This is a genomic window from Nitratireductor sp. XY-223 (assembly GCF_004959855.1).
Lineage (GTDB): Bacteria > Pseudomonadota > Alphaproteobacteria > Rhizobiales > Rhizobiaceae > Hoeflea_A.
The window spans coordinates 340805-456147 of record NZ_SPNT01000003.1 but is presented as its reverse complement, the minus strand read 5'-3'; the positions used below and the strand labels follow the sequence as shown (position 1 = coordinate 456147).

Below are 115343 nucleotides of genomic sequence, written 5' to 3'. Positions count from 1 at the left end.
CAAGCCCGGCGACCCCGGCGCCCATGACCAGCACCTTCATCGCCCGCCTCCAGCGTCCGACAACACGTTGGCAGCAACCGACTGCAAGACCGGAAAGACTCCAAGCAATTCAACCTCCATCGTCCTGACCGACGCGGATCCAGAATTGACCGAAACAGGAATGGGATTTGCGCTGCCCTTGATCGCAGACCGAATTGGTCCCGCAACGCCTGCACCATCCCTACGCCAGTATGAACTGGATCAGGTTCTACGGGTCACTGCGCCGCTTGCGCCAGCAGTATCTCAGCCCCTTGCCGGGACTCCCCTGGTGAATGACGAAAAGAAGAACAAGATGACCGTGCTTTGTCAAGGCGGTCCGGGGCGGCAAAGCGAGCGATCGTCATTCGCTTTGATTGCTGCGGCGCACCACCACCTGCCCTGCGGCATAGAATCGCAATCTCCAAAAAGCGGCAATTTTGGAACTTTTGACGCTTTCATTCAAAGGCACGCCTGATAGTTTCCGCTTCCGCATGTATCGCCCGCAAGTTCGGATGGAGCATTTATGAAGGGCTTTAACGAAGAAACCGTGCTGTCGGTTCACCACTGGAACGACACGCTTTTCAGTTTCAAGACCACCCGTGATGCGGGCTTCCGGTTCCGCAACGGTGAATTCACCATGGTCGGGCTGCAGGTGGAAGGCCGGCCGCTGATGCGGGCCTATTCCATGGCCAGCGCCAATCACGAGGAAACCCTTGAGTTCTTCAGCATCAAGGTTCCTGACGGCCCGCTGACCTCGCGGCTGCAGCACCTGAAGGAAGGCGAGTCGGTTTTGATCGGCACCAAGCCGACTGGAACACTGGTCACGGATCATCTGTTGCCCGGAAAGAACCTGTACCTGCTGGGCACGGGAACGGGCCTTGCCCCATTCCTCAGCCTCATTAAGGACCCCGCCGTCTACGATTCCTTCGAGAAAATCGTGCTGGTGCACGGCGTCCGCTTCATCAAGGATCTCGCTTACCAGGACTACATTACGCGCCAGCTTCCCGGTCACGAGTATCTCGGCGACATGGTGAGCGATCAGCTGATCTACTATCCGACCGTGACGCGCGAGCCGTTCCGCAACAATGGCCGCATTACCGAACTCATGGAAAGCGGCAAGCTGTTCGAAGATATCGGCCTGCCGCCGATCGACAAGGAAAACGACCGCGTGATCCTCTGCGGCGGACCGCAGATGCTGGACGACACGCGGAGCTTCTTCGAAAGCCGCGGCTTTACTGAGGGCACCCGCGCGCAACTCGGCAGCTACCTCATTGAAAAGGCTTTTGTGGAAAAGTAGCCGAACGGCAACACCACGGGCAATTGCTAAACAGATTCAAGCCTTTCGGACAATCGCCTGATAACACACGCACAAACCAAGCGGCGCTTCCGTTCAGGATCAGCGCCGTTTTTTTGACCCGATGGCGTGCGATGAACAGCGTGAGTGGATTTGCTGAAGCGGACGGAGCTGCGGTGCGCGTGCCTGAACACGGAAAAAGAAGCAAAATAAGGCGGTCAATTGTCGGCTGGATGCTTGTTCCGGCCCCGCTCGCCGTCATTGCCATTGCGCTCCTCATTTACCTGTCGGCCCCCTATCTGCCCCGGCTTCTTTATGAGGGCTATCCGACGCAACGGTGGCCGGCGCCGGGTTCCTATACGGCCGTCGGCAGTTCATACGAGCCGCCGCCCATGCCATCCGCGGCTTCGCTTCGGATCAGCGCAAGAGCGCAGGCCCTGTTCAACCAGAACGGCGGCACGGCGATGCTGGTCTGGCAGGGCGGCATGTTGAGGGCGGAACACTACGCGTCTGATGCCGGGCCCCAGACGCGTTTCAATTCCTTTTCAATGGTCAAGTCCTTGGTCGGCGCACTGGTGTTGCGCGCGCATGCCGAGGGCTACATTGCCGATCTTTCCGATCCGCTCGGCGACTATCTGGATGATATCGGCGATACGGATTTCCGCCGGGTTACCGTTGAGCAGTTCCTGACCATGCGCAGCGGTGTGGTTTTCGAAAACGGCGGTGTCAAAGCCATGTCCGGCCTCGAAACAAAACCGGTCGATGCCGGCACCTTCAATCCGTTCAGTCCGATCGCGCGATTGCACATGCTGGGTCTCGGCGCACTGGCCCCCGGCCTGCGGTCCGATACCGACCGCATCGGCCAATTCGACTATCAGAACGTGAACACCGCAATTCTCGGAAAGCTGGTATCGGCGGTCTACAACCGACCGCTCGAAGAGATCCTTGCGGAAAAGATCTGGCGGCCGAGCGGTGCCGGCGACGCCCTCTGGCGCCTTGCCGGCCGCGACAAGCCGGTATCGGCCTATTGCTGCCTGTTCGCGACGGCGCGCGACTGGGTGCGGGTCGCGGTCTATCTTTCCCGCAACGGCGCGCCGGGCGATCGATTCCTGCCACCCCGTCTTTGGCGACGCTACTTCGGTCAAGCGGTGAGCGAGCAGCAACGTCTGCACGGCCATTACGGCACGCAGGTTTTCCACAATCTGCTCGACCGGCCGGGCGAGCGGCTGCAGGGCCCGTTTACCTATATGATCGGGCGCAGCGGTCAGACCGCCTATATGATGCCGCAACGCGACCTCGTGGTGGTGCGGTTCGGCGATCGCATTCCGCTGCTGCATTCAACGCTTTACGCAGCTTGGGACAGTGTGGAGCCGGACAATATCGCGTCCCGGGACTGACGCACCGCGCATTTTGTTCAAGCCAACCAGCGGTTGGCGCCCGCGGTGAACGCGATAAAACCTTAGCGTGTTCGAAAAGAACATTTTTTGCTCACGCCCGACTAGCCTCTGTGCTTGCGTGATCATCTGTCTTATAAAGCAAGCGTCAGGAGATGAATCGAACCGAAACCGCAGGATTTCCGGAGTTCCGTGGATACCTATCTGATCAATCTGGAACGCAGCTCGGACCGCTTGGCCCGCATGAAAAGCAGGTTCGATCGCATCAATGTTCCCTTTAAGCGTGTACCTGCCATCGATGGCCGGCTGCTTGACTCCTCGGCCGTCGAAAGGTTTTTGTCAAAGCGCCGCAACCGTCGCTGGAACTACGGTGAAGTCGGCTGCTTTCTGAGCCACCTGAAAGCGTGGCGCACTTTCGCCGATTCCGGCGATGCGCATGCCGCGTTCTTTGAAGATGACGCATATCTGTCATCTGGACTGAGCGGCCTCCTTTCCTCTCCGGACTGGATTCCGGGTGACGCCGATGTCGTGCGGCTGGAGACGACGTTCTGGCGCACGGAAATCAGCTGCGAGAAAACAAAGGTCACGAACCGCCACGAAATCCATGAATTGCTTGCGCTCCACCACGGAGCCGGCGCCTATATTCTTACCCAAAAGGCGGCGAACTTCCTGCTGGGCAACGAACAGATGTTGCGGACGACACTCGACAGTGCCCTGTTCGACTTTCAGGAACCATCGTGCAAGGCGCTCAAAATATACCAGGTCTGCCCGGCCCCCGTTCTCCAGGAGACCGTGTACAAGAGCATGGTCGACAATCATGTCGACGCCCTGTCCGAGATCACACGGACAGATTGGATACCGACACCGGAATTGCCACTCAAGGCCCGCAAACTGCTGCGCGAGATCAGGCGGCCCTTCAAGCAGATTGCCAGTCGATCGGCGCAATACAAGCGCGTTCGAAGCGGTCAGTCCTTTCTAACGCGCGTGCCCTACTACGGCAACGCGTCCGGCTCGGACGAACGCCTCTACGCGCCGACAGTCTAGAATTCCGTAAAGACGCTAGGCGTCGACGCACGTCCAGTCGTGCGGGATGATATCGGGATTGCTCTTTTCCGGATCCGCAAACCATTTCGCCGGTGCCACAACAATCTTCTCGCTCGATCCGTTGAGCCACGCGCCCCACCACGAAAACGAGCTGTTGGCGATAATGTGGTGTTTGCACGCCGCCATCAGGCGAAGGTCCTCGTAGTTGCGGCTGCCGTCATTGTGATCCATCACCTGCGTCCTGAAAGGCAGCTTAAGATTGTCCAGCGCCCATTCGGGTTCGTCGGAAAACACGTAGATCACGGGGTCGATATCCGCTCTTTCGGCAATCAGTTCCGCCGCCCGTGCGTAGTATTCCAGCGAACAGGTGCCGTGCACCGCAAGCGCCTTCGGATTGCTGATATAATCTCCGCGCCTTACATGCAGCGAAACGGCCGGAGAAGCGGCGATTTCAGCCAGGACGTCCGCGTTCCTGTCGTCAGGCGGAGTCTTCACCGAAAGCTCTCTACGGATGTTCCCCGCAAAATCGGCAAAATAGCGCTCGGACTGCCAGTAGCCGTGCAGCCAGACACTTCCTGTCAGACCGGTTATCTGCGGATCGAAGGCATCCCCCTGTTGCCGCACCAGCTTCGGCGGGCGCTTGAGCGACCGCCACAGAAAGTAGCGCAGCCTCTGCTTGCGGCGCGGCGGCAGTTTCAGATTCTCTCCATCAAGTGACACGACATTCAGATGGTGCAGGCCGGGTTGCTGCCCCGGCCCGGCGAAGAAGTCGCGCGTGTCGAGGACCAGATCAGTGCCGGTCCGGAGCGCCAGCGCCCGGCCGCAGGCATACTGGAACATCTGGTTGCCCAGCCCGCCAAAGATGTGCGTAATGATCATGCGGTCCACCGCACATGAAATCGATAGTTCAGTGCATCCGCCGGTTTGTAACCGATATCAAAAGGACCCTTCATCTGATTTGCGGTGCCGCGCTACATCTTGCCGCCCGGTTCAACGCCGAAAAGAGGCTCGAGTTCGGTGTTTTGCCGGTCCATTGCCGCCCAGACGATCTCGGCGTGTTTTTCCTTGAAGCGCTTGCGCGCGTCGCGATAATCCGGTCGGTCCGAGACGACCCGGTTGTCATGCTTCGTCAGGCTTTTGACCTCGCCTTTCGATGCCGCCTGAACGGCCCGTTGCAACCTTTCCGTATCCAGTGCCTCTCCGAAATGGGCACAAAGCCTGGAAAACTCGGACTCCATATCGCTGCGCAGCCGGTCGTAGCACAATAACGTCTTGCGTTTTGTGAATGTCTCGCTGATCAGCCACTTATCCAGATGATGGGCATAAAGGTCCGACCAGTGCATGATCCGTGCGCGGTCATCAACCTCGTCGCCGTGATACGACATCTGTGAGAACACGGTGGCCACCGGCTCGCGAAAGAGATAGATCACGTTCTTGCGCTCGATATCGAGGTCCACATCGTGCACATGGCGAGCAAGAAAATCGGAACGTTCGGGATAATAGAATGTCCGGACCAGAGACGGGCGTTCAAAATACAGCTCCATCAGCAGCCGCAACCAGTGACTGCCGGTCCTGGGGAAACTGACAATGAACGGATTGTCCGGGTTGCGTGTGAACGCGGTCACGAATCGATCTCGGTACAGCGAACCCTCGTCCTGCACCTTGGTGTTGAGCGCGTTCTTTATATGGTATACACGCTTCGCCAGTCCAATTAGATCTTTCATAACAGTGCCTTATCAGGATCCTGGAGTCCAGCATGCTTATATCGGAATGGATCCGGTGTTCATCAATTTTGCAGAAATGGAATAACCTTGAACCTCAGTCTGCCCGTTGCCGTTTGCCCCAAAAGGCGCATTTTTCGGACAATCCTCAAAAGTTCGCGTTTGACCTTTGCTAAGCCTCTTGGTTTTCGTCGCTTTCGCACCTCGACGAGACGCGAGCGGTCGTCTTCTATCGTGCTTTCGAATCCTTGCCCACCCGCGGCCTTCGCCAGCAGAAAATCCTGAATGCAGATCGCCGGGTCGAGTTGATATATCCTCAGCTTTGCGGCCACGCCCAGTTCTGGATTGAACAGCACCTCATCCAGCGGATCGCATATGTCGTCGGTCAATTTCAACAGTCTTTGTGCCGCTGATCCACTCACAAAATAGCCGGCGCTTCCCCTGTGATTGGACAGCAGCAAACGAATGCCATGGCCGAACGCTTCGGCCACAGGATTATAACTGACCTCCGTCTTTTGATTATGCGTTTCGGCCTTGATGATATCGGCGTCCGCAGGACACCATTTTGCGCTCTCAAAAAAAAGTTCCGCCGACGGCGAAAATCGTATGTCGTCTTCCGCCACGAAGGCCCAATCGTTGCCGGCACGCGCGATTTCGGACCACGCCTTCCGGTGACTTAAATAGCAACCCATCTCGCCGTACCCGATCGGATACGTTCCCGAACTGCGCGCCTTTAGTTGGTCCCTTTCATCCTCGCCGATGGTCACTCCGTCCACTGCCGCGATGCGCTGGACATCCAGATTCATGCGCGAAGCCGCTTCAAGAAACGATCTGCGCCGATCGGGCGACCTGTCGAGGTTGATGAGATAGCATTTCAATGTGGGCACCACAGCCGGTGTTCTACAATATTATTGTCGGCCGTGATTGACTTCGAATGTTGACCCGGCCAACTGAAACGTTACAAGCAGGCTTATCGAGGGCAGCAGCTGCCATGCATTAAAACCCGCTTCATATTCGAATATCGGCAAATTGCAACCTGTGTTTCAGGTGATAGCATCGACGCCTTTACCCTGCTTCGTATTAGACACCGAAACGCGGCAGGCCTCATGCAGCCTCACCGAAACCCCGCCACGGAATGTTTTTGTGAAAGTATACGTTATCAATTTGGATCGCAGCCCCCAGCGAATGCGACATGTCTCGGACCAATTCAGATCGGTCGGTGTGACCGTCCATCGACACAAGGGGATCGACGGCAATGAACTGCCACAGGACGAGATCGATCGCCATCTCTCTTTCATGAGTGGATATCATCAACGCACACGGCCTCAAATCGGCGTTTTCATGAGCCAGCGATCGCTGTGGAAACATATTGCGGAATCTGAAGACGGCTGGGTGTTCGTCGCCGAGGATGACATTCACCTCGACTCCAGCTGCGCGGAGCTCTTTGTTTCCGAGGATTGGATTCCGCAGGATGCGGATATCGTCAAGGCAGAGACCGCGTTCCAGAAAATTAGAACGTCCTGGATGTCTCGCAAAGTGGGACGCCGGTGGCGTGCTGCACGTCTCTACACAAATCATGCCGGCTCGGCCGGCTATTTCATCCGGAGGGAGACCGCGAGCCGACTCTATACCCTGACCGAGAACTACTCGGAACCGACCGATGAAACCTTGTTCAATCCGGAAATGGGCATATCGGACAAGCTGCGCATCTACCAGTTGTATCCGGCAATATGCGCTCAGGACATGTTGCTTTACGGCGACGGCCACACCGAAGGACTTGCCAGCCTGGTCAGACCTGAACGACGCAAGAAAATCGACTCAGTCAAGCAGCGGGAAAAACCCCGGGGGATGGCATACCTGAAGTCCAAATACCTTCGATTGACAACAAGGCGTCGGACAGTCCCATTCGTTGATTGACATGAACACCGAATGCGGCATTGAACCCTTTTCATCGGCAACCGGTTGTCGCTCTGCGGTGGAGTGAAGGGGACTCCCGCCTAGGTGATCCGCGCCCGCCCCATGGCTGCCAATGTCAAATTTCGTCCGGTGCGCAAAATCGGATAGCTCAGCCTCGCAATGCTCTTGTTTGCAAACGCCCCGCTTGCGATACGGTTCAACCAGCCGACACGACTGGAAAGCATTGACAACAGGTGGAGACAGTCGGCTCCAAAGTAGTCGACACTGTTGTAGCGGGCGACCATGCCCATGTTTAGATCGAACCCGAGTTGCTTCAGTTCTTCAATCAGTGGGTGAGAGGAACGGGCGTCGATAAGTTCCACCGCCCCGACCGAATCCCTCAATCGCGACATTGTGACGTATCTGGAGCAGAACGGACATTCACCGTCATAGACAATCTGCAAGTGGCTCATTCAGACCTGTCTTTCGATCTGCTCAGTTCGAACGCTGTGGCAACCGGAATTTCAATCTCATCACGAAACTGCACTTCCATTACCGGTCCTTCCGGACCCGGTCGAACGCAGCCGGAAACGGTGCGGTATAGGTAGTGCGATATCTCATCAGGTGCAAGCGCGGCAAATTCATCAAAAAGCCACGGATTGGACCAGATATGGTGGGGAAACCGGTCGTAACGGTAGTGTCCATCGGACGCAGCCCGCTGCAGCGCATATGCATGCGTCAGTTGAACGATTCGGATCACCCGGTCAGGATCGGAACCAAACTGAACCGGTTCATCGGAGCCGAACGAACAATCATCGAGCGCGTCAAGAAACACCTTTCCCGACTGCGTCGATCCCCACGTTATGGTTGGGTAATGTCCTTCGGCGATTCGTCCCAGCCTGTGCTGCGCGGCCGTTACCGAAACGGTACCGAAGTAGTTCGATGGAACCTGGAGTTCCCGCCCGTCCTTGGTAACCGCGTAGAGATCGGAACGCGTCAGCGCGGGCGTGTCGTACCATCCTAGGCGGGCGATCTGAAATGCGATTGGCGCCAACAGTACCATTGTCGCAGCCAACAACATCGGTCTGGGCGTTTCGACCCATCGCGGTAATTTGCGCATTGCGGCAACCAGGCCGAGATTCAGCAGGATCCACTTCCAGAAGAAGATGCCGCTTACCAGATAGATGACGACATGCGTAAGGTCGTAAAACAGGGTGGCAAGTATCATGCTCCTGCGGCGCAGGATGAAAACCACGGATCCCAGCTGCGCCAGAAGGATCGACACATTGATGAACGGCCTCAGAAATCCGGCGGCCTCAATGCTGATCAGCGACACGCCGGCCAAATGTCCTGTGGGAAGGAACCCGCTGTGCCACGAAACGAGGCTCAGGACTTCCGTCGGGTTCGTCGTCACCCACAGAAACGGACCTCCACCCAAGGCGAGTTTTTCAAGTCCGGAGTAGAAGTAGTTGGCGAAATGAGCACCAACCGCAACCAGGAATAGCAGTGTGGTGGTTACCTTGATATCTGCGGCCGCAATCATCCGGCCGAGCCTGAACGGCAAGTACGATCTCGATGGCGCGAGCACGCACAGGCTGATCCCGAGGAATAACCCCATCTCGACAACCGGAATATAATCTGTGCGAGAGATCGAAATACCGAACAACTGCGACGCAAGCATCTTCTGCGCAAGAACCGCAGCGCACGGCAGGAGGACGAAAGCCGGGTACCAGAATACCGCGACTGCTCCGATCGCCCCGACGAGCATCACGATGTTCGTTGCAAACAAAAGGCTGTCCGTGTGGGTCGAAACGCCGGCCGGATAGGTAATGCCCGACAACAGGGCGTAGGCCCCCAAAAGCAAGGCTATAAGCCGCAGTATAATGCTGGTCGGCAGCGAGACCTGACTTGTTCGCGGCCCCCTGAAAACGAGACAGGCCAGGACAAAGCCAGCAAACATAATGATATACGGCCACCCCCAGTCCGAGCGAATTACGCTTACGGACCGGTTGACCACTGTGAAAACCAAAAGACTGCAGGCGACAGCGGCAAGCTCGTTTGAGAAACTTTGACCGGTGCCGTTGTCCTTGCAGGTTTCCCCGTTCAATCGGGTGCCCTCCACCAGATTTCCTGACATTTCCAAATTCTGAATTGCTAAGTTAAACTTGCGCTTATCGATGCGGTTGAACGGCCATAGTTGCTCGTCTGTCCTTGTCAAAAACCTTTCGTATTCCGAGTCGCTTCAAAATCCTTGAACCCCTCGAACCGGCGGGAATGTCGGTAGAGGAATGAATGGCCGCCCTCACCCATCTTTTCAAGCAGCATTGAAAGGAAAACGTAGTCACGGGACTGTCCGCTGTACGATCTCTCCCTCAAGGCCCTTTCGACCCTGCTGTAGAGCGATCCCGTGAAGCGGAAATGCTGCATCGGAAGGAGAACGCGGCGCGACGTCGGCAATGTCGTTTCGTGCGAATTCAGGAACAGACTGCCATCCTGCCACTTCGTCAATATCGGTTTGTGGATGCAATTGTAGCTGAGGACCTTCGTCCCGAAACGGGTTTTTCTCAAGCGGGTCAAATAGCTGTGCTCCGTCCCAAAACCGTATTCGTGATAGTGCTTCGATATACCGAAGTTCTGAAACAGACGAGCACGTGCCCCGGGATAGAGCGTCCGGGGTGTAGTGTTTGAATTCAGTTGTAGGTGTCGCTGGCCGTCAAAATACCAATCCGCATCCGGGTTCAATGTATCGCTGTCTTTTTCTGCCGCAAGATCGGCCAGGTCCCTCGGATACATATCCAGCATTACCCCCCAGACCGACAACGCTCCTTCGTCGTCCAGTCTGGGAACCAGATCCTGAAATCTTGCAGTATCGGGCAAGTGAACGAACTCGTCGAGGTCGACCTGCAGCGCCCACTGGTTCTTGCAAAACTTGTCCAGAAGCAGAGCCCTCCAGATGTAAAGAATCCGGCGGTTCGCGATTCTTGCACCAAGAGGTTCGGGAAGGTCGACCTGGTCGCCATAACGATGGCCGCTTTCCAGCACCATGACATCTGGTTGCTCAAGCAGCAGTTCCCGGGTGCCGTCGTCGGAATGATCGTCGAGAAAGATGAAACGCTCAATCCCAAGCTTGCGATAGTGGCTGAGAAACGCAGGTAGAAAATAGAGTTCGTTGCGAAGAACCGCACACAGTGTGAACTTGCCTGTATCCAGCAGGGGGCGCGAAACGATGCGCAGGTCGTCCAGTGCATAAAGGGCCGATGTCTCTTTTTTTATCTTGTCGGCACTGATCATCGAACTCATGCGGAACCCACTCCATGCGCCTGGTACCACCGCGACAGCCAGTACAAAGTCTCCAGCTTGAGAGGATAGGACTCTGATCGGCGATGAACCGTGCGATGCCAACGTCGACTTATCCCGAGTCCGGCTGAGTTTTGACTTACAAGTTCCCTCATCTGCCGACCGGAGATCGAGGGGTTGCGCAAGCTGAACCCACGCTTCGGTTCCTGCAGCAGGAAATCAAGTCCCCGCTTCTGAAGAATGCGGCGAACCGCGTTCTTCGGAAAACTGTCGTCAAGATCGGTTATCGGACGTGACAATCCCCAATCAACAATCCGATGATCGAGCAACGGCGGTCGGGCCTCGACCCCGAAGGCCATGCCCGTGCGGTCCACCTTGGGGAGCACGCTGTCCTGGCAGAATGTGTAAAGATCGATACGCTGCAATCGACGTTTTTCCGGCAACCGGGGCGCGTCGTAGCGGGCCAGCGCGCCAACTAGAAGCTCCTCAACGTGTGCCTGGCTCATATTAGGGACCAGTGCAACTATTTCGTCCGACCGAAGCGCCGCAAACACCCGCCGCATATACGCAAAGTAAGGCGATTTGGCGTGAAACTCGCGGGCCAGTTCGGCACTAATCTGCCTGGCACGCTCCTTCAAGCTGAGCACGAACCTCCGCTTCGGCCGATGCAAACCCGCCGCAGTTCCCTGGGCCGGGTAATGCCATCTATAGCCGCCAAATACCTCGTCGCCGCCGTCTCCAGTGAGCACGACCTTGAAGCCCGCGTCGGCGGCCAGTCGCGATATCCCGGCTTGGGTGACGATGGCGTTGTATGCGATCGGCTCATCCATGGCTGCGACCGCCGCATCAACCGATGACTGCGTGTCTCCCGTCATCTCCAGCCGGTTCAGGCGAAACCCCAACTGTGCCGCTGTGCGCTTGGCTATTGGCGCTTCGTCCCACTGGCTGTTGCCCGGAAAACCGACGGCCATGGTCGTTATTTCCGTCGCCCTTTCCCGGAGCGCCGCTACCGATGATGCGACCAAACTCGAATCGAGACCGCCGGACAAGAACAGTCCTACCGGAACATCCGAGAGCAGTTGCTCTTCCACCACGGTATCGACCAAATTCTCGAGTGTTTCCGCGCTGCCTTCGTAGTCCGTGTCATCGGGAGCGCTCCAGTAGCTGTGTTGGTGCGGCGTCGCACCGGCACGCCAGTGCATGAAGCTGCCAGCCTCAAGCTTTTGAATTCCGACCCAAATCGATCGTGGTGCCGGCACGTAGCCGAGCGCCAGATAAAGGGAAAGGGACTGCGGATCAACGGCTTCGCAAAGTCCCAGGGACCGCAGCGCACGAACGTCCGAGGCAAAAGCGATGTGCTGTTCCGAGACCGAGACATAAAGGGGCTTGATGCCCACCCGGTCGCGGGCAAGGAACATGCGATGTTCAACCCGATCCCAAATCGCGATCGCGAACATGCCGTTGAGTTTTTCGATAACGGCTTCGCCCCAGACCGCATAGCCTTCCAGGATCACTTCGGTATCGGAACGCGAGCGGAAGCGGACCCCCTTTTGTTCCAGTTGCTCGCGCAATTGCAGGGTATTGTAGACCTCGCCGTTGTAAACAATCGCGTATCGGCCATCGGCCGATTGCATCGGCTGATTGCCGCTGGCCGTCAGATCCTGAATCGAAAGGCGGCGGTGAGCCAGATAGCAGTTGCCGCCGTTTCCATCGGGGTACTCCGACAGACCGTCCGCGTCCGGGCCCCGCGGGAGCATCAGGTCACGCGCCGTGGTAATTTCAGCCTTGCCAACCTGTTTGGATGGGAGGGAACCTACTACTCCGAGAATTCCGCACAAAATCGTGCACTCCAGTCGTCAACGGGCAATGTGGCCAGTCCAGAGCCCCGGGCCCGGATTGACCGGTAATATCAGATGTACCCCTAATCCAACGCCGCACGTAGTCCAACCCCGCATGACGGAGCAAGAGCATTTTTACAGTCGATTGATGCCGGTAACCATTGGGCACGGCCAGGTTCTGCCGATTTGAAGCCGCTGCATTTTGCAACATCGGGTGATCGCGGCGCCGGTCGAGGAATGCCTGTCACCCGGGCAACCGCCGCTCACCCGGCCTCGCGCGGCAGCGTCACCGTTGCTCTCAGTCCGCCTTCATCCCGGTTTTCAAGCTTGAGCGTGCCGCCGTGGGCGTGGATGTTGGATCGGGCGATGGCCAGCCCCAGGCCGATGCCGCCGGTCTCCTCGCTGCGCGAATCCTCGAGCCGCAGGAACGGCTCGAACACCTCGTCCAGCTGCCCGTCGGGAATGCCGGGGCCATTGTCGGAGATGGTGATCGATACGAACCCGTCGTCGGCCGTATAACCGATGGCGGCCTCGTTGCCGTAGCGGACCGCGTTGTCGATCAGATTGCGCAGAGCCCGTTTCATGGCGATGGGCCGGCAGGCAATGACGATCCTGGCCGCGCCCTCGCCCGGCCCGGCCTCCAGCCGCACCGGCTGGTCCATGTCCTGGTAGTCGGTCACGATCGCGTCGAGGAACTCGCCGAGATCGACACGACTCTGCTCCTCGCGCCGCGCCTCGTCACGCGCGAAGGCCAGGGTCGCCTCCACCATGCGCTGCATCTCGTCGAGCGTCAGGATGATGCGGTTGCGGTTTTCCTCATCCTCGATGAACTCAGCGCGGATGCGCAGCGAGGTGATCGGGGTGCGCAGGTCGTGGCTGATCGCCGCCAGCATGCGTGTCCTGTCCTGGACGTAACGTGTCAGCCGCTCCTGCATGACGTTGAAGGCATGGATGGCGCTCCTGACCTCCTGCGGTCCGGCTTCCTCCACGCTGAGCCCCTCGGCGCCGCGCCCAAGCTGGTCCGCGGCCTCCGCCAGATTGCTCAACGGTCGCGTCAGGCGGCGAACCGTGAAGCCGACGATCACGATCACGGCAACGGCCATCAGGGCGATCGACACGAAGAGGCGCGCCAAAGAACTGCGCTGCATGTCGAGGCTGGCGGCCATGTTGAGCCAGCGGCCATTGTCCAGCTGGACCGACATGGCGACCACCAGCGGCACGAGCCGCGTGGCCGCTTTCTGCTTGGAGCGATCGGCGCGCTGGCGCACATGGCGGTAGCGCGGCACCTCGATGTTGCGTCCCACCTGCGTGCGCACGGCACGCTCTTCTCCGATTTCCTCCGCTATGGCCCGGCGGATCCGCAGATCGGTGCGGCTCGTTCCGCTCTTTGACAGCGCCGGGCGATCTGAAATCCAGTAGTAGGAGACCGGGCTGGATGCCGCCCTGCGGATCTGTTCGTGCAGTTCGCTCGGTGTGTCGTCGAGCAGATCGACAAGCGCCGCGGTGCGTGAGACGACGCGGCCGCCGGCAAGCTCGAGCAATGCGCCGCGCCGCTCGTCGGTGAACAGCCAAAGGGTAAAGACCTGCGACACCACGACGGCGATGAGGATCAGCCCGATGAGCTGCCCGCCAAGGCTGCGCGGCAGCAGGCTTAGGCGCTTCCAGTTCATGCGTCCGGATCCTTGACCTGCGCCGTGAACGTGTATCCGCCGCCCCAAACCGTCTTGATCAGCTCCGGCTTCTTCGGATCCGGTTCGATCTTGCGGCGCAGCCGGCTGACCTGGTTGTCAATGGAGCGGTCGAAGACATTGGGCGTTCGGCCGGTTGTCAGGTCGAGAAGCTGGTCGCGCGACAGCACCATCCTGGGTCGCTTCAGGAAGGCCACCAGCAGCTGGAATTCACCCGTCGAGAGCGGCACGATCACATCGTCCGGCCCGACGAGATGGCGCTGGGACAGGTCCAGCACCCAACGGTCGAAGGCAAGGCGCTCGCTGGAAACAGGATCGCGTTCTTTCGGGACCAGCGACGTTCGCCGCAACACGGCGCGGATGCGCGCGAGCAATTCGCGTGGATTGAACGGTTTTGTCACATAGTCGTCCGCGCCGATCTCCAGACCGACGACGCGGTCGGTGTCCTCGGCCATCGCGGTCAGAAGGATGACGGGCGCTCCGCCCTTCTCCACGAGATGGCGGCATAGCGACAGCCCGTCCTCGCCGGGCATCATGACATCCAGCACGACCAGATCGATGGACGATGCGGCCAGGATCTTGCGCGCCTGCGCTGCGCCATCGGCGACGCTCGCCCGCAGTCCGTTCTTGACGAGATAGCGGGCAAGCGTCTCGCGAATATCGCGATGATCGTCGACAACAAGAATATGCGCACTGGTTTCGTTCATTGCGAGGGACCCGGATAAGGCGGAACCGATGCTCCGATAATCAAAGAGTTAGCGGCTCATTGTCCATTGCGGAAATTGAAATTGTATCAATTTGTATCAGGCCGGACCCTGGTGACAGTTGGCGACACATTCGTGCGCTTTCAACCGTAGTTTTGCGACAAGTGCGAACTAGCTTCCTGTCATCGCAGCAAAAAACCGAAAGGACAGGAGCGATGAGCAGAACCAAGAAAATCGCCGTATCCCTGCTGGCCACGACATTCCTTGGAGCCAGTGTCTTGCCGGCGCTGGCCCAGTCGGTCTCGAGCGGCAGCAAGCCGGTCGCCGAAAAGCGGATGGCCCATGCCGGGAAGCAAGGCCAGCGCGCAAAACGCGGTGACCGCGGCATGAAACGCGCATTCGAGCGCTACGATGTCAACAAGGACGGCGTTATCACCCAGGAAGAGGTCGAGGCGGTGATTGTCGAGCGTTTCAACAACTATGCCGGTGAGGACGGCGTGATCACCCTCGACGACTTCCGCGCCGCGTGGGTCGAGAACTCCCGCAATCCGATGGTGCGCGCCTTCCAGCGGCTCGACCGCGACGGCGACGGCGCTGTAACGGCCGAAGAATTCAACACCGTGTCCGACCGCATGTTCAACCGCCTCGACCGCGACGGCAATGGCGAGTTGACCCGCCCGGCGCGCGGCGAGCGGGCCGGCGCCGACAAGGACAAGGCCGGATCCAAACAGCGCGGCCACGGCAAGATGGCAAAGCGCAGCGGACCGCGCCACGGCGGCCGCGGCGCCGATCGGTTGATGGAGCGCTTCGATGCCGACAAGGACGGCAAGATCACCCGCGCCGAATTCGACCAGATCCGCACGGCGCTGTTCGGCAATGCCGACGCCGACAACAACCAGTCGGTCTCGCTGGAGGAGTTCGCCACCGTCTGGCAGGACATGAACAATGACCGCATCGTCCGCGGCTTCCAGCGCTACGACACGAATGGCGACCTCAGCATCACGCTCGAGGAATACACCGCCGGAAACATCGATTTCGTCAAGCGGCACGACCGCAACGGCGACGGCGTCGTCACCAAGGCGGACTCCAAACGCGGCAAACATCACGGCAAGCGTTCCGAACACCGCAAGCACAGGAAGGGCGGCGACCGTGCATCGGCACCGAAGCAGCTCAAGCCGGTGCAGCCGATCCAGCCGGAACAGAAAAGCTAGGTTCCACCGCCAAGGGACAAACTTCCGTCAAAAGGGGCCGGCTCGCTGCCGGCCCTTTTTGTGCGCCGCCCGTTCGGCCGTCAGACCGGCTCCTTGATCAGGACGTTCTGGTCGATCATGAAGCGGCTGAAAATGGGCAGGCTTGCTCCGCCGATCCCGCGGGCCTCGGCGCCAACCTCGGCCTCGACGATGCGCGGCTCCTCGATACCCTGGCGGTCGAGCTTTTCGAACTCGGATTTCACCGCATTCACCAGCCGCCGGCGGACGTTCCTCGGAAAACCACCGTCGATCAGCACGGCTTCCGTGTCGATGATTGCCGCGATCGCCAGCGAGGCGATGGCAATATTGCGGGCGGTCTCGACGATCCATTCCGATAGAAGATCGCCGAAATCCGGCCAGTTGTCCGGGTTGAGCCACAGCGGGGACGGATCGAGCCCCGCCTCCTTGAGACGGTTTTCGAGCACAAAGATGGATGCCTGGTTGAGCAGTTGTCGCGGATTGCCGTCCGGCCCCGGCACCGGTATCGGGCCGAATGCGCCGGCATTGCCGGTCCGGCCCGTGAAGACCGAGTGGTTCAATACCAGGCCGCCGCCGATGAAGGAGCCGACGAAGAAATAGGCGAAATCGGCGAATTCGCGACCGCGGCCGAAAACGAGTTCTGCGCCGCAGGCGGCGGTCGCGTCATTCTGCACGATTACCGGAAGATCGGTGATGCGCGCGAAGGCCTCGGTAAAGTCGAAACCGCGCCATGCATCCATTTCCTCCGACGGCGCACCGACCTGGTCGAGCCAGTTCCACAACTCGAAGGGCGAAGCGACACCGATCCCGGTAATGCGGCTGCGGGCCGCCTCGTCGAGTTCGGAGCGGAACAGTTTCAGGCCGTCATCGGCAAACTGCATGATCTGCTGAGGCAGCGGATAGGCGAATGTCTCGCGCAACTGGCGCCGCACGCCGCCGACGAAATCCATCAGCACCAGATCGGCACTGCGGCGGCCGATCTTCAGGCCGACCGAAAAGACGGCATCCGGGTTGAGCGCCATGGGGATCGAGGGCTGTCCGACGCGGCCGCGTACCGGATCGCCCCGTATGAGGAGCGAATCCTTTTCGAGCGCCCGCATGATGACCGAAACGGTCTGCGGCGAAAGACCCGTCCGGCGCGCAATCTCAGCCTTGGCCAGGCTGCCGTGGCGGCGCACCAGGGACATGACCAGCCGCTCATTGTGAGCCCGCACACGCGTCTGGTTCGATCCGCCGCTCGGATCCTTGATCCGGGGACCGTCATCCTGCGCCGCGTTGTCCGGCTGTATATTCAAGGACATCCTCCAGGGTGTTCATGAACCCGCCCGCATCATGATAGCCGCGCAAGAATACGATTTCTTGCACCGGTTCGAATTTGACACAGAAAATAAATAAATCAAGTGGATTTATTTATTGACAAGCACGCTTTTTGGGTGTGTGATTGCATATGAAGCGGTGGTCGCCCGCGCCTGCGGGGTTCGTTACCGGACACCTCGGGCGCGGTTCCGCTTCAACCGAAACGGACCATGTGGCCGGATCCGGCCATGTGGTCTTTGTAAGCCACTGTGACGCGGCGGATGCGTATCCGAAAGTGCCCACCATCCGGTGGTCTCAGCGTCAATGATGTCGCAGCGCCCGCGAACCCGGGCGTCCGGCGGCCGTACATGGATGAAACGGGAGGATCATCATGAAGCGTTCACTCATTTCTGCAGCCCTTGGCGCACTTGCACTCAGTGTCGCGGGGGTCAGCACGGCACAGGCCGAGACCATCGGCGCCTGCCTCATAACCAAAACGGATACCAACCCGTTCTTCGTGAAAATGAAGGAAGGCGCGACCGCAAAGGCCAATGAACTGGGCATCGAACTCAAGTCCTACGCCGGCCGGATCGATGGCGATTCCGAAAGCCAGGTTGCGGCAATCGAAACCTGCATCGCCGACGGCGCCAAGGGTATCCTGCTGACCGCTTCGGACACGAAGGGCATCGTTCCGGCCGTCACCCAGGCGCGCGACGCGGGCCTGTTGGTGATCGCGCTCGACACGCCGCTCGAGCCCATCGATGCGGCCGACGCCACATTCGCGACGGACAATTTCCGCGCCGGCGAACTGATCGGCCAGTGGGCGGCCGCCTCGCTTGGCGACGAGGCCAAGAATGCCAAGATCGGCATGCTCGACCTTGCTGTCAGCCAGCCGTCGGTCGGCGTTTTGCGCGACCAGGGCTTCCTGACGGGCTTCGGCATCGACGTGAAAGACCCGGGCAAGTGGGGCGATGAGGACGATCCGCGTATCGTCGGCAACGACGTAACTGCGGGCAACGAGGAAGGCGGCCGCACGGCCATGGAAAACCTCCTCCAGAAGGATCCCTTCATCAACGTCGTCTACACGATCAACGAACCGGCCGCCGCGGGCGCCTACGAGGCCCTGAAGGCCGTCGGTCGCGAGAATGACGTTCTGATCGTTTCCGTCGACGGCGGATGCCCGGGCGTTCAGAACATCGTCGACGGCGTCATCGGCGCGACCTCCCAGCAGTATCCGCTGCTCATGGCGTCGCTCGGCATCGAGGCGATCGCCGCCTGGGCCAAGGACGGCACCAAGCCGGCGAACACCGCAGGCAAGGACTTCTACGACACGGGCGTTTCGCTGGTCACCGACCAGCCGGCCGACGGCGTGCCCTCCATCGATACGAAAGAAGGCATGGACAAGTGCTGGGGCTGATCCCGGCCTGACAGCCAAAACGCCCGGGCGGCCTGCCGCCCGGGCCGCGGCCGACATTTACAAAGCCGCGCACGTCCACAACAATGCTTGAACCCGGCGGTGCCAAAATCTGCAATCCGTGAACGCGGATGCGGTCGAACTGCGCCGCCCCGACAAGCGGGGAAACCAACATGCCCGAGACCACCCAAAAGACGGGGCAGGACTTCGAGCAGGTTCTGGATCAGAGCGCGACCGATGTCGCTTCGTTCGATCACCGGGACCGTTCGCCGATGGAACGGGTGCAGCACATACTGCACTCCAACCCGGCCGCCGTGCCGCTGATCGTGCTCGTCCTGTCGCTGATAATATTCGGCGTCATTATCGGATCGAAATTCTTCTCGCCCTTTGCGATGACGCTGATCCTGCAGCAGGTGGCGATTGTCGGTTTCGTCGGCGCGGCGCAGACGCTTGTGATCCTGACCGCCGGCATCGACCTTTCGGTCGGCGCCATCATGGTGCTGTCCTCCGTCGTCATGGGTCAGTTCACCTTCCGCTACGGTTTGCCGCCGGAGCTTGCCATATTGTGCGGTTTCGCCGTCGGCGGCCTTTGCGGCTTCATCAACGGCGCGCTGGTGGCGCTGGTGCGGCTGCCGCCCTTCATCGTCACGCTCGGCATGTGGCAGATCATCCTGGCGTCGAACTTCCTTTATTCGGCCAACGAGACGATCCGCAGCCAGGATATTTCCAAGTCTGCGCCGCTGCTGCAGTTCTTCGGCAACAAGATCAACATCGGCGGCGCGGTCCTGACCTTCGGCGTCATCACCATGGTGCTGCTGGTGCTGGTGCTCAACTACATCCTCAACCACACCTCCTGGGGCCGCCATGTCTATGCCATCGGCGATGATCCGGACGCGGCGGAGCTTGCCGGCGTCAGGGTCAAGCGCACCCTGATCTCGGTCTATGTCTGCGCCGGCCTCATCTGCGCCCTCGCCGGCTGGGTGCTGATCGGACGCATCGGATCCGTGTCGCCCACGGCCGGGCAATTCGCCAATATCGAATCCATCACTGCGGTGGTGATCGGCGGCATATCGCTGTTCGGCGGCCGCGGATCGATCCTCGGCATGATGTTCGGCGCGCTGATCGTCGGCGTCTTTTCGCTCGGCCTGCGTATGATCGGCACAGATCCGCAATGGACCTACCTGCTGATCGGCGTGCTCATCATCTCGGCGGTCGCGATCGACCAGTGGATAAGGAAGATTTCAGTATGACCGAGCCAATCCTGACGGCGCGCAACCTGGTCAAACGCTACGGGCGGGTGGTCGCGCTGGACCATGCGGATTTCGATCTTTATCCCGGCGAGATCCTTGCCGTCATCGGCGACAACGGCGCCGGGAAATCGACCATGATCAAGGCGATTTCGGGCGCGGTGGTGCCCGATGAGGGCGAGATCGCGCTGGAAGGAAAGCCGATCCATTTCCACAATCCGCTGGAGGCGCAGCAGGCCGGCGTCGAGACCGTGTACCAGAACCTGGCCCTGTCCCCTGCCCTGTCGATCGCCGACAACATGTTCCTCGGCCGCGAGTGGCGCAAACCCGGCATCGCCGGCAGGCTGTTCCGCCAGCTCGACCGGCCTGCCATGGAAAAATTCGCGCGCGACAAGCTGAGCGAACTCGGCCTTCTGACCATCCAGAACATCGGCCAGGCTGTGGAGACGCTCTCCGGCGGTCAGCGCCAGGGCGTCGCCGTGGCAAGGGCCGCCGCCTTCGGGTCCAAGGTCATCATCATGGACGAGCCGACCGCGGCACTTGGCGTGAAGGAATCCCGGCGCGTGCTCGACCTCATCCTCGACGTCAAGTCGCGCGGCCTGCCGATCGTGCTCATCTCGCACAACATGCCGCATGTCTTCGAGGTCGCCGACCGGATCCACGTCCACCGGCTTGGCCGCAGGCTGTGCGTGATCGATCCGAAGGAACATTCGATGTCGGACGCGGTCGCCTATATGACGGGCGCGAAACTGCCGGAGCAGATGGAAGCCGCATGAGCCCACCCAATCCGCAGGATCTGCTGGAAACCGTCCTTGCGGCCGCAGACAGGCGGGAGCGTGTCCTTGTTGCCATTGCAGGCCCGCCGGGCGCCGGGAAATCCACCCTTTCCTCCAGCCTCTGCAGGCAGCTTGCAGCAGCCGGCCAAAGCGCGTCAGTGGTTCCCATGGACGGCTTTCATCTCGACAATGAGACGCTGGACAGGCTGGAACTGCGGCATCGCAAGGGCGCCCCGGAAACCTTCGACGCGACAGGGTTCCTGGAGCTTGTCGAAAAGCTGAAACGGAATGCGGACGATGTGCCCGTGCCTGAGTTCGACCGCACAAACGACCGTGTTCGCGGCAACGGGGATGTCGTCCAAAAAAGCTGCCGTTTCGTCCTCATCGAGGGCAATTACCTGCTGCTTGAAGAAGAACCTTGGTGCAGACTTGAACCGTTCTTTGACCTGACTGTATTCCTGACCGCGCCGATCGCGGACCTGCGCGAACGGCTGGTGGCGCGCTGGCTCGAACACGGATACGACCGCCGCACGGCGGAAGAAAAGGCCGGGGGAAACGACATCCCGAACGCGGAGCGCGTGCTCGCCCGTTCCCGACCGGCGGATGTCACCATCCAATCGGCGGACGCGGCCGTCCACAGCCGCTGAGGCCCCGAACGGTTCGGTCGGGCCGATCATCCAACGGTTCGAAGCCCTTGATTTATCTGAGCGGTTTTGGCTGACGGCGGCAACGCCGCAATCGCGTCCGTGAACCGGCGGCAGCGGCGTGTGCCCGAGAAACCAGCGGCGTCGGCATTAATCACTTGACAGGGACAAGCGTAATGCGCATCCTAGTGAATGTAATCGATTACAAAGCGCAATACCGCAAAATGTAATCGATTACTTGTGCATCAGTCTAATCAGACGAGCCGGGCGCACCGGGAGAACTGCGCCCCAATGGGAGGATCAAATGGATCGTATCAGGACCGCTCTAGCAGCAACGACAATCCTTGCCGGTTCGGTCGCAGCCTCTGCGACGGAACTGGAAGTGACGCATTGGTGGACTTCGGGCGGTGAAGCCGCCGCCGTGAAAGTCTTCGCCGACGCCTTCAACGAATCCGGCAACACCTGGGTCGACGGCGCCATCGCCGGCGGCGGAAATGCGCGGCCGATCATCATCAGCCGCATTTCCGGCGGCGACCCCATGGGCGCAACGCAGCTCAACACCGGACGCGACGCCGAGGATCTCGTCAAGGCGGGTCTGATGACGGACCTGACCGAACTTGCCGAAAAGGAAGGCTGGGCCGATATCATCCGCCCCGCAAAGCTGCTCGATGCGTGCCGCTATGACGGCAAGATCTACTGCGTGCCCGTCAACATCCACTCATTCCAGTGGATGTGGCTGAACCGCGGCGTATTCGAGGACAACGGCATGGCCGTGCCGACCAACTGGAGCGAATTTGCCGAAGCCGCGCCGAAGCTGCGCGAAGCCGGCGTAATCCCGCTCGCCGTGGGCGGCGAGCCGTGGCAGATCAACGGCATGGCCGGTGTCTTTACCGTGGCGCTCGGCGGCGTTGACCTCTATCGCAAGGTCAACGCGGACAAGAGTGCCGAGGCCGCCGCCAGCCCGGAGATGACCCAGGTATTCGAAGCGATCGCCGCGGCGCGCGACATGGTCGATGACGGCTATGTGGGCCGCGCCTGGAACGACGCCGCCAATATGGTGATCACCGGCAAGGCCGGCGCACAGATCATGGGCGACTGGGCCCAGGGTGAATTCGGTGTGGCGGGCCAGACCGCCGGGAAGGAATATGACTGCCTTCCCGGCCTCGGCGTGCATCCGGTCCTCGACACCGGCGGAGACGCCTTCTATTTCCCGAAACCGGCCGACGATAATCCGGACACCGTCAAGGCGCAGCTCGATCTCGCGTCGCTGCTGGTCTCGAAAGCGGTCCAGGTCGACTTCAACCTCAAAAAGGGCTCGCTGCCCATCCGCGGTGACATCGATCTTTCGGCGGCAAACGACTGCATGAAGAAGGGCCTCGCCATTCTCGAAAACCCCGACAATATCCTGCCGTCCGGCGAGCAGACCTGGTCGTCCGACACGCAGGGCCAGTTCGAGGACCTTTGGGTTGAGTTCTTCAACGATCCGGGCATGACGCCTCAGGAAGCTCAGGAACGCTACGTCGAGATCGTCGAAAACGCCGACTGATCGAAACGTTTGCGCCAAGCATTCCCTGGGTGCCGGCCAAAGGCTGGCGCCCGCCTCCCCGGAGCAAAGCCATGGCGAACCAGGACCGACCCAATCCCTATTTTCGCAATCTGAATGCCAAAGTCGCGGCGACGCCGATGATCCTGACGACAATGATCGTCTTCGTCGGATGCTCGCTGTGGACGGTGATCTATTCGTTCTCGGCGTCGCGGGCCCTGCCCGTCAACGAATTTGTCGGATTTGCCCAGTATGAGCGGCTGTTCAACACGTCGCGCTGGAACAAATCGGTCGAGAATATCGCGTTTTACGGGATCTTTTCGCTGGTCTTTTCCCTGGTCGTCGGCTTTGTTCTGGCCGCCTTCATGGACCAGAAGATCCGCTTCGAAAACACGTTCCGGACCATTTATCTCTACCCGTTCGCGTTGTCCTTCATCGTCACGGGCGTTGTCTGGCAGTGGATCCTCAATCCGACCCTCGGCCTGCAGGAAGCCGTGCGCAGCCTCGGCTGGGAGAGCTTCACGTTCGACCTGATCGCCGATCGGGACACCGTCATCTATGCGCTCCTGATCGCCGGCATCTGGCAGGGCACCGGATTCGTCATGGCATTGATGCTGGCCGGCCTTCGCGCGGTTGACGACGAGATCTGGAAGGCCGCCCGGGTCGACGGCATCCCGAAATGGAAAACCTACATCTTCGTGGTCATCCCGATGATGCGCGGCGTCTTCATCACCACACTGGTGATCATCGCCTCCGGCATCGTGCGCCTCTACGACCTGGTCGTCGCGATGACCGCCGGCGGACCCGGCATCGCCTCGGAGGTGCCGGCCAAATATGTCTACGATTTCATGTTCGCACGCGCCAATGTCGGCCAGGCCCTCGCCGCCTCGACCGTCATGCTCACGACCGTGCTGATCATCCTGATCCCCTGGATCTATCTCGAATACGGCAAGAAGAAGAAAGGGTAGCGCCATGACGACCATGGAAGCCATCGGCCCGCGCCCGAAACGCATCCTCGACCCGACACGGATCATGATCTACTCGGTCCTGATCGTCGCGGCGCTCTACTATCTCCTGCCCCTTTACGTGATGATCATGACGTCGCTGAAGGGCATGCCGGAGATCCGCCTCGGCAACATCTTCTCGCCGCCGGTCGAAGTCACCTTCGAACCCTGGATCAAGGCCTGGGACACCGCCTGCACCGGGCTCTACTGCGAAGGCCTCAAGGTCGGCTTCTGGAACTCCGTGCAGATCCTCATCCCGAGCGTCATCATCTCGATCGCCATCGCGTCGGTGAACGGCTACGCCCTTTCCTTCTGGCGGTTCCGCGGGGCCGAGGTCTTCTTCACCATCCTCATCTTCGGCTCGTTCATCCCCTACCAGGTGATGCTGTACCCGCTGGTCATCATCACAAGGGAGCTCGGCATCTTCGGCTCGCTCGCCGGTGTGATCTTCATTCACACGATCTTCGGCATGCCGATCCTGACACTGCTCTTCCGCAACTATTTCGCATCACTGCCGCAGGAGCTGTTCAAAGCCGCCCGGGTCGACGGGGCCGGATTCTGGGGCGTGTTCCTGAAGATCATGGTGCCGATGTCGCCGCCGATCTTCGTCGTGGCGATCATCCTGCAGGTCACCGGCATCTGGAACGACTTCCTGTTCGGCGTCATTTTCGCCGGCACCAAGAACTTCCCGATGACGGTGCAGCTCAACAACATCGTCAACACCACCCAGGGCGTCAAAGAGTATAACGTCAACATGGCCGCGACGATCCTCACGGGCGGCGTTCCGCTGCTCATCTACTTCCTGTCCGGCAAATATTTCGTTCGCGGGATCGCCGCGGGCGCGGTGAAAGGCTAGATCCATGAAAAGCATCGAAATCAAAGACCTTTCATTGAATTTCGGCGACCTGAAGGTCCTCGAGAACCTCAATCTGGACATCACGGACGGCGAGTTCCTCGTCCTGCTCGGTGCATCCGGCTGCGGCAAGTCCACACTGCTCAACTGCATCGCCGGGCTGCTCGACATTTCCGACGGACAGATCTTCATCAAGGGCAACAACGTGACCTGGAAGGAGCCGAAGGACCGCGGCATCGGCATGGTGTTCCAGTCCTATGCGCTCTATCCGCAGATGAGCGTCGAGGGCAATCTGTCCTTCGGGCTGAAGAACGCCGGCGTTCCCCGGGCGGAAATTGCCGAACGGGTGGCGCGCGCCGCCGCCGTCCTGCAGATCGAGCCGCTGCTCAAGCGCAAACCGTCGCAGCTCTCGGGCGGCCAGCGCCAGCGCGTCGCCATCGGCCGCGCCCTGGTGCGCGAGGTCGACGTGTTCCTGTTCGACGAGCCGCTGTCGAATCTCGACGCCAAGCTGCGCGCCGAGTTGCGGGTCGAGATCAAGCGCCTGCACCAGCGGCTGAGCAATACGATGATCTATGTGACCCACGACCAGATCGAGGCACTGACGCTCGCCGACCGCATCGCCATCATGCGCGACGGCAAGGTCCAGCAGCTCGATACGCCGCATGTCATCTACAACCACCCGGTCAACAAGTATGTGGCCGGTTTCATCGGCTCGCCCGGCATGAACTTCATGCAGGGCAAGCTCAACGGCGGCGACAAGCCACGCTTTGCCACTGGCCAACTCAATGTCGACCTGACGCGCTACAATTTCGAGAACGGGCACGCGCTGGACGGCTCCGATGCCTGGCTCGGGGTGCGGCCGGAGCACGTGTCGGTCGGCCAGGAGGCAACGCAAAAGGCATTTTCCCATGAGGTCGCGGTGGAAGTCGTCGAGCCGATGGGATCGGACACGCTGGTGTGGACGACCCTCGCCGATCAGGAATTCCGCTTCCGGATGGACGGGCAGAAAAGTGTCGAAGTCGGTGAGACGCTGAATATCGGGTTCGATCCGGTCAGCGCGTCCGTCTTCGACATACAGACGGAAAACAGACTTTAGTTCAAACACTTAAATTTGATTGGGATTCCTATGGAACTGTCGTTTCAACTTTACAGCGCGCGCAATTTCCTGCCTTGGGACAAGGTGCTCTCCACGCTCGGCGCGCTCGGCTACACCCAGCTCGAGGGATTCGGAGCGGTCTATGAGGCGCCCGGGATTTTCCGCGAACTGATGGACCAGAACGGGCTGACGATGCCGTCGGGCCATTTCGGGATCGATGCAATGGAGAACGAATTCGACCGGGTGATCGCCCAGTGCGAGGCACTCGGCATCCGTTCGATTTTCTGCCCCTATCTCGACGAAGGCCAGCGTCCGTCGGACAGTGCCGGTTGGGCAGCCTTCGCCCGCCGGCTTGCCAATATCAACGAGAAGGTGCGCGCCACGGGCCGCCGTTTCGGCTGGCACAACCACCACTTCGAATTCGAGGCGATGGCCGACGGCACGCTGCCGCAGACCGTCATCCTGGAAGAGGCACCGGAGATCGACTGGGAAGCCGATATTGCGTGGATCGTGCGCGGCGGAGCGGAACCGCTCGACTGGATCGAGCGCTACGGCCCGCGCATCACGGCAATCCACATCAAGGACATTGCGCCCGCGGGTCACGGCGAGGACGAGGACGGCTGGGCCGATGTCGGCCACGGCATCGTTGCCTGGAAGAACATCCTGAGGGCCCTGCGTGACCACGCGCGTGTCACGCACAATGTCGTTGAACACGACAATCCGAACGATTTCGAGCGCTTCGCTCGGCGTTCGATCGAAGCGTTGCGCAATTTGAACGAGGTACAGCATGCCTGAGCAGATCGGCGTTGGAATTATCGGCTGTGGCAACATTTCAGCCGCCTATATGCGGCTCGCGCCGCTGTTTCGCGGCTTTGAAATCAGGGCCTGCGCCGACATCAGCGAGGAGGCCGCAAAGGCAAGGGCCGCAGAATTCGGCCTGCGCGCCGAGACTGTCGACGGGCTGTTGGCCGCGGACGATATCGACATTGTCGTGAACCTGACGATCCCGGCGGCCCATTTCGAAGTGTCCAGCCGGATCCTGGACGCCGGCAAGCATGTCTACTCGGAAAAGCCTTTCGTACTGTCGGTCGAGGAAGGCTACCGGCTTGCCGAACAGGCCCGCTCCAAGGGTCTGCGGATCGGATCGGCCCCCGATACATTCCTGGGCGGGTCGCACCAGCTCGCACGCCACCTGATCGACGGCGGTGCGATCGGCAAGGTGACGGGCGGGACATGTCATGTCCTCAGCCACGGCATGGAGGACTGGCACCCGAATCCGGATTTCTTTTTCAAGCCGGGCGGCGGGCCGATCCTGGATGTCGGTCCCTACTACATCACCAACCTGGTTCAGCTCATCGGACCGGTAAAACGCGTCGCGGCCATTTCCGCCACCCCGTCGCCGGAGCGCACGATCACCTCGCAGCCACGCCGTGGCGAGAAAATCAAGGTCGAAACGCCGACGACCTTCCACGCGCTGCTCGAATTCGAGAACGGTGCGGCGGTCTCGCTCGGGGCGAGCTGGGACGTGTGGCGGCACAGCCATTCGCCGATGGAGCTCTACGGCGAGGACGGTTCGCTTTTCCTGCCGGACCCGAATTTCTTCAGCGGCGACGTCAAAATGACCATGAAGGCCGAGTTCTCCGACGCGTTTCCCGCGTGGGAGCACCCGATGAGCGTCGTCAACGAGGGCGACGGCGACAACGGCGTTGCCAACTACCGTGCAGCCGGCCTTGCCGACTTGGCGCAGGCGATAATCGAGGACCGGCCGCACCGCTGCTCGCTGGAGCTGTCGCTGCATGTGGTCGAGATCATGACCGCGATCCTGCAGTCGGGCGAGGACGGGCGCTTCAAGACCCTGGAAACCCGCTGCGAACGGCCGCAGGCGCTGTCGCCCGCACAAGCCGCGGCGCTGATGGCCTGATACCGCAGCGGCCTTGCACGGAGACGGAAAATGGCAGCCAATATCAAGGGACCGGCGATATTCCTGGCCCAGTTCGCCGCGGACGAAGCGCCGTTCAACTCGCTTTCGTCGATCACCGCCTGGGCGGCTTCCCTGGGCTATGAAGGCATCCAGATACCGAGTTTCGACGATCGGCTCTTCGATCTCGGTCTGGCTTCGGAATCGAAGGCCTATTGCGACGACATCAAGGGCCAGTGCGCCGATTTGGGTGTCGCGATCACCGAGCTGTCGACCCATCTCCAGGGACAACTGGTTGCCGTACACCCGGCCTATGACAGCCAGTTCGATGCGTTCGCACCGGAGCAGCTGCGCGGCAATCCTTCCGCCCGGCAGGAATGGGCTGTCGACCAGCTCAAGCGCGCCGCGATCGCCTCGCGTAACCTCGGGCTCGATGTGTCGGTGTCGTTTACCGGAGCCCTTGCCTTTCCCTACCTCTACCCCTGGCCGCAGCGCCCCGCCGGGCTGATCGAGGAGGCCTTTGCCGAGCTTGCCCGCCGCTGGCGTCCGATCCTCGACGTCTACGACGAGCATGGCGTCGATGTCGGCTACGAGATCCACCCGGGCGAGGACGTTTTCGACGGCGCCACGTTCGAGATGTTCCTGGACGCGCTCGATGGCCACCGGCGCTGCACGATCAACTACGATCCGTCGCATTTCCTGCTGCAGCAACTCAACTATCTGGATTTCATCGACATTTATCATGAGCGCATCTCGGCGTTTCACGTGAAGGACGCCGAGTTCAACCCGTCGGGACGCCAGGGCGTCTATTCCGGCTACCAGGGCTGGACGGAGCGCGCCGGGCGATTTCGCTCGCTCGGCGACGGGCAGGTCGACTTTACGGCGATCTTTTCCAAGCTGGCGCAGTATGACTACGACAGCTGGGCCGTGCTGGAATGGGAATGCTGTCTCAAGCACCCCGAACAGGGCGCGGCGGAAGGTGCGCCTTTCATCGCCGACCACATCATCCGCGTGACGGAAAAGGCCTTCGACGATTTCGCCGGCGGCGAAACGGACCATGACGAGATCAGGCAGATGATGGGACTGTCGTAATGGTCAGTGCATCACAAAACACGCCGTCCTCCGGTCCGATCCGTCTCGGCATGGTCGGCGGGGGCCGGGGCGCCTTCATCGGCGCGGTGCACCGGATCGCTGCGCGGCTCGACGGTGACTATACACTGGTCGCGGGTGCCCTCTCCTCGGATGCGAAACGCGCATTGGAATCCGGCATCGAACTCGGGCTCAGCCCGGACCGTTGCTACCGCTCGTTCAAGGACATGGCGAAGATCGAGGCGGCGCGCGAGGACGGCATCGAGGCGGTCTCGATCGTCACGCCCAATCACATGCACTATCCGGCCGCCAGGGCGTTCCTGGAAGCCGGCATCCACGTCATCTGCGACAAACCGCTGACGTCGACACTGGACGATGCCGAAAAGCTCGCGACGCTGGCCGAAAATTCCGGCTGCCTGTTTGTCCTCACCCACAACTACACCGGTTACCCGATGATCCGGCAGGCGCGCGACATGGTTGCGAGCGGGCGCCTCGGCTCCATCCGGCTGGTGCAGGTCGAATACGTGCAGGACTGGCTGACCGAGGCGGAGGAAGGCAGCGGCAACAAACAGGCGGAGTGGCGGACCGACCCCGAGCAGTCGGGCGCCGGCGGCTGTGTCGGCGACATCGGCACCCACGCGTGGAACCTCGCCACATTCGTCAGCGGCCTTCAGACCGAGAGCGTCGCGGCCGATCTCGACACCTTCGTCGCCGGACGGCGGCTCGACGACAATGTGCACGTGATGCTGCGCTTCAAGCCCGAGGGCGAGGAAAAGCCGGCAAAGGGCATGCTGTGGTCGAGCCAGGTCGCGCCCGGCAACGAGAACAGCCTGAAGCTGCGCGTCTACGGCAGCAAGGGCGGTCTCGAATGGCAGCAGGAGGATCCCAACAGGCTCTTGTTCACGCCGTTCGGTAAACCGAAGCAGATTCTGACCCGCGGCGGCGCGGCGACCGGAGCAGCGGCGGCGCGGGTGACCCGCGTGCCGCCCGGCCACCCGGAGGGGTACCTGGAGGGTTTCGCGAATATCTACGCCGAGGCGGCGCGGGCGATCCGCGCGCGCCGCGACGCAGGCGGCAAAGTGCCGGGGGACGTTTTCTACCCAACCGTTCGGGACGGCCTTGACGGCATGCGCTTCATCGATGCCTGCGTGCGTTCTTCGGCGAAGAACGCGGCGTGGACAAATCTGTGAACGCGACCGCGATCAGCGGACCGTCAGCCGGCAAAGCACGACATTGTCCCGCTGCAGGTCCGGTCCCCAGATGAACTTCGCCTCGTCAAGCCAGTCGATGCCGTTGTAGCCGTCCTTCGGACGGACGTCGCCGGCCGAGTGTTCCGTCGCCCGCGGCCAGGCGCTGTCGTCGAAATCGGGCGCCGTCCAGTTGTCCGGAAATTCCGTGACCCTTTGCGCGCATGCGCCGCTGTCCACGGTGGGATTGCGTTCCCGGGCACAGGCGGTGTCAACGGGCGCATGCTGCACCGTCAGGCACCGCCAGTTGCCGTCCGTCACCGCGATCGGCGCGCCGGTCTGCGCGTTCCTGAACTGCGCAATCGCGCCGCCGTCGCCCATTTGCTGGCGCCCGGTCCCGATGTATTCCAGCCCGGTCTCGTTCTCCATGAAATCGCGGAACTCGAACGCGAACGTGAACGGCGGGTCGGCACGGAACGTGAAACGCTCCGCATTGAAGGAGCGTTCGGTGCGGATGGAAACGCTGTCCTCGATCAGTTCGCGCCCGTTGACATACAGCCGAAACCAGTTGTCGACCCAAACGTCACCTGAAATGACGACGCTGCCGGCGGTGTCCAACTCCGACTCTCCAACGTCACGACCGCTCTGTCGCGGCGGATCGCCGGGACGCGGAGGCCGGTTCGGATCATCGGGATCGCCCGGTCGCGGCGGTCGATTGGGATCGTTCGGGTCACCCGGTCGCGGAGGCCGGTTGGGATCATCCGGATCGCCGGGCCGTGGAGGCCGGTTGGGATCGTTGGGATCGCCTGGGCGCGGCGGGGGATTTTGCGCGGCCGCCGTGTCCGGCGCGAAAACGTCTGTTCCGGGGGATGCTATGACGGCCAGGAGCGTCAGCGCCGCAAGCAAGCGCCAGACGGGGGCAGGAGGTCGTTCGCGCATTTTCGCGTTCCGTTTGCAAGAATCGTCGTTTCGCCCCGAATGGTTTGATAGCCGATCCCCGATAAAAAGAATATGACGCCAGCGAAGTATTCGCGGCCGTGCCTATTTGCTTCGGCTCCAGAATCCGCCATCCTGCCCCTTCCCTGTGCCGACTGCTGCGGCGCGCGGACGATGTGGGCACGAAGGGGACGGGTTTTCAGACGCCATGTCACAGTTTCAAAGCCTTGTTGAGGCCCTTGTCATTCTTGTGGCCCTGTGCGCGTCCGCCATCTGGTTGCGCAGCCGCAGCACGATCCTGCAGGAGGAACAGGGCGTGTTCGGCCGGCTGGTCACCGACTTTGCCCTGCCCGCGGTTATCCTGCTCAGTCTGAGTAAGGTGCCCTTTTCCCTGCAGGCGATGCTCCCGGCAGCGGCCCTGTTCGTTGTGAGCGGGGCCATCATGGTACCGGCCTGGTTTGTCGGCAAAACCCTCGGACTGAAACGCAAGGTCCTCGGGTCCATCGTGCTCGTTTCCGGCTTCGGCGGCTCCTCGACCCTCGGGTTGTCCCTGATACGCCGTGTTTTCCACGACGGTCCGGTGGTGATGCGCGACAGTGTCATCCTGGGCGAATATGGCGGACTTTTGTCTGTCTTTACGCTTGGTGTGGCGGTGGCCATATATTTCGGCCGCGACGAGGATGAACAATCCAGCCTTTGGGATGCCTGCAAGCCGTTTTTCGTGTCGCCGATATTCATCGCCATGATCCTCGGCACCGCGATCTCCATGATCGGCCTGCCGCAGAACAACCTGGCGGTTCAGATCGTCGAAGACACCTTGCGGGTCGCCGGACGATCCCTGATTGTCCTGGTCGCATTCAGCATCGGCCTTTCGCTGCGCCCGATTGCGGTCAGGGAACTGGCGGCGCTGATCATCGTCGCCGTGCTGCTTAAACTGGTTGCCGAACCGCTGTTCGCATGGACACTGGCCCTGCCCTTCGAGCTGCCGCACCTCGAGCGGGAGCTGCTTGTTCTTCAAGCCGCCATGCCGTCGGGGGCCATTTCGGCCGTGCTGGCGAAGCGTTACGGCTGCGATGGCGCGGTCGCTTCCGCCCTCGTCGTTGCGACCGCGGTGGTCAGCCTCGTGTCCCTGCCGCTGACCCTCTATCTCGGAGGTTGAACGCAACCTTGGCGCGCGTTCGTGACCGCCGCCTTAAAGGTCTCTTAAGCCGGCTCGGACATATTCGACCGCGGTAGCAAGCGTTTTGTCTCGGCCCGCATTGCAATGGCCGGCAATCGCACGCCTGCATGACGCATCTGTACCAGCCCGCCGGGCATGCCCCAGCACCCGTCCCGAGTGACGGATTTCTCGCGCCTAAAATCAGGTAACCGGATGCAGATTTCCCGAAAACTACCCTTGGCCGCAGTCCTCATGACCCTGTTTGCCGTCGCCGCAACGAGCATGGGCGGTCTCTATGTTGCCGAGCAAGCCAATGTCTCGGAAGTCGAGGACAAGCTGGAAGCCCTGGCCATCGGCAAGAAAAATGAACTTTATCAATATTTTGCCAGCATAAATAAAGATATTGAATTCGTTTCGGAAAGCCGCACGACCATCGAGGCACTGGAACTGATCGCATTCGAGTACAGCCTGTACGAGGGCAAGGCGCAGGAGATCCTGCAACAGCGTTACATCACCGATAACCCCAATGCGGGCGAACCGCACCTGCTCGTAAACCCGGATATCGACGTATACGACAACGTCCACGCTCACTATCACGCATACTTCTCCCGCTTCGTCCTCGATTATGGATACAGCGACGTCCTTCTGGTCGATCCAAGCGGAGAAGTGGTCTACTCCGTGTCGAAACAGCCCGACTTCGCGACCAACCTTGTCGACGGCGACTGGCAGGGGTCCGGCCTTGCGGAGGCCTTCGCCGCGGCGATGCAGGCACCCGAGGGCAGCCAGGCGGCATTCGTCGACATGAAATCCTATGGCCCGACGGCTGGCGCGCCGGCGGCCTTCATCGCGCGGCCGGTGTTCAAGAAGGAGGATCGGCTCGGCGCCGTTGTGTTCCGGGTGCCGTCGTCGAAGATCGCGCAAATCCTTTCCGGAAGGGAGGGTCTCGGCAAGACCGGGGAAACGATCCTGCTCAACAGCGAGGGCTACATGCTGTTCGATTCGCCGCACACCGAGGGCGACGACACGCTGTCCCGACAGATCACCTCTCCGCTTCTCGAGCAGTCTTTGGCGCAGGGAGCGGCAATCGGCGTTCTCACCGGCTATCGCGACGGATCAGTCAGGTCCGCGGTGGTGCCGTTCAAGTTCGGCGGCCAGCACTGGTTCGTCGTCGCCGAAATCGATGAAAGCGAGGCCTTTGCCGGCCTGGCCCGCATGCGGCTGGTGATGCTGATTCTTGCCCTGACCGTCTCGATCCTGTGCCTCATTATCGCCATCCGGTTCTCGCGAACCATTGCCGGGCCCATCAACGAACTCGTCGGAAAGATGCGGGCGCTTGCCGATGGCGATACCGGCGTCGAACTCGACGAGGACCGATCGGATGAAATCGGTGCCATGACGCGTTCGGTAGCGACGTTCCGCGACGCTGCCATCGAGAAAAACCGCCTGGAAGAGGAAGCCGAAACCGGCCGGCTCCTGTCCGACCGGGAACGGGCCGAACGCGAGGCATCCAAGCGGCAGGACGAGCTGGAAACGCGCCAGGCTGTCGAACGGCTTGCGGAAGGTCTGGAGCGCATGGCGCACGGAGATGTTTCGGAGACAATCGACTCGCCCTTCAAGCAGGATCTGGAAAGCCTGCGCCAGAACTACAATGACACGGCAACCCGGCTGCGCACGACCCTGGCCTCGGTACGCGAAACCACCGCTTCGCTGCGCGGCAACGCCGACGAGGTTCACGTTGCGGCCGACAACCTCGCCCGCAGAACCGAGCAGCAGGCGGCTTCGCTCGAACAGACGTCGGCAGCACTCGAGCAGATAACCGTTACCGTCAATACGGCGACCGAGCGGGCCGAGGAAGCAAGCCGCATGGTCGCGGAGACCAGGGAAAGCGCAGAGAAATCCGGCGTGGTCGTCGCCAACGCCATGAGTGCCATGGAACGCATCGAAACGGCATCGCGGGAGATTTCTAAAATTATCAACGTCATTGACGAGATTGCGTTCCAGACAAATCTCCTGGCCCTGAACGCCGGCGTTGAAGCCGCCCGCGCCGGCGAGGCCGGCAGGGGTTTCGCTGTGGTTGCCCAGGAAGTGCGGGAACTCGCGCAGCGCTCTGCGACGGCTGCGAAGGACATCAAGACGCTGATCACGAAATCGGGCGACGAGGTCAAATCCGGCGTCGACCAGGTTAATGCCGCCGCTACGTCGCTTTCGCGGATTGGCGAAGACGTTATTCGCATCAACGACCATGTCAACGCGATTGCGACAGGCGCGCGCGAACAGGCGCTTGGCATTCAGGGTATCAACGCGGCCATCGGCCAGATGGATCAGACAACCCAGCAAAACGCCGCCATGGTCGAGGAAAACAACGCGGTCAGCCAGATGCTGGCCGACGACAGCGGAAACCTCGCGCAGATCGTCGAGCAATTCAAAATCTCGGACAACGAGCACGGAATCGAAGCCGAAACGCAAACGCGGCAGAAGGCCCATACTGCCCAGCAGGTCCGGCCGGCGGCCGCTCGCCCCGGTTCAGTAGCGGGCAACACCGCGCTTGCACAGGAGGAGGACTGGACCGAGTTCTGATAACCGACCCGTTTCAACAGTTTTGAATACGCGGTCTACACCACAATACGTGACAACACTTGCCGAATTACAATCCTCGTCGTCCTGCATCCAATAAAACCTCAGCGTTATTGTCGGTTGATTAAGATTCGTCGTTTATCGTTGGAGGATGGAGCGGTCGCCGGATTGTGGCGGCCAGGACGGGGTTTGTTGCGCAGGTAAACGGTGTATTCGAGCGACGGGTGTCCACAAGCACGAAGTATTTCGACTTGGGTTTTGGCGGTCCGTTATCCGATTTGCGCGATTTCGGTTGTGTGCATATGAGCCGTTTCTTTAGCAATTTCCGAAAGGATCCCGAACGCCGGATCCGGATCGCTTACCGCCTCGTGCTCGTTGCGATGGCGGCACTGCTTGCGACCTCCTATTTCGCCCTGAACTATGCCATTGAGCGCAGCCGCCATAACGCGATTGCCTTCAAAGACCTGAATAACGAACGGGTATTGTCGCAGCGCGTCGTTCTGCTGAGCCAGCATGCACTGAATATCGGGGACATCAGCCATCGCCGGAACGTGCTGAATTTGCTCAACGAGTCGCTGTCGGAACTGGAGCAGATACACAGCCAGCTCGCCGGCCAGATCCATCGAGAGGCAAACAAGGACGCATCGACCAAGCGCGTCAGCGACATATTCTTCTCGTGGCCGGAGCAACTGGACTACCGCATGCGGTCGCTGATCAGCAACAGCCGGCAACTCGCGACGTTCGCCGAAAACGCCCCGGATACCGCGGCAATCTACCTCGCGCCGATGCAAGAGACGGCTGCTGAAATGGTGCTTCCCGCCCTCGACCAGGTCTCCGACATCTACCGGCTCAACACGCGCGCCTCCATCGACCTGTTCGAACGGGTCCAGCGGACGTTGGTCGCCGCCGCCTTCGTCCTGCTGGCGGTGGTCTGGCTGTTTCTGTTCCGTCCCCTAGCCACACAGATCGGGCGGCGGACACGCGAGCTCGTGGCGGCGCGTGACGAGATGCAGTACGCGGCGATGCATGACGGTCTGACGGGCCTCGCGAACCGCGACTTCGCACTGCGCAAGGTGCAGGAGCAAACCGAGCTTCACAAGGACGGGAGTTCCGGGAGCATGGCGCTGCTTCTGCTCGACCTCGACGATTTCAAAAACGTCAATGACAGCTACGGGCACCTGAGCGGAGACCGGCTGCTTTGCGTTGTCGCCAACAGGCTGAAGTCGGTCCTGGGCAAGGATGGGACCGCCTGCCGCATGGGCGGCGACGAATTCCTTGTCATCATCGAAAATAAAGAGGCGCTGGCGCTGCTGCCGAGAATTGCGGGCAGGATCCTGGAGCGCCTGAATTCGGCGGTCGCCCTGTCGAACGCCACGACACTGGTGCGCTCCAGTATCGGCATCGCGCGCTTTCCGACGGATGGCAAAGACGCGGAACAGCTTCTTGCCGCCGCGGACCTGGCGCTCTATGCCGCCAAGAAATCGGGCAAGGGCACATTCCGCTTCTTCAACGAGGAAATGCAAAGGGAACTCAACGAGGCAAAGGCACTCGAAAAGGACATCGACGCCGCCATCACGCTGGGCCAGTTCAAACCCGTGTTCCAGCCGCAGATCGATGCCATATCCGGCCGGGTCATCGGCGTGGAAGTGCTTGTGCGCTGGCACCACCCGGAGCGCGGAGTACTGCTCCCCGGCGAGTTTCTCGATGTGGCGGCCAATCTCGGGCGCATGCCTGAGATTACGCGCCTTGTTCTTGACCAGGCTTTTGAAACCGCGGCGCAGTGGCAATCCCGCGGTCTCGATTTCGGGCGCGTTGCGGTCAATTTCTCCGGTCATGACCTGATGTGGAACGGATTTTTCCGCAACCTCGCGCAACTGGCCCGCGAGCACGGCCTTGCGTGCGATCATATCAGTGTCGAAGTGGTCGAATCGGTGGCCATCAGAAGCGACAACGAGCAGTCCGCGCAGGCCCTCTACGAGCTCCGCAAGCTCGGAATCCGAATCGAGATCGACGATTTCGGAACCGGGTTTGCCTCGCTGTCGCACCTCAACCGCAACCTCTTCGACCGGGTCAAGATCGACCGCCAATTCATCGCGGAAATCGACAGTTGCGAACGCAGCAAAATCATCGTCGATTCCATCATTCGGCTGGCAAAGGCCCTCAACCTTCAGGTTGTTGCCGAAGGAATGGAGCGGCAGGAGGAGATCGACACGCTGCTTGAACTTGGCTGTACCCAATTCCAGGGCAACGCCATCGCACCGCCGATGCCGCCGAATGTCGCCAATGAATGGCTGGTGGCCCATTGCCGGGCCGATGCGCGTCCGGTCGCACTGTCGGCCGCGGCAAACTGAGGAACCGCGCCCGGGCGGTCTTGACAGGTTCACGCTCAAATCGCAGCTTTCCGCCCTTACCTGCACAATCGGCGGACGCACATGCAGCTCACGAAAATCCAGGTCGAAACACTCGTAGCCATCCGGCGGGACCTCCACCGTCAGCCGGAGCTTTCCGGCGAGGAAACGCGTACGGCCGAAACGATAGCCGCGCACCTGGCGGCGCTTGAACCCGACAGGATCGTCCGGGGCCTCGGAGGCGCAGGGGTGGCCGCCGTCTTCGACAGCAAACGGCCCGGCCCGTCCGTCATGGTCCGGTGCGAGCTCGACGGTCTGCCGATCCGCGAGACCGGAACGGCAGCTTATATTTCCGCGATCGACGGTAAAGGGCACCAGTGCGGCCACGATGGCCACATGGCAATCCTGCTGGGCGTGGCCGCGCTGTTGCGCAAGCGTCCGGCACGCGGGCGTGCCGTGCTGCTGTTTCAGCCCGCCGAGGAAACGGGTCAGGGCGCACGGGCGGTTGTCGCCGACCCGCGGTTCGGGGACGTCCGCTGCGATTATGCCATCGCGCTGCACAATCTGCCCGGTCATCCGACCGGCCTCGTCATCCTAAAGGAGGGGCACGTCAATTGCGCGTCGCGTGGCATGCGCATCCGTCTGACCGGCAAGACCGCGCATGCAGCGCAACCCGAGACCGGCGTCTCTCCGGCCCAGGGGCTGGCCAATATAATCCGGGACCTGGACGCCCTGACCCGTGTCGGCGGTGCAGATGCCGATTTCAGCCTCGTCACCATCGTTCATGCGAGCCTCGGCGAGAAGGCCTTTGGCGTCTCTCCCGCACAAGCCGAGATCTGGGCGACGCTGCGCACGGTAACCGATCGGAAGATGCAGGATCTCGTCGTGGCGGCGGAAGCGATCGCGCGGCGCGAGGCGGACCGATGCGGCGTCGCCGTCGAAATCGCATATGACGACATCTTCGATGCGTGCGAGAACGATGCAGCGGTCGTCGCACATATGCGCGACAGCGCCCGCGGTCTCGGCCTGGCAGTGGAAGAACTGCTGGCGCCGCTGCGATTTTCAGAGGATTTCGGTACGTTCGGCCAAACCGGTGCGTCGGCCATGTTCTTCCTCGGTGCCGGGACGGACACCCCGGCCCTGCACAATCCCGATTACGATTTTCCGGACGCTCTCATTCCGACCGGCGCCGCCATGCTTCACGCCACCATGTCCGCGCTGATCGGCGACAATAGTGCGGCGCCGTCAGGCGTCGATTGAGCAGGCAAGCACGCGGCTGACTTGCATCATCGGACGGCCCGATTGCGCGCACCACGTGTTGAACGCGTCCTGGACGCGCTCCATGTCTCTCTTTGAACTCGGCGCCTTGTCGACCACACCCTCGCGGATGAGCGCGGCGACCACATCGCGCGAAAGGACGAAACTGTCGACGCCCATGAACCTTAGAAAGTACATCGCGCTGTTGCCGCCGAGACGGTTCGCGCGCTTCTTCAGCAAGGCAAGCAAGCCGACATAATCCTGCGCGGGCCACTCGGCGAAAACCCGCGCCGCCGATCCCTTCTCCTTGGCAAGCTCTGCAAGAAAACGCGCATTGTCGCGGATCGCGGCAATCTTCTTGCCGTGACGTATGACCTTCGGATTGCTCAGATGCTCGCCGATTTCCTCGTCGGTCATGAAGCCCGCACGGCCGATGTCGAATCCGTGGAACGCCTCCTCGATATCGGGCCACTTGTTTTCGACCACCTTCCAGTTGAATCCCGCCTGGAAGATGCATTTGCTCATCTGGGAGAGCCAGCGATCGTCGGGTATCGCCGCAAGCTCATCGCTGGTTCTCGGCCGGGAGAGTGTCGCTTCGAAGGCGTCCGCGCCTCCCTTGCGGTCGGCGGCAATGTCGTAGATCGCATCGAAATCGCGCATGGTCACCCCGTCGTCAGCCTGCAAGGCGGCGCGCCTTGGCCGCCTCCACGGTGATCGTGACCCGGCGCGGATCGAAAGCGATGTAGCCGGAAATCTGCTCGGCAAATTCAAAGGGATCTTCGTAGGACCAGCCGAGTTCCTCGGCCAGTTCCTCACCGGCATCGTCCACGAGGCTGTAGTAGCTTGCGTGCCCTTTCAGCGGGCAAAGGGTGGATTTCTCGGTTTTGCGGAGGCTTGCGGGAACGTCCTCGCGCGGAATGTAGTATTGCGGCTGGTAGATCCTGCGGCCGACTTCCTGCAGCCGCAGGGCACGGTCCGTGTCGGCGATCTTGAGGTCGCCGAACTTCACCTGAACTTTCTGGTCCATCCTGTCGACCTGCATGAAATGCTGCGGCCGGGAAGGATTGTGTATCGCACCCTCGATCATTTCGGTCCCCTCGCAATCAAACGCCCGTTACCATGATGAAATGGAGCGGGTCCGTCAAATTTCGAGTGTACCGTGCGACTCTAGAGACTTGCCGTTTGCGCGAGTCCCTGCTCTTCGGCCTTTTTGGCGACGGCTGAAGCGACGGCGAGGTCCTGCAGGCCGACCCCCGTCCCGTCGAAGAGCGTGATCTGGTCGTCGGAAACCCGTCCGGCCTGGACGCCATTGATGACATCCCCGATCGGCGTTATGGCGGCCTCGGCCAGCAGCCCGGATTCGACGGCATGCTGGGCTTCGCCGATTGTCACCGACTGGGCGACCTCGTCAGTGAAGACGGCGGCCGACGCGAATAGATTGGGATCGACCTCCATCTTGCCCTTGGTGTCGGTCCCCATGCAGGCAAGGTGGGTTCCCGGTCGGATCCACTCCTTCATCAGCAAGGGCTCGTGGCAGGATGTGATCGTGATGATGACATCGGCACGGGCGGCGAGCTGCTCCGGCTCGACCCTCTCGAATTTCAGGCCGAGGCCCGTGACGGTCTTCTCCAAGTCGTCGAGCATTTCCGGGTGACGGTTCCAGGCGACGACGTTCTCGAAATTGCCCTGCTTGGCAGCTGCGCGCACCTGGAAATGAGACTGATGCCCGGCGCCGACCATGCCAAGGACACGGGAATCGGCACGCGCCAGGTGCCTGATCGAAACGGCGCTCGACGCGGCGGTGCGAATGGCGGTCAGGTAGTTGCCGCCAACGGTTGCTGACAGGCGGCCGGTGTCCGGATCGAAGAGAAAGACCGTCGACTGGTGGTTCGGAATGCCTTTTTCCGCGTTTCCGGGCCAGTATCCGCCAGACTTCAGTCCGAGGGACAGGCCGGCCCTGTCAAAGCCGGACTTGAAGCCGTAAAGCGCGTCGGCATGGCCGATCGCCTCGCGGATGACGGGGAAATTGTAGGCGTCGCCGCGCGCCATCGCCGCGAACACGGCTTCAACCGCTCCGTAGCCGTCCTCTTCGGTCAGGATGGACCTGACGCACTCTTCGGAAACTATGATCATTGGAAAGTCCTTCTGGAGAGACCGGTACGAGCCAAGGGGGCGGCGCGGAACGCCGCCCCGGCTTCAAAGCCAGAACAGGTTTCAGAGACACATGCCGCGCGCCGTCACCGGCCAGAGCGCCTCGACCTTGCCGTCGCGCACGCCGACATACCAGTCGTAGACATTGCAGGTGGGGTCGCAGTGGCCGGGTATCAGCTTCAGCCTGTCGTTTAGCTTGAGCACGTTCTGCGGATCGGCGATCACACCGTGCTCGTCGGAGCACTTGATGTATTCGACATCGTCGCGGCCGAAGATCACCGGCAGGCCGCTGTCGACGCTCTGCGCCTTGAGGCCGGCATCGCAAATCGCCTTTTCGGTCTTCGTCTTCGACATGATGGAGGTGTAGATGAACAGGCTGTTCTCGAACTCATGGATGAAATCGCCCCGCCTGTCCCTGACACGCTGATAGTCGGCGTCCATGAATATGTAGGAACCGCACTGCATCTCGTTGTAGACGCCGCTGCCGCCTTCGAAATAGTAGGTGCCGGTCCCTGCCCCGCCGACGATGTCGCATTCGAGGCCTTCGGCCTGCAGCATGGCGACGGTGTCCTCGACCATCTTCACGGCCTTGTCGATCTGTCCCTTGCGCTCCCCGAAATCGTGAACGTGTTGGGCAGCGCCCTGATAGGCCTGCAGGCCGGAGAATTTCAGACCCGGCGCGGCATCGATCGCCTTGGCGAGTTCGACCACCGGTTCGCCCCACTGGACGCCGCAGCGGCCGGCACCGACATCGATCTCGACCAGACACTCGACAATCACGCCGTGACGGCTGGCCGCCTCCGACAGATCGTCGACATTGCCGCGGTCGTCGACGCACACAAGCACGCGGGCCTTCTTGGCCATCGCGGCAAGACGGTCGATCTTCTTAGGATCGACGACCTGGTTGGATACCAGGACATCCTTGACGCCGCCGGCCACGAGGGCCTCGGCTTCCGACACCTTCTGGCAGCAGACGCCGCAGGCGCCGCCGGCTTCCATCTGGTAAAGCGCGATATCCGCCGATTTGTGCGTCTTCGCGTGGGCACGATGGCGAATGCCCTTCGATTCAATAAATTCGCGCATTTTCTTGACATTGCGCTCGAAGGCGTCGAGATCGACGATCAATGCGGGCGTACCCACATCCTTCAGGTCCATTCCGACCACTGCCGGCACGTTGAGGCCGACCACCGGTGCGCTGCTCATTGCGTTCATCCTATTCTCCCGCTGATTTTTCCAAGCCGAGGCCCTGCATCCAGGGCAGTTTCGTCAAATCCACATTGCCGCCGGTGAAGATCACGCCGACGCGTTTGCCGTTGAAAATGTCCCGGTTGCGGATGATCGCCGCCATCGCAACGGCGCTCGACGGTTCGATGACGATCTTCATGCGCTGCCAGACAAGATACATCGCCCGGGCGATTTCGTCCTCCGACACGAGGAGAACATCGGCGACGTGGTTCGAGACAAAGTGCCATGTCCGCGGCCGCATCGATACTTTCAGCCCGTCGGCGATGGTCTGGGGCGCGTCATCCTCGACGATCCTGCCCTCGCGCAACGACCGGTAGACATCGTCTGCGTTTTCCGGCTCTGCCGCGTAGATCTTCGTGTGCGGCGAGATGTTGGACATGGTCAGGCAGGTGCCCGATATCATGCCGCCGCCGCCGATGGGTGCTACCACCGCATCGAGCGGGCCGACCTCCTCGTTCAGCTCCAGGGAACAGGTTCCCTGGCCGGCGATGACGCGGTGATCGTTGTAAGGATGGACGAAATCCGCGCCTGTTTCGTCAACCACTTCCTGAAGCATGGCCTCGCGCGCCGCCGTTGAGGGCTCGCACTCGCGTACGGTGCCGCCGTAACCGCGCACCGCGTCCTTCTTGGCGTCCGGCGCCGTTTTCGGCATGACGACGGTCACACCGATACCGCGCCGCCCGGCCGCATAGGACAGCGACAGGGCATGATTGCCGGAAGAATGGCTGGCAACGCCGTATTTTGCCTTGTCGGCGCTGAGGCCGAACACCGCATTGGATGCGCCGCGAACCTTGAAGGCGCCGGCCTTCTGGAAATTCTCGCATTTGAAAAACAGGTCGGCGCCTGTCATGGCGTTGAAGAAGGTGCTGGTCAGCACGGGCGTGCGGTGCACATAGGGCCGGATGCGTTCATGCGCGGCCTTCACATCGTCAAATGTCGGTATGTACATCAATAAATCCTCACGCCGCGCGCGACGTGCCGACGGAGCCGACATGCCTGGTGCTGCGGTAATATTCCTGCGCGGCCGCGACGCCGGCGCCGAGATTGATCGGATAGTCGAGATCGGCCATGACCATTTCAGCGGCGGCAATGCCGCTCAGGGCCATGACGTCCGTCATCGATCCAAGGTGACCGATGCGGAAGACCTTGCCGGCAACCTCGCCGAGGCCTACGCCGAAGGCAACGCCGTATTTCTCTGCCGCGTGGCTGACGACCTTGTTGCTGTCGAAACCGTGCGGGACGTAGATGGCGGTGACTGTCTCGGAGTAAAGACGCGGGTTGTTGGCGCAGATCTTCAGGCCCCACGCGCCGATAGCGGTTCGGATGCCTTCGGCAATGCGGTGATGGCGGGCAAAGACATTGGGAAGCCCCTCCTCCTGCAGCATTTCCAGCGACACCTTCATGGCGCTCAGTATGTTGAGCGGCGGCGTGTAGGGAAAACCGCCGGAAGCGTTCGTCGACAGCATGTCGCGGAAGTCGAAGTAGCAGCGCGAACAGCGGGCCTTTTCCATCGCCTTCAGCGCCTTGGTGCTGATACCGACGATGGCGGCGCCGGTGGGCAGCATGAAGCCCTTTTGCGATCCGGTGACCGCGAGATCGACACCCCATTCGTCCATGCGGAAATCCATCGAGGCGATCGAGCTGACCCCGTCGACGAATAACAGCGCCGGGTGCTTTGCCGCGTCCAACGCCTTGCGGACCGCGGCGACATCGCTGCGCACGCCGGTTGCTGTCTCGTTGTGGGTAACGAGAACGGCCTTGATCGCATGCGCCTTGTCAGCCGTCAGCGCTTCCTCGATCCGGTCTGCCGGAATGCCGTTGCCCCATTCCTCCTCGATGATTTCGACATCGAGGCCCTGGCGCTGACACAGATCGATCCAGCGGTGCGAGAACATGCCGTAGCGGGCCGACAGGACCCGATCGCCCGGCGACAGCGTGTTGGTGACGGCCGCTTCCCAGCCGCCGGTGCCGCTTGCCGGAAAAATCACGACTTCGCCGGTGCGTGTTTTCAATACATCCTTCACCCCGGCAATGACGGGGTTCAGTATCGCCGCGAATTTCTCGGAGCGGTGATCCATAGACGGGACGTCAATCGCCCGACGCAGCCGTTCGGGGATATTGGTCGGCCCTGGAATAAACAGCGGGTTCTGGTCGCTCATGGTCCATCCTCAAATTCCAATGACCGACAAATTGCCAAAACCGCGCGCGAATTACAATTTTTCCGAAAAATTTTTCCATTGTTGAATTTATACCATAAGCTGTTGCTATTGTTTATTTATTTTAATCCAAAATCTATTTTCAAAAATTTCTTCCAACACTTGCATATAAAATCCGTTGCGCCATACTCCCCGCCATGAGCGATACGGTCTTTACAAGAACGCGCGGCCGGCCCCGCGGCCGGCCGACCAACAAGCCGGCATCCAATGTCAAGGCGCTGGAGCGGGCGTTGATCCTGCTGCAGACGGTGGCCGAGGCCGATAGCATGAGCCTCACCGACCTTTCGCAGAGGGCCGGCATGCCGGCCTCCACCGTGCACCGGCTGCTCGTGACCCTGCAGAATTTCGGCTATCTGGAGTTCAACGAGGAATCCCAGTTGTGGACCATCGGCGTCGAGGCGTTCCGCATCGGCGGGTCCTTCGCCCGCCGTATCAAGGTGGTCGAGGCGGGCCGGCCGATCTTGCGCGCACTGATGGAACGGACCGGCGAGACCGCCAACATGGCGATCGCCGACGACGGCGATGTTGTCTTTGTCTCCCAGGTCGAAACGCACGAACCGATCCGCGCTTTCCACAGGCCGGGCACCCGCGCCCACATGCACGCCTCGGGCATCGGCAAGGCGCTGCTGGCGCATATGGACGGCGCCGGGCTCGACAGCTGGATGGCAAAGAAGGGACTGCCCACCTACACGCTCAACACCATCGCCGATCCCGATGCCCTGCGGTCCGAAATGGCGGCCATACGCGAGCGCGGCTGGGCGATCGACAATGAGGAACGCACGCTCGGCATGCGTTGCGTCGCGGCGCCCGTCTACAACGAATATGGCGAAGCCATCGCCGGCGTCTCCGTTTCGGGGCCCACCGTCCGGATACCGGATTCAGTGCTGACCGAATACGGTGTCCTCGTACGCCAGACGGCTGACGAGATCACGCGCAGTATCGGCGGCGCTGCACCCTAGCTCTGTCAGCCGGCGCGTTTTGCCACCCCGCTCAACGAGCCCAGGAAGGCACGGACGGTGTCCGGCAGCGATCCCCTTTCAAACGCCGACAGGGAATCGACCGTCCAGCCCTCTTGCGGCGACAGCCGCTCGGTGAGCAGCAGGATCGTCCGGCGCTGATTGCTGGAAATCGGCATGGCGTCCGCCGTTCGCAGGAGCAGGAGCAACTCGTGCACCTGGCGCATCGCACGGAAGGCATGCATCATCGACCGCAGGGTAGCGGGGTCGTCAACAATCGTCCGACCGGCAAAGACCTCCTGGGTGACCCGCTGGCCGGCGCCGAAACAATCGTAGTCGATGCACCCCGCGAACCCGTTTTCCCGTCTTTGCGCGTGGATCGCACAGCGATTATCGGGGTCGAGATGCGGACAGGGCGTGCCGGCCGGCTTGTCGAAACCGAACTGCCCCGACTTGTCGAAAGAAAGCGCCACGCAGCAAAGCGCAGCACAATTCGCGCAGTCCGCGCGCAGGAGTGCGTTGTCCATGGTGATGCCTGTAACTTGTCGCGAAGATGGCGGAAAACCGCCAAACAGAAAGGCCGGCCCCTTTCGGACCGACCTTCATTGAACCATAACCGCTAAATTGTTTGCCGGCAAGGCAAGTCGATTGTCGAGCGCCAATCAGTCAGAGATGAACCGCGCTACACCCCCTCGACGATGACGAAGGAACACTCCGCATTGGCGCGGCGGATTGCCTTCACCGGTGCATATTCTTCGCTGTTCACGAAATCACGGGCGCTTTGCATATCGGGAAACTCGACGATTACGATGCGTGTCGGCGACCAGAGATCGCTTTCGACGACGTCCATTTCACCACCACGCGCCAGGTACTTTCCGCCGTATTTTTCGGCGATCGGTCGGGCCTTGGCCTTGTAGGTTTCATAGGCTTCAGGGTTGCTGATTTTGGTGTCGACAATGACATAGGCGCTCATGGACGGTCCGACCTTTGCGGTTGTGGGGGCAATTCTGGCGGGTTTGCGGGTTGATACCCGAATTGGTGACACAGCCAAACCGAACGCACAAGATCAATATGGCCAGCGTATGCGGACACCCGGTTCACACGACTATTTCCACGCATCCGGCCGGCCTAACCGGCACGCCGCAGATGGCCGGGACCGGCTGCCATTTCAGACGGCGCAACGCCCATCACCCGCCTGAATGCCGCCGTAAAGGCGCTCGGGCTGCTGTAGCCGTGCTCGCGCGCGACAACCGACACGGGCCGGCCGCGCGACAGGGCCTCCATGGCACTGTGAAAGCGCGCCCGCTGTCGCCATTCGGTAAAACCGATGCCGAGATCATGATCGAACAGCCGCGCCAGGGTCCGCGCCGATGCACCGGCAACCTGTGACCAGTCGTCAAGCGTCCGGCTGTCTGACGGATCCGCCAGCAAGGCGGCGCACAGGGTCTGCAGGCGCGGATCGGCCGGCAACGGCACATGCAGCGCCAGTTCCCGGGCGACACCGATCTCGACCTCGATCATCCGGGCGATGTGGGCCGCGCGGCTGCCGGGCGCGTATGCCATCGGCGCCTCGCTCAAGGCAAGGATCAGTTCCCGAAGCAGATTCGACACCGCAATGACGCAAAGCGGCCGCGGGCGCTGCTGCACCGCCGCCGCATCGACATAGAGCGTGCGCATATCGACGGCACCGAACATGCTGACCTTGTGGTCGGTGCCGCCCGGAATCCAGATGGCGCCGTCGGGCGGCACCACCCAGGCCTGCCGGTCCGTTTCGAGACGCATGATGCCGCTCGCAGCATAAAGCAGCTGGTCGCGCCGATGGCGGTGCAGCGGAATGGTGTGGCCGTCGGCAAACGATGCGCACATCGCGCCGATGGGCTGCGTGAGGCGCTCATAATCCTCCGGATTTGAACTGCGCCGCGCGTCTTCGGTCATAGGCGGTTCCTTGTTCATTTGTCCGTTTCTCGATGAAATATGGCATGACATCGAAATTCCGCCAACTGTAAACTGAACCGACGGCATCGACCAGGGACCCAAGATGACACGCGACCGGCTGCATTTTCTGCTCCTCAACATCGGGCATTTCCTGGATCATCTTTTCACGCTGATCTTCGCAACGGTGGCCGCGCTTGCGCTGCACCGGGAATGGGGCGTCGGCTATGCCCAGCTGCTGACCTACGCGACACCGGGGTTTTTCGCCTTTGGCGTGTTCGCATTGCCGGCAGGATGGCTCGCCGACCGCTGGAGCCGCGACGGCATGATGTGCGTGTTTTTCGTCGGCATCGGCGTATCATCCATCGTCACGGGCTTTGCGCAGACGCCCCTGCAGATCGGCATCGGACTGTTTGTCATCGGCATGTTCGCCGCGATCTATCATCCGGTCGGGCTGGCCATCGTCACGATGAAATGGCGAAATATGGGCATACGGATCGCCGCCAACGGTGTCTGGGGCAATCTCGGGGTCGCCTGCGCGGCACTGATCACCGGCTTCCTGATCGATCACGGCGGCTGGCGCATGGCCTTTATCCTGCCGGGGATCTTTTCAATCGCAATGGGCATGGCCTATTGGGCGCTGCGGCACGGTGCGATCCGATCCGACCATACCGCGTCCAGGACGCCGGGATCCGCAAAGACCGACGAACTGCCGATCTCCGACAGGGGGATTTACATCCGGATCTCGGCGATCATCTTCCTGACGATCGCGGTCTCGTCCGTCATTTTCCAGTCGACGACATTCGCTCTTCCCAAGGTGTTCGACGAGCGTATCCAGGGTCTCGCCGGCAACGTTTCGGCATGGTTGCAGGGCGTTGCCACCGCCGACAACGCCGACGTGGCAACCGCCATCGGGTCCCTCGCCTTCCTTGTGTTCGCCGTCGCGTCGATGGCGCAGCTTGTTGTCGGCGCGGCGCTCGACAGGCTTGGTGCCCGGCAGGTCTTCATGATCGTGGCGTTCATACAGATCGTGTTCTTCTGGCTGATGCCCGGCCAGACCGATGCGGTCGCGTTTGCCGTCGCGCTCGGCTTCATGCTCGGCGCATTCGGCCAGATTCCAATCGGGGATTACATGGTCGGCAAGATGGCGAGCGGTGCCCATCGCGCCCGCATCTACGGCGTGCGCTATGTGGTCAGCTTCACCGCGCTGGCCGCCAGCCTGCCGATGATCGCCTTTGTCTACGACCGCTGGGGGTTCGATACGCTGTTCCGCATCCTGGCCGCCGCCGCCATGGTCATCTTCGTCGCGGTTTCGGCATTGCCCAGGCGCCTGCCGGAGCAGCAACGTGCGAATGTCGCGGCGGAGTGACCGGGAAGCGCGATCGCGCTTGTCCTAGTTGCACAAGTCCATGGCCTGAAGCAGGCCGTACCCGAAGACATCGTCCTTTCCGGGCGTGCCGAGATCGAGGGCGCGTTGGGCAAGCGCGCCAAGCGCCTCGTCATGGCCGGCTGCTTCCAGGTCGTGAAGCACCAGTGCCGTTGCCGCGGTGATGAACGGCACCGCGTAGGAGGTTCCCGTCGCAAAGCGGGCGCCCCTGACGGAGGCGGCGATCCACACCTCGACGCCGGGACCGGATATGTCGATATGCTCGCCGCGACCGGCGCGGCGGTAGATGCGCCCCCGGTGATCGACGGCTGTCACGGCGATCACCCCGGGATAGGCGGCGGGATACACCGGCTTGGCCTTGGGACCCATGTTGCCGGCCGCCGCGACGACGACCACGTCGTTTTCTTCAAGGCTCGCGATCGCCTGTTCCAGCACGGCGTTTTTCGGGCCCGAAAGGCTCATATTGATGACACTGACATCCCGCCGGCTGACCAGGTCAATCGCCCGCACGAGCGTGAAGACGTCGCTGCGCTCGTCATTGCCCTTGCCTCTGTAGAAGGCGTCGACGGCAAACACGGTGGCATCCGGCAGCAGCCCTGGCGTGCGGCTTTCCGCCGAGCCGATAAGAATGGAGGCAACGGCGGTGCCATGCCTAAGGGACGATCTGCGCGCGCCTTCCACCGGGCTGTTGATGACCTCGAGCCGGCCGCCGCTGAATGCGAGATGGTTGGGATTGATGCCGGTGTCGATGAGACCGATGCGGGCTCCCGCGCCGCAACTGCCTTGCCCGTCGGGAGCGATCGGCCAGCCGATCATCTTGCGGGCGTTGCAGCCCGGCCCCTCGCACGCCGGTACGGATGGCGTGGCGACCGGCGTCTGCGGCGCACTGGTGCGATAGTAATGATTGAAATCGGCGCTCGCGGTGGAATTGGCTTCCGCCACCTCCGTGCGGGCGTCTTCGAGCGAGATGCCGGAACGGATCCTGAAGCGAACCAGCGTCGCCGGCGGCGTGAGCGTTTGCTGGCGGTTCAGAACGACATAGCCCTGCCCGACAAGGCGCTCGATGTCGTCGTCATCGAGCCCGGTGGCGACGATTTCGTCCGGTGCCCGTGAAGACCTGGGGGCCCGTGTTGCCGAAGGCGCGCGTCGGGCGGCCGGGCGGTTGTTTCGAAATATCCGGAAAATACCGGGTGCATTGACCGCGCCCGACCTTCCGGAGCCGGCGGCGGAACCGTCATCGTCGTCGCCGTCGTCGCTGTCGCTATCGTCTCCATTGTCGCCGTCGCCGTCGTCACCATCATCCGCATAGGCAACGCTGTTCCACACGCGATCGCCGGCGATCATCACCTCGGACGTCAGGAACAACGCCGAAAGCAGGAAAATTCCGATATGCGCCGATATCGCGGTTGCCTTGGAGGCTGGAATTCTGAATATAGCCATGCTTGCGTGCTCACTTGTATTTGCGGGCCGTAGCCCCTCAACCCTTCAGGACGTTAACGCGACAGCGACGCAATTATTCCCCAGTTTATTCATTTCGGCATGAAAGGCCCAATCTCAAATGGCGGATGAATTTGGCCAGGAGTTGATCGCGTTGCTTCCCAATTTGCGCCGCTTCGCGATTTCGCTGTGCAAATCACGCGACATTGCCGACGATCTGGTGCAGGCAACCTGCGAGAAGGCCCTCGCCAATCGCGGAAGTTACCAGCCGGGAACGCGCATGGATGCATGGCTGTTCCGGATCATGCGCAATGCCTGGATCGACCGTACCCGCCGCCAGCGGACCGAGGGCGTGCAAACGGATATCGACGATGCGCATTTCCTGATCGGCCAGGACGGTGCTGCCGCGACCGAGGCGCGCCTTGTCCTAAACGAGACGGCACGGGCGATCGCGGCGCTGCCGGACGAGCAGCGCGAAGTCCTGTTGCTCGTCAGTGTCGAAGCGCTTTCCTACAAGGAAGCCGCCACGGTTCTGGACGTGCCGATCGGCACCGTCATGAGCCGGCTTGCCAGGGCGCGCAAAAAAATCATGGACGAGGTTGGAATAGAAGGCCCCGCCGAACGTTCTGGTGATAAGAAAGGTATTGCGAAATGACCCAGGAGCGGTTCAGCGACGAGACCCTGATGGCCTTCGCCGACGGCGAACTCCCGCCCGAGGAGCGGGAAGCCGTCGAGCGCGCGCTGGAGAACGACCCTGCACTCGGCGAGAGGGTCGCCGCATTTCTCGACAGCCGCATGCGGGCGCAGGACGCGCTGAAGCCACTGCTCGATGAGCCCGTGCCCGAGGCACTGGCAGCCCGGGTCAGCGGTATGATCGGTGAACAAAGCAACGTCACGGCGTTTCGGCAACGCCAGGCCGGCGCACCTGCCCGCCGCTGGGCGCTGCCGCTTGCCGCGTCCGTCGCCCTTGTCGCGGGTGCCCTTGGCGGTTATCTGGCGGGCATTTCAGGCCCGGATACCGAAAGCGGCCTGCGCATGGCGGATCTCAGTCAGCCGGGCATCGTAACGGCGCTCAACTCGGTTGCTTCCGGCGCGGAAACAGGACTTGCCGCCGGCGAACGTTTCCGGGCGATCGCGAGCTACCGCGACGCCGATAACACGCTTTGCCGCGAGTTCGAGGTCGATCATGCCGACGGTTCGACCGTCGTGGCGGTCGCCTGCCTTCCCGATGGGACGTGGGAGCTGCAGTTCACGGTGGTCGCGCAGCAAAACAGCAGCGGCTACGCGCCGGCCTCGTCGCTCGAGGCGCTTGACGCTTACCTCTCTGCAGTTGGCGCCGGTGCGCCGATGTCTGCCGAGGAGGAAGAAGCGGCGCTGCGCTCAACCGACTGAGAAATCACAAATTCGAAATGAAAAACTGCGACCGCGAGCCGTTCAGGCTGCCCGCGGCGGCGATAGTGCGAGATCGACGGTCCTGAACCGGCGCCTGAGCGCAACCGGCATTCGGGTGGCGACGATGACGGTCGCCTTGTTGAGCCTCAATTCGTCCAGAAACGCGTCGAACATCTGTTCCTGCGCAATCAGTTCTGCGTCCGCGACAACGACAACGGCACTGCGCCGCAGCACGGCGCGGGCGGCGCGGAGCGCTGCCGACGGCACGCCCGGCCCCATATCCCCCTCGCCGACGGCCATCGCCTCATGCTCGGGCGACAATCCGAAGCGGGAAAAAACACGGCGGCGTTCCGTTTCATCGATGCCGGCGCGCGCGCCCAGCCGACCGTTGGCGCTAACGCTCGCCCTGATCAGCGGAAGGTCGGGCGACACCACGCTTACATCACGCCACCAGTTCCGCGCCCGCAATTCGGTGGCGTCGCGACCGTCAAGAAAGACGGTCCCGGCAGGTGTTCGTTTCAGCCGGGCAAGCTTCAACACCAGATCGGCCGCCTCGTCGGCTGCAAGCCCGTCAAGGGCCACGGCTTCTCCGGCCCCGGCCAGGAACGTCACCGGCCTTGCGCCCGGATCCAACGGAAGGCTTCGCACCTCAACCGACTTTCCTCCACTTTGCCTGACTATCCTTTGGCCGGCATCCGGATCGATGGCCGGCACATCCATCACGGATTGAAGGCGTGCGAGCGCCACCTTGTGCGCCAGGCGATACTCCAGGCCGAGTGCGACGGCGCCGAGATGGGTCGCCATCAGTCCCGCCATCACGACAAGCACGCCAAGCGATACGGCATCGACCAGCCCGGTTTCGAATACCAGGCGACCGGCGATGGCGGACAGGACAACGGCGGGAAAGATCAGATCGCCGCTGGAGCGCAGGAATCCCGAATAAGTCGCTCGCCCGACAAGAGCGGCATTCAGGCGCCAAGATTTCTTTTCGATCCCACGCACCGTCGCGCCGTGGCGGCCGAACCCCAACAGGGTCAGGCGCGCGCCGAGCACAGTGGCCGCACGCGCGGCAATGCGACCGCGCTGGCGGCGGCTCTCGCGAATTGTACGCTCGAGCGGTTTGAGGCACAGCGCGACGGGAATGCACCAAACGGCGAAGGCAATGGCGAGCGCGATCGCCAGTGCCGGCTGGTAGACGGCAAGCATCGCGGCAACGGCCGATAGGGTGGCGGCGGCGACGACGATGGACACAAGGCCGCCGGCGAGCCAGAGCTTGATCGCGGAAAGGTCGTTGACCACGCGGGTCATGACCAGACCCTGGCGCATCTGCCGCGAGTCCGCCGGGATGCGGATCACATGGCTCATGAACGCCACGCGCAGCTCGGTCACATAGCCGAGCGCGAAGGCTTCTGCGAAACGGCGCTGAAGCACGCGCATGAGAATGAGTGCGAATGTCGCCGCAACAACGGCCCCGACCAGCCACAGGCGGTCAGACGGGTCGCCGGCATCGGTCAGGGCACGGCTGCCGGCGACCGCAATCGCAAGTGCCGCGCCCGCCTGCACGAACCCGATGCAGGCGAGACCCGACAGCTGCAGCAGCCGCCGCCGGGTCCAAAGGACGGGAATGGCCATCTTACTGGCCCGCCGCCGTTTCAAACCGCCCGCCCGCGAGAGCCGCCCAGTCGGCGACTGCTTCCGGATGGGTCAGTTCGTCGAGACAGAAAACCGGGAAACCCGAGGCCCTGGCCGCCTCCCGGCTTGCGAGCGGCGAACGGGTCAGCGCACCGGAGATCCCGAGAAGCCGGTGCCCCATCCGCGCAAGATCGGCCGCGCCAGATACCGCGCCCATCGCGTCGCCGGCCGCAAAGAACGTTCCCGTCAGGATCGTGCGCAAATCCTCCATGCCGGCAAGAATGGCGGTCTCTTCCTGGAAAAGACCGTCGGCAACTTCTATGACGGCAACAGAACACCCGCGGCTTCCGAGCGCCCGAAGCAGATTTTCAGCACCATCCAGGATCGTCTCGGGATCGACATTAAATGTGCTGGGGAAACCGGCGTCGGTGAAATCGAGAACCTCGGCGGCGCCGTAGTCGCGCATCAGCCAGGGATCGCCGCCGGCGGCAGTGCCGGTGATCTTCGCCGCGCCGACCCGGTAGCCGGCGTCGGCAAAACCCTTGACCAGGGTTGCCGCCGTGACCGTCTTGCCGGCATTCATCGAAGTGCCGAATACCGCGAAGATCGCGTCCGGCAACGGTCCGGGAACGTGCGTGAGTGCAAAGTCGGCAATGTTGAGCGGCTCATGGCGGGCACATCCCAGGAGACCGATCGGCTCTATTTCGGTCGGTCCCGACATGCGGTCGTGCCAGCTCTCGGCGCGCGCGGCAACGCCGCCGGCGGCAACCAGATGGCAGGGACCGAGATCGCCGGGCACATAGGCCTCGTACTGGTCGGGCGCATACCGATCACCGTAAGCAACGATGATCTCGTCCCCGGGATTCATCATGGCACGGCGACCGTTGGGAAGCTCAATCCTCTTGTGCGACCCGAGACCGGTCACCCGCGCGAGCACGAGATCGCCTGCCCTCGGCTTGCGCACATCGCCGATCAGCGTCTTTATCTCATCCAGCGGCACACGGCGGCTGGAATAGGCCTGCTTGGCCCGGTTAACGACATTCCTGTCCAGTATCTGCATGGGTCCACCTTTCTGTTCTAGACCAGCCGCTCATCGGCGACATGGGGGAAACGGAAGGCGGCGAGACTTATTCCTGCGTCTTCGCGGAAAAATCGACTTCGATGCATCGGGAGCGCCGGCGACCACAAGGATTGCGGGGTTTTCGGACCGGTAATCACATAGGGTTACACGAAATGCCGGTGCGTGAGTCCAGCGCCGCTGCATTGACTGCGGTTGATCTAACGCAATGCGGCCGATGCGCCCCCGCGGTAGCGTCTACCGGCCACGATGAGGGCCGCGAGTCCGGGCAGCAAGGAGGCGAACCATGCGAATATTGCTCATTTACGGCACGACCGAGGGACAGACACGAAAGATCGCCGAATTCTGTGCCGATCGGCTCGAGGATGCCGGACATGAAGTGGATATGTGCGACAGCCGCAGACGCATGCCGGATCTCGACATACCCTCCTATGATGCGGCGATCCTCGCCGGTTCCGTCCACCAGAAGGCCCATCAGGAGACGCTGGTCAATTTCGCGGTCGCGCATCGCGCGCAGTTGAAGGAACTTCCGAGCCTGCTGATCTCGGTCAGCCTGTCGATCGCCTTTGAAAACGGAGAGGAAGAGGCCAGGCGATACGTGGACCGCTTTATCGAGGACACGGGGTTCGAGCCCCGTTCGATCGTGCTCGTCGCCGGCGCGCTGAAATACGACCAGTACGACTACTACATGAACCAGATCGTCGAGCATGTGGTACTGGAAAACCGGGCTCCGATCGCCGAGGACCGGGAATTCACCGACTGGGACGCACTTGGCGCGGAACTGGATGCATTCGCCGCATCCTTTGCCCGCTGAGACAGGCCGATTTTCAGCTTCTGACATTCATCGCAATCCATGTGCTTCCCGACGAGGGATAGGCTTCTGTCAACAATTCAGCCATGACGCTTGTAATTGTGTTTTGGTGTGTTATACAACTAGCACACTACGACGGTGAAGCATGACACACTGGAACGAATCACAACCGATATTCCTGCAGATCCGGCAGCGGCTCATCGAGATGATCCTGCGCGGCACAATCCCGGAAGGGGGCGCTTTGCCGTCGGTCCGGCAGATCGCCGTGGACCTTTCGGTCAATCCGCTGACGGTGACAAAGGCGTACCAGTCGCTGGTCGAACTGGATGTGGTTGAAAAAAGACGGGGGCTGGGAATGTACGTGGCCGACAAGGCACGCGCGAAACTGCTTGCTCACGAAAGGGCCAAGTTCCTTACCGAGGACTGGCCGCGGATCCGGGCACAGATCGAAGCGCTGGAACTGGATATCGGGGACCTGCTTGACAAGGGGAAAGACAAATGACGTCCGAGGCACAGGCAATTGCGAGCGCCCGCGGCCTGACCAAGCGTTTCGGGCGAAAGACCGTGCTGCGCGGCATCGATTTCACAATCCCCTCGGGCCGCATCTACGGCCTGGTGGGACACAACGGCGCCGGCAAGACCACGACGCTGAATGCGCTGCTCGGCCTGACGGATTGCGAAGGGCAGATCGAAGTCCTCGGCATCGATCCGTTCAAAAACCGCGCCAGGCTGATGAACGACGTTGCTTTTGTTTCCGACGTCGCCAGCCTGCCCCGTTTCCTCAAGGTGCGCGAACTCCTGGACCTTGTTGCCGACATCCATCCGAAATTCGACCGGTCTCGGGCCGTGTCGTTTCTCGAGGGTACGGACGTGATGCCGGACCTGAAGATCAAGACACTGTCGAAAGGCATGATCGCACAGCTCCACCTGGCTGTCGTTATGGCGATCGACGCGCGCCTCCTGGTGCTCGACGAGCCGACGCTCGGCCTCGACATCCTCTATCGCAAGCGGTTCTACAAGCGGCTTATCGAGGATTATATGACGGAGCACCGCACGCTGCTGATCACCACCCACCAGGTGGACGAGATCGAATCCCTGCTCACCGATGTCATGTTCATGCGCGAAGGCCGCGTCATTCTCGATGCGCCGACGGAGGATATCGGGCACCAGTTCGCCCAGGTGATCGTCGCAAAGGACAAGACATCGGAAGCGGAAGCATTGATGCCGATCTATTCCGAAACGCGGTTCGGACAGACGGTCATGGTTTTCGAAAACATTCCACCCGACAAACTCAACCCGCTGGGTGACGTGTCGACACCGAGCCTGTCCGATCTTTTTGTCGCGCTTATGCAGCGCGAGGGAGAAGCGTAATGCGCGCCATGACCGCCCTGATCAAACGCGAATATTTCGAACACCGTGGTGCGTTCCTCTACGCGCCGAGTATCTTGCTGGCCGTTGTCGCCGTCATCGTCCTGTTCGCCATCCTCACCGGTGACGACACGCTTGATCTTCCGGCCACCGAAATTCCGTCCAGCGGGATCCTCTATCAGATCGCCATCGGCGGCTCCTTCCTGCTGTGGTCGGCCTATCTCCTGATCGTGCTGTACTTTTACTACGCAGACAGCTTTTCCGCCGATCGTCGCAACAATGCGCTGCTGTTCTGGAAATCGATGCCGCAAAGCGATCTCAAGGTCTTGGCCGCCAAGGCGCTCGCGGGTGTGACGGTCTTCCTTTGGCTGATCGTCTTGTTCGCTCTGCTGACCGCCGTTTTCGTCTATGCCGCGATGCTGCTGATTTCCGCGCAGCATTCGATCATCGGCGCACCGGGTCTGGCTGATGCGGTCTGGAGCCTTGTGCAGATGGGCGTGGTGGGCGCCGTCTACCTGTTCCTCAACCTCTTGTGGTACGCGCCCTTGTTCGCCTGGGTCGCCGGGCTTTCAGTCCTGTTCCGGCGGTGGAGCATCCCGCTTTCCCTCCTGATCCCCGGTACTGTTGTCATGCTGGAATACCTGAACAGCATCCGCGGTTCCGGACATGGCCGGCCGATCGCCGACTATCTTTCGCGGCGGTTCGACGGAGCGACAGACGAGGAGGACGCAGTCGCGATACTGATCGGCCGCGCCGACGGCGGCCCCATCGAGCTCTTGTGGCTCATTCTTCGCGACATGGACTGGCCGCAGATGGCGATCGGGCTGATCTTCGCCGCTGTCGTCGTCTATCTCGCAAGCGAGTACCGCAGGCGCCGGATCGACGCCTGAGGACACTGCGTTCTGCGCCTGTTTACATGCCGGCCAAAGCACCGGCAAAGGGACCGCCATGCCTTGTACAGACCAGTTCGGGAGATAGGCCGGATCCTGAAACCCGGCGGCAGACCACAAAGCCAAACCGAAACACCCAATGATGAGGACCATCATGCCTGACGAAACACTCTTCTGGGACAACCTCGCGGACCGGTATGCGCAAAAACCCATCAAGGACATCGCGACCTATAATCACACCATGGACCGGACCAGGACTTACCTGTCCAAAAGGGACCGGGTGCTGGAGATCGGTTGCGGCAGCGGCTCGACGGCGCTTCTCCTGTCGGATGACGTCAACCACATCACCGCGACGGATCTTTCGTCGCGAATGATCGCCATCGGAAAGAACAAGGCCGGCGAACAGAACAACCAGAATGTCGGCTTCATGCAAGCAACGGTGTATGACGACCGGCTGAAACCCGGCTCCTACGACGTGATCCTCGCGTTCAATATCCTGCATCTGCTTGAGGATGTGCCGGCGGCGATCCGCAGGATCAACGGACTCGTGAAGCCGGGCGGGCTGTTCATTTCGAAAACACCCTGCCTGAAGCAGATGGGTATCCTTCCACACCTGCTGATCCCGGCCCTGCGCCTGTTCGGACGCGCCCCGTTCGTCCAGTACCTGCACGGAGACACGCTCGAGGAGATGGTCGGCGCGGAGGGATTCGAGATTGTCGAGGCGGCGGATCATCCGCCCGCCCGGCCGAACCGTTTCATCGTTGCGCGCAAGAAATAAAGCCGGCGGGCTACTCCGCGGCAGCCGGCTGCACCGCTACCGACGGCCGAAGCCGGAAATAGATCTCAAGGCCGACCAGGTAAGGAACGTAGAATGCGAAGAGCTGGAACAGGTCGAACGGCCCGGTGAAGCCGGGTTCCGTCCAGAGCCCGCCCGTCGCCAGGTGCCAGAGCTGGTAGTGGACGCGGTAAATCCAGGACCCGATGGCAAGCACGAACATGCGCAGGGCCCAGCGCCGGTGCCGCTCAAAGTCACGCGCGCGGGCGAAGCGGACAGCCTGGATCGCCGCGGCAAGTACGCAAAGACCATAGCCGGCGAAGGCAAAATCCATCAGCGGTCCGCCGATGGTCTGGCGCAGCCAGATGTAGGCAACGCCGATGGTCTGGCGCAGCCAGATGTAGGCAAGCCCACCGACCGCGGTCAGGACCGCCGTGCAGCAGACGACGTAGCCGATGAGCCGGTGAACGAACGGCAGGCGCCGGCGCAGGACCGTCAGCAGCTGCAGCGGTGCCAGCAGCGTGATGACCGCACCGGCCACCATGTGACCGAACATGGCTGGGTTGGAGACCGTCCCATCCGTTCGATAAAGGTGCGTTACGCGCGACAGGTCCGAAACCAGGCCGCCGAAACCGAAGTGCAGCGCATGCAGGACAAACGGGGCAGACAGCAAAACCAGCGCGCCGACGGCCAGAAACTGCAGCACGGCCGGCCATTTGCGGCGACCATCCCGCGTCGCGTCTTCCTGCAGGTATGGAGCCATATCGCGCGCCCTGTTCCGCCTACGGTCCGATGAACCGCTGCCAGATCCTCTCACCGATCAGACAGTCATAGCCGGATTCCGTCTCCCCTCTGTACTGGGCTTTCAGGATCGGCATCGCATCGGCGCCTGCCAGTTCCAGAACCAGCTTTCTGCGCACCGCCTCCGGGAACTCGTCCCACTCGGTGACCGGGATCACGAAGGACCCGGGACCGCCGATGACGCAGTTGTGGTAGTAGGCGTCGAGGTCTTCCAGATGAAACCGCGCGCCGAGGCCTTCGCGGGTCATCAATGGAAGGCCGTTGATGATCATGCCACGGGCCAGGGCATCGTCCCTCGCGCCGGTGACCGGAGGCCCCTCATTGTTGGGACCGTCACCGGAAATGTCGATGACGCGACGCAGGGCCGTGAAATTGTTGTCGTCGATCTTGTTCGCGGCATAGGTGATCGCGCTGGAAATCGAAGTCCGGCGGAGAACCCCATCGAAATTGGCGGTGATCTGATTAGCAAAGGCGGCAAGGTCCGCTTCATTCTCGATGATCTGCCAGTCGACGACGACGCGCTGCCAGTAGACCCCGCCCCACTCGACATAGGTCAGTGCGATCTTGCCGATAAGGCCGTTCTTGATGGCCTTTGCAACGGATTCGCTGTTGAGCGCCTCGGCATAGCCGCGACGCTGGATCTGGAGTTCCCTTTCCGTCATCGAACGGGAGACATCCACGGCCAGCACCAGTTCGACGTCAACCTCGATCGTCTCGCCTGTCTGAGCCGCAGAATCGGGCGGCGCGGCGACCCCAAGCAACAAGGTCATTGCCAATGCCGTCGCGATTTTCGTCTGCTTCATGCGTTTTCAGCCCTGTTGCCCGACAGGCGGGCGCAGCCCGCTCTTTCAATGCGCCTCGGTCGCCATTGTTGCACATTTTTCGTTCCGGCGGCGCGCAATTCCGCCCAGCCCGAAGCATTGTGATCAGGCGCTCCACCGTCTTGACACAGATAGCGTCCGACAGTGTAATTCAAGGCCGGGCCGCGATGACGCCGGCCTTGCAAATCCCTGACAGGAGCCACCCTTGCCTCTTTCGAGACTCGATCACGTCAATATCATCACGTCCAATCTGGACGAGATGGTTTCCTGGTACACGGATGTCCTCGGAATGGTCGACGGTGAGCGACCGCCCTTTCCTTTTCCCGGTGCCTGGCTCTATGCCGGCGACGATGCACTGGTCCACCTCGTCGGATCGGCATCGGAACGGAAATCGATCGAGCCGAAAATCGAGCATTTCGCCATCAGCGCGTCGGGCCTTTCCGAGTTCGTCGCCCGACTGGAGGATCGCGGCATCGAATTCGGTTTGAACACCGTGCCCGATTTTCCGGTTGTCCAGGTCAACGTATTCGATTGCGACGGCAACCACATCCATGTCGATTTCCCCATAGCCGAATTGGACGAGGAACTGGCAAAACGCCTGCGCGGCTAGGCCGAAGCGCCTGCGCTCGCCGATCAGGACCGCGCTAACCGAAATCGTCGATGATCCTGTCGATCTCCTTGCGGGCGGCCTTGGCCAGCTTGCCTTGCGCCTTGCGGATTGCCTGGTCCGTTTCAAACAGCTCGCCGACGATGACGATGTTCTCGTCGTTCGACCGGTTGGCCGGCTTTGTGTAGTTGAAACTGCCGAAAATCGAGAGCTGGTCGTCTATCGCCATCATCTTGTGGTGAACCTTGCCGAGGCCGCCCGTGCCGCCGGCGACAGCGATCTCTATGCCGGCATTCTTCAAGGCGTCCTTTGCCGCCCAGGTCTGGTTGGCCTGGCGGCGGTCGAGCACACCGCGCACGGCGATGCCGCGCGCATGAGCGGCAATCAGCGCATCGTCGATTCCCGAGGACTGGGCGAAGGTGAAAGCGGCGAAATCGATCCTCTTTTGGGCCTTCAGGATCTGTTTCATGATTTCCATCTCGGGGCCATGATCCGGCGCGAAGCACGGTTTTACGCGGATGCCGGCCACCGACACCTCTCGCGGGCTATCGTCACGGCCGATGCTCTCGCGTCCGAAGCGGCCCTTCTTGATTTCGCTGAACTCGTTCTTGAACGCGTTGGCCACCTTGGCGTCATGGATGACGATGACGTGGTTGAGGTTCTTGGTCACGCCCGTCGTCGTGAAATTCGTCGAGCCGGTCAGCACGGAATTCCCGAGGATCATGAACTTCTGGTGAAAGATGTTGGGGTTGAAATCGATTTTGACATCCGCCGTCGAACGCAGGATCGCGTTGAACAGGTTCCGGTTGATCTCGTGCGGGCCGTCCGGCTCGTATGCCTCGTCAAGGCTGTCCGGGCGCCCCTTTCCAAGCAGATAGCTCTGCTCGACGACGAGATCGACATTGACGCCCCGCAGGCGCGCCTTGATGATCGCGTCGGCGATTTGCTTGTTGTCGACTTCCTGGACGGCGATCATGAGGTTTTGCCTGCTTTTCGCCCGGCCAATGAAATCCACGATCGGCGCTACCAGCGAATCGGCTGCTCCGTGCTCCTGCGGCCCCATATGCAGTTCGATATTTCCCACTGTAATCGGCACGGCCGTTCCCCCTGTTGAAGTCGTTTCATTCCGGACAGCGCGCAGCGTCCGGAAACCGGATGCGATCGACGGGCGTCGGCGTTCCCGCTTCAGACCCTGTGCGATCATATCACCGCCATGTGGGAACATGTGTGAGATAGACTACAATCGTGTGGTTGCGATCACCGCGTAACCGTGACGTCCGGCAGCTTGCGCTCGGCCGTGGTGCGAATGAGATCGGCAATCTCCTTGAATAGCGTGGCATGCACCGACCGCTTGCGCCAGGCAAGGCCCATCTGCCTGAAAAGGTTGGGTATATTGAGATCAAGAATAGCGATCTCGCTGCGGCCATCGATTTCGGAACGGACATAGAGCGCCGGGAGGAATGCAAGCCCAACGCCCATGCCGGCCATCAGCCGCAGCGTATCGAGGCTGGTTCCCTCGTAGTCACGCAGCAGCGTTGCGTCGAAGTCCTCGCATAGCCGGCTCACCTGCTCGTGCAGATGGTGTCCCTTCTCGATCGCAAGGATACTCTGACCCGCGAGGTCCGAACTCAGAATGCGCTGTCTGGAGGCCAGGGGATGATCGGGCGCGGCGACGACCATCAGCGGCTCCCGGAACAGTCGCTCGACCTCCAGATCCCCGTGCGCGATGGGCATCGGCGATATGACAAGGTCGAAGCCGCCGGCCTGGAGCTGGCCCTGCAGCTCGGCCGGCTTGCCCTCGCGCACATAGAGCCGCAAGCCGGGATATTTGCTATGCAGGTCCGGAACGATGTGCGGCAGGAGATAGGGTCCGAGTGTCGGCGGCACGCCGAGGCGGATCGTGCCGTCGAAGCCGTGTTGCGAGGACGCAGCAAGGTCGACAATGTCCTGGACTTCGGAAAGCACGCGCCGGGCCCGTTCGGCGATCTCGCGGCCGAGCGGCGTCAGCGTGACACGCGCCGCACCGCGCTCGACCAGCGGTGCCCGCAGCTTCTTTTCCAGTTCCTGGATCTGCGCGCTGAGCGTCGGCTGCGTGACGTTGACCCGTTCCGCGGCCCGCCGGAAATGCAGTTCCTCGGAAAGCGCCACCAGATAATGCAGTTGCCTGAGCGTCGTCATAGGTTTCCCGTTCCCATGCCCGGTGGATCCGTTGCGCCGGGAAAGCAAGGCCCGCCCGTTCCATCGCCATCGAACCACGTGGTTCTTGATAGCTAAAATCTATCAATTTCTTCGAAAGTAACAATTTGGCACGTTGGGGTGAAATGTTCAATGTCGCGCCGCAACATACCGACCGGAGCGATCCATGCCCATCCATGACCGTTTTCCCGGCAGGTGCGCCGCTTTCAACGCGCACGCCTGCGAGGACAAGCCTGACCGCCTGAAAACCGCCCGTTCTCCGTCGGGCGAAATCCGCTCGGGACGCTGACGTGGAAAGCCTGCTCTCGCCCGTCATCCTGTTTTTCGTGCTCGGCGCCCTCGCTGCCTTCGCCCGTTCCGACCTCGCCTTTCCCGAACCGATATCCAAGGCGCTGTCGCTCTACCTGATGTGCGCGATCGGCCTCAAGGGCGGCATCCTGGTAGCCGGCAACGGCTTTACCAGCGATCTGCTGCTCGCCGCGGTCGCCGGTCTGGCGCTGAGCTGTCTCATTCCGGTCGGCACCTTCTTCGTCCTGCGCGGTTTCGGCCAGCTCGATGCCACAAATGCGGCGGCGGTGGCCGCCCACTACGGATCCGTCAGCGTGGTGACGTTCATTGCCGGCAACCAGATCCTGACCGATTCAGGCCTTCCGCCGGCCGGTTACATGATCGCTGTGCTGGCCTTGATGGAAACACCCGCGATCATCGTTGGACTAATCCTCGCCCGCGGCGGCACGGGCCTGAAATTCCAGTCGGGCAACGAACTCCTGCGCGAGACCGTGCTGAATGGTTCGGTGGTTCTGCTCACCGGAAGTTTCATTATCGGCCTGGTTATCGGCAAGGACGGGTTCGCGCCCGTCGCACCGGTGTTCGAAACCGGCTTCAACGGCCTGCTTTGCCTCTTTCTGCTCGACATGGGACTGCTCGCGGCGCGGCGTATCCGCCTGGCGCGCAATCTGACTGCGCGCCTCGTGCTGCTGGCCATCGTCTTTCCGGTCGTCAACGGGACGATCGGCTGCCTGGTCGGCGCCGCCATCGGCCTCGATGTGGGCACCACGACCGCACTGGCGATCCTGGCGGCCAGCGCATCCTACATTGCGGTGCCGGCCGCCATGCGGCTGGCGCTGCCGGAGGCGGATGCGGGCCTTTACCTGTCGCTGTCGCTGGCGGTGACGTTTCCGTTCAACATCACGATCGGCATACCGATCTACACGTCTCTGGCAAAGTTGATGGTGTGAAAATGGTGATCAAATCGCACTGCAAGAAGATCGAAATCCTCGTCGACGCGCCGCTGTGGCGGCGGGTGCGCGACCAGGCAATGGAGGTGTCCTCGGACGGCTATACGCTGCAGCCGACGCTTGGCGGAGAAGGCGCGCGCGGCCGCTGGTTCGACGATCAGGTAACCGGCGGCGCCGGCAGCAAAGTGGTCTTCACAACCGTTCTTGACGAAGAGGCCGCGGCCCGGTTCCTCGACGCGCTGGAGCCGCTGCTCGAAGCCTATGGGCTGATGGTGACCGTCACCGATGTCGAGGTGGTCAGAGCGCAGTCCGCATCGAAGCCTGACTGAAGTTTTCTGTATCCGATAGATTTTTTCGATTGAAGCCGCGATCCTTATCAATTGGCAATCCGGGTGGACCTGCATCACCTCAATGGTGTGAACGCAATGTTGTTGGGCGAACCGGAGAACAATTCATGAGCATAAACCAGCTTCTTGGTCAGTTTCTCGGCGGAAACGCCGCCGGACAGAACGGGACGCAGTCAAGAAGCCCTATTTCGGAGTTTATCAACCCTGCGGGGCTTGGCGGCGGGCTGGCGGCAGGCGGGCTGCTCGGACTGGTCGCCGGCAACAGGAAAATGCGGAAGAAGGTCGGAAAGATCGCCGGCACGGCGGTCGGCATCGGCGGCGCCGCGGCGCTCGCCGCGATCACGTTCCGGGCGTTTCACAACTGGCAGAGCAATGCCGGAAACAGGATCGAGGTGAAGGGCGACGCCGCCAACACCCCCGGGTGGCTGGACACGCACACGGCGGGCATGCCTTCCCTCGCCCAGTTCAATCCAGAAACAGGCGCCGCGGCCGACGGGCAGCCCTTCCAGCGCGCACTCATCAAGGCGATCATCACGGCTGCCAATGCCGGCGGTCATATCGATGCCGACGAACGCCGCACGATCCGGGATGCGATAACAAGGATGCAGCTCGATACCGAGTCCAACATGCTGATTTTCGACACCCTGAACGATCCGCCCGATGTCGAGGAAATCGCCGGCTATGCCAGCGGCCTGGAGCAGGCCAGCGAAATCTACCTGGTGTCGCGGCTGGTTCTCGACCCGGACAACCCGGCCGATGTCGCTTATCTGAAAAAACTGGTGCACGGGCTGTCGCTGCCGCGAGACCTGGTGATGCACCTGGAGAACGAGCTTCGCATTCCGGCGTCGGAGGCCGCCTGACCACATATTGTCGGTCTACTCCCCTCATCCGCTTGAGGTTTCCGATGCCAGGGCGGCCGGCTGTGACCGGTCGCCCCTTTTTCATTGCGGCCTGATTTGCACGGCGCCGGACTCGAATGGCGCCTTAGCCGAATTCCAGCGGCGGAACCGGACAGGAAGCAGATTCTGCTTTTTCCTCTTTCGTGAAATATTCGTAGATCGCCTTCGTCACATCGACCGCCCTGTCGCCGACAAGACTGCGCAGTTTCCGCTCGAACGGATCGAGCGCCACTTCCTTGATGATGTCCTTGGCGCTGGTGTTCTGCAGTTCTTCGACGGCAGCCAGCATCTTGGCCTCGGCATCCGGATCGGTGCCGGCAATCAGGTCACTCATATGTCCAAGCGGTTTCGAAATCTGGCCGGTGGTCCGCTCGACAACGTTGAGGCCGGAGTTGATGATGTCGGCCGGCAGATCGATCACCTGGCCAACCGGCCCGAGTGCGGATATCACCTTGTCCTTGAATATGCCGCGCAGCTTTTCTGAGCTGCCGGTGGTTCTGGCCTCGTTGATCGCGTCACGCAACTCGCGGGCGCTGTCGACATACCCCTTGATCTCGTCGACCGTATCGCTCTTGATCCCGAGTTCATCGGTGATCGCCTTGACCTTCTCGCCGATTTCCATGGTTTTTTCGGCCCAGTCCTGCCAACCGTCAGCGCCGTTTTCCGTTCCCAGCGATGCGGCGCCGGCGACAACGGCCTCCTGGGCGATTTTCGAAAGCTGCTCGGCGACGTCCCTCGCCGCATCCGGATCGGACATCAGGTCCGGCGTGGCGCTGATCCGGTCACGAAGGGCCTCGAGATCATCGCTGCTCGTGGAGCCGGCGTGCCGACTGAGCAGATCGATATAGTCCTGCATCTGCTCGAGCCGTTCCGCCCGTTGCCGCTCCGCCCTGCGTTCCTCCCGCCTGTCGGCAAGCATTTGCTCGAATTCGTCCAGATAGGCGCCAAGGCCATCGTCCGCTTCGCCCGCGGAAACCGGTGAAGCCAGGCCGCATCCGGCGGCGGGATCGAAAAACGGGTCAAGCAGCCCGGATGCCACATCGATCACGTCGTCGGCGGCCGCCTCTTCGTCCCGGGAACGCTTTCCGGGATTGCGTTCCGTCGATTGCACAGACCAGCGCCTTGTCCCGGGGTCCACCCGAAGCGTTCCGCCGCAGCCGCCAATGATGCCGCCGCCCGGCGCCGGTTTCCTGAAGAGCACTCTTTCACCTGAATAACAGGCGCTCTGCGCATCCGATTCGGCAAAGGTACAGCCGAGAACGCCAAGGCCGATACACTGATCGCACCGGAAATCGACTTTGTCGCACCAGGGTGTGCCCACGTCGCTTTTCTCCGCGCCATCCGGGACCGACACCGCGGTATCGACCGCGTCGATCAAGCTGTCACCCTCGGGAGTCGGGCGCTCACCCATCAGGCTGTAGAGTTCGCTCCGAGCGAGAGCGAGACTGCCGTCTCTTTCGAATACGAGGTCCTTGTAACGGGGTTCGCGGTCCGCAAGTTCCTCGGAAAGCGCCCGGATCGCATCGAGGTTGGCGTTGGCAGCAGCGACCAGGTCGTTGTAGGGCGCATAAACCTCTTCATTTGCGCGGTTTAGGGCTTCGTTGTAGGCATTTGCCGCCGCATTGGCCGTATCCGCCATCGCCTGCAGTTCGGGCACCCTTGCGTTCACCAAATCGACATTTGCGTTGAAGGCGTCGAGGCGTGCGTTGAAGCCCTCAATGGCTTCCGACGATGGATTGCCGCCCAACGCATCGCGGGCGGCCTGAAGCTCGTTGCGCTCAACATCAAGTGCTTCAAGGCGGGCCTGATGCTCGGTCTGGGCGGTATCGAACCGTGCTGCGAGCCGGGCAGCTTCGTCGCTCAGTTTCATGAGGTCCGGGCGTTCAGGAAGGGCCGCAGCCGCTGCCTCTGCTTCCGATTTCATCACATTCAGCGCCGATAGCTGCTCATCATGGTGCTGGCGACGGGCAAGCCGTTCCCGATAGGCCGGATCCGCCTGCAGTGCGGCCTGCTCCGCCTCCGCCTCGCGATTGGCCAGTGCCGCTTGCCGGATCAGTATTCTTGCCCTCAAGGACCGGTCCACGCCGACCGGATTGAAATCCTGCGCATACGGCACTTCGGCGGTCCTGCGCGCCGCCTCCACCCAATCCCGCTCCGTCTTTCCGGTATTCATATCAGTTTGTCCGGCAGCAATACGGGCGAGCATCAACTGAGTTTCAAACAGCATCCGGGTCATGAATGGCGTGGTCCGTTCGATGCCGGCGATTTCTTCATTCAGGCTTTCGCCGAGTGCCCGGATCTCAGCGTTGATGACTTTGAGCCGCTCAGCCAGCCGGGCAGCGTCCGGATTTGTCTCGGACCGGTCGGGCAGCGCCGCGAGTTGATCCTGGATACCGGCAAATTCCGCCTGCAATTCGCGTTCCCGCTCGGTGGCGCGCTGCTGCGCTTCGCCGAAGGCAGCGGCCGCCCTTGCGCCGCGGGTTTCGAGATCGGACAGGCGCCGTTGAAGGTCAGCCTCGACAGCAAGAAGCAGATCCGCTTCGAACCGGCCCGTGTCGTGAAGCGTCCTTGCCAGCCACGCGGCCGCCAACCCGTCGGCTGGATCGGCATCGGCTGCGCGGGCAAAGAAATAGGCCGCCTCGCGAAACGCATTGCGCCTGTGGGCAATCAGGCCAAGTTCGAACCAGTTGCTTTCCCCGGAAAGGCCCGAGAACCAGATGCGTTGGTTTTCGCTCGTGGCATCAAAATAACCGGCTTCGAACCGTTCCGTCAGTGTTGCATCGCCAAGGTCCGAGGCCGTTATTCCGCCACCGAGCGTTGCTATGCCGTTTGCGGGACCGGTGGCCTTCGCGGTCGCAACGACCCGATCCCGATAGGAAAGCGTCGCATCGTGTTCGCGCTTTTCGCCCTCCCGGGGCCAGGCCAAGCGCGGATCGAACAGGCGAATATGAACCAGACCACGGTCGTTGAGCATGGATGTGCCTATCAGAACCTGCGATCCGACCGAGAGGGTCCAATCCCGTTCGTCGTAAAATTCCGCTTCTTCATCGGCATCAAGCCAAACCGACGCATAACCGGCCGTCCCCGGCACTCCCTCTTCCAATGCGGCAAAATCCAGTGTGAGAGCCAGTAATTCGGCCGCAGCAATCGGTTTTGCCACAAGCAGAAAGGCAATCAAGAGCGGCAAAGCCGCACGAAATGGTCTTGTCAGCATTTTGTCCCCCGGCTTTTTATTCGAGCCTAGCCGCAAAACATGGCAACGGCAAAATACGGGAGGCTGCGTGACGGCTTCCTTGGAACAAGACAGATCTGCGCCTTGACAGGCCCGCGGCACAGCGATCTTAATAGGGGCCTTGATACCTGGGGAGCTCCGGCAAGGAGCTGAGAGGCCGCTGGTGCTTCGGCACGGCGCGGCGACCCGTCGAACCTGATCCAGTTAACGCTGGCGTAGGGATGGTACAGCCGCTGCAGGGCCGCTTCAGGCCCGAAGTGTCCTTTCGTATCCCACAAGCCGTGCCGAAACTTGGATCCCCAAAAGGGAGATTCAAATGAACGCCATCACACCCACCGTCACCCGGGGCCCCCTGCCCGCATCCCGAAAGATCCACAAGCCCGGAAGCCTCCACCCGGACATTCGCGTGCCCATGCGCGAGATCGCCCTGCATCCGACGGCGGGCGAGCCGCCGGTGACCGTCTATGACAGTTCCGGTCCCTACACCGACCCCGACGCCGTAACCGACATTGCGGCCGGCCTGCCGCGCCTGCGCGAGACCTGGATCCTTGCCCGCGGCGACGTCGAGGCTTACGGCGGCCGGCATGTGAAGCCTGAGGATAACGGTTTTGCGAGCGGCGACCGGCTGACACCGGAGTTTCCGCTCCGCCATCAGCCCCTGCGCGCGTCAGGCGGAACGGCCGTTACCCAGCTTGCCTATGCCCGTGCCGGCATCGTCACGCCAGAAATGGAATTCATCGCCATCCGCGAGAATCTCGGGCGCGCGCAGATCAAAGAGAGGATCAGTCGTGACGGCGAGAGTTTCGGCGCCGCAATTCCGGATTTCGTCACGCCGGAATTCGTGCGCGACGAAGTGGCCAGTGGACGCGCCATCATCCCGGCCAACATCAATCACCCGGAATCCGAGCCGATGATCATCGGCCGCAATTTCCTGGTCAAGATCAACGCCAATATCGGCAACTCGGCCGTCACCTCGTCGATGGCAAACGAGGTCGACAAGATGGTGTGGGCAATCCGCTGGGGCGGCGACACGGTGATGGACCTTTCCACCGGCCGTAACATCCACAATATCCGCGAGTGGATCATCCGAAATTCGCCGGTGCCGATCGGCACCGTGCCCATCTACCAGGCCCTGGAGAAGGTGGGCGGCATCGCCGAGGACCTTACCTGGGAGGTGTTCCGCGACACGCTGGTCGAGCAGGCGGAACAGGGCGTCGACTATTTCACCATCCACGCGGGCGTACGGCTGCACTTTGTGCCGCTGACGGCGGACCGCACGACGGGCATCGTCTCGCGCGGCGGATCGATCATGGCCAAGTGGTGCCTGCATCACCACAAGGAGAGCTTCCTCTACGAGCATTTCGCCGACATCTGCGACATCTGTCGCGCCTATGACGTCGCCTTCTCGCTCGGCGACGGGCTGCGGCCAGGCTCCATCGCCGATGCCAACGACGCGGCGCAGTTCGCCGAGCTCGAGACGCTGGGCGAACTGACGAAGATCGCCTGGGAGAAGGACTGCCAGGTGATGATCGAGGGGCCGGGCCATGTGCCGATGCACAAGATCAAGGCCAATATGGACAAGCAGCTTGCCACCTGCGGCGAGGCGCCCTTCTACACGCTCGGGCCGCTGACCACCGACATCGCGCCGGGCTACGACCACATCACCTCGGGCATCGGCGCGGCGATGATCGGCTGGTTCGGCACCGCCATGCTGTGCTACGTCACGCCCAAGGAGCATCTCGGCCTGCCCGACCGCGACGACGTGAAGACCGGCGTCATCACCTACAAGATCGCGGCCCATGCCGCCGATCTCGCCAAGGGCCATCCGGCCGCGCAGATCCGCGACGACGCGTTGTCGCGGGCGCGTTTCGAATTCCGCTGGGAGGACCAGTTCAACCTGGCGCTCGATCCGGAAACGGCCCGCGACTTCCACGACCAGACGCTGCCGAAGGAGGCGCACAAGGTGGCGCATTTCTGTTCCATGTGCGGTCCGAAATTCTGCTCCATGCGCATCTCCCACGACATCCGTGCCGAGGCGCAGAAGGAAGGCATGGCCGCCATGGCCGAGAAATTCCGGGAGGGCGGCGACCTCTACGTGCCGATTGAACCCGAAAGCTAACGCGGTCGGTGCCGGCCCGCCGGCCGGGCCGGATGCATCGCGGCGTGTTGCGCTCAGCGGGACGATTTGAACGCAGCACGCCGCAGCGGTTATAGTCGCGGGTGGACGCTTTGAGGGGAGCACGCCATGACACCGCATATTGAGGCCCAGAAAGGCGACTATGCCGAGATCGTCCTGCTGCCGGGCGATCCGCTGCGGGCGCAGTGGATCGCCGAGAACTTTTTCGAAAGCCCGCGCCAGGTCAATGGCGTGCGCAACTGCCTCGGCTTCACCGGCAAATGGCAGGGCACGCCCGTCAGCGTCCAGGCGACCGGCATGGGTCAGCCATCGACCGCCATCTATGTGCATGAGCTACTCAATGTCTATGAGGCCAAGACGCTCGTCAGGGTCGGCACCTGCGGCGGCCTGACGACCAAGGTCAAGGTGCGCGACATTATACTGGGGTCCGCGGCATCCACCGACAGCGCCAAAAACACCCCGGTGTTCGCGCCCTATACCTTCGCGCCGGCGGCGGATTTCGAACTGCTGAAAGCGGCCGACGACTATGCCATTGCCCAGATGCTGGAATATCATGTGGGCGGGCTGGTGTCCTCCGACACGTTCTATCTCGAGGATCCGGCAAATTCCTATGCGACCCTCGCCAGGCACGGCGTTCTTGCCGTCGAGATGGAGGCGTCGACGCTCTACACGCTGGCCGCCCGCTACGGCGCGCGGGCGCTGGCCATCTGCACGGTATCGGACTGTCTGGTGACCGGTGAGGAGATGGAACCGGAGGACCGCCAGTCCACCCTCGACACGATGGTTGAGATGGCGCTCACGGTCGCAACGCAGTAAGACCTCCGACAATCCGTCTCCCGCAAAGGTTGAATCAGCGCGTGCCGGTTGCTGGGCACATTGAAGCTCTCCGGCCGCGTCTGCCGGGCATGCGAATCTCTCCGCCCCGCGCTCTTCGATGTGGATAACCCACGCCCCATTACCTAGCCAGCGAACTATTTTTCGCCGCTGTCTTGACGGTTACGAAAACAACACTAAACTGAATTTAGTTCATATTTTCAAAGTCTTAAAACTTAACCGGGTTCATATTTCCGGTGATCAAATGTCAATCGCACGCACAATCTAGTCTTTCCGCGAAACTCTGTGCTAATATGCCGCACTTAGCGAAGAGGCCCTCAAATTGCGGCGATGCTGATGCCGTGGGGAGGAGGCAATATGGCCATCGCGCTGATACTCGTCGTCGTTGTCGTCGGGTCGATCATGTTCCATGTGCTCAGCCCGTGGTGGTGGACGCCGATTGCGTCCAACTGGGGCTATATCGACGACACCCTGATCATCACGTTCTGGATCACCGGCGTCGTTTTCACGCTCGTCATCTTATTCATGGCCTATTGCGTGCTGCGCTTTCGACACAAGGAAGGCCGCAAGGCCGCCTACGAACCCGAGAACAACAAGCTGGAATGGGCCCTGACGATCGTGACGGGCCTCGGCGTCGCGGCAATGCTGGCGCCCGGCCTCATCGTCTGGGCGCAGTTCGTCAGCGTGCCCGACGAGGCAACGGAGATCGAGGTACTTGCACAACAGTGGAGCTGGAACTTCCGGCTGCCCGGCGCCGACGGGAAACTTGGCCTTTCGGATAACCGGCTCATCGATGCCGACAATCCCCTCGGCGTCAACAGAAGCGACGCGGCCGGCCAGGACGATATCATCATCGAGGCGGACGACCTGCATCTGCCGATCGGCAAGCCGGTAAAAGTCCTGCTGCGTTCCGCCGACGTGCTGCACGATTTCTACGTTCCGGAGTTCCGCGCCAAGATGGACATGCTGCCCGGCATGGTGACCTATTTCTGGTTCACGCCGACACGCACGGGCGAATTCGAGATCCTGTGCGCTGAACTGTGCGGCGTCGGTCATCCGCATATGCGAGGCTTCGTCGTCATCGACACCGAAGAGGATTATCAGGAGTGGCTGCAGGAGCAGTCGACATTCGCACAGCTTTCGTCACCGACGAAACTAAGCGCCGCGGCAAGGCTGGAGGAGTAGCCGGCCGCAGACGCGCCTTTGCGAATGGGAAGCGATGGGGATCGACAGCTCGTCCCTATGCGTATTTGAAGGAGGGTACCTATGGCAGACGCCACGCCTCAAGCAGTCGACAATATACCGCCTGCGGAAGTCCCCGAGGTTGAGCTATACCACCCCAAGAGCTGGTGGACGAAATATGTCTTCTCACAGGATGCAAAGGTCATCGCGATCCAGTATTCCGGCACGGCGATCGCCATCGGGCTCGTCGCGCTTGTACTGTCCTGGCTGATCCGCCTGCAGCTCGGATTTCCGGGCACCTTCGATTTCATTACGCCCGAGGCCTATTACCAGTTCATCACCATGCACGGCATGATCATGGTGGTCTATCTGCTGACAGCACTGTTTCTCGGCGGCTTCGGCAACTATCTCATTCCGCTGATGGTCGGCGCGCGGGACATGGTGTTCCCTTACGTCAACATGCTCAGTTTCTGGGTCTACCTGCTGGCCGTGCTGGTTCTCGTCGCCAGCTTCTTTGCGCCCGGCGGGCCGACCGGCGCCGGCTGGACGCTCTATCCGCCACAGGCAATCACCTCCGGAACCCCGGGCGGCCAGCAGGCCGGCATCCTCCTGATGCTCGCATCGCTGATGCTGTTCATCGTCGGCTTCACCATGGGCGGCTTGAACTACGTGGTCACCGTGCTGCAGGCCCGCACGCGCGGCATGACCCTCATGCGCATGCCGCTAACGGTCTGGGGCATCTTTACCGCCACGGTCATGGCGCTGCTCGCCTTCCCTGCCCTATTCGTTGCCTGCGTCATGATGCTGTTCGACCGTCTGCTCGGCACCAGCTTCTTCATGCCGGCCCTCGTCGAATTTGGCGAACAGCTTGAATATGGCGGCGGCAGCCCGATTCTTTTCCAGCACCTGTTCTGGTTCTTCGGCCATCCGGAAGTCTACATCGTGGCGCTGCCGGCCTTCGGCATCGTCTCCGACCTGATCAGCACCCACGCGCGCAAGAACATTTTCGGCTATCGCATGATGGTGTGGGCGATCGTCGGCATCGGCGCGCTGAGCTTCATCGTCTGGGCACACCACATGTATGTCAGCGGCATGGACCCGTATTTCGGATTCTTCTTCGCCACCACGACACTGATCATCGCGGTGCCGACGGCCATCAAGGTCTATAACTGGGTGCTGACGCTTTGGCGCGGCGATATCCACCTGTCGCTGCCGATGCTGTTTGCCATAGGCTTCATCGTCACCTTCGTCAATGGCGGCCTGACGGGCCTGTTCCTCGGCAATGTGGTGGTCGACGTGCCGCTGTCGGATACGATGTTCGTCGTTGCCCACTTCCACATGGTCATGGGCGTCGCGCCGATCATGGTGATCTTCGGGGCGATCTATCACTGGTATCCGAAGATGACCGGGCGCATGCTCAACGAGGCGATGGGCCAATTCCACTTCTGGGTCACCTTTGTCGGCGCCTACGCGATCTTCTTCCCGATGCACTATGTCGGCCTTGTCGGTGTACCGCGCCGCTATCACGAACTCGGCGATGCGACATTCGTCACCGATTCGCTGCACTCCTTGAATGCATTTATCTCCGTGGCCGCGCTGATCGTCGGTTTCGCCCAGGTGGTCTTCATGTTCAACCTGTTCTGGAGCCTGCGCTACGGCAAGGAATCGGGCGGCAATCCGTGGCGGGCGACGACGCTCGAGTGGCAAACGCCGGAGACGCCGCCGATACACGGCAATTTCGGCAAGGACCTGCCGATCGTCTACCGCTGGGCCTATGACTACAGCGTCCCGGACGCGCCTGACGACTACCTGGCGCAGAACGATCCATGGCCGCAAAAAGCACCGGCAAGCGAGGCCGCTTCATGATCGCTGCCCTGATCTTCCTGGCCATTGTCGTGGCGATCGCCGGCTGGTGGCTGTCGCGCCAGCGGCTGTTCTCCAAGCCCTGGCTGGAGACCGGGAATGCGGGCCTTGCGCCCGGGACAGAGGCAATCAATCAGCCGGCCTCGAAGGTCGGCCTCGGTGTTTTTCTCGCGGTGGTCGGCGCCTTGTTCGCCCTGTTCTTCAGCGCCTATTTCATGCGCATGGAGTTTCCCGACTGGCGCACGCTCGCCATGCCGCGCATCGTCTGGTTCAACACCGGCGCACTTGTGCTGAGCAGTATCGCGCTTCAGATGGCGGTCGTCGCGGCGCGGCGGGGACGCCTTCAGGCCCTGCGTCAGGACCTGCTTGCCGGCGCCGCGGCCGCGGTGATCTTTCTCGTCGGCCAGGTGCTTGCCTGGCGCGCGCTCGCCGAGCTCGGCTATTTCGCGACCTCGAACCCGGCCTACAGCTTCTTCGTGCTAATCACCGGGGTACACGGGCTGCATATGATCGGCGGCCTGATCGCCCTCGCCCGCACGGCGGTTCAGTCGGCGGGCGGCGAAGTGACGGAGCGTCTTCGCACCGGTACCGAACTGTGTGCGACCTATTGGCACTTCATGCTCCTTGTCTGGGTCATCATCGTCGCGCTTCTGGCCGGCTGGCTGAACGAATTCGCCGATATCTGCCGACAATTGCTTGTCTAGGAAGGAATGAGCATGGCGCAAAGCACGGACCAATCGACCGTAACCCAACCGCAGCTCAAACCGGGCTGGGACGGCATTGTCTCGGACTGGTCGTCGGACCAACGCTCCTTCAAGACCGCATCCTGGCACAAGGCGATGATGTGGATCTTCCTTTTGAGCGACACATTCGTCTTCGGCACATTCCTGCTGTCCTACATGACGGCGCGCATGTCGACGGCCATACCCTGGCCGAACCCCAGCGAGGTGTTCGCGCTGCATGTCGGCGGCATCAACTTCCCGCTCTTGCTGATCGCCATCATGACATTCGTGCTCATCTCCAGCAGCGGCACAATGGTGATGGCGGTGAATTACGGCTACCGCAAAAACCGCAAGATGACCGTGTTGTTCCTGCTTGTGACGGCCTTTCTCGGCGCCACATTCGTCGGGATGCAGGCCTTCGAGTGGACCAAGCTGATCTCGGAAGGCGTGCGGCCGTGGGGCAACCCGTGGGGTGCATCGCAGTTCGGCGCGTCCTTCTTCATGATCACCGGGTTCCACGGAACCCACGTGACCCTTGGCGTCATATTCCTGCTGATTGTGGCCCGTAAGGTCTGGCGCGGCGACTACGATGTCGGGCGACGCGGCTTTTTCACCAGTCGGCGCGGCCAGTATGAGAGCGTCGAGGTGATGGGGCTCTACTGGCACTTCGTCGACCTGGTCTGGGTCTTCATCTTCGCGTTTTTCTATCTTTGGTGAGGAAATCTCATGGAACGCACGGAAACCTACGATGAAACATTGAACGACGCCGCGCAGCAGGCTGACTTCGAGGACGACGATAGCCTTCACCAGCATCACCCGCTCAAGGTCTATTTCATCGTCTGGGGTTGGCTGTTCATATTGAGCGCCGCATCCTATTTCGTCGACTATATCGGGCTGCAGGGCTATCTGCGGTGGACGCTGATCCTGATTTTCATGGTTGCCAAGGCCGGGCTGATCATGGCGATCTTCATGCATATGAAATGGGAACGGCCGGCACTCAACTACGCCATTCTCCTGCCGCCGATAGCGATCCTGGTTTTCGTCGCCATTATGGCACTAGAATCGGACTACACGATCCTGACACGGCTCACCTATTTCGGTACCGACGGGTGACCGGCAAACTTTTCGCAATAAAAAACCGGCGCTTACGGCGCCGGTTTTTTTGTCCGTCCTGTAGACGGTGTCACTTGCTTTCCGGTTGCGCGACAACCTTCCTGTAAAGATGCCAGGTCGCGTGTCCGAGCACCGGCATTACGATTGCCAGTCCGACCAGAAGCGGGATCGATCCGATCAGAAGGGTAATGGCGACGATCAGGCCCCACAGGATCATCTGAACAGGATTTGCGGCTACGGCACGCACGGAGGTCTCGATCGCGGAATAGGCGCCGACATCGCGGTCGAGCAGCAGCGGAAAGGCGATGACCGTCGTGCACAGCACCACAAGTGCAAAGACGAACCCGACGGCATTGCCGACAATGATCAGCATCCAGCCCTGCTGCGTCGACAGGACACTGCCCACGAAGGCCCAGATGGAATCCGGCGCCGCCTGCCCGTAAAGGCCCTGATAGATCGCCTGTGCCGCGTACATCCACGCAACGAACATCACGACGAGCACCGCGCCGACGGCGAGGATCGCCGGAATAGCAGGGGAGCGCGTCACCTCGAGCGCGTGTTTCCAGGACGTGTCCAGTCCCAGTTCGCGCCGCCGGCTGATCTCATAAAGGCCGATCGCGGCGATCGGTCCGAGAAGGGCAAATCCCGCCATCAGCGGATAGACGAGCTGCAACGCATTGCCGCCCGATGTCCAGGTAATCAGCACGACGCCGACGATCGGATAGATCAGACATAAAAATACATAATGCGACGGCTTGTCCCAGAAATCATCGAGCCCCTTGCGAAGCGCGTCGACCACATCCGCATTCGAGATCTTGCGGATTTGCGGATGCGCGACATCTCCATCAGAGCCGGTGATGACGTGGATATTCCCCATAACCATTCCTCCCTTCGTCGGGTTCGGCATGGTCACGGACCGATGTGGTGCCCTTGGCTCGGCCGGTCACGCAGTCCGCGACCTGCACTGGCCTCACTATAGCCGCACTGCGCCATTTTGTCGCGCCCAGAAGGCAAGAATACACTGCCGGTTTTCCTCAGATGTTCGGGACGGTTAACCGTTGCGGATCCGGTTCCGCAACGCGGGTGCGGCGACACGACTGCAATCCCCTTCGAGGTATTCGCCGTTCCGGATTTTGCGCTGATTCTTCCGAAAATCCGTCCTGGGGCGGTCGAAACCCGGCAATCCAGATTTTATTCGTGGGTCAAAAAATCTCGAAAATAAATCAGTTAGACAAAAAATATCGATATTATTGCATTTTGAATTTTTGCGTTCTAATATCGGCCAACCTGTCAAATCAGGAATTCGTGATCGGACCGCAACGGCCGGTCGGAAGCATAAATGGGAGGACCCGATGACATTGCGACTTTCTCTGCTTGCCGGCGCTCTGGCGAGTGCCGCCGTCCTGAGCCCGAGCGCCCATGCGGCGAATATCGATGGGCCGAAAGTATTCTGGAAGATTTCCATGTGGGGCAATCCGCGCGCCTTGTCGGCGGGGATGGAAGCGCTGGCGGAAAAGGCGGCAGCGGAGACTGACGGCAACTTCGAAATCAAGATTTTCTACGGTGGCCAGCTTTCACAGGCGCGCGAGAATCTCGACGGCCTGAAACTCAACGCATTCGAGGGCGCCGCGTTCTGCAACTTCTACCACCCCGGCAAGAACCCGTCCTTCATGGTGTTCTCGCTCCCCTTCCTGCCGCTGGGCGATCCGAAGGTGGATAAATATGTGCGCTCGAAGATGTTCGAGCATCCGGCGCTCGTTGCCGACATGGAAAAATGGAACGCCATTCCGTACGTCTCGGGCCTGTTGCCGCAGTATGAGATCCTCGGCAAGGGCGATGCGCCCGAGTCCCTCGAGGACTGGGACGGCATGCGCGTGCGGGCCGGCGGCGGCCTTGGCTCGGCCATGGAGAAGCTGGGCGCGACCAAGGTGACCCTGCCCGCCGGCGAGACCTCGACGGCGTTTCAGCGCGGTGCGCTCGATGCGGCGGCCTTTCCGTTCACCTACGCCCACGTGGCTTTCAAGATCAGTGACGAGGCGGACTGGTTCACCAGCAATCTTACGCCCGGAACATCGGAATGCGGATGGGTGTTCAACAAGACCGCCTTCGATGCACTGCCCAAGCAGTATCAGGATTTCCTGATGGAAAACCGTGACCTCGTCATGGACACCGAGCTGGCGGCCTATGCCGAGCAGGACAAGAAGAACCTGCCGGTGTTCGAGGAAACCCTGAAGAAGATCACCTATTCGGACGAGGACCTTGAGCGCTTCCGCGAGGTCGCGGGCAAGCCCGTCTGGGACGAATGGATCGCAGCCAACAAGGACAAGTTCGACTCTCAGGGCGTGTTCGATGCGATCTGGCAGTATGCTGATGAGGCCAGGGCGCAATAGGGCCTCAACAGCTGGCCGGAACCGGAGGTGGAGCATCACATCGGTTCCGGCATCCCCTCCTCCGCATCATTGACGAGCGACGCGCCAAGGGCATGCCATGACAACACAGCCGAGTGCACCGGATGAAATCGGTCCGGGTCCGGTCGCCCGTTTGGGGCGTATGTTCGCGCCGCTGGAAGACGCCGCCAACATGGTCGCCGGCATTGCCATCTTCGTCCTGATGGTGCTCGGCATCGCCCAGATCGGGCTGCGCTCGATCTTCAACTCCCCGATCACCGGCTATATCGATCTCGTGGAGCTGTCCATGGCGAGCATGGCTTTTCTCGGCGCCGCCTACTGTCAGCGCCTCGGTGCCCATATCCGCATGGAGCTGTTCATCGGAGGCCTTCGCGGGCGCGTTCTGTGGGCCGCCGAATCGCTCGCCACGCTGGTCGGCCTCGGCATTGTCGGTGTGCTCATCTGGTACGGGTGGGACCACTTCATGCGCTCCTATCAGCTGGGCGACTCGACCATTGACGCGGAGTTTCCCGTCTGGCCGTCAAAACTGCTGGTTCCTGTTGCCTTTTCTCTCTGGTTCGTGCGCCTGGCGATACAGCTCGCCGGATCCATCCGGCTGCTGATCAATCCGGCACTGGCACCCGAGGGCGTCAGCGTTCACAAGGACGTTTCGGAGGTGGCCAAGGAAGAAATCGAAGGGGCGCTCGGCGAGACCATCGACGAAGCAGCCGGGACGAAGCCATGATTATCGGCATCGGCTTCGACGATCCGCTCACGGTCGGCCTCATCGGCCTCGGACTGCTGCTGTTCCTTGTCTTCCTTGGCGTGCGTGTCGTTTTCGCCGCCGCCGTGACGGGACTGTTCGGGCTGGTGGAACTGCTCGGCTGGGGACCGGCGGCCGGCATCGTGGGCACGATCCCGCACTCCAAATCATCCACCTATGCGCTCAGCGTCCTGCCGATGTTCATCTTCATCGGCTTCCTGGCATTCCATGCCGGCATGACGCGCCAGCTATTCGAGGCCGCCCGCAAATGGGTTGGCTGGGTGCCGGGCGGCCTCGCCGTCGCCACCGTGTTTGCGACCGCCGGATTTGCGGCCGTTTCCGGCGCATCGGTCGCGACATCAGCGGTCTTCGCCCGGGTTGCCATCCCCGAAATGCTGAAATACGGCTATGACAAGAAACTGGCGGCCGGGGTCGTCGCTGCAGGCGGTACGCTGGCGACGCTGATCCCGCCTTCGGCCATCCTTGTCATCTACGCCATCATCGTCGAGGAATCCGTCGGCCAGCTGCTGCTCGCCGGCTTCCTGCCGGGCGCCGTATCGGCGCTCATCTATGCCGCCATCATTATTGTATGGTCCTTCGTTGCACCGGACTCCGCACCGTCTGTCGGGGGATTTTCCTGGCGCGAGCGCTTCGCAACGCTGCCTGGCGTCTCGCCGATCCTGCTCGTCGTCGTCATCATCATATCCGCCATCTATAACGGCTGGGCGACACCGACCGAGGCGGGCGCTCTGGGCGCCGGTGTCGTTTTCGTCCTGGCGCTTTTCAGGGGTACCGGCTTCAAGACGATCCGGGCCGCGCTGATGGAATCGGCAAAGCTGACCGCGATGATCTTCTCGCTCATCTGGGGCGTGCTGATCTTCGTGCGCTTCCTCGGATTTTCCGGACTGCCGGAGGCGTTCACGTCGTGGATCCTCAGCCTCGACACGGACCCGATGGTGATCATGATCTGTATCCTGGTGGCCTACGCGGTCCTCGGCATGTTCATGGACGCCATCGGCATGCTGCTTCTGACACTGCCGGTGGTCTACCCGGCCGTGATCGCGCTGGGTTTCGATTCCATCTGGTTCGGCATCATTGTCGTCAAGATGGCCGAGGTCTGCCTGATCACACCGCCGATCGGCCTTAACTGCTTCGTCGTCAACGGCGTACGGCCGGACATTCCGCTCGGCCAGATATTCCGCGGGGTGATGCTGTTCTTCGTCGCCGACGTGATTACAATTGCCGTGCTGCTGGCTTTCCCGGAAATCGTCACCTGGCTGCCCGACCTCATGCGCAACTGACAATTCGGAGGGACTATTTCATGCGTATCAAGACCTCGATGCCACTGACCCTTGCGGAAAAAATCGTCGACGGGGCGCTCGCCGCCGGGCGCGCGGAGGACATGCATCCCCTCACTGTCGTTGTGTTGAATGCGGGCGGTCACATCGTTGCATCCAAGAGCGAAGACGGTTCGGGCATCCTGCGCTTCGACGTGGCGCGCGGCAAAGCCTGGGGCGCCCTCGGCATGGGCGTTTCAAGCCGCCTGATCAGGGACCGATTGAGCAAGCGCCCCGTTTTCCAGAACGCGCTCGCCGCCGCCTCCGACGGCCGCTTCGTCCCGGTGCCTGGCGGCGTCCTGGTGCTCGATGATGACGGCAGCACGATCGGCGCCGTCGGCATCAGCGGCGACAGCTCGGAGAAGGACGAATACTGCGCCATTCAGGGTGCACGGGCGGCTAGCCTAGCGACCGAACCGGCTGAGCCCGATCCCGACTGGCGCGGCACCTCGCTGTCCGACATCGATGAGGATAACTGAAATCAGGCAACCGCATAGTGGATAATCCCGCATCTTCCTGACAGGCCGCTGTAAGGAGGGCTGTGATCTATTCGGGCCGATACAGGCGAGGAGACGCGCATCGATGCCCGAACCATTCAAGAACTTCTTCAACGCGGACCTGGTCGCGGCGATGGCGGAGCACCTGGCGCGCCAGTCGCCGCAATTCGACGCCGGACTGTTTTCGAAGCGCGCGCTTGACGGGCTCGATGCGCTGGAACTGAAACAGCGCTCCAACCACATTACCGACGCGCTGTCCGCCAGCCTTCCAGGTGATTTCAGGGCCGCTTGCGCCATCCTTGTCGGCGCCCTTCACCCGGAAGACGATGTCGACCTTTCGGAACTGTCGAGCGACGCACGCGGCCTCCGCGGCTGGGCGGTCCTTCCGATGGCCGAATTCGTGGCGCGCGGGGGTCTTGACGATTTCGACCACAGCATGGACGTGCTGAAGGAGATGACGAAGCGGATGAGCGCCGAATTCGCCGTGCGCCCCTTCATAGCCGCCGACACGAAACGCGCTATGCGGCATGTTTCGCGGTGGGCGAAGGACGGCAACTACCACGTCCGGCGCCTGGCATCTGAAGGCACCCGCCCGCGTCTTCCCTGGGGCATGCGCCTCAACGTCTTTGTCGCGGATCCGTCGCCGATCCTGCCCGTCCTGGAAACGCTGCGGGACGACCCGCAGGACTATGTGCGCCGCTCCGTCGCCAACAGTCTCAATGACATCGCCAAGGACCATCCGGATCTCGTCGCCCGGATCGCCGGCAATTGGCTAACGGGCAATCCGGGCAAGAACCGCGAGAGGCTGGTCCGGCATGCCTGCCGCTCGCTCATCAAGGCCGGCCACCGCCCGACGCTCGGAACGCTGGGTTACGGGCCCGCTCAGGTGGCGCTCGACGGGCTTTCGCTCGACCGCGACACGGTCCACATGGGTGAGACGCTGCGGATATCCGCCGACATACGATCGACCGCGACATCGGAGCAGGAGGTGATCGTCGACTATGTCGTCCATCACCGGAAGGCCAATGGCAGCACGTCACCCAAGGTGTTCAAGTGGAAGACCCTGCGCCTTGCGGCCGGTGAGCGCATGGTTTTCGAGAAGAAGCACTCGTTGCGCGCCGTCACCACGCGCACCTATTACGGCGGGCGGCACGTTGTCGAGATCCAGGCCAACGGACAACGCCTCGGGGAACGGGCCTTCACGCTTGTTGTGTAGCGCCGCCGCCGGCGGAAACGCCGCCCAAGTCGAACCGGCCTTGCACGGCACTGCGGAAACGCCTGCTGACCGGCACGACATCGCCGTTCCGCAAGCGCAGCTTCATGTTTCGTTTCTCGGTGAAAACGGAAGAGACGGCAGCGCCGGCGACCCAGTGGGACCGGTGCACCTGCATTCCGAGAGCACCCGGCAACAGCGCCACGATGTCGGAAAACCGGCCAAGCACCATGCGCTGCTCCTCCGTCGTGTTGATAATGACGTAGTGTTCCTGCGCCTCGACGCGCAGCAGTGCGCCTTTCAGCGGCGCATCGAGCATCGGCAGTTGCTCCGGACCCAGGACGTGGGCCTCGTCCAGCGGCTGCTCGAATTCCCGCAGCAACAGCGTGGGTGATCCGCTGCGGGCAATCAGCCGCGGCAGCGAGACCAGAAGGCACAGGAACAGGTGATCATCGGCGAGATAGCCGACCTCAAGAAAAAACTCCCGCAGGAATGCCCCCTCGGCCCCACCGGGCACGGCAAGGCCCAGTTCCGGAAAGCCGAGGACGATGTCGAGTGCCGTGATCGCGAGAACGAACGGAATCAGGCTGAGCAGGAAGGCCGACGAGAACAGCAGGAACCGGCGTTCTCTTGCCATGCCAGCCGCCTCGAGCAGGCTCCGGAAGGCGATGAACAGGCCGCATTCTATCGACAACCGCACCAGCCAGTAGGCGTAAAGAAAGATGCGCAGGTCGCCAAACGCGTTCGGATTGGTGGCCGCAACGATGCCTGCAGCCAAGAGAGTCGCTGCCAGAACGTAGACGGTTTCAGACCACTTCATAGGCGCCGAATTCCTGCTCATTCGCGCTTCTTGAATGGTACACTACCATATGTTTCTGATATTTAATAATAAAAATAGATGCATCCGTTCAACTATGCATTGTTTGTACCATTCAAGTATTGGCATTTTGAGCCCGATTGAACCGACTCATGCGCGCGCCATAATGAGCCGCATGGTCTGCGGGCCACTGATGATGTCGACAACCGCGCAATTCTCCGCACACACGGAAGGAACCATGCATGTTCAAGAAAGCACTCCTCGTTTCGACGCTGGTCCTCGCGCCTTTGTCGTTTGCGGTCGCGGACAATCCGCCGATGGGATTTTTCATCACCAGCGTCGGGCCCGGGGACGGCGGCAATCTTGGCGGCATCGAAGGCGCCGACGCCTATTGCCAGCAGCTTGCCGAGGCCGCCGGCAGCACCGGCCGCACCTGGCGTGCCTATCTCAGCACCGAAGAGGACGGAAAACGCGGCATCTCGGCGCGCGACCGGATCGGCTCTGGCCCCTGGTACAATGCCGCCGGCGAGCTGATTGCCGTGGATGTCGATCAACTGCATATCAACCCGAACATCGTCAAACGCACGGCGCTCGACGAGAGCGGCAGTCCGGTCAAGGGTCGCGGCGACAGCCCCAATCAGCATGACATCCTCACCGGATCGATGGCCGACGGCACCGCCTATTTCCCGGACGACAAGGACCATACCTGCGGCAACTGGACGAGCAACAACGAAGGCAGCGCGCAGGTCGGCCACCATGACCGCCACGGCGGCGGCAACACCTCGTGGAATTCGGCGCATCCTTCACGCGGCTGCAGCCCGGAAGCGCTCGCGCGGACAGGCGGCGCCGGTCTTTTCATGTGCTTCGCGGCGGACTGACAATGAAATATCAGGTGCTCCTTGCCGTCTTTGCGACTCTGTTCGGTCTAACCGCCCTGGCCGATGACGGCCATGGACCGATCGGAGACGCCATAGAGGACGTTCCGATCTTCGATGCACACGTGCATTACAAGGAACCGGCATGGGGCCCCTACCCTCCGGAAACGGTCATCGCGTTGATGGACCGAAACGGCGTTGCCATGGCGCTGGTCTCATCAACACCGGATGAAGGCACGATCCGTCTGTTCGAATTTGCGCCGGACAGAATCGTTCCCGAACTGCGCCCCTATCACGGCAGCGCCGGTTCCGGGAACTGGACCAAGGCCGAAGGTATGCTGGATTATTTAAGGGACCGGCTTCAGCGCTTCCCCCATGAGGGGCTGGGCGAGTTCCATGTCCACAGCCTGGATCCGAGCGATCGGCCGTTTCTGGAGGAGGTTGCCGCCCTTGCCGTCGACCATGACATCCCGATCCACATCCACTCGGGATTCGGTCCGGTGGAGCTGTTCTACGAGTTCGCCCCGTCACTGACGATCATCTGGGCCCATGCCGGCATGTCCGATCCGCCGGAAACGGTCGACCGGATGATGTCGCAGTATCCGACGCTCTATGCGGACACGTCCTACCGCGAAGGCGATATCCTGCGGAACTGGGAACGCTGGCAGCCGGTGATCATGCGTCATGCCGACCGGCTCATGGTCGGCTCCGATACCTGGGTCAACAGCCAGTGGGCCGACTATGACGGCCTCATTGCGAAAAACCGGCAATGGCTGGCGCGGCTGCCGCGCGAGACGGCCGAAAAGATCGCCTTCCGAAACGCGGCAAAACTGTTCGGGCGGGAAGATGCGTTCCCGGACGAGTCAGACGGTTCCTGACGACGCTTACACGCCGTGGGGAATCCACAGCGCCAGCCCCTTCCAGAACCACAGCAGCACTGCCGTCGCCAGCAGGATCGCCACGAACGGAAAAGCGCCGCGGGCTACCTCGGCAAGATCCGCCTTGCCGACACCCTGTATGACGAACAGGTTCATGCCGACCGGCGGCGTAATCAACGCGGTCTCGATCAGGACGACAAAGAAGATGCCGAACCAGATCGGGTCGATGCCGATCGCGGCGAGCGACGGATAAAGCACCGGCACCATGATCAGCAGCATGGAGAGCGATTCCAGGAACAGCCCGATGACCAGCAAGACAATGCCGACGGCAAGCACGAACAGGCCGGCATCGCTGATGCCGGCGGTGAGCATTGCGGTAATGTCCTGCGGTATCCGGTAGATGGTGATCGCGTAGGAGAAGACCTTGGCGCCGGCAACGATCAGGAAGATCATCGCCGTCGTCTTCATGGCGTCATACACCGCCTGTTGCAGCAGGTCGAATGTCATGCGGCCCATTGCCGTGGTCAGGATGAGCGCCAGCACAAATCCGACGGCCGCGCTTTCCGACGGCGTTGCGATGCCGAGATAGATCGATCCGATGATCGCACCGGCCAGTACCACCGTCGGCAACGCCATCAGCGTTGCCCGGCGCCGTTCCGGCCAGCCGGCCCGAGGCACCTGTCCGGCGTCTCCGCGGATTTTGGCCCGGGCAAAGCCGTACACCACAAATGCCAGGCAAAGAAACAGGCCGGGACCGATGCCGGCAAGGAAAAGGTCCGTGATGGAGGTCTCTGTGATCACGCCGTAGAGAATCAGGGGGATGGAGGGCGGAATGAGGATGCCGAGCGTCCCGCCGGCCGCCAGCAGGCCGAATACATAGGACCGCTCATAGCCGCGTTCGGTCATTTCCGGCACGGCCACGGTGCCGATGGTTGCTGCCGTTGCCACCGAAGAACCTGAAATCGCCGAAAACAACCCGCAGGAGAGCACAGTCGCGATCCCCAGCCCGCCCGGCCAGTGTCCCACCCAGCATTGCACGGCGGCATAGAGGTCGCCGCCCACCCGGCCCTTCAGAAGCACGTTGGACATCAGCAGGAACATCGGCACCGCGAGAAGCTCGAAACTGTCCATCGTACCGAACAGCCGCTGCGGCACGGCGTTGAGCGGCAGGGGATAAATCCACAACAGGAAAACACCAAGCCCGCCCATCGCGAAGGCCACCGGTACGCGCAGAAGAAGCAGAGCCAGCAGCCCGACGATGATGAGAACGGCCGTCATCGCCCGTCTAGCGGCAACGGCCGCGTCCACAGGCGGATCAGCTCGGCGGCGACCTGCATTGCAAGCAGGGCAAAGCCGATCCACACCGATGCATCGGTGAACCAGGCGGGCAGCGCCAGTACGGTGTCGGTCGTGTGGCCGCGCAGCGTTGCCTGGAGCCACAATTCGAAGCCGTAGTAGACCGTGACGAAACAGAACAGGCCGATGACGAGAAGCGCGAGGGTCTCCGCGAACTTGCGTGCCAGCGTTCCCGGCTTGCGGAAGGCGATGTCGATGACAACCATCTCGCGATGCTTGAGCGTGAACGCCGCTGCAAGATAGGCGGCCCAGATCTGGCCGATCCGCGCGGTCTCGTCCACCCAGATGGTCGGCGCGGTGAACACGTAGCGCATGACCACCTCATAGGTGACGATCAGACCGATTGCGAAAAACACCCAGGCGGCGAATCGTCCGGCAAGTTCCGAAAGTCCGTCGGCTAGGCGGACGAGGGTTCCCACGGGATTATCGACCTTCCTCTTCCAGGCCGGCCCGGACCACGGCCTCGCCGGTCGGACCGATCTCGGCCATGAAGCGGTCGATGACGGAACTCGTGGCCGCGCGCCACCTGTCGCGTTCCTCGGCGGTCAGGTCGACGACGGTCATCTTGGCGCGCAGAGCCTCGACGGCCTGCGCCTCCTGCGCGTAGATCGCGTCACGCAATTCCTCTTCCACCGTGGACGCCGCGTCGAGCAACAACTGCTGGTTCTCGGGCGAAAGGCTCTCGAAGAAATCGTTGTTCATGACGGCCACGAACTCGATCACGCTGTCGAAGGTCAGTGTCATGTTCGGCATGACCTCGTAGAGCTTGCGGCTTTCGACCGCCGATGCGCCGGTCATGCCGATATCGACCGCCCCCTGCTGATAGGCGAGGAACTGCTGCGAGCCGGACATGATCGTCGGAGCACCGCCCAGCGCCTCCACGGTCCAGCTCTGGACCTTGCCGTAAGAGCGCACTTTCTTGCCGCGCACGTCTTCGGGCAGGCTGAGCGGCTCGTTCTTGCTGAGAAAAACGTTGCGACCGAAGGCCTGCCACCACAGGACCCGGGCGCCCGTTTCCTCCAGGATAGCGGTATCCAGCAGTTGACGCATGGGGGAACCGCTGGAGACCGACAGCCGCAGCGCCGCCTCGTCCTTGAAGAAGAAGGGCAGCGCGACGACATCGACCGCGGGAACCGAACCGGTGAACCGGCCGAGAAAAGCCGACCCCGCCTCGATGGCGCCTGAGCCGACGGCCTCCGGCACCTGGTTGTCCTTGTAGAGCTGGGCGGAAGGAAAGAGCTGCAATTCAAGTTCGCCGCCGCTCTCCCGCTCGATGATCTCCTTGAAACGGTTCCAGTTCCTGCCCAGCGAATGGGATTCAGGAAGTTGCAGCGTTACGCGGATGATCGTTTTCGCCTCGGCGGCGGGCAGGCCCGACAGAATCAGGCAGATGCAAAGAAGGCCGACCAGTCTGATTTTCATTTTCGATTCTTCCTCTGAAAGGGCGCCCGGCCAAACAGCCGCACATTAAGGCCCGCTTCTCGGCCAGAAAAGGGTTCAACTATTGTTTTGCGTCGCAATAATTCACAGTTTTGCGCAGCGCCGCCACGCTTTATCATTGCCGCGGGAAAGACCGGCCCGGTACACTGATATCGTCCTTCGCTTGGGGTGGAAAGCAAAGACGCATGAAATCGATCCTGTCACTCGTTGCGGTCATTGCAATCGCAGCCGCCGCCTATCTCACGCTCTGGCCGGTTCCCATCGAACCGGTGGCCTGGAGCGCGCCGAAGGATGGCGGATTTGCGGGCGCATTCAGTACGAACAACCGGTTGGCGGACCTCAAATTCATCGATCTCGCGGGGCATCAGGGACCGGTGGACGCGGCACTCGGCCTGGACGGCAGGATCTATACCGCCACCCGTGACGGCTCCATCGTCAGGATCGATCTCGAGACCGGATCTTCCGAGCAAATCGCCTCGACCGGCGGGCGGCCGATGGGCATCGAGTTCGGCCCCGACGACCGCCTGTTCATCACCGACGCGCTGCGCGGCCTCATGGTGATGGAAAAGGACGGCAAGATCATCCACCTTGCCGACCGGACCAGCGACGGATCGCCCATAACCTATGCCAATGACCTCGATGTCAGCCGGACGGGTGTCGTCTATTTCACCGATTCCAGCGACAAGTTCACAGCCGCCGGCGAAGGCGGCGCCCTCGAAGCGTCGCTGCTCGACACGATGGAACAGGGCCGAACCGGCCGGATCATGAGATACGATCCGGCCAGGGGCGAGACCGTGGTCATCGCCCGCGGACTCAGTTTTGCCAACGGCATCGCCCTGTCCGACGACGACAGCTACCTGCTGGTCACCGAAACGGGAACCTACACGGTCTGGCGTCTTTGGCTCTCGGGACCGAAGGTGGCCACCTTCGAGCCGGTCGTCCTCAACCTTCCGGGCTATCCGGACAATCTCAACCGCGCCGGCGACAACACGTTCTGGCTGGGGCTGGCAAGCCCGCGCTCCGGTTCGATCGACGCGCTTTCCGATCAACCCTTCCTGCGCAAGATGGTTCAGCGTCTTCCGGCGACCATGCGCCCGCAATTGCAGCGCTACAGCATGGTCGTGCGCATCGACGGCAACGGCAACGTGCTCGAGACACTGCAGGATCCGGACGGAAAATACGCGCTCAACACGGGTGCCCTGCCCGGCCCCAACGGCGAACTGGTGGTCACCAGCCTGACGGAGCCCCGCCTCGGCTATCTGGAGCCGGGCTGGGACAAATGCACGAAGACGCCTCCGAACTGGCCGCACGCGGCGGCTAGACAGGCCTCCGGCCTGCTGACATAGCCAAAAGTCGCATACGCCGGCGCTAGAATTCGCCACAATCTGTAACCAGATCATCCTCAACGGGACATGCCTGCATCACGCCGCTCACGCGGCCGAAACGAACGTGCAAGGAGTGCCCGGATGAACAAGACGATTCCCGCTTCGATCCCTGTCCGCATTTCCAAACGGGAAAGAGGACGCTGGCTGCGCCAGAAAAGGCGGTTGATGGAACTGCTCGGTCAGCTCGACTGTCCGCCGGACAGGGTGCAGACGGAGTTGATCAATCGTCATCTGCTGCGGCCGATCCTCAAATTGTGCCGGCGCCGCGCCAGCAAGTACGCCTACCCGTCGGCGCTTCAATACCACGCCAAGGCCGCTCGGCTTTGCCTTGAAAGGATCTCCAGCGGCAATCCCGACATCGCCCGCATGGAGTTCCAGCGCCTCAAGACGCACTTCCATGCCAGCGTCAGCATGATCGACGCCATGCTCGAGAATGCGGAAACGGCGGGTATCGACGAGTTCGCGAGGGCGTTCGCCGGACGCGTGCCCAACTTCACCTGACAGCCGCTGTCCGAGAACCAAACAAGAAAGGACAGCGAAATGCCGGTGGCAGCCCATATCGCGCCGGGCCGCCGTCGGCCATGCCGAGCGCCAATCCGGGCGCTCGGCAATGCCCCCGAAATCCAGGAAAGGAAATGCCATGATCCCGGGAGAAACCGTCGCGTATATTGAAGAGGAACTGCTGAGGGTACAGCAGGAGATCGACCGGCGCCGACCGCGCCGCAACGAGATCCTGCGCTTCAACGACCTGAAGAGGATCGACGAGCTGCGCGCCCGCAAGAACCGTCTTTGGATCCAGCTTCAGGAAGCCCTGTCGGGCAGCACCGCGAACCAGCCGTCCGCCGGCTGAAACCCTGCCCGATGTCAGATCGGCCTAGCCGCTGATCGCCGAATAGCGGTCAGCGACTGCCTTGACCGCCTCCCGGTACGGACCCGGCCCGTAACTGATACGGGCAACGCCGAGACCGGCAAGGGTCGTTAACGTGGGTGCATCCGGCATCATCATGATGTTCACCGGCAACGCACTAGCCTGGCAGATCGTGTTGATCAGGTCCGGATCGACCAGGCCGGGCACGAAGAAACCGCTTGCGCCGGCGCGCGCGTAAGTGCCCGAGCGCTCGATGGCTTCATCGACCAGATCCGCGTGCCGTCCGCGGTCCTGCTCCTTCAGGAACAGATCGGTGCGCGCGTTGACGAACAGCGGCACGCCCGATGCCTCGCCCGCGCTGCAAACGGCCGCGATCCGCTCCGCCTGCCTGGCGGCATCGTGGAGCCCTTCGCCGCCGACGACCTGATCCTCGAAATTCACGCCGATGGCGCCGGCCGCGACAATGCGCCGGGTGTTTTCCTCAATTTGCGCCGGCGCTTCGGCAAAGCCGCCCTCGAAATCGACGCTCAGCGGCACATCGACGGTCGCGGCAATGCGCTCGACGATCGTCACCAGTAGGTCCAGCGGCAGGGCCTCACCGTCGCGATATCCCTGGGCCGCTGCCACCGACCAACTGCCGGTGGCCACCGCCGCCGCGCCCGCCTTCTCCACGGCACGCGCGCTGCCGGCGTCCCAGATATTGTAAAGCACCAGCGGGTTACCCTTGATATGAAGGGCAGCAAAGGCCCCGGCCTTGTCGGCTTGCGACATGATCTCGTTCTCCGTCTGAGGGGCCGTTGGCGGCCATTGCAATTTTTAAACGCCGATAAAACGTATCCCGGACATGATCCACGTAACCGGAACAGCGCGGCGGCGACCAGGACTAAATCGCATCCGGCAATTCACCTGTCCACCCGATTCCTGATCCCGACCGATCCAATGCCGGCGCTTGAGCGGTTGCTCTCCGCGTTCAAATTTCCGCTTGCGCTGCCGATATCAGGGGTCTAAGGAATTCAGGCCTAAATGGGCAGGTCGGAGCGTAGCGCAGCCCGGTAGCGCACTACACTGGGGGTGTAGGGGTCGTGGGTTCGAATCCCGCCGCTCCGACCAATTTTACGAAAACACCGTCATTCGTTTCGCAAAACAGCGTTCAGCCGTTCCTCGCCGCCTGTGCGTCCGTTACGCCAAGTACGTCCCCGATCTGCTCGAATATCAAACTGGAATAATGGTCCGCTGCCCGTTGGGCGCCTTTCTGATAGGCTTGGTAATCGGCCGCGACCGCGAGAATCTTCTCGGCAAATTCCCTGTCGCTTGCCGCCGCCTCCGCATTGCCCAGCGAAAGAAGTTCCTGGTTGGCCATGCCGCGGCTGTAGACAATGGGCTTTTGCGCGAGAACGCCGTCCAGGATTATGCCGGAGCCGCTCAAGTCGTACCGCTTTGTGCTGTATGGCAAAAGCAATATGTCGACGTCGCCGACGAGCTGCTTGAAAGCGTCCGCGGGCATTCCGCTCGACAGGTACTCGATCGTCACGTCGGGATTTTTTCGGGCGCCGAGCCAGCTTCTGAGCTCAAGGACCAGCCTGCGTGCGCGTTTGCTTCTGACCGCCTGGTAGACAAAACGAAACCGCAGCCTTTGCCCGCTTTCAGCAGCAACCACGCGCAGTTGGTTCAAAATGGCCGGGACGCGGTAGCTGCCCTTCTCCGCCCTCTGGCGCCCCAGCACGCCGATTTTGAACTCGTCGCCGGGATGCCGTGAATCGGCTTCCGGCCTTTCCCTGTCCGGTATGAGCGTGCACGGCAGCATAAACCCGCCGGACACCGGAATCCCGTAGTGGCGTTCGATATGGGCTCGCAGTTCGGCCGTCTCCGTCAACAGGCCAATCTCGCCGGAAACGCAAAGACGGCGCAGCCTTTGCAGCAGCGCTTTGTCGATTTCCGCCAGGATCGCGTCGCTGAGTATGCGCAGCTTGATCATGGGGAACGTCGACGGCTGGTTTTGCTCCTTCAGGAGGACGGCGGCGGATATCGCTTCCACGCCGGCAGACGGCGCCAGAATGAGATCGGTTTTTTCGGCCCGCAGCTCGTCGAGCGTCCGCTTTATCGAATCTGCAAATGCCTGATACTGCTCCGGCCTGCCGACGGCGTTCGATCCGACGACCCTGCGTTTGCGTCGCTTCCTTTCCGCGGCGTATCGATCCACAGGTAAAACGGGAAACAGATTGTCGTTATCCAAATCATCCGAAAGCCTGAAACCTTCACGCGTTAACGTGAATACTTCACAGTCCGGCGACAATTCCTTTATCGCTCTTATTTGCGTGTGTTCGTGACCGTCCAATATCGCCAGTTGAGGCTCGACGACAAAAATACGTTTCTTCGGCATGGCGGCATTATTATTGGCATAGAACAAATTACACAAACGTACATTGCGTTTTGCCCGCTAAACTTTTCTTGCGGCCACAAAAAATCGATAATTATCACAAAATATCCGCGCGTTAGTGCACTTTGCTACGACTGTTGCAAAGCTCTATTGGCCCGGTGAGGAACTGGAAAACGCGCGTGGGAATCCGGCGGAACTACAGACTGCGCGCATTGGGGATACAAACTTCGTTTGTATCCCCAAGTCGGCACCGCAATCTTCCGGGGATTCGCGCCTCTCTCCCGAAAAACCGCCCAGCAACACCGCCCGATCCACCTCGTCTTCAATTCCTGGCAGGAGGAATTGCGAGACATTCCCGATGCCGAGACGAATTGGTCCATAAGCGCCAGGATGCGGATCTGTTGCACCAATTTTATTACTTTCTGTGATTAATAAATGCAAGCGCGGGCGGGATCGCGCGCCTGCAATTCGGGGTCAGACTCGGCTGTTGAGCCTCGGAAAGGTCGGGGATTTCCGCGAAACCAAGCCGCGTCAATTGCGCGACAGGAAATCGAGAAACCGGTATCCGTTGTCCGCCTTGAAATCGAAGGCATCCACAAACAGCGCGACATCTTTGGCCTGAGCGGGCAGCGAACCGGATTTGACGTTGACCGTGTAGGTGGCATTCGAACCCTTCAACTCGGCACTCAGGATTTCAACCACCAGGGGTTCCGCCAGCTTGAGCCCGGCTATGGCAATGGCGGCGCTGGGCGGGTCGGCCTTGAATCCGTCCTGCCCGCCGTCTGCCCAGAGCCCTACGAAGTCCTCGTTGCTCACAAATCCCGCATCACGCACCGGCCTGTCGGTAAAGTAGAATGTAGACGGCGCCAGGTTCCTGAGTGTCAGTTTGTCGTCCTTGAAACGGAGCGAGCCGGCTTGCTGGACAAACAGATAGGCCGGTTCGATGATCGCGGTGCCGGGCTGCTTGCTTTCGCCCTTCAGCGCATCACCGGTTTCCCGGACGCCCTTTTCAATCGCCTCCCCGGTCTTGTCGACCCCCTTTCCGATCGCTTCCCCCGTGTCCTGCAGCGCTTTTCCGATTCCCTTCAGGACCTGGGCCTCGGCCAGGTCAATTGTTCCGGCGGCAAGCGCTACCGCACATGCCAGTGCGGCTATTCGTCTGAAAATGCGCAACTTCATTGATCAACCCTCGATGAATTTACTAAAACTGGCCGGTTGTATTTGGCAACGGGACTATAACCAAAGGGGTTGTCGCCGACCACAACAACGGCGATCGTCAAAACTGTGATATTTTTGCAAATCACGCCCGGAAAGACCGCATGACGCGCCGCCGCGGCGCGTTTTGCCACAAATCCAACACAATGCCCGCATTTTGGACTGCGCGAATTCGCGTGGCATCGCCGCGTTAGGCCCGTAACGACAAGTCAGACCCAACAATGAAGTATCAAATTCTCGGCCTCGCCGCTGCCGCGCTCATGCTCGCGGCCTGCTCTTCCACCATCGCGGAGGAAAAGCAGAAAACCGCAGTGCCTGCCACGCAACAATCCGGCGCGGTACAATTCGCCGAACTCAGCGGCTACAATGCCGCACAGACAAAGATCGCGAACAAGATCACATCCCGATTTGCCGCCGCGGGTTACGGGCGTCCGCAGCAGGTCGCAGCGGTGTCGGTCGCGATCCGCGAATCGACACTCAATCCGAAAGCGCACAACCGCGGCTGCAACTGCTTCGGGCTGTTTCAGATGAACCGCAGCAACGGGCTGGGACGGGGCCACTCCGTGGCCAACCTGACCAACGCCGACTACAACATCTCATTGATCCTGAAAGAGGCAGGACGGTTTCCGAGTTTCAAGACCGCCCGGACCGTTGACGAGGCGGTCAGTGTCTTTGTTCGCAATGTCACGCGCCCGGCCAACAAGCCGAAGGTGGTTCGCGCTACCATCGGAACCGCCCGAAAGGTGGAAAGATCGGCGAGCGGACCCACATAGGCACTGCCCGGCGTGCGTTAAGCAAACTTGTCGATAGCGCCCCGCGCCATCCAATTAAGACAAGACAGGCCTTGAGGAAATGCAGTAGGTTGCAGACCTGTAAGTCCTGTCGTCCCTAAAAGTACAGGGAACCACTATGCTGCGTATTCTCGTCGACTTCCTTTCCGGCATCATCCGCGTACTGGCGGTCCTGTGCATTGTCGGCGGTCCGGTTGTCGGCTACATACAGTCCGCTGAAATGGACGCCCAGCCTTGGGAAGGTGCGCTGATCGGCTTCGCCGCGGGATTCCTGGTCGCCGTTGTTGTCGGCGGCCTGCTGGCCAGCATCATACTCATAGAAAACCACCTGCGGGTACTCGCCGACGCGCAGAGCACAAGGGACAAACAGCCGGCGGCGGCCGAAAAATCCGCGGAGGAAAGTGCCATCGAACGGGCGGAACGCATTGCCAGTTACGCACGACAGTATCGGTCCCAGATCCCGCAGCCGGCGGCAGCGTCCGCCGATCAGGCCGGACCGGCCGCGGCACCGGCTGCAGAGGCGCCGCCGGAGAACGGCACGGACCAGGCGAAGACCGGCTCCAGCTGACCGTGCCGGTACCGGGGCGACATTGACCTCAACCGCAACAGGCGGGATCCCCAGGGACCCTTTTTGAGATGCGGGTATTCGCGATCTCCGATCTGCACGTCGACTACCGCGAAAACGGCCGCTGGGTGGACGCGCTGTCACTGGCCGACTTTACCGACGATACGCTGATCCTGGCCGGTGACCTTTCCGACTCGCTGGATCGCATCGAGAAGAATCTCGCGCTTCTCTCAACCCGTTTCCGGCAGGTTCTTTATGTGCCGGGCAACCACGATCTGTGGGTGTTGCGCGACAAGGGCATTGCCGATTCCCATGAGAAGTTCCGCCACGTCCAGAAGGCCGTCCGAAACGGCGGCGCATCGATGCAGCCGGTCGACTGCGGCAAGGCGTCTATCATCCCGCTGCTTTCCTGGTACGACTACTCGTTCGGCCAGCCGTCCGACGAACTGAGGCGGCGATGGATGGATTTTCGCGCCTGCCGGTGGCCGGACGGTTCGGGAGACCGGGACGTAGCGCAGCACTTCATCGCGCTGAACGAACCGGTGCCGCGTCCGTCAAGACCGGTCGTCATAACCTTTTCCCACTTCATGCCGCGTATCGACCTGATGCCGTCCTTCGCGCCTCCGCGTGCGCGCATGCTGTTTCCGGTGCTGGGCACCGAACTGCTCGATGAACAGATTCGCCGGGCCGGTGCCTCGATCCATATCTACGGCCACAGCCACATCAACCGCCGGACGGTGCGCGACGGCGTTCTCTACGTCAACAACGCCTTCGGGTATCCCAACGAGTCCCGGTTCACGGCCAAGAAGCTCCTGCGCATTTACGAGGAATCGTGAGCGAAACCCGCTTCAGTCGCTCATGTGCCTGCCGAAAAACTCCGGAACGACATCCAGCGCATCTTCGCGGGCTGCCTGGTCCGTACCGATCAGAGGCAGCGATCCGTCCCGAAGCCTCGGCCCGGACCTTTCCTGCAACCGGACATTCGGCGCATCGAAGCTGTGGACGGCATTCCGGTACAATTTGATTTCCACGGGCTCGCCACGCTCGCGTGCGGCTTCGATAAACGACCGGCAGGCGTCCGGATCGGTCCAGTTGTCACGGGCGCCGAACAGGACAAGCAGCGGAATACCGGTAGACCAGCTTTGCGGCTCGACCGCGGTAAACGGCCGCGACTGGAGCCGGTCGCTGCAGGCGCTCGGATATAGGGCGACAGCGGCGCGAAAATCGTACGCGGGCGCCGGCACGGGGCGGCCAATGCTCGGGTCGACAATCGTCAGAAGGACAATGCCGCCGCCCTGCGACCAGCCCATAAGACCGATCCCGTCGGGCTGTATCGACGGCAGGGACTGGAGAAAGCGAAGGGCGCCATATGCGTCAAAGGGACGTTTGGCATAGACGATCCTGCGCGCCGCGCTTGAGCCGCAGGTGGAGGCAAGGCCCCTGGGGGTGGCGCTGTCGACGATCAGGACCGCGTAACCAGCCTCGTTCAGGTGCTGTGCCCATGTCGAATAGACCGGCGAGAGCCCGCCGCCGAATCCCGTTCCGCTGCACCCGTGCAGGAACACGATAGTCCGGTGCGGCGGATCCGTGGCGGGTTCAAGCAACCGCGCGGTGATCCGCGTTGTTCCGTCGAGGCTGTCGAACGAGACGTTTTCCGCGGCCGTCGTCCGGACCGCCGTCAATACCAGCAATATGGAGACGATCAGACACAACGGCGTCCTGTGCAATACGTGCCCGAGTCCGGCACGATGGACAGGCCGGTTGCCAATACGGACCGCCGTGCACATTCCGTTTTCAATCCAGGCGCCGCCGGTAGACCGTAACCGGTCCGCGCAGCGACGCCTCCTGACGCAGGGGCTGCCAGCCCTTTTGCGCCGACAGGAAATCACGGGCATCGGTTGACGTGAAAAGCGTATCGAAACCAAGCTCGCGGGCCCGATCCTCGATCACCGCGACAAGGCGCGAGCCGATCCCTTGGCGGCGGCGGGGCGCAGCGACCAGAAAAGCGGAAAGCCAGGGTCCCTCGCCCGGCCGGCTGCCGACCGATGACGGTCTGAGAGCAATTGTTCCGACCACAGTCTCTCCCGCATCGACCGCCACCAGCGCTGTCGGCAAACCGTCGCGCCTGCAGCAATCGGCAAGATCGCTCTTTGCATCGCCAGGTCCGGCCGCACCGTAGTAGGGCTCCCACTCGGCCACGAACCAGCCGGCAAGCAACGGAATGCATTCCGGCAAGTCCGCCAGGTGAAAGATGCGAATCTCGTTTTCGCTGTCCATCGCCGCACCGGTCACAGAGACCAGACCGCCGGCAGGTTGAGCGGCCCACGGAAAGCCCAGCTGCCGACCCGGACGGCATCGTCCGGATCAAGCCGCAGACCGGGAAGACGCTGGAAGATCACCGGCAGTGCGACCTCGGCCACCATTGTCCGCGAGGCTGCTGCGCCGGCACAGAAATGCGGGCCGGCGCCGAAGGGAATGCTCTTTTGCGTATCGCGGGTCGCATCGAAATTTTCGGCACCATCGAAGAAGCTCTCGTCCCGGTTGGCGGACGAGAACATGAAGAAGATCCGCTCTTCCGGGTCGAACTGCACGCCGCCGAATTCATAGGCCTTGGCGACCCGGCGCGGCGACATGCCGATGGGCGAGATCCAGCGGCAGTATTCCTCGAACACCTGCTGCCAGGTCACCTTCCCGTCCTGCAGCAGCGCCATCTGGTCGGGATGGGTCAGCAGCGCCCAAATGCAGCCGGCGATGGCATCGCGCGGCTCGTTCTGGCCGCCGGAGATGGTCAGCTTGACGTTGGCGCGGATGCTTTCCATCGCCATCCCGGCCTCCAGCATCACCGACAGCAGGCTGCGGTCTGGGTTGTTGCGCACCACCGGCAGCATGTCGTCGATCGCCGCATCAATGCCGGCGGTCGCCTCGTGGCACCGTCTTTCGACTTCCGGATCGCCGATATAGTTGGAGATGCCATCGATCATGGCCTGGCTCCAGGCGTCCATGTCCTCGAAACGCATATTGACCAGGCCGGTCATCGACTTCAGCGACTGCGCGGAGAGCGGCATGGCGTAACGTTCGACCAGTTCCGCGCGGCCGTCCGGGAGCAGCGCGTCGAGGATCGCATTGGCATGCTCCTCAAACCGGGCCTTCCAGACATCGCGCACGGCGCGAACCGATACGGCGGGATAATAAAGCTTGCGCTCCGACATATGCGCCTCGCCGTCCTTGCGCATCATGTTCTGACCCATCAGGACATTCATCAGACCGCCCGGCTGATCGGAAGAAAACACCTCGACATTCTTCTCGCAGGTGAAGATGTCGTCGCGCCGGGTGAAGAGCGTCGCTCCGAGTTGCGGGACATAGGCGATCGGCGCCTCGTCCCGCATTCGGGCGAGATCCGGATAGGGATCGGACCAGAAGGTTTCCGGATCGATATCGTAATGCGGGGCGGTTGACATGGCATCGACTCCCGTCAGGTCAAGGACGTCCGCGCATTAAACAGCCGTTACGTGCGGCCATCAACGGTTTCCTTGCCGAGCCGATACCCGGATTTCGAGATCCGGGCCTCCCAGGATGTTCCGCGGTCACGACCGGACGCTGCGCCGGAGCTAGCGGTCCTTGAACACCGTCAGGTAGTCCTGGACCTGGACCAGCGGACGCCTCGGACGCCAGAACCTGTCGATGACGAATTCGATGATCTCGACGCGCTGGTCGACGTTGAACCGGTGCCCGTCCGGGTAAAGCAGAATCATCCAGACCACCGCCATGTAGCGCTCGAAATTGTCGACCCAGAAACGGACCTCGCTCGACTCGGACGAAATCCGCGCGTTCCTGAAGGTCGGATGCACGGCGAGTTCGTCATGCAACCGCAGGAGATCCTGGTTGGTGCCGGAACCGAAGAATTTGTTGGTGAAGTGATTGTAGAGCCAGGTCGTCGTTCCCTCGCGCTGTTCCCGGGCCGACATCATCGCCAGATGCATGGCGCCGGTGGGCGCGAGCACGCCCTCGTAGAGCGAACCGACAAGCCTCGGCCAGTTCGCCTTGTCGCTGTAGTAGAGGCAGTGGTGCAGCGTCAGCAAATCAAAACGCCGCCCGCCGAGTTTTGCGGCCATGGTCAGTTCCGCGGCGTCGGCATCGCGGAAATCGGCATTGAAGTCGCCCTGTACCAGCGATACGCGGTCGAGCATCTGACGCTCTGTGCGTTCCCGGACGACGGCCAGCGCGGCCGGGTCAATGTCGTAGAGGCACAGACCGCCCCGGAAAGTCGCTTCGAGCAGTCTGAATTGCGGTTCATCGCCCGATCCTATGGAAAGGGCGGAAAGGTCGCGGTCGGGCGGCGTCAGCCGGTGCAGTATGCGAATGGCGCGCATGAGACTCGCCGCCACATCCGGCTTCTCGTCCGCGTGGCGCGCCCAGATCTTGTTCTTGCGGAAGATGCGCGATTCCGCCACCTGGAGCCCGCGCTCGATCAACATGTCGTTCGTCGTGTTCAGCATTCTACAGCCCTTTCGGTCAGGGGCCTCCCCAGGGCCTTCCTTGCGTCGCCTCCTGTCATGTGGCGACCCGATTATGTCCTTTAAAGCCTCGTTTCCGGCGCAAGTGCCGATTAAGAAACGATTCCTGTAGGCAATTCGTATTAGAGGCGGCGCCTGAGGGATGAAAACCCTGCCGCCCGTACACACTTTCGGGGCATAGATTGCTGAAGGAGCTTCCATGTCACCTACCAGCACCCAAACGACCATTGCGCTAGCGGCCCTGTTTGCGCTGCCGCCCGTCGCCCATTCCGCGCCGCCCGATCTGCGCACCCCCGCACCGGTGATCCACCTTGCTGACAACCTGGATGAGAAGGACCGCCTCGGCTATTGCATCGACACGGTCGGGCGCGGTTTTTCCGACCGCCTGCACGCCCACTCATGCAAACCGGCCGGCGGTGACGTGCAATTCTCTTTTGACGTCGTGTCCGGACAAATCAAATCGGCGGCATACGAGAACAAGTGTGCCGAGCTCCTGTCGGCACCGGCAGCGGGCGTCGGGCTGGCATTGCTGGATTGTTCAGACAGCCCTCTGCAGCGATTTGAATACGTCGACGCAACGAAGGCGTTCCACCCGGGGGGCAGCACGGAACTGTGTCTTTCGGCCGGCGCCGAAAGCCGGTCGGCCGGACCGTTCATGTCACGCGACCTGCTGCTGCAGGCCTGCGACGGGACGGAGCCCGGCCTCAGGCAATGGGATATCAGGGGGAACCCCTAGCGGACGCTGCCTGCGCGCCTTTGCCGGCCGATTTGCGCCGCAAGGCGCCTTTGATAAAATCGCCACACGCATCAGATCAACAAAACACCGAGGAATACATGCCCCTTAAAGCCATAGCAATGAAGGCGGTCGACGAAATCAGCGCGGCAGCGCCGTCCCTTTCCGAGGCGGACCGGACCGCGATCGCGAAGATCGTCGAAAAGGCCGTCGTCGATGCCGCGGTCAGCGCGTCGCAGCGCTGCGCGCATATTGTCGGCTCGCACTTCGAACACGAGGAAGACAAGGCGCATCAGCTCGCTGAACGCCTCAAGCGGGAAGAAACGGCACTGGTCGCCAATCTCATGGGCCTGCGCTAACCGGCCCTTGCCGTAGCGGTCAGGGCAATCCACGGTTCGACATTGCCCGCCAGTCCCGGATCTTCGCCGGTGACGATCCGGTTGACGAGGAATCCGGCGTCCGTGAGATGGCCCGACAGTTCGTCCTGCGAATAATAGGCATAGTAGCGGTCAAGGCGGTCCCGCGCCTCGCCGCTGCCCAGCTTCATGCCGATGTGGAATATCCCGCCGGAAACCAAAGCGCGGTGAAGCGCGCGAAGATGGCGCGGGAAGTCGGCCGGAGGCGCGTGCAGCAGGCTGAAATTCGCCCATACGCCGTCATAGGCATCAACAACATCGATTGTTTCGAACGTCGCGACCCTGGCGCCGATATCATGGGTCGCGTTGGCGAGCCGCACCATTTCCGCGGACGCGTCGACCGCGTCCACCTGCAGGCCGTGGTCGCGCATGACGGCCGCTGCATTAGCCGGGCCGCAGCCAAGATCGAGGACGCGGCCATTCGGCCGCACGCGCGCGATAAACTGCGTCAATGTCGCATGCGGCCGGGTGCGCTTCGTCAGGCGGACATAGTCGTCGACGCGCAGATCGTAGGCGGCAATGGTCTTATCGTCAGGCATTGACCGGTCAGACCTGTTTCGCCGTTTCGGCGACCGCCGGGGAGACATCCGCCGGCGGCGATTTTTCGCCGACGAGCCGATACACCTCGACCGGCTTGGACTTGCCCTTGACCGCGAAGTTGCCCACCGGGGTGAACTCAAACCCGGCGCCGGCCTCGGCGACGATCTGTTCGCTGACGAGGATGATGGCGCGAGCACCGTCATCGACGCTGTCGCAGAGATCTTCGATGCGGCTTCCTGTGTTTACGGTGTCGCCGACGACTGTGTAGTTTATGCGCCCCGGCGCACCGATGTTGCCGACGATCAGCGGGCCGGTGTGCAGCGAGACTTTGACCCGAAGGTCCGGGCCCGCATGGGTCTTGGCCGCCTCTTCCATCCTTCGCTTTATGGCAAGCGCCGCGCGGCAGGCGCGCGTAGCCTGATCGCTCTGCGCGTCCGGTGCGCCCCAGAAAGCCATCGCCGCGTCGCCGATATATTTGTCGATCGTCCCGCCCTCGGCCTCGATGCACTCGTTGACGATGGCGAAATGGTCATTGAGAAACTTGGCCACCTCTCCCGGCGCCATGTTCTCGGACATTTTCGTGAAGCCGATAATGTCGGTGAACATCAGCGCCAGGTCGCTTTCCGTCGAGGTGACGGCACCGGACCCGCCTTGCGAGATGATGCGGCGGACAAGCGCCCGCGGCACGTAGGTCTCAAAGGTGCGCAGCCCGTCGACCATGCGATTGAAGGCGAGGATCTGGTTGTTGATCTCACGGATGAAGGAACCGCCCGGGATCTGGATGTTCCCGAGTTCGAGATCGCCCACCTGCGCCTCCGCCTTCGACAGCTGGACGATCGGCCGCGCCAGGTACCGCGCCAGAAGGATGCCCAGCACAATGGCGACGATGAGCACCAGGAAGGCTACCGCCGTCGATCCCAGGAGCCGGATGAACTGATCGCCGATGTCGGCGACATTGGCGTAGACGCCGATCCTCCACGGTTGCGGGCTGTAGCCGGAGACTTCCTTGGTCAGGAACAGATAGCCCTGTTCGCCGTATTCGACGATGGCGTTCTCGAAATCGCGGCCGGCTTGCGGCATATCCGTTTCCCGCCTGGGAAAGGCCGCGAGGATCCGGTCGGCAAACCCCTCCAGGAAAAGGAGGTTGAGGATCCTGTCCAGCCGAGAGCGCGGCGCCAGTTCCTGCATGCGCGGATGGGCAAGCACGTGCTGGTTTCCGTACAGGATGAACGCGGTCATGCCGAGCGCACCGCTCGCCTCGTCGACAAGCTTCGACAGATTGGCGACGTCAATGCCGGTAGCGAACGCGCCGACATATTCGCCGTTCCGGTAGAGCGCGGTCTGCAGGTTGATATAGGTCGTTCCGTCGATGGCGACCGGAGCGCTCCAGGTCGGCTGCTTCGGTGCGGTCGCCTCCGTCAGTGCAAGGTCGTCTTGCGAGGCGGGCGGAACCGGGGTCACCGCACCGTCGACATCCTCGAGCGCCACCACCGGCACGCGGTCCTTGTCCCAGATGATCACGCCGGAAACCTGCGGCGAGGGACCGAGCGAACCGAGCAGTGTGTCGCGAAGCTGCTGCTTGTTCGACAGGTCGATCTTGCCGGTCTCGACCAGGTAGACAAAATAGTCCGCCAGTTCCTCGGCGGGTTCCAGATAATCGCGCAAACGGGTCTCGAGGTTCGACATGGTCAACGCCCCCGCCTCGCGCAGAAGTTCGACTGTATTCTTCAAGTTGGCGGTGGCGGTGATGAACAGCACGGTGCCGACGGACACGAGAATGAGCGTGCCGATGGCGGTCGAGAGCAGGACTGTCAGGCTGACGCGGCCGGCACCTCTGAATAATCTCACGCGGAGTTCCCCTGTTTCATTGCACCGTGGCGGACCGTATGTAGGTTGCGAGACCGGCCAACGCAAAGGCGAGTCCCGGCAATGCGGCAATTATCCAATGAAAACAGTGTGCTCCGCAACCGGCTTTGCGGATCAGCGAACCTGGTCCAGTAGCCGCTTGCACTCAAGCAGATCGTAGAGCGCTTCCTGGAGGAGCTCCTTGTCCTCCTTCGACAAAGCGGACCCGCCCTGCCCGCCGCCTGCCTGTGCTCCTGCGACACCGACGATGCCGCGCGGTTGGCCGCGATCGCCCGGCACCTTGGCGTGTCCGACAATCTGGTCATTGTCGAAGCCACCGTCGTCGCCATTGACGGTTGCAGGCTTTTCCGTGGCCTCGGACTTGTTGAATGACGCCAGGGCCTCGGCAGCCGTCACCTCTCCCGAACCGATGGCAACGGCGAATTTCGATCCGTTCTGCTTGAGCAGTTTCTGGACGCCCTTGATCGTGTAGCCGTGGTCGTAGAGCAGGTGGCGGATTCCCTTGAGAAGATCTATGTCGTCCGGTCGATAGTAACGGCGGCCGCCACCGCGCTTCATCGGTTTGATCTGATTGAAGCGAGTCTCCCAAAAACGCAACACGTGCTGCGGCAAATCGAGTTCATCCGCCACTTCACTGATGGTACGAAATGCGTCCGGGCTTTTGTCCATTCTCCTGAAATCCCACAAACAGTAGCAAGCCGCCGCCACCCTGCCGCAAGCCATCTCCCAGCAAGCTCTGCGATTGCGGCAGTATTGAGTCGCATTGCACCGCGCGCGGGCAAAACATGCAAGCGCCGTTGATGCAAAGTGTGTGGATTGATCTAGAGTTTACCGGAGTTCTTGCGCTTCACGTGCGCATCGAGCACACGTTTCTTCAGAACGTTCGATGCTTTGAATGTCATCACGCGCCTGGGCGAGATCGGAACCTCCTCGCCGGTCTTCGGATTGCGGCCGATTCGCTCGTTCTTGTCCCTGATCTGGAATGTCGCGAAAGAGGAAAGCTTGACGCTTTCGCCGCGGACAATGGCATTGCAAATCTCGTCTATGACCATTTCGACGAGGGAGGCAGATTCGGTTCTTGAAAGTCCAACCTTGCGGAATACCGCTTCCGCCAGATCCGCTCTCGTGACCGTCTTTCCACCCATTGAATTTCAACCATCCCCGTATTTTTTATCGGGCGACACCCGCAGGCCTCAAACAGTATTGTCGTTAGCAGGCCCGGTCAAGACGTGATTATGTTGCGCCGCATCCCAAGCATATGAAAATCGTGCTTTTTTTGTCACAGTGCTACCAGCGCACCATCACCGCCCCCCACGTGAAGCCGCCGCCCATGGCTTCCAGCAGCACAATGTCGTTCTGCTTGATGCGGCCGTCCTCGAGAGCATCGACCAACGCCAGCGGTATCGACGCGGCCGAGGTGTTGCCGTACCGCTCAACCGTAATGACGACCTTTTCCGGGTCGATGCCCAGCTTGCGGGCCGACGCGTCGATGATGCGCTTGTTGGCCTGGTGCGGCACGAACCAGTCGATGTCATCGGCGCTCATGCCGGTGGCATCGAACACCGATTCAATGACGTCGGTGATCATGCCAACGGCGTGCTTGAACACCTCTCGGCCCTGCATGCGCAAATGCCCGACGGTCTGCGTGGATGACGGTCCGCCATCGACATAGAGCTTGTCCTTGTGGCAGCCGTCGGAACGCAGCTTGGATGCAAGCACGCCCCTGTCCCCGAGACCGCCGGATGACTCGACCGCCTCCAGAACAATGGCGCCGGCGCCGTCTCCGAACAGCACGCAGGTCGTGCGGTCTGTCCAGTCGAGGATCCTCGAAAAGGTCTCCGAACCGATGACCAGCGCGCGCTTGGCCAGTCCGCCGCGAAGATAGGCGTCCGCCGTGGTCAGCGCATAGACGAACCCGGTGCACACGGCCTGCACATCGAATGCCGCGCCGTGGCGCATGCCGAGACGGTTCTGTATGTCGACCGCCGCGGCCGGGAAGGTGTTGTCCGGTGTCGAGGTGGCAACGATTATGAGGTCGATGTCATCGGGCGTGAGGCCGGCCTTCTCAAGCGCCGCCCGCGCCGCACCCTCGCCCAGAGAGCAGGTGGTTTCGTCGTCCGCCGCGACGTAGCGCTGCCGGATACCGGTCCTTTGAATTATCCATTCGTCGGTCGTATCGATGACGCCTTCGAGTTCCTTGTTGGTCACCACCCGCCTGGGCAGACAAGAGCCGTAACCACGCACGACAGATCGGATCATTCTCACCCCTGATTCTCTTCCACGAGTTCACCGTTGACTGGCATTCTTGCGTGAAAGAGCTTTAGATCATCTTCAATCTTGGAAATAAGGTTATTGCGCGCCATGTCATGGGCTACGTCGACCGCCGCCGCGAAACCGTCGGCATCGGTGCCGCCGTGGCTCTTGATGACAATTCCGTTGAGGCCAAGGAAAACACCGCCATTGACCTTGTTCGGATCCATCTTTTCACGCAACCGGTCGAATGCGCTTTTGGCCATGAGATAGCCGATGCGCGCCAGCCAGGTCCGGTTCATGGCGGCGCGCAGATATTCGCCGATTTGCCGGGCCGTGCCCTCGGCGGCCTTCAGCGCGATATTGCCGGAAAATCCCTCCGTCACCACAACATCGACCGTTCCCTTGCCGAGATCGTCTCCCTCGACGAAGCCGCGATAATGCATGCCCGGCAGCTCGCTGACCTTCAGGATCCGGCCGGCTTCCTTCACCTCTTCCTGCCCCTTGATCTCCTCGACGCCGATATTCAGCAGCCCGACGGTCGGGCGGTCGATTTCAAACAGTGCGCGCGCCATGGCCGCACCCATCATGGAAAAGTCGATGAGCTGCTGGGCATCAGCGCCGACCGTCGCGCCGACGTCAAGCACAATGCTCTCGCCGCGCAAGGTCGGCCAGATGGCGGCGATCGCCGGGCGCTCGATATTAGCCATCGTGCGAAGGCAGAACCGGGCCATGGCCATCAGCGCGCCAGTATTGCCGGCGGATACGCAGACATCGGCCTCGCCGTTCTTGACCGCCTCGATCGAACGCCACATGGACGAACGCCAGCGGCCGTGGCGCAGCGCCTTGCTCGGCTTGTCATCCATGCGCACGGCGACGTCGCAATGGAAGAACTCGCTGGCATTCTTCAGTTTCGGGAACTGGTCGAGGAACGGCACGCACTTGTCCTCGATTCCAAAGAGCTGGAAACGCAGATCAGGGTACCGGTCGAGAGATTTGGCGAGTCCTGGAATGGCCACTTCCGGACCGAAATCGCCTCCCATCACATCCACTGACACAGTGATCAATCTAATAGTCCCTCATCGTGCTGCCCGCTCCTGCGACGGCAGCCTTCTCTCCGGCGCGCTGAAAATACTCGTTTTGGGCTGGCTTACAACTGAATTGTCTTGCGGCGCGGTTGGTGTCCAATGTTTCATGGGCAATCACTGCGGTCGGGCGCTGGCAGCAAAGTCCCATTTAATGTCGCTTCCAGCTCTTGAGACCGGCGAACGGCGACGGTGTGTCTTCGGCTTGCTGCGGATCGCCTGGGGATTCGAGAACCGCGCCCTCTTTACGCGGATAAGGATCGATTGCCAATACGATGAATTCCTCGCACACCGCTCCGACGTCGATTGAATCGCCGTGAAACGATTCCGGAATGTCGGGACCTTCGGCGTCGAATACGATCTCGCCGTTCTCGTCGGTCGCAATGCGGGCGAGCTTCGATCCTTCCGGAACGAACAGGGCCTCGACGGCTTCGTCGATCGTCGCCATGACGGGTTCGAGCGTAACGATGCAGCTCTGCTCGATTTCGGCGCGCACCCTGCCCTTTACGCGGACTCCGTCCCGCTTCCAGCGAACAAGCTCCAGTTCTGCAGTCACGGCGTCGACCCGTGTCACGCCCCAGCGTTCGGCCATTGCAAGCCGCTCGCCCGGATCGGCCTCGAGACGGACCGTGACAGGGTTTGCGGAAAGATGTCCGACATTGACGCGATAGCTGAACGTTTCCTTATTGTTTTCAGTCATGTGTTCGTCTTTCCTGCGAAATCGATTCATTGTCCCGGAAGAGGACACCGGCCAGCAGGTCGGCTTCGTTGAAACCGGAGAAATCTGCCTCCATCCGCATGACCGCCTCCGCCAAAGTTGTCAGGTCGCCCGCGCCGACCATCTGGCCGTCCGCCTCGGGCTTCCTGTCCTGCGGATACATGTTGCGACAAAGGGCACGCGCCAGTTCATCGGCATCGCCCTCGTTGAGGGCCGTGCCAACGGATTTGGCGCGCCCGTAGAACATGCGGGCCAGTCTTTTCATGCGCTTGGGAACCGAGTGGTCGCCGATGCCCAGTTCGCGCAGCGAGTGATCCATGTCCTCAAAGAACGCGTCGACGACGTCCTGGGACAATTGCTTCAGCGCCGGGCCGCCGCCATCGGCCCTGCGAAAGAAAAGCACCATGACGATGCTGAGCATCTCGAAACGTCCCATCACGGTGTCCGGAACGTGCATGTGGGCATAATAGTCCGGATTCCTGGCGATTTCGGTCAACTGCCGGTAAAGCCGGTCCACGATTTCCCGATTTTTGCGTTTTCGGCTAAAATACCCGAAGACCATAATTTACCTCTGCTGCCATATTTTTGGCACCGCATTGCGTCATTGGATGCGGACAATCGAACCGGCCGGTTGCATCCATAGCGCCGCTGGTTTACCGAAGCAGGCGGGAAAAGCAATGGTTGGAGCAAGTCGGTCTGAACTTGCTCGGGGACCTTCGACTGGAAGGGGAGATATTGTTGAAGCGGCAGATTTTCAACTCGGGTCGACGCAGTATTGTTGCCGGGACAACGGTTCTTCTCCTGTCGGCCGGCCTTACGGCGGGCTGCAGCAGCACGACCGAAGTATTCACGCAGGGCTACGTGGTGGACGACCAGACGCTGGAACTCGTTCCGCCCGGATCGAGCAAGGAACAGGTCCTGCTCTCACTCGGCTCTCCGACCACCAAGGGCGACTACGGCCAGGAGGCGTTCTACTACATCTCCCAGAAGCGCGTACGCTCGGCGATGTTCCTGAAACCGAGGCTGGTGGAGCAGTCCATACTGGCGGTCTATTTTGACGACGAGAGCACGGTCACGAACATCGCCAACTACACGCTGAAGGACGGCAAGGTGTTCGATACGATCCGCAGGACGACGCCGACGGGCGGCAAGGAAGAGACCTTCCTGAGCCGTGCCCTGTCCAACGTCAGCGCCTCCGGCCAGGCACGGGCTCAGGATATCCTGACCGGCGGCCAGGGCGGCGGGAACTAGAGCAAGACCGGTCCGGGAGACGGCTCCGTTAGTTCCGGAATTACCCGATCGACAGACAAATAAAAAAACCCCGCGCCAGGCGCGGGGTTTTTCATTTGTTCGGGCTTAAACAGCCGATCAGGAGTGTGCCAGCACCGCGAGCAGCAGGAGTGCCACGATGTTGGTGATCTTGATGGCCGGGTTCACGGCGGGGCCGGCGGTGTCCTTGTAGGGATCGCCGACGGTGTCGCCGGTCACCGACGCCTTGTGCGCCTCGCTGCCCTTTTCGTGCCGGATGCCGTCGGCATCGACGTAGCCGTCTTCGAAGGACTTCTTGGCATTGTCCCAGGCACCGCCGCCGGAGGTCATCGAGACCGCGACGAAGAGGCCATTGACGATGACGCCGAGCAGCGTCGCGCCGAGGGCGGCAAAGGCCGCGGCCTTGGAGCCGGAGATGAACAGGATGCCGAAATAGACCACCAGCGGCGCAAGCACCGGCAGCAGTGACGGAATGATCATCTCCTTGATGGCCGCGCGTGTCAGAAGGTCGACCGCGCGGGCATAATCCGGCCGGTCGGTGCCTTCCAGGATGCCGGGCTTCTCACGGAACTGGCGGCGCACTTCCTGCACGACCGTGCCCCCTGCCCTGCCGACGGCGGTCATGGCGATGCCGCCGAACAGATACGGGATCAGGCCGCCGAAGATCAGGCCGGCCACCACATACGGGTTGGACAGGCTGAACGAGATCTCGCCGACGTCCGAGAAGTACGGGAAGTTCGCCGCGTCCTGGACGAAGAATGCCAGGTCGTTCGAGTAGGCTGCGAACAGAACCAGCGCGCCGAGACCGGCGGAGCCGATCGCGTAACCCTTGGTGACGGCCTTGGTCGTGTTGCCGACCGCGTCCAGCGCGTCCGTCGACTTGCGGACCTCGGCCGGCAGTCCAGCCATTTCGGCGATGCCGCCGGCATTGTCGGTCACGGGACCGAACGCGTCGAGCGCGACGATCATGCCGGCGATGCCGAGCATTGCCGTCACCGCGATGCCCATGCCGAAGAGGCCGCCGAGCTGGAACGTGGCGATGATGCCGGCAATGATGACGATGGCCGGCAGCGCCGTCGCCTCGAGCGAGACGGCCAGACCCTGGATGACATTGGTTCCGTGGCCGGTGACCGACGCCTGGGCGATCGAGTTGACCGGCCGCTTGTCGGTGCCGGTGTAGTACTCGGTGATCCAGACGATCAGCCCGGTCACGATCAGGCCGACGATGCCGCAAAGGAAGAGGCTGAGACCCGAGAAGCCCATCTCGCCAACCGGTCCCCATCCGATGGTGAATTGCGTGGCGATGGCCAGGCCGACGATCGACAGGATGCCGGTCGCGATCAGACCCTTGTACAGCGCCCCCATGATCGAGCCGTTCGAGCCGAGTTTGACGAAGAACACGCCGACGATGGAGGTGATGATGCAGGTCGCGCAGATGGCGAGCGGATAGATCATGACCGATTCAAGCACCGCCGAACCGGCGAAGAAGATCGCTGCCAGGACCATGGTGGCAACCACGGTGACCGCGTAGGTCTCGAAAAGGTCGGCAGCCATGCCGGCACAGTCGCCGACATTGTCACCGACATTGTCGGCGATGGTGGCCGGGTTGCGCGGATCGTCCTCCGGAATGCCGGCTTCGACCTTGCCGACGAGATCGCCGCCAACATCGGCGCCCTTGGTGAAGATGCCGCCGCCCAGACGCGCGAAGATGGAAATCAGCGAGGCGCCGAAGCCCAGCGCCACGAGCGCATCGATGACCGTGCGGTCCGCGACCCCGTAGCCCATCGGCCCGGTCAGGACATAGTAGTAGATCGACACGCCGAGAAGGGCGAGGCCCGCAACGAGCATGCCGGTGATCGCACCCGATTTGAAGGCGATATCAAGGCCGGCCGCCAGGCTGTCGGACGCCGCCTGCGCGGTGCGCACATTGGCCCGGACGGAAACGTGCATGCCAATATAACCGGCCGCTCCGGACAGGACCGCACCGATAAGGAATCCAATCGCAGCAAGCGATGAAAGGAGAATCCAGGTGATGATGAAAACAACTGCACCGACGATCGCAATGGTCGTATATTGACGGTTCAGATATGCCTGCGCACCCTCGCGGATCGCGCCAGCGATCTCCTGCATCCGCTCACTTCCCTGGTCGGCGGCAAGCACCGACTGCGTCGCCCAGATGGCGAAGACGATTGAGAGCAGACCACAGGCGATGACAGCAAAAAGTATTGACAATGCCATTCCCTCCAGTTCGCCGGGCAGGAACCCCAATTCCCGGCCGTTAAGACACGCGGCTTAAGGCCGGAACCCCACCCGGCCGCCGCATCGGCGCGGATGTTGTCCATCGCACCCCCTTCCGTCAAGGATTTGTTGCTGAATCCCACCGGCTTTCAGCCGAAAGTGGGATATTTGACGCCATTCAGAGCGTCGCCGCGCGGTTTTTGCGATTGCTGCGCACCTGAAGGCCCAGCAAAAGCAGACACGAGAGCGCGATGGGCCACATGATCATGTTGATTCCATCCCAGCCGAGCGTATTGAGAACCTGGCCGGCCATCAGCGAACTGAAGGCGACCGCGCTGAACAGGATAACGTCGTGCACACCCTGGACCTTGTTCTTCTCGGACGGCCTGTAGGTGGCGGTGACCATGGCCGTGGCGCCGATAAATCCGAAGTTCCATCCGACACCGAGAAGGATCAGCGCCAGCCAGAAGTTCCACAACTCGATCCCCAGGCTGGCAATGACCGCGCAGCCGATGAGGATGACCAGTCCGGTGGCCACGATGGTCTCACGGCCGAAGCGGGCGATCAGCCTGCCGGTAAAGAAGCTCGGCGCGAACATGGCCAGCACGTGCCACTGGATACCGAGGGCGGCGATATCGGTCGAATAGCCGCAGCCGATCATGGCAAGGGGCGCGCCGGTCATCATGAACGACATCAGCGCGAAGGAAACGACACCGCAGGCGAGCGCCGTCAGGAAGCGCGGCTGGCTGATGATCTCGAGAAGCGGCCGCGCCGGCTCCTCGCTCTCATGCTCCAGCAATATCGTGTTTTCGTGGATGCGCAGGAACGACAGGATCACGAAGCCGATCATCGCAAGCCCGATGACTGCCGCATAGGCCCCGGCGAACTGCACCGGCGCGAAGAGATCGCGCGCGAAGATCACCATTTGCGGGCCGATGATGGCGGCAAATATCCCGCCGACGAGCACCCAGGAGATCGCTTGCGCCTTGAAGCTTTCGGGAGCGTTGTCGGTCGCGGCGAATCGGAACTGCTGGACGAAGGCACCCCCGACACCGATGATCACCAGCCCCACGGCAAACAGCCAGAAGTGGAGCCGGAACAGGGCGATTGCCGCGACCAGCCCGCCGATCCCGCTGATCACAGCACCGCCCATGAAGCCGTAGCGACGTCCGACCAGGCGCATCAGCCATGCCGCCGGCAGCGCGCCGAGCGCAATACCGATGTTGAAACCGGTCACAGGCGCGGTGGCCAGCGACTTGTCCTCGTCGAGCAGGTAGTCGCCGACAATGCCGCCAAGCGAGATGGCGATCGGCGCGCAGGCGCTGAGAAAGGCGTTCGCGGCGGCAAGGATGAAAGCATTGCGCCGGGCAAGACCCAGTGTATCGCCGGAGCCTGTGGTGCCTGCTGTCTGGCTGACGCTCATCTGCTTCCCTGTCTTTCCGGTTTACGAGTCGGGCAAAGACGGCCGCCTGTCTTTGACGGTCCGGACCGCTTGCAAATTCCGGAGTCTCAATCCGCCCGCAGGCGGAATCTGTTGATCGGACCGAACCTTGATATATTAGAAAATCGTGAAATTCAATCGACCGATTGACGCACGACCATCACAATCACTACCCGCGCATGCGCGCGCCCGACGGATCAAAAGGCGGCTCGACGGCGATGCGCGCCGCAAAGCGCCGGCCGAGGATCTCGACCTCGAACAGGCCTTCTTCACCGTTTTCGGCAAGTTCCGCCGGCACATAGCCCTGCGCCAGCGACATCTGCACGTGGTGACCGTAGCCGCCGGATGTCACCCAGCCGACGACGCGCCATTCGCCGTCGCGCTGCGGTTCGGGCTTCGCCGTTTCCGCACCGCCGGCGTCGAACCGCGGGGCGCCGTATCCGTGCGGCGGAGCGACGAGGCCGAAATCCCGGTCGCCGACCCGCGCCCAGATCGGCTCGTCGCCCATGACGTCGGTGTCGTCCGCTTCGATGATCAGCGAGACACGGCGCGATTTCGGTCCCTGTTCATGCTCCCTGGCTGCGGCATCCCGGCCGACGAAGTCGTTCTTCAACAGTTTGATGAACCGCTCCATGGAGCCCTCGAAGGGGCCGTAGATCGGGCGCAGCTCCGCAATCCAGGTCGGGAAATTCTTTTCAAGACGCATCGACAACAGCGCCCGCATGCCGAAATCGGCGATGCCGTGATCCGCGCCCGCCGACTTGATCGCGTGATAGACGGTGCGCTCATAGGCCGGCTCCATCCAGATTTCGTAACCGAGATCGCCGGTATAGCTGATGCGGTTGACCCGGCACGGGCAACCGGCCACGTCCATCTCGCGGTAGTCCATGAAACGGAATGTCTCGTTGGAGACGTCGATATCGGCCAGCGCCTCCAGCACCGCGCGGGAATTCGGACCGGCGATGGACAGGCCGACCAGCGTCTGGCCGAAGCGGTGGATGCGCACCGAACCGTCTTTTGGCAATTGCCGCTCGAACCAGCGCATGTGATAGATCTGCGCGCCGCTCGATCCCCAGACCATGAAACGGTTGCCGTCGGCCTTTGCGATCGTGAAGTCGCCGATCAGCTTGCCGTTCTCGTTGAGCATCGGTGTGAGCACGAGGCGCCCGGTCCGCGGCATCGTGTTGGTCATCAGCCGCGACAGCCAGGCCTCGGCCCCCTCGCCCGTCACCTCGTATTTGGCGAAGTTGGCGATTTCGGTGACGCCGACGCTCTCGCGGACGGCGCGGACCTCGTTGCCGACATGCTCGAAATCGTTGGAGCGGTGAAAGGACAGTTCGTCCCGCGCCTCGGTTCCCGCCGGGGCAAACCAGAGCGGCGTCTCCAGGCCCCAGCTGTCGCCCATGACGGCGTTGTTGTCGCGCACCATGACATCGTAGAGCGGTGTCGTCTGCTGCGGCCGCGCCGCCGGCAGCTCCTCGTTCGGGAAGCGGATGGAAAAGCGCCGCGAATAGTTCTCCCGCACCTTGGCGTTGGTATAGCGCAGTGAGGTGAAATCGCCGTAGCGGGCGACATCCATGCCGAAAATATCGTGGCCCGGATCGCCGTCGGCCATCCAGTTGGCGAGTGCGAGCCCGACGCCACCGCCCTGCGAGAAGCCGGCCATGACGGCGCAGGCCGACCAGAAATTCGTCAGTCCCTGCACCGGCCCGACGAGCGGGTTCCCGTCCGGTGCGAATGTGAACGGGCCGTTGATGACCTGCTTGATGCCGGCATTGGCGAAGGCCGGAAAATGCCGGAAGCCGATCTCCAGCGACGGCGCGATACGGTCGAGATCCGGCTGCAGCAGTTCATGACCGAAGTCCCAGGGCGTCTTGACGGGCGACCAGGGAACGCAGGCCTTCTCATAGGTTCCGAGCAGCAGCCCGTCGCGCTCCTGCCGTGTATAGATCTCGCCCTTGAAGTCGATGACGCCGACCAGCTCGCGCCCGGACGATTCATTGAATTCAAGGACTTCCGGCATGGTCTCCGTGAGCAGATACATGTGCTCCATCGCCAGGACCGGCAGTTCCACACCGACCATGCGGCCGATCTCGCGCGCCCACAGCCCGCCGGCGTTGACGACATGCTCGGCTTTCACCGTGCCGTTCTCGGTGACCACATTCCATGTGCCGTCGGGATCCTGCGTGATCTCGATCACCGGATTGCGCAGCTCGATCTTCGCGCCGAGGTTCTGTGCCGCCTTGGCATAGGCATGGGTAGTGCCGGACGGGTCGAGATGGCCTTCGACGGGATCCCACAGCGCGCCGACGAAATTGGTCTCGTCCATCAAGGGGAACATGGCCTTTGCCTCGGACGGCGTGATGATCTCGGTCTCCATGCCGAGCGCCCGGCCGATCGCGTGCGTATAGCGCAGGAAATTCATGCGCTCCTCGGTATCGGCCATCATGACACCGCCGGTCAGGTGCAGGCCGCAAGGCTGGCCGGAGAGTTGCTCGAGCTCTTCGTAGAGCGAGACCGTGTAGGCCTGGAGCTTGGCGACATTGGGGTCGCCGTTCAGCGTGTGAAAGCCGCCCGCCGCGTGCCAGGACGAGCCGGAGGTCAGTTCGGACCGCTCGATCAGGAGGAGATCCTTCCAGCCGGCCCGCGCCAGGTGGAAGAGCACCGAACAGCCGACGACCCCGCCTCCGATGACCACGGCTCTCGCGTGACTTTGCATGGCACATCCCTTTCTAAGCTGTGGTGACCATTTAACCTGTGCGCCGCCGATCTAGGAGCATGTTCCAAAGTCGCGCAAGCTGACATTTCGCACTGACCGTCGGATATTCGCGCATCCGGTTGTAAATCCACACACCTTTGTGCGCCATCGTCGGGACACCATTGAGTTCTAGGGAACGAAGAGGAGGTTGTGCATGATCTCACGGCGATCGCTCCTGAAGGCAATGGCCGGCGGCGTGGTTCTCGCCGGCGCAATGGGCAGTTATGCCTTTGGTTTTGAACCGCGATTCAGGCTGATCGAAACGCGGTACCGGATCCGCACGCCGCGCCTTGATGCGCTCAACGACGAATCGGGCCGACCGCTGCGGATTGCGGTCCTGGCGGATTTCCACGCCTGCGAGCCGTGGATGCCCCTCACACGCATCGCATATATCGTCCGGCGGACGAACGCGTTGCAACCGGACCTCATTGTCCTGCTCGGAGACTTCGTCGCCGGCCTGAAGCGTTTCCGGAGCGCCATCGTTCCGATGGCGTCCTGGGCCGCCGCCCTTGCCGAGCTGAACGCGCCGCTCGGCACGTTCGCGGTGCTGGGCAATCACGACTGGTGGGTGGATGCGCCCGCGGCAACCGGCCATCTGACGTCCGTCGGGATACCGGTGCTGGAAAATACCGCCACGATGATCGAGCGTCCCGAGGGCGGCCGTTTCTGGCTTGCCGGGCTGGGCGACCAGTTGGCAATCCCGATCGGCGGCGGCCGCTTCCGCGGCGTGGACGATCTTGCCGGCACCATGGCCCAGATCGGCGATCAGGACAGCGCCGTTGTCCTGCTTGCGCACGAGCCTGACATCTTTCCGGAAGTCCAGCCCCGTGTCGATCTGACATTGAGCGGCCACACCCATGGCGGACAGGTGCGGCTGCCATTCGTCGGCGCACCGGTCGTTCCGTCCCGCTACGGCCAGCGTTATGCCCAGGGGCATATCGTCGAAGACGGCCGGCAACTGGTCGTTTCGGCCGGGCTGGGCTGCTCCATGCTGCCGGTCCGCTTCGGCGTTCCGCCGGAAATCG

111 protein-coding genes, 1 tRNA gene and 2 riboswitches (2 of these 114 running past the window's edge) are annotated in these 115343 nt (G+C 61.6%); of the genes, 60 read left to right on the top strand and 52 right to left on the bottom strand.

Annotated elements, in window-relative coordinates; genetic code table 11:
- A protein-coding gene (gene thiO / locus E4M07_RS13720) for a glycine oxidase ThiO (protein ID WP_136658909.1) crosses the window boundary here: on the bottom strand, positions 1–40 show its start. 929 nt of this gene lie to the left of the window's left edge; the window shows 40 of its 969 coding nt (coding positions 1–40); the start codon lies at positions 38–40; its stop codon lies beyond the left edge, outside the window.
- Positions 41–199: 159 nt separating this feature from the next.
- A riboswitch (TPP riboswitch) is annotated at positions 200–316 on the bottom strand.
- Here thiO and E4M07_RS13715 point away from each other — a divergent pair.
- From E4M07_RS13715 to E4M07_RS13700, 4 genes are all read left to right on the top strand, one after another.
- Positions 308–493 (top strand): hypothetical protein, encoded by a 186-nt coding sequence (locus E4M07_RS13715; protein WP_136658908.1) that lies wholly within the window; start codon positions 308–310, stop codon positions 491–493. (Overlaps the previous riboswitch by 9 nt.)
- Positions 494–541: 48 nt before the next feature.
- Positions 542–1315 (top strand): ferredoxin--NADP reductase, encoded by a 774-nt coding sequence (locus E4M07_RS13710; RefSeq protein WP_136658907.1) that lies wholly within the window; start codon positions 542–544, stop codon positions 1313–1315.
- A 230-nt stretch (positions 1316–1545) separates the two neighbouring features.
- Positions 1546–2709: a serine hydrolase gene (locus E4M07_RS13705; RefSeq protein WP_169054216.1), complete on the top strand. Its 1164-nt coding sequence runs from the start codon at positions 1546–1548 to the stop codon at positions 2707–2709.
- Positions 2710–2898: 189 nt separating this feature from the next.
- Entirely contained in the window at positions 2899–3750 is an 852-nt protein-coding gene (locus E4M07_RS13700; RefSeq protein WP_136658905.1) for a glycosyltransferase family 25 protein, read from the top strand.
- A 15-nt stretch (positions 3751–3765) separates the two neighbouring features.
- Here the strand turns inward: E4M07_RS13700 and E4M07_RS13695 are convergent, their stop codons facing one another.
- From E4M07_RS13695 to E4M07_RS13685, 3 genes are all read right to left on the bottom strand, one after another.
- Positions 3766–4629, bottom strand: a complete 864-nt coding sequence (locus E4M07_RS13695; RefSeq protein WP_136658904.1) for an alpha-1,2-fucosyltransferase — start codon at positions 4627–4629, stop codon at positions 3766–3768.
- A 92-nt stretch (positions 4630–4721) separates the two neighbouring features.
- Positions 4722–5474, bottom strand: a complete 753-nt coding sequence (locus E4M07_RS13690) for a sulfotransferase domain-containing protein (RefSeq protein ID WP_136658903.1) — start codon at positions 5472–5474, stop codon at positions 4722–4724.
- A gap of 62 nt (positions 5475–5536) precedes the next feature.
- Positions 5537–6349: a glycosyltransferase family 25 protein gene (locus E4M07_RS13685; RefSeq protein ID WP_169054215.1), complete on the bottom strand. Its 813-nt coding sequence runs from the start codon at positions 6347–6349 to the stop codon at positions 5537–5539.
- Between the two features lie 307 nt (positions 6350–6656).
- Here E4M07_RS13685 and E4M07_RS13680 point away from each other — a divergent pair, with 307 nt between their 5' ends.
- Positions 6657–7388, top strand: coding sequence for a glycosyltransferase family 25 protein (locus E4M07_RS13680; RefSeq protein WP_246660468.1), 732 nt, complete (start codon positions 6657–6659; stop codon positions 7386–7388).
- A gap of 80 nt (positions 7389–7468) precedes the next feature.
- On the opposite strand, the gene E4M07_RS13675 is transcribed toward E4M07_RS13680, so the two are convergent.
- The 6 genes from E4M07_RS13675 to E4M07_RS13650 form a co-directional block, all read right to left on the bottom strand.
- Positions 7469–7840 (bottom strand): DCC1-like thiol-disulfide oxidoreductase family protein, encoded by a 372-nt coding sequence (locus tag E4M07_RS13675; RefSeq protein WP_136658900.1) that lies wholly within the window; start codon positions 7838–7840, stop codon positions 7469–7471.
- Positions 7837–9585, bottom strand: coding sequence for a hypothetical protein (locus E4M07_RS13670; RefSeq protein WP_136658899.1), 1749 nt, complete (start codon positions 9583–9585; stop codon positions 7837–7839). Before E4M07_RS13670 ends, E4M07_RS13675 begins: the two co-directional genes overlap by 4 nt.
- On the bottom strand, positions 9582–10667 hold the full coding sequence (locus tag E4M07_RS13665; RefSeq protein ID WP_136658898.1) for a glycosyltransferase family 2 protein: 1086 nt from the start codon (positions 10665–10667) through the stop codon (positions 9582–9584). The genes E4M07_RS13670 and E4M07_RS13665 overlap by 4 nt, the downstream gene beginning before the upstream one ends.
- Positions 10664–12502: an asparagine synthase (glutamine-hydrolyzing) gene (asnB, locus tag E4M07_RS13660; protein WP_169054214.1), complete on the bottom strand. Its 1839-nt coding sequence runs from the start codon at positions 12500–12502 to the stop codon at positions 10664–10666. The genes E4M07_RS13665 and asnB overlap by 4 nt, the downstream gene beginning before the upstream one ends.
- Before the next feature lie 263 nt (positions 12503–12765).
- Complete coding sequence (locus E4M07_RS13655; RefSeq protein WP_136658896.1) at positions 12766–14172, bottom strand: ATP-binding protein; 1407 nt, start codon at positions 14170–14172, stop codon at positions 12766–12768.
- A complete protein-coding gene (locus E4M07_RS13650; protein ID WP_136658895.1) occupies positions 14169–14897 on the bottom strand; it encodes a response regulator in 729 nt (242 codons plus the stop codon). The genes E4M07_RS13655 and E4M07_RS13650 overlap by 4 nt, the downstream gene beginning before the upstream one ends.
- Before the next feature lie 212 nt (positions 14898–15109).
- Between E4M07_RS13650 and E4M07_RS13645 the strand changes: the two genes are divergently transcribed.
- On the top strand, positions 15110–16105 hold the full coding sequence (locus E4M07_RS13645; RefSeq protein WP_136658894.1) for an EF-hand domain-containing protein: 996 nt from the start codon (positions 15110–15112) through the stop codon (positions 16103–16105).
- Between the two features lie 80 nt (positions 16106–16185).
- Here E4M07_RS13645 and E4M07_RS13640 read toward each other — a convergent pair whose 3' ends face one another.
- Entirely contained in the window at positions 16186–17418 is a 1233-nt protein-coding gene (locus E4M07_RS13640; RefSeq protein ID WP_246660448.1) for an ROK family transcriptional regulator, read from the bottom strand.
- Between the two features lie 392 nt (positions 17419–17810).
- Here E4M07_RS13640 and E4M07_RS13635 point away from each other — a divergent pair, with 392 nt between their 5' ends.
- The 12 genes from E4M07_RS13635 to E4M07_RS13580 all read left to right on the top strand — a co-directional run bounded on the left by E4M07_RS13635 (position 17811) and on the right by E4M07_RS13580 (position 30193).
- Positions 17811–18836 carry a sugar ABC transporter substrate-binding protein gene (locus tag E4M07_RS13635; RefSeq protein WP_136658892.1) on the top strand — a complete coding sequence of 342 codons (1026 nt, stop codon included), beginning with the start codon at positions 17811–17813 and terminating at the stop codon, positions 18834–18836.
- A gap of 170 nt (positions 18837–19006) precedes the next feature.
- Positions 19007–20083, top strand: a complete 1077-nt coding sequence (locus tag E4M07_RS13630) for an ABC transporter permease (protein WP_136658891.1) — start codon at positions 19007–19009, stop codon at positions 20081–20083.
- A complete protein-coding gene (locus E4M07_RS13625; RefSeq protein WP_136658890.1) occupies positions 20080–20856 on the top strand; it encodes an ATP-binding cassette domain-containing protein in 777 nt (258 codons plus the stop codon). Before E4M07_RS13630 ends, E4M07_RS13625 begins: the two co-directional genes overlap by 4 nt.
- Positions 20853–21503: a nucleoside triphosphate hydrolase gene (locus tag E4M07_RS13620; RefSeq protein ID WP_136658889.1), complete on the top strand. Its 651-nt coding sequence runs from the start codon at positions 20853–20855 to the stop codon at positions 21501–21503. The genes E4M07_RS13625 and E4M07_RS13620 overlap by 4 nt, the downstream gene beginning before the upstream one ends.
- Positions 21504–21804: 301 nt before the next feature.
- Complete coding sequence (locus E4M07_RS13615; protein ID WP_136658888.1) at positions 21805–23046, top strand: ABC transporter substrate-binding protein; 1242 nt, start codon at positions 21805–21807, stop codon at positions 23044–23046.
- A 71-nt stretch (positions 23047–23117) separates the two neighbouring features.
- Positions 23118–24011, top strand: coding sequence for a sugar ABC transporter permease (locus tag E4M07_RS13610; protein ID WP_136658887.1), 894 nt, complete (start codon positions 23118–23120; stop codon positions 24009–24011).
- A 4-nt stretch (positions 24012–24015) separates the two neighbouring features.
- Positions 24016–24903, top strand: coding sequence for a carbohydrate ABC transporter permease (locus tag E4M07_RS13605; protein WP_136658886.1), 888 nt, complete (start codon positions 24016–24018; stop codon positions 24901–24903).
- Between the two features lie 4 nt (positions 24904–24907).
- Positions 24908–25996: an ABC transporter ATP-binding protein gene (locus E4M07_RS13600; RefSeq protein WP_136658885.1), complete on the top strand. Its 1089-nt coding sequence runs from the start codon at positions 24908–24910 to the stop codon at positions 25994–25996.
- Between the two features lie 30 nt (positions 25997–26026).
- Positions 26027–26791, top strand: a complete 765-nt coding sequence (locus tag E4M07_RS13595; RefSeq protein WP_136658884.1) for a sugar phosphate isomerase/epimerase — start codon at positions 26027–26029, stop codon at positions 26789–26791.
- Positions 26784–27917 (top strand): Gfo/Idh/MocA family oxidoreductase, encoded by a 1134-nt coding sequence (locus tag E4M07_RS13590; protein WP_136658883.1) that lies wholly within the window; start codon positions 26784–26786, stop codon positions 27915–27917. Before E4M07_RS13595 ends, E4M07_RS13590 begins: the two co-directional genes overlap by 8 nt.
- A 30-nt stretch (positions 27918–27947) precedes the next feature.
- On the top strand, positions 27948–29006 hold the full coding sequence (locus E4M07_RS13585) for a sugar phosphate isomerase/epimerase family protein (protein WP_136658882.1): 1059 nt from the start codon (positions 27948–27950) through the stop codon (positions 29004–29006).
- On the top strand, positions 29006–30193 hold the full coding sequence (locus E4M07_RS13580; protein ID WP_136658881.1) for a Gfo/Idh/MocA family oxidoreductase: 1188 nt from the start codon (positions 29006–29008) through the stop codon (positions 30191–30193). The genes E4M07_RS13585 and E4M07_RS13580 overlap by 1 nt, the downstream gene beginning before the upstream one ends.
- Before the next feature lie 12 nt (positions 30194–30205).
- Here the strand turns inward: E4M07_RS13580 and E4M07_RS13575 are convergent, their stop codons facing one another.
- Complete coding sequence (locus E4M07_RS13575; protein WP_136658880.1) at positions 30206–30808, bottom strand: PEBP family protein; 603 nt, start codon at positions 30806–30808, stop codon at positions 30206–30208.
- 526 nt (positions 30809–31334) lie between these two features.
- Between E4M07_RS13575 and E4M07_RS13570 the strand changes: the two genes are divergently transcribed.
- The 4 genes from E4M07_RS13570 to E4M07_RS13555 all read left to right on the top strand — a co-directional run bounded on the left by E4M07_RS13570 (position 31335) and on the right by E4M07_RS13555 (position 38467).
- The gene (locus tag E4M07_RS13570; RefSeq protein WP_136658879.1) at positions 31335–32285 is read left to right on the top strand and encodes an AEC family transporter; all 951 of its coding nucleotides are present in this window, start codon (positions 31335–31337) and stop codon (positions 32283–32285) included.
- A gap of 237 nt (positions 32286–32522) precedes the next feature.
- Positions 32523–34862: a methyl-accepting chemotaxis protein gene (locus E4M07_RS13565; protein ID WP_169054213.1), complete on the top strand. Its 2340-nt coding sequence runs from the start codon at positions 32523–32525 to the stop codon at positions 34860–34862.
- A 299-nt stretch (positions 34863–35161) separates the two neighbouring features.
- Positions 35162–37210 carry a GGDEF domain-containing phosphodiesterase gene (locus tag E4M07_RS13560; RefSeq protein ID WP_136658877.1) on the top strand — a complete coding sequence of 683 codons (2049 nt, stop codon included), beginning with the start codon at positions 35162–35164 and terminating at the stop codon, positions 37208–37210.
- Positions 37211–37291: 81 nt separating this feature from the next.
- Positions 37292–38467, top strand: coding sequence for an amidohydrolase (locus E4M07_RS13555; RefSeq protein WP_136658876.1), 1176 nt, complete (start codon positions 37292–37294; stop codon positions 38465–38467).
- Here E4M07_RS13555 and E4M07_RS13550 read toward each other — a convergent pair.
- The 6 genes from E4M07_RS13550 to bhcA form a co-directional block, all read right to left on the bottom strand.
- A complete protein-coding gene (locus tag E4M07_RS13550) occupies positions 38453–39148 on the bottom strand; it encodes a DNA-3-methyladenine glycosylase I (protein WP_246660447.1) in 696 nt (231 codons plus the stop codon). The genes E4M07_RS13555 and E4M07_RS13550 overlap by 15 nt on opposite strands.
- Positions 39138–39551, bottom strand: coding sequence for a DUF427 domain-containing protein (locus E4M07_RS13545; protein ID WP_206057249.1), 414 nt, complete (start codon positions 39549–39551; stop codon positions 39138–39140). Before E4M07_RS13545 ends, E4M07_RS13550 begins: the two co-directional genes overlap by 11 nt.
- Before the next feature lie 80 nt (positions 39552–39631).
- Positions 39632–40597, bottom strand: coding sequence for an iminosuccinate reductase BhcD (bhcD, locus tag E4M07_RS13540; RefSeq protein ID WP_136658875.1), 966 nt, complete (start codon positions 40595–40597; stop codon positions 39632–39634).
- An 81-nt stretch (positions 40598–40678) separates the two neighbouring features.
- Positions 40679–41827 (bottom strand): DSD1 family PLP-dependent enzyme, encoded by a 1149-nt coding sequence (locus tag E4M07_RS13535; RefSeq protein WP_136658874.1) that lies wholly within the window; start codon positions 41825–41827, stop codon positions 40679–40681.
- Position 41828: 1 nt separating this feature from the next.
- Positions 41829–42809 (bottom strand): beta-hydroxyaspartate dehydratase BhcB, encoded by a 981-nt coding sequence (gene bhcB, locus E4M07_RS13530; RefSeq protein ID WP_206057248.1) that lies wholly within the window; start codon positions 42807–42809, stop codon positions 41829–41831.
- Positions 42810–42819: 10 nt separating this feature from the next.
- Positions 42820–44019 (bottom strand): L-aspartate--glyoxylate aminotransferase BhcA, encoded by a 1200-nt coding sequence (gene bhcA / locus E4M07_RS13525; RefSeq protein WP_136658872.1) that lies wholly within the window; start codon positions 44017–44019, stop codon positions 42820–42822.
- 194 nt (positions 44020–44213) lie between these two features.
- Between bhcA and bhcR the strand changes: the two genes are divergently transcribed.
- The gene (bhcR, locus tag E4M07_RS13520; RefSeq protein ID WP_136658871.1) at positions 44214–45035 is read left to right on the top strand and encodes an HTH-type transcriptional regulator BhcR; all 822 of its coding nucleotides are present in this window, start codon (positions 44214–44216) and stop codon (positions 45033–45035) included.
- Between the two features lie 5 nt (positions 45036–45040).
- Here the strand turns inward: bhcR and E4M07_RS13515 are convergent, their stop codons facing one another.
- The 3 genes from E4M07_RS13515 to E4M07_RS13505 form a co-directional block, all read right to left on the bottom strand.
- The gene (locus tag E4M07_RS13515) at positions 45041–45559 is read right to left on the bottom strand and encodes a hypothetical protein (protein ID WP_136658870.1); all 519 of its coding nucleotides are present in this window, start codon (positions 45557–45559) and stop codon (positions 45041–45043) included.
- Positions 45560–45714: 155 nt separating this feature from the next.
- Positions 45715–46005 carry a DUF1330 domain-containing protein gene (locus tag E4M07_RS13510; protein WP_136658869.1) on the bottom strand — a complete coding sequence of 97 codons (291 nt, stop codon included), beginning with the start codon at positions 46003–46005 and terminating at the stop codon, positions 45715–45717.
- Positions 46006–46160: 155 nt separating this feature from the next.
- Complete coding sequence (locus E4M07_RS13505) at positions 46161–46967, bottom strand: helix-turn-helix transcriptional regulator (RefSeq protein WP_206057247.1); 807 nt, start codon at positions 46965–46967, stop codon at positions 46161–46163.
- 103 nt (positions 46968–47070) lie between these two features.
- Here E4M07_RS13505 and E4M07_RS13500 point away from each other — a divergent pair, with 103 nt between their 5' ends.
- Entirely contained in the window at positions 47071–48333 is a 1263-nt protein-coding gene (locus E4M07_RS13500; protein ID WP_136658867.1) for an MFS transporter, read from the top strand.
- A 24-nt stretch (positions 48334–48357) separates the two neighbouring features.
- Here E4M07_RS13500 and E4M07_RS13495 read toward each other — a convergent pair whose 3' ends face one another.
- Positions 48358–49791 carry a S8 family serine peptidase gene (locus E4M07_RS13495; protein ID WP_136658866.1) on the bottom strand — a complete coding sequence of 478 codons (1434 nt, stop codon included), beginning with the start codon at positions 49789–49791 and terminating at the stop codon, positions 48358–48360.
- Positions 49792–49909: 118 nt separating this feature from the next.
- Here E4M07_RS13495 and E4M07_RS13490 point away from each other — a divergent pair, with 118 nt between their 5' ends.
- Positions 49910–50443, top strand: a complete 534-nt coding sequence (locus tag E4M07_RS13490) for an RNA polymerase sigma factor (protein ID WP_136658865.1) — start codon at positions 49910–49912, stop codon at positions 50441–50443.
- Positions 50440–51180, top strand: coding sequence for a zf-HC2 domain-containing protein (locus E4M07_RS13485; RefSeq protein WP_136658864.1), 741 nt, complete (start codon positions 50440–50442; stop codon positions 51178–51180). Before E4M07_RS13490 ends, E4M07_RS13485 begins: the two co-directional genes overlap by 4 nt.
- 42 nt (positions 51181–51222) lie before the next feature.
- Here E4M07_RS13485 and E4M07_RS13480 read toward each other — a convergent pair whose 3' ends face one another.
- Both E4M07_RS13480 and E4M07_RS13475 read right to left on the bottom strand, forming a co-directional pair.
- Positions 51223–52812 carry an ABC transporter transmembrane domain-containing protein gene (locus E4M07_RS13480; RefSeq protein WP_136658863.1) on the bottom strand — a complete coding sequence of 530 codons (1590 nt, stop codon included), beginning with the start codon at positions 52810–52812 and terminating at the stop codon, positions 51223–51225.
- A gap of 1 nt (position 52813) precedes the next feature.
- A complete protein-coding gene (locus tag E4M07_RS13475) occupies positions 52814–53872 on the bottom strand; it encodes a hypothetical protein (protein ID WP_206057246.1) in 1059 nt (352 codons plus the stop codon).
- 304 nt (positions 53873–54176) lie between these two features.
- Between E4M07_RS13475 and E4M07_RS13470 the strand changes: the two genes are divergently transcribed.
- The 5 genes from E4M07_RS13470 to E4M07_RS13450 all read left to right on the top strand — a co-directional run bounded on the left by E4M07_RS13470 (position 54177) and on the right by E4M07_RS13450 (position 57737).
- On the top strand, positions 54177–54704 hold the full coding sequence (locus E4M07_RS13470; protein WP_136658862.1) for a flavodoxin domain-containing protein: 528 nt from the start codon (positions 54177–54179) through the stop codon (positions 54702–54704).
- Between the two features lie 142 nt (positions 54705–54846).
- Positions 54847–55203, top strand: a complete 357-nt coding sequence (locus tag E4M07_RS13465) for a GntR family transcriptional regulator (protein WP_136658861.1) — start codon at positions 54847–54849, stop codon at positions 55201–55203.
- Positions 55200–56072: an ABC transporter ATP-binding protein gene (locus E4M07_RS13460; RefSeq protein WP_136658860.1), complete on the top strand. Its 873-nt coding sequence runs from the start codon at positions 55200–55202 to the stop codon at positions 56070–56072. The genes E4M07_RS13465 and E4M07_RS13460 overlap by 4 nt, the downstream gene beginning before the upstream one ends.
- Positions 56072–56959: a hypothetical protein gene (locus E4M07_RS13455; protein ID WP_136658859.1), complete on the top strand. Its 888-nt coding sequence runs from the start codon at positions 56072–56074 to the stop codon at positions 56957–56959. Before E4M07_RS13460 ends, E4M07_RS13455 begins: the two co-directional genes overlap by 1 nt.
- 154 nt (positions 56960–57113) lie before the next feature.
- Positions 57114–57737, top strand: a complete 624-nt coding sequence (locus E4M07_RS13450; RefSeq protein WP_136658858.1) for a class I SAM-dependent methyltransferase — start codon at positions 57114–57116, stop codon at positions 57735–57737.
- Positions 57738–57747: 10 nt separating this feature from the next.
- On the opposite strand, the gene E4M07_RS13445 is transcribed toward E4M07_RS13450, so the two are convergent.
- Both E4M07_RS13445 and E4M07_RS13440 read right to left on the bottom strand, forming a co-directional pair.
- On the bottom strand, positions 57748–58497 hold the full coding sequence (locus tag E4M07_RS13445; RefSeq protein WP_136658857.1) for a DUF2306 domain-containing protein: 750 nt from the start codon (positions 58495–58497) through the stop codon (positions 57748–57750).
- Between the two features lie 19 nt (positions 58498–58516).
- Positions 58517–59338 (bottom strand): DUF1194 domain-containing protein, encoded by an 822-nt coding sequence (locus E4M07_RS13440; RefSeq protein ID WP_246660446.1) that lies wholly within the window; start codon positions 59336–59338, stop codon positions 58517–58519.
- A 223-nt stretch (positions 59339–59561) separates the two neighbouring features.
- Here E4M07_RS13440 and E4M07_RS13435 point away from each other — a divergent pair, with 223 nt between their 5' ends.
- Positions 59562–59966 (top strand): VOC family protein, encoded by a 405-nt coding sequence (locus tag E4M07_RS13435; protein WP_136658856.1) that lies wholly within the window; start codon positions 59562–59564, stop codon positions 59964–59966.
- Between the two features lie 34 nt (positions 59967–60000).
- Here the strand turns inward: E4M07_RS13435 and E4M07_RS13430 are convergent, their stop codons facing one another.
- Both E4M07_RS13430 and E4M07_RS13425 read right to left on the bottom strand, forming a co-directional pair.
- Positions 60001–61059, bottom strand: coding sequence for a phospholipase D-like domain-containing protein (locus tag E4M07_RS13430; protein WP_169054212.1), 1059 nt, complete (start codon positions 61057–61059; stop codon positions 60001–60003).
- 161 nt (positions 61060–61220) lie between these two features.
- Positions 61221–62141, bottom strand: a complete 921-nt coding sequence (locus E4M07_RS13425; protein WP_136658854.1) for a hydrogen peroxide-inducible genes activator — start codon at positions 62139–62141, stop codon at positions 61221–61223.
- 308 nt (positions 62142–62449) lie between these two features.
- Here E4M07_RS13425 and E4M07_RS13420 point away from each other — a divergent pair, with 308 nt between their 5' ends.
- From E4M07_RS13420 to E4M07_RS13410, 3 genes are all read left to right on the top strand, one after another.
- On the top strand, positions 62450–63397 hold the full coding sequence (locus E4M07_RS13420) for a sodium-dependent bicarbonate transport family permease (RefSeq protein ID WP_136658853.1): 948 nt from the start codon (positions 62450–62452) through the stop codon (positions 63395–63397).
- Positions 63398–63399: 2 nt separating this feature from the next.
- Entirely contained in the window at positions 63400–63726 is a 327-nt protein-coding gene (locus tag E4M07_RS13415; protein ID WP_136658852.1) for a hypothetical protein, read from the top strand.
- Between the two features lie 125 nt (positions 63727–63851).
- Positions 63852–64604 (top strand): DUF533 domain-containing protein, encoded by a 753-nt coding sequence (locus E4M07_RS13410; RefSeq protein ID WP_136658851.1) that lies wholly within the window; start codon positions 63852–63854, stop codon positions 64602–64604.
- Between the two features lie 124 nt (positions 64605–64728).
- On the opposite strand, the gene E4M07_RS13405 is transcribed toward E4M07_RS13410, so the two are convergent.
- Complete coding sequence (locus tag E4M07_RS13405) at positions 64729–67857, bottom strand: hypothetical protein (protein ID WP_136658850.1); 3129 nt, start codon at positions 67855–67857, stop codon at positions 64729–64731.
- Between the two features lie 137 nt (positions 67858–67994).
- Positions 67995–68115: riboswitch (TPP riboswitch) on the top strand.
- A 76-nt stretch (positions 68116–68191) separates the two neighbouring features.
- Between E4M07_RS13405 and thiC the strand changes: the two genes are divergently transcribed.
- From thiC to E4M07_RS13370, 7 genes are all read left to right on the top strand, one after another.
- On the top strand, positions 68192–69994 hold the full coding sequence (thiC, locus tag E4M07_RS13400) for a phosphomethylpyrimidine synthase ThiC (RefSeq protein ID WP_136658849.1): 1803 nt from the start codon (positions 68192–68194) through the stop codon (positions 69992–69994).
- A 126-nt stretch (positions 69995–70120) separates the two neighbouring features.
- The gene (gene deoD, locus E4M07_RS13395; protein WP_136658848.1) at positions 70121–70828 is read left to right on the top strand and encodes a purine-nucleoside phosphorylase; all 708 of its coding nucleotides are present in this window, start codon (positions 70121–70123) and stop codon (positions 70826–70828) included.
- Positions 70829–71203: 375 nt separating this feature from the next.
- Positions 71204–72031 carry a cytochrome c oxidase subunit II gene (locus tag E4M07_RS13390; protein WP_136658847.1) on the top strand — a complete coding sequence of 276 codons (828 nt, stop codon included), beginning with the start codon at positions 71204–71206 and terminating at the stop codon, positions 72029–72031.
- An 81-nt stretch (positions 72032–72112) separates the two neighbouring features.
- Positions 72113–73894: a cytochrome c oxidase subunit I gene (ctaD, locus tag E4M07_RS13385; RefSeq protein WP_136658846.1), complete on the top strand. Its 1782-nt coding sequence runs from the start codon at positions 72113–72115 to the stop codon at positions 73892–73894.
- On the top strand, positions 73891–74595 hold the full coding sequence (locus E4M07_RS13380) for a cytochrome c oxidase subunit 3 (protein ID WP_136659199.1): 705 nt from the start codon (positions 73891–73893) through the stop codon (positions 74593–74595). The genes ctaD and E4M07_RS13380 overlap by 4 nt, the downstream gene beginning before the upstream one ends.
- Positions 74596–74607: 12 nt before the next feature.
- The gene (locus tag E4M07_RS13375) at positions 74608–75330 is read left to right on the top strand and encodes a heme-copper oxidase subunit III family protein (RefSeq protein WP_136658845.1); all 723 of its coding nucleotides are present in this window, start codon (positions 74608–74610) and stop codon (positions 75328–75330) included.
- A gap of 9 nt (positions 75331–75339) precedes the next feature.
- A complete protein-coding gene (locus tag E4M07_RS13370; RefSeq protein WP_136658844.1) occupies positions 75340–75726 on the top strand; it encodes a cytochrome C oxidase subunit IV family protein in 387 nt (128 codons plus the stop codon).
- A gap of 70 nt (positions 75727–75796) precedes the next feature.
- Here E4M07_RS13370 and E4M07_RS13365 read toward each other — a convergent pair whose 3' ends face one another.
- Entirely contained in the window at positions 75797–76603 is an 807-nt protein-coding gene (locus E4M07_RS13365) for a DUF2189 domain-containing protein (RefSeq protein ID WP_169054211.1), read from the bottom strand.
- Positions 76604–77078: 475 nt separating this feature from the next.
- On the opposite strand from E4M07_RS13365, the gene dctP (E4M07_RS13360) reads away from it, so the two are divergent.
- From dctP (E4M07_RS13360) to E4M07_RS13340, 5 genes are all read left to right on the top strand, one after another.
- Positions 77079–78116: a TRAP transporter substrate-binding protein DctP gene (gene dctP / locus E4M07_RS13360; RefSeq protein ID WP_136658842.1), complete on the top strand. Its 1038-nt coding sequence runs from the start codon at positions 77079–77081 to the stop codon at positions 78114–78116.
- 97 nt (positions 78117–78213) lie between these two features.
- Positions 78214–78858: a TRAP transporter small permease gene (locus E4M07_RS13355; protein ID WP_206057245.1), complete on the top strand. Its 645-nt coding sequence runs from the start codon at positions 78214–78216 to the stop codon at positions 78856–78858.
- The gene (locus E4M07_RS13350) at positions 78855–80177 is read left to right on the top strand and encodes a TRAP transporter large permease (protein WP_136658841.1); all 1323 of its coding nucleotides are present in this window, start codon (positions 78855–78857) and stop codon (positions 80175–80177) included. The genes E4M07_RS13355 and E4M07_RS13350 overlap by 4 nt, the downstream gene beginning before the upstream one ends.
- A gap of 20 nt (positions 80178–80197) precedes the next feature.
- Positions 80198–80692 carry a heme-binding protein gene (locus E4M07_RS13345; protein WP_136658840.1) on the top strand — a complete coding sequence of 165 codons (495 nt, stop codon included), beginning with the start codon at positions 80198–80200 and terminating at the stop codon, positions 80690–80692.
- A gap of 103 nt (positions 80693–80795) precedes the next feature.
- Positions 80796–81926: a DNA alkylation repair protein gene (locus E4M07_RS13340; protein WP_136658839.1), complete on the top strand. Its 1131-nt coding sequence runs from the start codon at positions 80796–80798 to the stop codon at positions 81924–81926.
- On the opposite strand, the gene E4M07_RS13335 is transcribed toward E4M07_RS13340, so the two are convergent.
- Positions 81910–82743, bottom strand: coding sequence for a LytTR family DNA-binding domain-containing protein (locus E4M07_RS13335; RefSeq protein ID WP_169054210.1), 834 nt, complete (start codon positions 82741–82743; stop codon positions 81910–81912). The genes E4M07_RS13340 and E4M07_RS13335 overlap by 17 nt on opposite strands.
- Before the next feature lie 239 nt (positions 82744–82982).
- Here E4M07_RS13335 and E4M07_RS13330 point away from each other — a divergent pair, with 239 nt between their 5' ends.
- The gene (locus E4M07_RS13330; protein WP_136658837.1) at positions 82983–83618 is read left to right on the top strand and encodes a hypothetical protein; all 636 of its coding nucleotides are present in this window, start codon (positions 82983–82985) and stop codon (positions 83616–83618) included.
- A 2-nt stretch (positions 83619–83620) separates the two neighbouring features.
- Positions 83621–84493 (top strand): amidohydrolase family protein, encoded by an 873-nt coding sequence (locus E4M07_RS13325; RefSeq protein WP_136658836.1) that lies wholly within the window; start codon positions 83621–83623, stop codon positions 84491–84493.
- Positions 84494–84499: 6 nt separating this feature from the next.
- On the opposite strand, the gene E4M07_RS13320 is transcribed toward E4M07_RS13325, so the two are convergent.
- From E4M07_RS13320 to dctP (E4M07_RS13310), 3 genes are read right to left on the bottom strand one after another with little or no spacing between them, the layout of a single operon-like run.
- Positions 84500–85771 (bottom strand): TRAP transporter large permease, encoded by a 1272-nt coding sequence (locus E4M07_RS13320; protein WP_136658835.1) that lies wholly within the window; start codon positions 85769–85771, stop codon positions 84500–84502.
- The gene (locus E4M07_RS13315) at positions 85768–86268 is read right to left on the bottom strand and encodes a TRAP transporter small permease (protein WP_136658834.1); all 501 of its coding nucleotides are present in this window, start codon (positions 86266–86268) and stop codon (positions 85768–85770) included. The genes E4M07_RS13320 and E4M07_RS13315 overlap by 4 nt, the downstream gene beginning before the upstream one ends.
- A gap of 4 nt (positions 86269–86272) precedes the next feature.
- Positions 86273–87271, bottom strand: a complete 999-nt coding sequence (gene dctP / locus E4M07_RS13310) for a TRAP transporter substrate-binding protein DctP (protein ID WP_136658833.1) — start codon at positions 87269–87271, stop codon at positions 86273–86275.
- Positions 87272–87474: 203 nt separating this feature from the next.
- Between dctP (E4M07_RS13310) and E4M07_RS13305 the strand changes: the two genes are divergently transcribed.
- From E4M07_RS13305 to E4M07_RS13295, 3 genes are all read left to right on the top strand, one after another.
- Positions 87475–88635 (top strand): SMP-30/gluconolactonase/LRE family protein, encoded by a 1161-nt coding sequence (locus E4M07_RS13305; protein WP_136658832.1) that lies wholly within the window; start codon positions 87475–87477, stop codon positions 88633–88635.
- Positions 88636–88755: 120 nt separating this feature from the next.
- The gene (locus E4M07_RS13300) at positions 88756–89175 is read left to right on the top strand and encodes a hypothetical protein (RefSeq protein ID WP_136658831.1); all 420 of its coding nucleotides are present in this window, start codon (positions 88756–88758) and stop codon (positions 89173–89175) included.
- 139 nt (positions 89176–89314) lie between these two features.
- Positions 89315–89524, top strand: coding sequence for a hypothetical protein (locus E4M07_RS13295; RefSeq protein ID WP_136658830.1), 210 nt, complete (start codon positions 89315–89317; stop codon positions 89522–89524).
- A 24-nt stretch (positions 89525–89548) separates the two neighbouring features.
- Here the strand turns inward: E4M07_RS13295 and E4M07_RS13290 are convergent, their stop codons facing one another.
- Positions 89549–90313 carry an isocitrate lyase/phosphoenolpyruvate mutase family protein gene (locus E4M07_RS13290; protein ID WP_136658829.1) on the bottom strand — a complete coding sequence of 255 codons (765 nt, stop codon included), beginning with the start codon at positions 90311–90313 and terminating at the stop codon, positions 89549–89551.
- Between the two features lie 262 nt (positions 90314–90575).
- On the opposite strand from E4M07_RS13290, the gene E4M07_RS13285 reads away from it, so the two are divergent.
- Positions 90576–90652 (top strand) — tRNA-Pro (locus E4M07_RS13285).
- A 40-nt stretch (positions 90653–90692) separates the two neighbouring features.
- Here E4M07_RS13285 and E4M07_RS13280 read toward each other — a convergent pair.
- On the bottom strand, positions 90693–91775 hold the full coding sequence (locus tag E4M07_RS13280) for a glycosyltransferase family 4 protein (protein WP_136658828.1): 1083 nt from the start codon (positions 91773–91775) through the stop codon (positions 90693–90695).
- A gap of 675 nt (positions 91776–92450) precedes the next feature.
- Positions 92451–93098, bottom strand: a complete 648-nt coding sequence (locus E4M07_RS13275; protein WP_136658827.1) for a hypothetical protein — start codon at positions 93096–93098, stop codon at positions 92451–92453.
- A 257-nt stretch (positions 93099–93355) separates the two neighbouring features.
- Here E4M07_RS13275 and E4M07_RS13270 point away from each other — a divergent pair, with 257 nt between their 5' ends.
- From E4M07_RS13270 to E4M07_RS13260, 3 genes are all read left to right on the top strand, one after another.
- A complete protein-coding gene (locus E4M07_RS13270) occupies positions 93356–93907 on the top strand; it encodes a phage tail tip lysozyme (protein WP_136658826.1) in 552 nt (183 codons plus the stop codon).
- 136 nt (positions 93908–94043) lie between these two features.
- Positions 94044–94493 carry a hypothetical protein gene (locus E4M07_RS13265; protein ID WP_136658825.1) on the top strand — a complete coding sequence of 150 codons (450 nt, stop codon included), beginning with the start codon at positions 94044–94046 and terminating at the stop codon, positions 94491–94493.
- Between the two features lie 68 nt (positions 94494–94561).
- Positions 94562–95326 carry a metallophosphoesterase gene (locus tag E4M07_RS13260; RefSeq protein WP_136658824.1) on the top strand — a complete coding sequence of 255 codons (765 nt, stop codon included), beginning with the start codon at positions 94562–94564 and terminating at the stop codon, positions 95324–95326.
- Between the two features lie 12 nt (positions 95327–95338).
- Here E4M07_RS13260 and E4M07_RS13255 read toward each other — a convergent pair whose 3' ends face one another.
- The 4 genes from E4M07_RS13255 to E4M07_RS13240 form a co-directional block, all read right to left on the bottom strand.
- A complete protein-coding gene (locus tag E4M07_RS13255; RefSeq protein ID WP_169054209.1) occupies positions 95339–96202 on the bottom strand; it encodes a dienelactone hydrolase family protein in 864 nt (287 codons plus the stop codon).
- 82 nt (positions 96203–96284) lie between these two features.
- A complete protein-coding gene (locus tag E4M07_RS13250; protein WP_136658822.1) occupies positions 96285–96767 on the bottom strand; it encodes a GNAT family N-acetyltransferase in 483 nt (160 codons plus the stop codon).
- Positions 96768–96778: 11 nt separating this feature from the next.
- Positions 96779–97948, bottom strand: a complete 1170-nt coding sequence (locus E4M07_RS13245) for a cytochrome P450 (RefSeq protein WP_136658821.1) — start codon at positions 97946–97948, stop codon at positions 96779–96781.
- Between the two features lie 150 nt (positions 97949–98098).
- Positions 98099–98986, bottom strand: a complete 888-nt coding sequence (locus E4M07_RS13240) for a class I SAM-dependent methyltransferase (RefSeq protein WP_136658820.1) — start codon at positions 98984–98986, stop codon at positions 98099–98101.
- A gap of 217 nt (positions 98987–99203) precedes the next feature.
- Between E4M07_RS13240 and E4M07_RS13235 the strand changes: the two genes are divergently transcribed.
- Together E4M07_RS13235 and E4M07_RS13230 are read left to right on the top strand one after the other, a co-directional pair.
- Positions 99204–99740, top strand: coding sequence for a ricin-type beta-trefoil lectin domain protein (locus E4M07_RS13235; protein WP_136658819.1), 537 nt, complete (start codon positions 99204–99206; stop codon positions 99738–99740).
- 98 nt (positions 99741–99838) lie between these two features.
- On the top strand, positions 99839–100096 hold the full coding sequence (locus E4M07_RS13230; RefSeq protein ID WP_136658818.1) for a hypothetical protein: 258 nt from the start codon (positions 99839–99841) through the stop codon (positions 100094–100096).
- On the opposite strand, the gene E4M07_RS13225 is transcribed toward E4M07_RS13230, so the two are convergent.
- The 8 genes from E4M07_RS13225 to E4M07_RS13190 all read right to left on the bottom strand — a co-directional run bounded on the left by E4M07_RS13225 (position 100093) and on the right by E4M07_RS13190 (position 107129).
- The gene (locus E4M07_RS13225) at positions 100093–100692 is read right to left on the bottom strand and encodes a class I SAM-dependent methyltransferase (protein ID WP_136658817.1); all 600 of its coding nucleotides are present in this window, start codon (positions 100690–100692) and stop codon (positions 100093–100095) included. The genes E4M07_RS13230 and E4M07_RS13225 overlap by 4 nt on opposite strands.
- Before the next feature lie 7 nt (positions 100693–100699).
- Positions 100700–102541, bottom strand: coding sequence for an adenylate/guanylate cyclase domain-containing protein (locus tag E4M07_RS13220; protein WP_136658816.1), 1842 nt, complete (start codon positions 102539–102541; stop codon positions 100700–100702).
- Positions 102542–102673: 132 nt separating this feature from the next.
- A complete protein-coding gene (locus tag E4M07_RS13215; protein ID WP_136658815.1) occupies positions 102674–103228 on the bottom strand; it encodes a MerR family transcriptional regulator in 555 nt (184 codons plus the stop codon).
- A 152-nt stretch (positions 103229–103380) separates the two neighbouring features.
- The gene (locus E4M07_RS13210) at positions 103381–103704 is read right to left on the bottom strand and encodes an integration host factor subunit alpha (protein WP_136658814.1); all 324 of its coding nucleotides are present in this window, start codon (positions 103702–103704) and stop codon (positions 103381–103383) included.
- A gap of 142 nt (positions 103705–103846) precedes the next feature.
- Complete coding sequence (locus E4M07_RS13205) at positions 103847–104818, bottom strand: beta-ketoacyl-ACP synthase III (RefSeq protein ID WP_136658813.1); 972 nt, start codon at positions 104816–104818, stop codon at positions 103847–103849.
- Positions 104819–104820: 2 nt separating this feature from the next.
- The gene (gene plsX / locus E4M07_RS13200) at positions 104821–105876 is read right to left on the bottom strand and encodes a phosphate acyltransferase PlsX (protein WP_136658812.1); all 1056 of its coding nucleotides are present in this window, start codon (positions 105874–105876) and stop codon (positions 104821–104823) included.
- Positions 105877–106045: 169 nt separating this feature from the next.
- Entirely contained in the window at positions 106046–106594 is a 549-nt protein-coding gene (locus E4M07_RS13195; RefSeq protein ID WP_136658811.1) for a DUF177 domain-containing protein, read from the bottom strand.
- On the bottom strand, positions 106587–107129 hold the full coding sequence (locus E4M07_RS13190; RefSeq protein ID WP_246660445.1) for a ubiquinol-cytochrome C chaperone family protein: 543 nt from the start codon (positions 107127–107129) through the stop codon (positions 106587–106589). The genes E4M07_RS13195 and E4M07_RS13190 overlap by 8 nt, the downstream gene beginning before the upstream one ends.
- A gap of 284 nt (positions 107130–107413) precedes the next feature.
- Here E4M07_RS13190 and E4M07_RS13185 point away from each other — a divergent pair, with 284 nt between their 5' ends.
- Complete coding sequence (locus tag E4M07_RS13185) at positions 107414–107863, top strand: outer membrane protein assembly factor BamE (protein WP_246660466.1); 450 nt, start codon at positions 107414–107416, stop codon at positions 107861–107863.
- Between the two features lie 117 nt (positions 107864–107980).
- Here E4M07_RS13185 and E4M07_RS13180 read toward each other — a convergent pair whose 3' ends face one another.
- The 3 genes from E4M07_RS13180 to E4M07_RS13170 all read right to left on the bottom strand — a co-directional run bounded on the left by E4M07_RS13180 (position 107981) and on the right by E4M07_RS13170 (position 114279).
- Entirely contained in the window at positions 107981–110113 is a 2133-nt protein-coding gene (locus E4M07_RS13180; protein WP_136658809.1) for a sodium-translocating pyrophosphatase, read from the bottom strand.
- Positions 110114–110297: 184 nt separating this feature from the next.
- Entirely contained in the window at positions 110298–111542 is a 1245-nt protein-coding gene (locus E4M07_RS13175) for an MFS transporter (protein WP_136658808.1), read from the bottom strand.
- A gap of 187 nt (positions 111543–111729) precedes the next feature.
- The gene (locus tag E4M07_RS13170; RefSeq protein WP_136658807.1) at positions 111730–114279 is read right to left on the bottom strand and encodes an FAD-dependent oxidoreductase; all 2550 of its coding nucleotides are present in this window, start codon (positions 114277–114279) and stop codon (positions 111730–111732) included.
- A 193-nt stretch (positions 114280–114472) separates the two neighbouring features.
- On the opposite strand from E4M07_RS13170, the gene E4M07_RS13165 reads away from it, so the two are divergent.
- Positions 114473–115343 carry the 5' portion of a metallophosphoesterase gene (locus E4M07_RS13165; RefSeq protein WP_136658806.1) on the top strand. It continues 20 nt past the right edge of the window, so only the first 871 of its 891 coding nucleotides appear in the window; its start codon is at positions 114473–114475; its stop codon lies off the right edge, out of view.

Coding starts and splice junctions, on each gene's coding strand:
- E4M07_RS13625 (WP_136658890.1), top strand. CDS start 20,080: ATGACCGAGCCAATCCTGACGGCGCGCAACCTGGTCAAACGCTACGGG.
- E4M07_RS13205 (WP_136658813.1), bottom strand. CDS start 104,818: ATGATCCGATCTGTCGTGCGTGGTTACGGCTCTTGTCTGCCCAGGCGG.
- E4M07_RS13630 (WP_136658891.1), top strand. CDS start 19,007: ATGCCCGAGACCACCCAAAAGACGGGGCAGGACTTCGAGCAGGTTCTG.
- E4M07_RS13470 (WP_136658862.1), top strand. CDS start 54,177: ATGCGAATATTGCTCATTTACGGCACGACCGAGGGACAGACACGAAAG.
- E4M07_RS13615 (WP_136658888.1), top strand. CDS start 21,805: ATGGATCGTATCAGGACCGCTCTAGCAGCAACGACAATCCTTGCCGGT.
- thiC (WP_136658849.1), top strand. CDS start 68,192: ATGAACGCCATCACACCCACCGTCACCCGGGGCCCCCTGCCCGCATCC.
- E4M07_RS13585 (WP_136658882.1), top strand. CDS start 27,948: ATGGCAGCCAATATCAAGGGACCGGCGATATTCCTGGCCCAGTTCGCC.
- E4M07_RS13535 (WP_136658874.1), bottom strand. CDS start 41,827: ATGAACGCAATGAGCAGCGCACCGGTGGTCGGCCTCAACGTGCCGGCA.
- E4M07_RS13560 (WP_136658877.1), top strand. CDS start 35,162: ATGAGCCGTTTCTTTAGCAATTTCCGAAAGGATCCCGAACGCCGGATC.
- E4M07_RS13465 (WP_136658861.1), top strand. CDS start 54,847: ATGACACACTGGAACGAATCACAACCGATATTCCTGCAGATCCGGCAG.
- E4M07_RS13605 (WP_136658886.1), top strand. CDS start 24,016: ATGACGACCATGGAAGCCATCGGCCCGCGCCCGAAACGCATCCTCGAC.
- E4M07_RS13455 (WP_136658859.1), top strand. CDS start 56,072: ATGCGCGCCATGACCGCCCTGATCAAACGCGAATATTTCGAACACCGT.
- E4M07_RS13445 (WP_136658857.1), bottom strand. CDS start 58,497: ATGGCTCCATACCTGCAGGAAGACGCGACGCGGGATGGTCGCCGCAAA.
- E4M07_RS13240 (WP_136658820.1), bottom strand. CDS start 98,986: ATGCTGAACACGACGAACGACATGTTGATCGAGCGCGGGCTCCAGGTG.
- E4M07_RS13210 (WP_136658814.1), bottom strand. CDS start 103,704: ATGGGTGGAAAGACGGTCACGAGAGCGGATCTGGCGGAAGCGGTATTC.
- E4M07_RS13370 (WP_136658844.1), top strand. CDS start 75,340: ATGGAACGCACGGAAACCTACGATGAAACATTGAACGACGCCGCGCAG.
- E4M07_RS13230 (WP_136658818.1), top strand. CDS start 99,839: ATGCCCCTTAAAGCCATAGCAATGAAGGCGGTCGACGAAATCAGCGCG.
- E4M07_RS13645 (WP_136658894.1), top strand. CDS start 15,110: ATGAGCAGAACCAAGAAAATCGCCGTATCCCTGCTGGCCACGACATTC.
- E4M07_RS13380 (WP_136659199.1), top strand. CDS start 73,891: ATGATCGCTGCCCTGATCTTCCTGGCCATTGTCGTGGCGATCGCCGGC.
- bhcR (WP_136658871.1), top strand. CDS start 44,214: ATGAGCGATACGGTCTTTACAAGAACGCGCGGCCGGCCCCGCGGCCGG.
- E4M07_RS13480 (WP_136658863.1), bottom strand. CDS start 52,812: ATGGCCATTCCCGTCCTTTGGACCCGGCGGCGGCTGCTGCAGCTGTCG.
- E4M07_RS13475 (WP_206057246.1), bottom strand. CDS start 53,872: ATGCAGATACTGGACAGGAATGTCGTTAACCGGGCCAAGCAGGCCTAT.
- E4M07_RS13490 (WP_136658865.1), top strand. CDS start 49,910: ATGGCGGATGAATTTGGCCAGGAGTTGATCGCGTTGCTTCCCAATTTG.
- E4M07_RS13510 (WP_136658869.1), bottom strand. CDS start 46,005: ATGAGCGCCTATGTCATTGTCGACACCAAAATCAGCAACCCTGAAGCC.
- E4M07_RS13390 (WP_136658847.1), top strand. CDS start 71,204: ATGGCCATCGCGCTGATACTCGTCGTCGTTGTCGTCGGGTCGATCATG.
- E4M07_RS13330 (WP_136658837.1), top strand. CDS start 82,983: ATGTTCAAGAAAGCACTCCTCGTTTCGACGCTGGTCCTCGCGCCTTTG.
- E4M07_RS13675 (WP_136658900.1), bottom strand. CDS start 7,840: ATGAGCCACTTGCAGATTGTCTATGACGGTGAATGTCCGTTCTGCTCC.
- E4M07_RS13345 (WP_136658840.1), top strand. CDS start 80,198: ATGCGTATCAAGACCTCGATGCCACTGACCCTTGCGGAAAAAATCGTC.
- E4M07_RS13485 (WP_136658864.1), top strand. CDS start 50,440: ATGACCCAGGAGCGGTTCAGCGACGAGACCCTGATGGCCTTCGCCGAC.
- bhcB (WP_206057248.1), bottom strand. CDS start 42,809: ATGTACATACCGACATTTGACGATGTGAAGGCCGCGCATGAACGCATC.
- E4M07_RS13450 (WP_136658858.1), top strand. CDS start 57,114: ATGCCTGACGAAACACTCTTCTGGGACAACCTCGCGGACCGGTATGCG.
- E4M07_RS13215 (WP_136658815.1), bottom strand. CDS start 103,228: ATGGACAAAAGCCCGGACGCATTTCGTACCATCAGTGAAGTGGCGGAT.
- E4M07_RS13250 (WP_136658822.1), bottom strand. CDS start 96,767: ATGGACAGCGAAAACGAGATTCGCATCTTTCACCTGGCGGACTTGCCG.
- E4M07_RS13325 (WP_136658836.1), top strand. CDS start 83,621: ATGAAATATCAGGTGCTCCTTGCCGTCTTTGCGACTCTGTTCGGTCTA.
- E4M07_RS13300 (WP_136658831.1), top strand. CDS start 88,756: ATGAACAAGACGATTCCCGCTTCGATCCCTGTCCGCATTTCCAAACGG.
- E4M07_RS13710 (WP_136658907.1), top strand. CDS start 542: ATGAAGGGCTTTAACGAAGAAACCGTGCTGTCGGTTCACCACTGGAAC.
- E4M07_RS13375 (WP_136658845.1), top strand. CDS start 74,608: ATGGCGCAAAGCACGGACCAATCGACCGTAACCCAACCGCAGCTCAAA.
- E4M07_RS13555 (WP_136658876.1), top strand. CDS start 37,292: ATGCAGCTCACGAAAATCCAGGTCGAAACACTCGTAGCCATCCGGCGG.
- E4M07_RS13440 (WP_246660446.1), bottom strand. CDS start 59,338: ATGAAGCAGACGAAAATCGCGACGGCATTGGCAATGACCTTGTTGCTT.
- E4M07_RS13635 (WP_136658892.1), top strand. CDS start 17,811: ATGAAGCGTTCACTCATTTCTGCAGCCCTTGGCGCACTTGCACTCAGT.
- E4M07_RS13290 (WP_136658829.1), bottom strand. CDS start 90,313: ATGTCGCAAGCCGACAAGGCCGGGGCCTTTGCTGCCCTTCATATCAAG.
- E4M07_RS13340 (WP_136658839.1), top strand. CDS start 80,796: ATGCCCGAACCATTCAAGAACTTCTTCAACGCGGACCTGGTCGCGGCG.
- E4M07_RS13500 (WP_136658867.1), top strand. CDS start 47,071: ATGACACGCGACCGGCTGCATTTTCTGCTCCTCAACATCGGGCATTTC.
- E4M07_RS13460 (WP_136658860.1), top strand. CDS start 55,200: ATGACGTCCGAGGCACAGGCAATTGCGAGCGCCCGCGGCCTGACCAAG.
- dctP (WP_136658833.1), bottom strand. CDS start 87,271: ATGAAAATCAGACTGGTCGGCCTTCTTTGCATCTGCCTGATTCTGTCG.
- E4M07_RS13650 (WP_136658895.1), bottom strand. CDS start 14,897: ATGAACGAAACCAGTGCGCATATTCTTGTTGTCGACGATCATCGCGAT.
- E4M07_RS13195 (WP_136658811.1), bottom strand. CDS start 106,594: ATGACTGAAAACAATAAGGAAACGTTCAGCTATCGCGTCAATGTCGGA.
- E4M07_RS13275 (WP_136658827.1), bottom strand. CDS start 93,098: ATGAAGTTGCGCATTTTCAGACGAATAGCCGCACTGGCATGTGCGGTA.
- E4M07_RS13695 (WP_136658904.1), bottom strand. CDS start 4,629: ATGATCATTACGCACATCTTTGGCGGGCTGGGCAACCAGATGTTCCAG.
- E4M07_RS13595 (WP_136658884.1), top strand. CDS start 26,027: ATGGAACTGTCGTTTCAACTTTACAGCGCGCGCAATTTCCTGCCTTGG.
- bhcA (WP_136658872.1), bottom strand. CDS start 44,019: ATGAGCGACCAGAACCCGCTGTTTATTCCAGGGCCGACCAATATCCCC.
- E4M07_RS13600 (WP_136658885.1), top strand. CDS start 24,908: ATGAAAAGCATCGAAATCAAAGACCTTTCATTGAATTTCGGCGACCTG.
- deoD (WP_136658848.1), top strand. CDS start 70,121: ATGACACCGCATATTGAGGCCCAGAAAGGCGACTATGCCGAGATCGTC.
- E4M07_RS13405 (WP_136658850.1), bottom strand. CDS start 67,857: ATGCTGACAAGACCATTTCGTGCGGCTTTGCCGCTCTTGATTGCCTTT.
- E4M07_RS13665 (WP_136658898.1), bottom strand. CDS start 10,667: ATGAGTTCGATGATCAGTGCCGACAAGATAAAAAAAGAGACATCGGCC.
- E4M07_RS13425 (WP_136658854.1), bottom strand. CDS start 62,141: ATGACGACGCTCAGGCAACTGCATTATCTGGTGGCGCTTTCCGAGGAA.
- E4M07_RS13415 (WP_136658852.1), top strand. CDS start 63,400: ATGGTGATCAAATCGCACTGCAAGAAGATCGAAATCCTCGTCGACGCG.
- E4M07_RS13505 (WP_206057247.1), bottom strand. CDS start 46,967: ATGACCGAAGACGCGCGGCGCAGTTCAAATCCGGAGGATTATGAGCGC.
- E4M07_RS13170 (WP_136658807.1), bottom strand. CDS start 114,279: ATGCAAAGTCACGCGAGAGCCGTGGTCATCGGAGGCGGGGTCGTCGGC.
- E4M07_RS13705 (WP_169054216.1), top strand. CDS start 1,546: ATGCTTGTTCCGGCCCCGCTCGCCGTCATTGCCATTGCGCTCCTCATT.
- E4M07_RS13580 (WP_136658881.1), top strand. CDS start 29,006: ATGGTCAGTGCATCACAAAACACGCCGTCCTCCGGTCCGATCCGTCTC.
- E4M07_RS13545 (WP_206057249.1), bottom strand. CDS start 39,551: ATGATCGAGGGTGCGATACACAATCCTTCCCGGCCGCAGCATTTCATG.
- E4M07_RS13680 (WP_246660468.1), top strand. CDS start 6,657: ATGCGACATGTCTCGGACCAATTCAGATCGGTCGGTGTGACCGTCCAT.
- E4M07_RS13570 (WP_136658879.1), top strand. CDS start 31,335: ATGTCACAGTTTCAAAGCCTTGTTGAGGCCCTTGTCATTCTTGTGGCC.
- E4M07_RS13515 (WP_136658870.1), bottom strand. CDS start 45,559: ATGGACAACGCACTCCTGCGCGCGGACTGCGCGAATTGTGCTGCGCTT.
- E4M07_RS13410 (WP_136658851.1), top strand. CDS start 63,852: ATGAGCATAAACCAGCTTCTTGGTCAGTTTCTCGGCGGAAACGCCGCC.
- E4M07_RS13245 (WP_136658821.1), bottom strand. CDS start 97,948: ATGTCAACCGCCCCGCATTACGATATCGATCCGGAAACCTTCTGGTCC.
- bhcD (WP_136658875.1), bottom strand. CDS start 40,597: ATGATCATAGTTTCCGAAGAGTGCGTCAGGTCCATCCTGACCGAAGAG.
- E4M07_RS13305 (WP_136658832.1), top strand. CDS start 87,475: ATGAAATCGATCCTGTCACTCGTTGCGGTCATTGCAATCGCAGCCGCC.
- E4M07_RS13365 (WP_169054211.1), bottom strand. CDS start 76,603: ATGGGGAATATCCACGTCATCACCGGCTCTGATGGAGATGTCGCGCAT.
- E4M07_RS13175 (WP_136658808.1), bottom strand. CDS start 111,542: ATGAGCGTCAGCCAGACAGCAGGCACCACAGGCTCCGGCGATACACTG.
- E4M07_RS13265 (WP_136658825.1), top strand. CDS start 94,044: ATGCTGCGTATTCTCGTCGACTTCCTTTCCGGCATCATCCGCGTACTG.
- E4M07_RS13355 (WP_206057245.1), top strand. CDS start 78,214: ATGACAACACAGCCGAGTGCACCGGATGAAATCGGTCCGGGTCCGGTC.
- E4M07_RS13235 (WP_136658819.1), top strand. CDS start 99,204: ATGTCACCTACCAGCACCCAAACGACCATTGCGCTAGCGGCCCTGTTT.
- ctaD (WP_136658846.1), top strand. CDS start 72,113: ATGGCAGACGCCACGCCTCAAGCAGTCGACAATATACCGCCTGCGGAA.
- E4M07_RS13610 (WP_136658887.1), top strand. CDS start 23,118: ATGGCGAACCAGGACCGACCCAATCCCTATTTTCGCAATCTGAATGCC.
- E4M07_RS13590 (WP_136658883.1), top strand. CDS start 26,784: ATGCCTGAGCAGATCGGCGTTGGAATTATCGGCTGTGGCAACATTTCA.
- E4M07_RS13350 (WP_136658841.1), top strand. CDS start 78,855: ATGATTATCGGCATCGGCTTCGACGATCCGCTCACGGTCGGCCTCATC.
- E4M07_RS13335 (WP_169054210.1), bottom strand. CDS start 82,743: ATGAAGTGGTCTGAAACCGTCTACGTTCTGGCAGCGACTCTCTTGGCT.
- E4M07_RS13620 (WP_136658889.1), top strand. CDS start 20,853: ATGAGCCCACCCAATCCGCAGGATCTGCTGGAAACCGTCCTTGCGGCC.
- E4M07_RS13655 (WP_136658896.1), bottom strand. CDS start 14,172: ATGAACTGGAAGCGCCTAAGCCTGCTGCCGCGCAGCCTTGGCGGGCAG.
- E4M07_RS13270 (WP_136658826.1), top strand. CDS start 93,356: ATGAAGTATCAAATTCTCGGCCTCGCCGCTGCCGCGCTCATGCTCGCG.
- E4M07_RS13690 (WP_136658903.1), bottom strand. CDS start 5,474: ATGAAAGATCTAATTGGACTGGCGAAGCGTGTATACCATATAAAGAAC.
- E4M07_RS13495 (WP_136658866.1), bottom strand. CDS start 49,791: ATGGCTATATTCAGAATTCCAGCCTCCAAGGCAACCGCGATATCGGCG.
- dctP (WP_136658842.1), top strand. CDS start 77,079: ATGACATTGCGACTTTCTCTGCTTGCCGGCGCTCTGGCGAGTGCCGCC.
- E4M07_RS13260 (WP_136658824.1), top strand. CDS start 94,562: ATGCGGGTATTCGCGATCTCCGATCTGCACGTCGACTACCGCGAAAAC.
- E4M07_RS13295 (WP_136658830.1), top strand. CDS start 89,315: ATGATCCCGGGAGAAACCGTCGCGTATATTGAAGAGGAACTGCTGAGG.
- E4M07_RS13320 (WP_136658835.1), bottom strand. CDS start 85,771: ATGACGGCCGTTCTCATCATCGTCGGGCTGCTGGCTCTGCTTCTTCTG.
- E4M07_RS13225 (WP_136658817.1), bottom strand. CDS start 100,692: ATGCCTGACGATAAGACCATTGCCGCCTACGATCTGCGCGTCGACGAC.